The organism is Acidipropionibacterium jensenii, assembly GCF_005890135.1.
GTDB lineage: Bacteria > Actinomycetota > Actinomycetes > Propionibacteriales > Propionibacteriaceae > Acidipropionibacterium > Acidipropionibacterium jensenii.
In genome coordinates, this window is the sequence record NZ_CP040635.1 from 1,038,089 (window position 1) to 1,153,431 (window position 115,343).

At 67.9% G+C, this 115,343-nt stretch carries 101 protein-coding genes, 1 tRNA gene and 1 pseudogene (2 of these 103 running past the window's edge); 65 read left to right on the plus strand and 38 right to left on the minus strand.

Annotated features, from left to right (window positions below; all coding sequences use genetic code 11):
- Both FEZ32_RS04495 and FEZ32_RS04500 read left to right on the plus strand, forming a co-directional pair.
- Positions 1-70, plus strand: partial view of a penicillin-binding transpeptidase domain-containing protein gene (locus FEZ32_RS04495; RefSeq protein ID WP_175415716.1) — the 3' end only. Its footprint begins 1,877 nt before the window's first position; the window shows 70 of its 1,947 coding nt (coding positions 1,878-1,947); its start codon lies beyond the left edge, outside the window; its stop codon occupies positions 68-70.
- Between the two features lie 43 nt (positions 71-113).
- A complete protein-coding gene (locus tag FEZ32_RS04500; protein ID WP_028703226.1) occupies positions 114-986 on the plus strand; it encodes a mechanosensitive ion channel family protein in 873 nt (290 codons plus the stop codon).
- A 180-nt stretch (positions 987-1,166) separates the two neighbouring features.
- Here FEZ32_RS04500 and FEZ32_RS04505 read toward each other — a convergent pair whose 3' ends face one another.
- On the minus strand, positions 1,167-2,306 hold the full coding sequence (locus FEZ32_RS04505; RefSeq protein WP_028703225.1) for a glycerate kinase: 1,140 nt from the start codon (positions 2,304-2,306) through the stop codon (positions 1,167-1,169).
- Between the two features lie 556 nt (positions 2,307-2,862).
- On the opposite strand from FEZ32_RS04505, the gene FEZ32_RS04510 reads away from it, so the two are divergent.
- The 6 genes and pseudogenes from FEZ32_RS04510 (at position 2,863) to FEZ32_RS04535 (ending at position 11,850) form a co-directional block, all read left to right on the plus strand.
- Positions 2,863-4,410, plus strand: a complete 1,548-nt coding sequence (locus FEZ32_RS04510; RefSeq protein ID WP_028703224.1) for a CCA tRNA nucleotidyltransferase — start codon at positions 2,863-2,865, stop codon at positions 4,408-4,410.
- 83 nt (positions 4,411-4,493) lie between these two features.
- On the plus strand, positions 4,494-5,897 hold the full coding sequence (locus tag FEZ32_RS04515) for a C39 family peptidase (protein ID WP_175415717.1): 1,404 nt from the start codon (positions 4,494-4,496) through the stop codon (positions 5,895-5,897).
- Between the two features lie 249 nt (positions 5,898-6,146).
- Complete coding sequence (locus FEZ32_RS04520) at positions 6,147-8,324, plus strand: DUF6049 family protein (RefSeq protein ID WP_138680047.1); 2,178 nt, start codon at positions 6,147-6,149, stop codon at positions 8,322-8,324.
- Positions 8,325-8,627: 303 nt separating this feature from the next.
- Positions 8,628-9,560 (plus strand): annotated as a pseudogene (locus tag FEZ32_RS13870) (protein kinase family protein); the annotation flags it as partial.
- Between the two features lie 1,118 nt (positions 9,561-10,678).
- Complete coding sequence (sigM, locus tag FEZ32_RS04530; RefSeq protein WP_244937910.1) at positions 10,679-11,344, plus strand: RNA polymerase sigma factor SigM; 666 nt, start codon at positions 10,679-10,681, stop codon at positions 11,342-11,344.
- Between the two features lie 218 nt (positions 11,345-11,562).
- Complete coding sequence (locus tag FEZ32_RS04535) at positions 11,563-11,850, plus strand: hypothetical protein (RefSeq protein ID WP_028703222.1); 288 nt, start codon at positions 11,563-11,565, stop codon at positions 11,848-11,850.
- Between the two features lie 395 nt (positions 11,851-12,245).
- Here the strand turns inward: FEZ32_RS04535 and glpK are convergent, their stop codons facing one another.
- Together glpK and FEZ32_RS04545 are read right to left on the minus strand one after the other, a co-directional pair.
- Positions 12,246-13,775 carry a glycerol kinase GlpK gene (gene glpK, locus FEZ32_RS04540; protein WP_138680049.1) on the minus strand — a complete coding sequence of 510 codons (1,530 nt, stop codon included), beginning with the start codon at positions 13,773-13,775 and terminating at the stop codon, positions 12,246-12,248.
- 442 nt (positions 13,776-14,217) lie between these two features.
- The gene (locus tag FEZ32_RS04545) at positions 14,218-14,970 is read right to left on the minus strand and encodes an MIP/aquaporin family protein (protein ID WP_138680050.1); all 753 of its coding nucleotides are present in this window, start codon (positions 14,968-14,970) and stop codon (positions 14,218-14,220) included.
- A gap of 183 nt (positions 14,971-15,153) precedes the next feature.
- Here FEZ32_RS04545 and FEZ32_RS04550 point away from each other — a divergent pair, with 183 nt between their 5' ends.
- The gene (locus FEZ32_RS04550; RefSeq protein ID WP_097828616.1) at positions 15,154-16,104 is read left to right on the plus strand and encodes a sugar-binding transcriptional regulator; all 951 of its coding nucleotides are present in this window, start codon (positions 15,154-15,156) and stop codon (positions 16,102-16,104) included.
- A 15-nt stretch (positions 16,105-16,119) separates the two neighbouring features.
- On the opposite strand, the gene FEZ32_RS13875 is transcribed toward FEZ32_RS04550, so the two are convergent.
- Together FEZ32_RS13875 and FEZ32_RS04560 are read right to left on the minus strand one after the other, a co-directional pair.
- The gene (locus FEZ32_RS13875) at positions 16,120-17,865 is read right to left on the minus strand and encodes a trypsin-like peptidase domain-containing protein (RefSeq protein ID WP_244937911.1); all 1,746 of its coding nucleotides are present in this window, start codon (positions 17,863-17,865) and stop codon (positions 16,120-16,122) included.
- A 216-nt stretch (positions 17,866-18,081) separates the two neighbouring features.
- The gene (locus FEZ32_RS04560; protein ID WP_244937912.1) at positions 18,082-18,516 is read right to left on the minus strand and encodes a winged helix-turn-helix transcriptional regulator; all 435 of its coding nucleotides are present in this window, start codon (positions 18,514-18,516) and stop codon (positions 18,082-18,084) included.
- Positions 18,517-18,623: 107 nt separating this feature from the next.
- On the opposite strand from FEZ32_RS04560, the gene FEZ32_RS04565 reads away from it, so the two are divergent.
- Entirely contained in the window at positions 18,624-19,226 is a 603-nt protein-coding gene (locus tag FEZ32_RS04565) for an NAD(P)-dependent oxidoreductase (protein ID WP_138680051.1), read from the plus strand.
- On the opposite strand, the gene FEZ32_RS04570 is transcribed toward FEZ32_RS04565, so the two are convergent.
- Complete coding sequence (locus FEZ32_RS04570; RefSeq protein ID WP_138680849.1) at positions 19,210-20,052, minus strand: pseudouridine synthase; 843 nt, start codon at positions 20,050-20,052, stop codon at positions 19,210-19,212. The genes FEZ32_RS04565 and FEZ32_RS04570 overlap by 17 nt on opposite strands.
- 257 nt (positions 20,053-20,309) lie before the next feature.
- On the opposite strand from FEZ32_RS04570, the gene FEZ32_RS04575 reads away from it, so the two are divergent.
- From FEZ32_RS04575 to glsA, 6 genes are all read left to right on the plus strand, one after another.
- On the plus strand, positions 20,310-20,636 hold the full coding sequence (locus tag FEZ32_RS04575) for a thioredoxin family protein (protein ID WP_028703215.1): 327 nt from the start codon (positions 20,310-20,312) through the stop codon (positions 20,634-20,636).
- A gap of 7 nt (positions 20,637-20,643) precedes the next feature.
- Complete coding sequence (locus FEZ32_RS04580; RefSeq protein ID WP_138680052.1) at positions 20,644-21,345, plus strand: hypothetical protein; 702 nt, start codon at positions 20,644-20,646, stop codon at positions 21,343-21,345.
- A 159-nt stretch (positions 21,346-21,504) separates the two neighbouring features.
- Positions 21,505-21,942, plus strand: a complete 438-nt coding sequence (locus tag FEZ32_RS04585; RefSeq protein WP_138680053.1) for an OsmC family protein — start codon at positions 21,505-21,507, stop codon at positions 21,940-21,942.
- A 222-nt stretch (positions 21,943-22,164) separates the two neighbouring features.
- The gene (locus tag FEZ32_RS04590; protein WP_138680054.1) at positions 22,165-22,605 is read left to right on the plus strand and encodes a hypothetical protein; all 441 of its coding nucleotides are present in this window, start codon (positions 22,165-22,167) and stop codon (positions 22,603-22,605) included.
- Positions 22,602-22,904: an SHOCT domain-containing protein gene (locus FEZ32_RS13880; RefSeq protein WP_138680055.1), complete on the plus strand. Its 303-nt coding sequence runs from the start codon at positions 22,602-22,604 to the stop codon at positions 22,902-22,904. Before FEZ32_RS04590 ends, FEZ32_RS13880 begins: the two co-directional genes overlap by 4 nt.
- A 25-nt stretch (positions 22,905-22,929) precedes the next feature.
- Positions 22,930-23,946: a glutaminase A gene (glsA, locus tag FEZ32_RS04600; protein ID WP_138680056.1), complete on the plus strand. Its 1,017-nt coding sequence runs from the start codon at positions 22,930-22,932 to the stop codon at positions 23,944-23,946.
- A gap of 30 nt (positions 23,947-23,976) precedes the next feature.
- Here glsA and FEZ32_RS04605 read toward each other — a convergent pair whose 3' ends face one another.
- The 6 genes from FEZ32_RS04605 to FEZ32_RS04625 form a co-directional block, all read right to left on the minus strand.
- Positions 23,977-24,438, minus strand: a complete 462-nt coding sequence (locus tag FEZ32_RS04605; RefSeq protein ID WP_028703209.1) for a hypothetical protein — start codon at positions 24,436-24,438, stop codon at positions 23,977-23,979.
- Positions 24,439-24,567: 129 nt separating this feature from the next.
- On the minus strand, positions 24,568-26,874 hold the full coding sequence (locus tag FEZ32_RS04610; protein ID WP_138680057.1) for a sensor histidine kinase: 2,307 nt from the start codon (positions 26,872-26,874) through the stop codon (positions 24,568-24,570).
- A gap of 65 nt (positions 26,875-26,939) precedes the next feature.
- Positions 26,940-27,662, minus strand: a complete 723-nt coding sequence (locus FEZ32_RS13490) for a response regulator (RefSeq protein ID WP_161971578.1) — start codon at positions 27,660-27,662, stop codon at positions 26,940-26,942.
- Positions 27,663-27,828: 166 nt separating this feature from the next.
- A complete protein-coding gene (locus FEZ32_RS13495; RefSeq protein ID WP_217496623.1) occupies positions 27,829-28,332 on the minus strand; it encodes a hypothetical protein in 504 nt (167 codons plus the stop codon).
- A gap of 763 nt (positions 28,333-29,095) precedes the next feature.
- Positions 29,096-31,432 carry a sensor histidine kinase gene (locus FEZ32_RS04620; RefSeq protein ID WP_175415720.1) on the minus strand — a complete coding sequence of 779 codons (2,337 nt, stop codon included), beginning with the start codon at positions 31,430-31,432 and terminating at the stop codon, positions 29,096-29,098.
- 397 nt (positions 31,433-31,829) lie between these two features.
- A complete protein-coding gene (locus tag FEZ32_RS04625; RefSeq protein WP_175415721.1) occupies positions 31,830-32,963 on the minus strand; it encodes a zinc-binding dehydrogenase in 1,134 nt (377 codons plus the stop codon).
- 368 nt (positions 32,964-33,331) lie between these two features.
- Between FEZ32_RS04625 and iolE the strand changes: the two genes are divergently transcribed.
- On the plus strand, positions 33,332-34,219 hold the full coding sequence (iolE, locus tag FEZ32_RS04635) for a myo-inosose-2 dehydratase (protein ID WP_097828625.1): 888 nt from the start codon (positions 33,332-33,334) through the stop codon (positions 34,217-34,219).
- A 229-nt stretch (positions 34,220-34,448) separates the two neighbouring features.
- A complete protein-coding gene (locus FEZ32_RS04640) occupies positions 34,449-35,228 on the plus strand; it encodes a GntR family transcriptional regulator (protein WP_138680061.1) in 780 nt (259 codons plus the stop codon).
- A 151-nt stretch (positions 35,229-35,379) separates the two neighbouring features.
- Here the strand turns inward: FEZ32_RS04640 and FEZ32_RS04645 are convergent, their stop codons facing one another.
- Positions 35,380-36,186 (minus strand): hypothetical protein, encoded by an 807-nt coding sequence (locus tag FEZ32_RS04645; protein ID WP_138680062.1) that lies wholly within the window; start codon positions 36,184-36,186, stop codon positions 35,380-35,382.
- 452 nt (positions 36,187-36,638) lie between these two features.
- Here FEZ32_RS04645 and FEZ32_RS04650 point away from each other — a divergent pair, with 452 nt between their 5' ends.
- The 5 genes from FEZ32_RS04650 (at position 36,639) to FEZ32_RS13890 (ending at position 41,237) form a co-directional block, all read left to right on the plus strand.
- Positions 36,639-37,970: an aminotransferase-like domain-containing protein gene (locus FEZ32_RS04650; RefSeq protein WP_138680063.1), complete on the plus strand. Its 1,332-nt coding sequence runs from the start codon at positions 36,639-36,641 to the stop codon at positions 37,968-37,970.
- Between the two features lie 154 nt (positions 37,971-38,124).
- Positions 38,125-39,069, plus strand: a complete 945-nt coding sequence (locus FEZ32_RS04655; protein ID WP_138680064.1) for a D-alanine--D-alanine ligase family protein — start codon at positions 38,125-38,127, stop codon at positions 39,067-39,069.
- Positions 39,062-39,859 carry an SURF1 family protein gene (locus tag FEZ32_RS04660; protein ID WP_097799717.1) on the plus strand — a complete coding sequence of 266 codons (798 nt, stop codon included), beginning with the start codon at positions 39,062-39,064 and terminating at the stop codon, positions 39,857-39,859. The genes FEZ32_RS04655 and FEZ32_RS04660 overlap by 8 nt, the downstream gene beginning before the upstream one ends.
- A 149-nt stretch (positions 39,860-40,008) precedes the next feature.
- A complete protein-coding gene (locus FEZ32_RS13885) occupies positions 40,009-40,740 on the plus strand; it encodes a type 1 glutamine amidotransferase (protein ID WP_138680065.1) in 732 nt (243 codons plus the stop codon).
- A 5-nt stretch (positions 40,741-40,745) separates the two neighbouring features.
- Positions 40,746-41,237 carry a DUF3817 domain-containing protein gene (locus FEZ32_RS13890; protein WP_338028428.1) on the plus strand — a complete coding sequence of 164 codons (492 nt, stop codon included), beginning with the start codon at positions 40,746-40,748 and terminating at the stop codon, positions 41,235-41,237.
- A gap of 881 nt (positions 41,238-42,118) precedes the next feature.
- Here FEZ32_RS13890 and FEZ32_RS04675 read toward each other — a convergent pair.
- From FEZ32_RS04675 to rpmH, 8 genes are all read right to left on the minus strand, one after another.
- The gene (locus FEZ32_RS04675; protein WP_138680067.1) at positions 42,119-43,267 is read right to left on the minus strand and encodes a ParB/RepB/Spo0J family partition protein; all 1,149 of its coding nucleotides are present in this window, start codon (positions 43,265-43,267) and stop codon (positions 42,119-42,121) included.
- A 3-nt stretch (positions 43,268-43,270) separates the two neighbouring features.
- Positions 43,271-44,272 carry a ParA family protein gene (locus FEZ32_RS04680; protein WP_138680068.1) on the minus strand — a complete coding sequence of 334 codons (1,002 nt, stop codon included), beginning with the start codon at positions 44,270-44,272 and terminating at the stop codon, positions 43,271-43,273.
- A gap of 1,448 nt (positions 44,273-45,720) precedes the next feature.
- Positions 45,721-46,356: a 16S rRNA (guanine(527)-N(7))-methyltransferase RsmG gene (gene rsmG, locus FEZ32_RS04685; RefSeq protein ID WP_420809259.1), complete on the minus strand. Its 636-nt coding sequence runs from the start codon at positions 46,354-46,356 to the stop codon at positions 45,721-45,723.
- A gap of 1,137 nt (positions 46,357-47,493) precedes the next feature.
- A complete protein-coding gene (locus tag FEZ32_RS04690; RefSeq protein WP_244937952.1) occupies positions 47,494-48,096 on the minus strand; it encodes a Jag family protein in 603 nt (200 codons plus the stop codon).
- 303 nt (positions 48,097-48,399) lie between these two features.
- Positions 48,400-49,485: a membrane protein insertase YidC gene (yidC, locus tag FEZ32_RS04695; RefSeq protein WP_097799721.1), complete on the minus strand. Its 1,086-nt coding sequence runs from the start codon at positions 49,483-49,485 to the stop codon at positions 48,400-48,402.
- Between the two features lie 21 nt (positions 49,486-49,506).
- Positions 49,507-50,091 carry a membrane protein insertion efficiency factor YidD gene (yidD, locus tag FEZ32_RS14175; RefSeq protein ID WP_420809252.1) on the minus strand — a complete coding sequence of 195 codons (585 nt, stop codon included), beginning with the start codon at positions 50,089-50,091 and terminating at the stop codon, positions 49,507-49,509.
- A 5-nt stretch (positions 50,092-50,096) separates the two neighbouring features.
- The gene (gene rnpA, locus FEZ32_RS04705; RefSeq protein WP_138680070.1) at positions 50,097-50,588 is read right to left on the minus strand and encodes a ribonuclease P protein component; all 492 of its coding nucleotides are present in this window, start codon (positions 50,586-50,588) and stop codon (positions 50,097-50,099) included.
- An 8-nt stretch (positions 50,589-50,596) separates the two neighbouring features.
- Positions 50,597-50,731, minus strand: a complete 135-nt coding sequence (gene rpmH / locus FEZ32_RS04710; protein ID WP_084149452.1) for a 50S ribosomal protein L34 — start codon at positions 50,729-50,731, stop codon at positions 50,597-50,599.
- 606 nt (positions 50,732-51,337) lie between these two features.
- On the opposite strand from rpmH, the gene dnaA reads away from it, so the two are divergent.
- The 8 genes from dnaA to manA all read left to right on the plus strand — a co-directional run bounded on the left by dnaA (position 51,338) and on the right by manA (position 62,701).
- Entirely contained in the window at positions 51,338-52,783 is a 1,446-nt protein-coding gene (gene dnaA / locus FEZ32_RS04715; protein ID WP_138680851.1) for a chromosomal replication initiator protein DnaA, read from the plus strand.
- 559 nt (positions 52,784-53,342) lie between these two features.
- A complete protein-coding gene (locus FEZ32_RS04720; protein WP_138680071.1) occupies positions 53,343-54,182 on the plus strand; it encodes an ABC transporter ATP-binding protein in 840 nt (279 codons plus the stop codon).
- Between the two features lie 28 nt (positions 54,183-54,210).
- Entirely contained in the window at positions 54,211-56,808 is a 2,598-nt protein-coding gene (locus FEZ32_RS04725) for an ABC transporter permease (RefSeq protein ID WP_138680072.1), read from the plus strand.
- A gap of 176 nt (positions 56,809-56,984) precedes the next feature.
- A complete protein-coding gene (dnaN, locus tag FEZ32_RS04730; RefSeq protein ID WP_028703553.1) occupies positions 56,985-58,145 on the plus strand; it encodes a DNA polymerase III subunit beta in 1,161 nt (386 codons plus the stop codon).
- 389 nt (positions 58,146-58,534) lie between these two features.
- Positions 58,535-59,230, plus strand: a complete 696-nt coding sequence (locus FEZ32_RS04735; RefSeq protein ID WP_097798032.1) for a DUF6226 family protein — start codon at positions 58,535-58,537, stop codon at positions 59,228-59,230.
- A gap of 136 nt (positions 59,231-59,366) precedes the next feature.
- The gene (recF, locus tag FEZ32_RS04740) at positions 59,367-60,692 is read left to right on the plus strand and encodes a DNA replication/repair protein RecF (RefSeq protein WP_138680073.1); all 1,326 of its coding nucleotides are present in this window, start codon (positions 59,367-59,369) and stop codon (positions 60,690-60,692) included.
- On the plus strand, positions 60,685-61,383 hold the full coding sequence (locus FEZ32_RS04745; RefSeq protein ID WP_138680074.1) for a DciA family protein: 699 nt from the start codon (positions 60,685-60,687) through the stop codon (positions 61,381-61,383). The genes recF and FEZ32_RS04745 overlap by 8 nt, the downstream gene beginning before the upstream one ends.
- A gap of 106 nt (positions 61,384-61,489) precedes the next feature.
- Entirely contained in the window at positions 61,490-62,701 is a 1,212-nt protein-coding gene (gene manA, locus FEZ32_RS04750; RefSeq protein WP_138680075.1) for a mannose-6-phosphate isomerase, class I, read from the plus strand.
- A 93-nt stretch (positions 62,702-62,794) separates the two neighbouring features.
- On the opposite strand, the gene FEZ32_RS04755 is transcribed toward manA, so the two are convergent.
- Positions 62,795-65,215 carry a glycoside hydrolase family 2 protein gene (locus tag FEZ32_RS04755; RefSeq protein ID WP_138680076.1) on the minus strand — a complete coding sequence of 807 codons (2,421 nt, stop codon included), beginning with the start codon at positions 65,213-65,215 and terminating at the stop codon, positions 62,795-62,797.
- A 160-nt stretch (positions 65,216-65,375) separates the two neighbouring features.
- Here FEZ32_RS04755 and FEZ32_RS04760 point away from each other — a divergent pair, with 160 nt between their 5' ends.
- The 4 genes from FEZ32_RS04760 to FEZ32_RS04775 all read left to right on the plus strand — a co-directional run bounded on the left by FEZ32_RS04760 (position 65,376) and on the right by FEZ32_RS04775 (position 72,154).
- Positions 65,376-66,383, plus strand: a complete 1,008-nt coding sequence (locus FEZ32_RS04760) for an N-acetylglucosamine kinase (protein ID WP_138680077.1) — start codon at positions 65,376-65,378, stop codon at positions 66,381-66,383.
- 342 nt (positions 66,384-66,725) lie between these two features.
- Positions 66,726-68,759 (plus strand): DNA topoisomerase (ATP-hydrolyzing) subunit B, encoded by a 2,034-nt coding sequence (gene gyrB, locus FEZ32_RS04765; RefSeq protein ID WP_175415722.1) that lies wholly within the window; start codon positions 66,726-66,728, stop codon positions 68,757-68,759.
- 115 nt (positions 68,760-68,874) lie between these two features.
- Entirely contained in the window at positions 68,875-71,514 is a 2,640-nt protein-coding gene (gene gyrA, locus FEZ32_RS04770; RefSeq protein WP_138680079.1) for a DNA gyrase subunit A, read from the plus strand.
- Positions 71,507-72,154: a DUF3566 domain-containing protein gene (locus FEZ32_RS04775; RefSeq protein ID WP_420809253.1), complete on the plus strand. Its 648-nt coding sequence runs from the start codon at positions 71,507-71,509 to the stop codon at positions 72,152-72,154. The genes gyrA and FEZ32_RS04775 overlap by 8 nt, the downstream gene beginning before the upstream one ends.
- Positions 72,155-72,241: 87 nt before the next feature.
- Here the strand turns inward: FEZ32_RS04775 and FEZ32_RS04780 are convergent, their stop codons facing one another.
- The gene (locus FEZ32_RS04780; protein ID WP_138680081.1) at positions 72,242-74,134 is read right to left on the minus strand and encodes a BglG family transcription antiterminator; all 1,893 of its coding nucleotides are present in this window, start codon (positions 74,132-74,134) and stop codon (positions 72,242-72,244) included.
- Positions 74,135-74,310: 176 nt separating this feature from the next.
- Here FEZ32_RS04780 and FEZ32_RS04785 point away from each other — a divergent pair, with 176 nt between their 5' ends.
- From FEZ32_RS04785 to FEZ32_RS04805, 5 genes are all read left to right on the plus strand, one after another.
- Positions 74,311-74,676, plus strand: a complete 366-nt coding sequence (locus tag FEZ32_RS04785) for a hypothetical protein (RefSeq protein WP_138680082.1) — start codon at positions 74,311-74,313, stop codon at positions 74,674-74,676.
- Complete coding sequence (locus tag FEZ32_RS04790; protein WP_217496624.1) at positions 74,673-76,301, plus strand: PTS mannitol transporter subunit IIBC; 1,629 nt, start codon at positions 74,673-74,675, stop codon at positions 76,299-76,301. Before FEZ32_RS04785 ends, FEZ32_RS04790 begins: the two co-directional genes overlap by 4 nt.
- A complete protein-coding gene (locus FEZ32_RS04795) occupies positions 76,294-76,734 on the plus strand; it encodes a PTS mannitol transporter subunit IIA (protein ID WP_028703543.1) in 441 nt (146 codons plus the stop codon). The genes FEZ32_RS04790 and FEZ32_RS04795 overlap by 8 nt, the downstream gene beginning before the upstream one ends.
- Positions 76,731-77,882, plus strand: coding sequence for a mannitol-1-phosphate 5-dehydrogenase (locus FEZ32_RS04800; protein WP_138680083.1), 1,152 nt, complete (start codon positions 76,731-76,733; stop codon positions 77,880-77,882). Before FEZ32_RS04795 ends, FEZ32_RS04800 begins: the two co-directional genes overlap by 4 nt.
- 148 nt (positions 77,883-78,030) lie before the next feature.
- Positions 78,031-79,017, plus strand: coding sequence for a Gfo/Idh/MocA family protein (locus tag FEZ32_RS04805; RefSeq protein ID WP_138680084.1), 987 nt, complete (start codon positions 78,031-78,033; stop codon positions 79,015-79,017).
- Between the two features lie 21 nt (positions 79,018-79,038).
- On the opposite strand, the gene FEZ32_RS04810 is transcribed toward FEZ32_RS04805, so the two are convergent.
- A complete protein-coding gene (locus FEZ32_RS04810) occupies positions 79,039-80,010 on the minus strand; it encodes a lactate/malate family dehydrogenase (protein ID WP_138680085.1) in 972 nt (323 codons plus the stop codon).
- Positions 80,011-80,200: 190 nt separating this feature from the next.
- Between FEZ32_RS04810 and FEZ32_RS04815 the strand changes: the two genes are divergently transcribed.
- Positions 80,201-80,274, plus strand: a tRNA-Ile gene (locus FEZ32_RS04815).
- 112 nt (positions 80,275-80,386) lie between these two features.
- Positions 80,387-80,641, plus strand: a complete 255-nt coding sequence (locus FEZ32_RS04820; protein WP_138680086.1) for a hypothetical protein — start codon at positions 80,387-80,389, stop codon at positions 80,639-80,641.
- A gap of 57 nt (positions 80,642-80,698) precedes the next feature.
- Here the strand turns inward: FEZ32_RS04820 and FEZ32_RS04825 are convergent, their stop codons facing one another.
- A complete protein-coding gene (locus tag FEZ32_RS04825) occupies positions 80,699-81,916 on the minus strand; it encodes an MFS transporter (RefSeq protein ID WP_175415723.1) in 1,218 nt (405 codons plus the stop codon).
- Between the two features lie 396 nt (positions 81,917-82,312).
- Here FEZ32_RS04825 and FEZ32_RS04830 point away from each other — a divergent pair, with 396 nt between their 5' ends.
- The 3 genes from FEZ32_RS04830 to FEZ32_RS04840 all read left to right on the plus strand — a co-directional run bounded on the left by FEZ32_RS04830 (position 82,313) and on the right by FEZ32_RS04840 (position 85,610).
- Complete coding sequence (locus FEZ32_RS04830) at positions 82,313-83,275, plus strand: L-lactate dehydrogenase (protein ID WP_161971901.1); 963 nt, start codon at positions 82,313-82,315, stop codon at positions 83,273-83,275.
- A gap of 316 nt (positions 83,276-83,591) precedes the next feature.
- A complete protein-coding gene (locus FEZ32_RS04835; protein ID WP_028703901.1) occupies positions 83,592-83,810 on the plus strand; it encodes a CbtB domain-containing protein in 219 nt (72 codons plus the stop codon).
- A 186-nt stretch (positions 83,811-83,996) separates the two neighbouring features.
- Positions 83,997-85,610 carry a CbtA family protein gene (locus FEZ32_RS04840; protein WP_138680087.1) on the plus strand — a complete coding sequence of 538 codons (1,614 nt, stop codon included), beginning with the start codon at positions 83,997-83,999 and terminating at the stop codon, positions 85,608-85,610.
- 129 nt (positions 85,611-85,739) lie between these two features.
- Here the strand turns inward: FEZ32_RS04840 and FEZ32_RS04845 are convergent, their stop codons facing one another.
- Together FEZ32_RS04845 and FEZ32_RS14180 are read right to left on the minus strand one after the other, a co-directional pair.
- Positions 85,740-86,702 (minus strand): L-lactate dehydrogenase, encoded by a 963-nt coding sequence (locus tag FEZ32_RS04845; protein WP_028703899.1) that lies wholly within the window; start codon positions 86,700-86,702, stop codon positions 85,740-85,742.
- Between the two features lie 656 nt (positions 86,703-87,358).
- Positions 87,359-87,679: an ArsR/SmtB family transcription factor gene (locus FEZ32_RS14180; RefSeq protein WP_028703843.1), complete on the minus strand. Its 321-nt coding sequence runs from the start codon at positions 87,677-87,679 to the stop codon at positions 87,359-87,361.
- Between the two features lie 53 nt (positions 87,680-87,732).
- Between FEZ32_RS14180 and FEZ32_RS04860 the strand changes: the two genes are divergently transcribed.
- Both FEZ32_RS04860 and FEZ32_RS04865 read left to right on the plus strand, forming a co-directional pair.
- Positions 87,733-88,128, plus strand: coding sequence for a YybH family protein (locus FEZ32_RS04860; protein ID WP_051238622.1), 396 nt, complete (start codon positions 87,733-87,735; stop codon positions 88,126-88,128).
- A gap of 418 nt (positions 88,129-88,546) precedes the next feature.
- The gene (locus FEZ32_RS04865; protein WP_175415724.1) at positions 88,547-90,112 is read left to right on the plus strand and encodes a ClC family H(+)/Cl(-) exchange transporter; all 1,566 of its coding nucleotides are present in this window, start codon (positions 88,547-88,549) and stop codon (positions 90,110-90,112) included.
- 266 nt (positions 90,113-90,378) lie between these two features.
- Here FEZ32_RS04865 and FEZ32_RS04870 read toward each other — a convergent pair whose 3' ends face one another.
- Positions 90,379-91,626 carry a Bcr/CflA family efflux MFS transporter gene (locus tag FEZ32_RS04870; protein WP_138680090.1) on the minus strand — a complete coding sequence of 416 codons (1,248 nt, stop codon included), beginning with the start codon at positions 91,624-91,626 and terminating at the stop codon, positions 90,379-90,381.
- An 8-nt stretch (positions 91,627-91,634) separates the two neighbouring features.
- Here FEZ32_RS04870 and FEZ32_RS04875 point away from each other — a divergent pair, with 8 nt between their 5' ends.
- Complete coding sequence (locus tag FEZ32_RS04875) at positions 91,635-92,156, plus strand: MarR family winged helix-turn-helix transcriptional regulator (protein ID WP_244937955.1); 522 nt, start codon at positions 91,635-91,637, stop codon at positions 92,154-92,156.
- Between the two features lie 248 nt (positions 92,157-92,404).
- Here FEZ32_RS04875 and FEZ32_RS04880 read toward each other — a convergent pair whose 3' ends face one another.
- Genes FEZ32_RS04880 through FEZ32_RS04890 form a run of 3 tightly spaced genes read right to left on the minus strand, consistent with a single transcriptional unit; the run spans position 92,405 to position 93,574 of the window.
- Positions 92,405-92,884: an IS3 family transposase gene (locus FEZ32_RS04880; protein ID WP_138680092.1), complete on the minus strand. Its 480-nt coding sequence runs from the start codon at positions 92,882-92,884 to the stop codon at positions 92,405-92,407.
- A 1-nt stretch (position 92,885) separates the two neighbouring features.
- Complete coding sequence (locus FEZ32_RS04885; RefSeq protein WP_138680093.1) at positions 92,886-93,233, minus strand: IS3 family transposase; 348 nt, start codon at positions 93,231-93,233, stop codon at positions 92,886-92,888.
- A gap of 53 nt (positions 93,234-93,286) precedes the next feature.
- Positions 93,287-93,574: a transposase gene (locus tag FEZ32_RS04890; RefSeq protein WP_138680094.1), complete on the minus strand. Its 288-nt coding sequence runs from the start codon at positions 93,572-93,574 to the stop codon at positions 93,287-93,289.
- A 253-nt stretch (positions 93,575-93,827) separates the two neighbouring features.
- Here FEZ32_RS04890 and FEZ32_RS04895 point away from each other — a divergent pair, with 253 nt between their 5' ends.
- The 5 genes from FEZ32_RS04895 to FEZ32_RS04915 are packed head-to-tail and all read left to right on the plus strand — an operon-like array spanning position 93,828 to position 97,606.
- Positions 93,828-94,256: a hypothetical protein gene (locus FEZ32_RS04895; RefSeq protein WP_138680095.1), complete on the plus strand. Its 429-nt coding sequence runs from the start codon at positions 93,828-93,830 to the stop codon at positions 94,254-94,256.
- Positions 94,257-94,297: 41 nt separating this feature from the next.
- Complete coding sequence (locus FEZ32_RS04900; RefSeq protein WP_244937913.1) at positions 94,298-95,350, plus strand: ATP-binding cassette domain-containing protein; 1,053 nt, start codon at positions 94,298-94,300, stop codon at positions 95,348-95,350.
- Positions 95,347-96,075: an ABC transporter permease gene (locus FEZ32_RS04905; protein WP_138680096.1), complete on the plus strand. Its 729-nt coding sequence runs from the start codon at positions 95,347-95,349 to the stop codon at positions 96,073-96,075. The genes FEZ32_RS04900 and FEZ32_RS04905 overlap by 4 nt, the downstream gene beginning before the upstream one ends.
- Positions 96,072-96,890 (plus strand): ABC transporter permease, encoded by an 819-nt coding sequence (locus tag FEZ32_RS04910; RefSeq protein ID WP_138680097.1) that lies wholly within the window; start codon positions 96,072-96,074, stop codon positions 96,888-96,890. The genes FEZ32_RS04905 and FEZ32_RS04910 overlap by 4 nt, the downstream gene beginning before the upstream one ends.
- On the plus strand, positions 96,887-97,606 hold the full coding sequence (locus FEZ32_RS04915) for a class I SAM-dependent DNA methyltransferase (RefSeq protein WP_138680098.1): 720 nt from the start codon (positions 96,887-96,889) through the stop codon (positions 97,604-97,606). Before FEZ32_RS04910 ends, FEZ32_RS04915 begins: the two co-directional genes overlap by 4 nt.
- Here the strand turns inward: FEZ32_RS04915 and FEZ32_RS04920 are convergent.
- The 3 genes from FEZ32_RS04920 to FEZ32_RS04930 form a co-directional block, all read right to left on the minus strand.
- On the minus strand, positions 97,590-98,951 hold the full coding sequence (locus FEZ32_RS04920) for a carboxylesterase/lipase family protein (protein ID WP_244937957.1): 1,362 nt from the start codon (positions 98,949-98,951) through the stop codon (positions 97,590-97,592). The genes FEZ32_RS04915 and FEZ32_RS04920 overlap by 17 nt on opposite strands.
- A 76-nt stretch (positions 98,952-99,027) precedes the next feature.
- The gene (locus FEZ32_RS04925; protein WP_097798066.1) at positions 99,028-100,212 is read right to left on the minus strand and encodes a pyridoxal phosphate-dependent aminotransferase; all 1,185 of its coding nucleotides are present in this window, start codon (positions 100,210-100,212) and stop codon (positions 99,028-99,030) included.
- A 128-nt stretch (positions 100,213-100,340) separates the two neighbouring features.
- Positions 100,341-100,751 (minus strand): tautomerase family protein, encoded by a 411-nt coding sequence (locus tag FEZ32_RS04930; RefSeq protein WP_028701946.1) that lies wholly within the window; start codon positions 100,749-100,751, stop codon positions 100,341-100,343.
- A 474-nt stretch (positions 100,752-101,225) separates the two neighbouring features.
- Here FEZ32_RS04930 and FEZ32_RS04935 point away from each other — a divergent pair, with 474 nt between their 5' ends.
- The 10 genes from FEZ32_RS04935 (at position 101,226) to FEZ32_RS04975 (ending at position 109,536) form a co-directional block, all read left to right on the plus strand.
- Positions 101,226-102,800 (plus strand): xylulokinase, encoded by a 1,575-nt coding sequence (locus FEZ32_RS04935; RefSeq protein ID WP_028701947.1) that lies wholly within the window; start codon positions 101,226-101,228, stop codon positions 102,798-102,800.
- Between the two features lie 83 nt (positions 102,801-102,883).
- Positions 102,884-103,927: an NAD(P)H-dependent glycerol-3-phosphate dehydrogenase gene (locus FEZ32_RS04940; RefSeq protein ID WP_028701948.1), complete on the plus strand. Its 1,044-nt coding sequence runs from the start codon at positions 102,884-102,886 to the stop codon at positions 103,925-103,927.
- A 433-nt stretch (positions 103,928-104,360) separates the two neighbouring features.
- A complete protein-coding gene (locus FEZ32_RS04945; RefSeq protein WP_097798068.1) occupies positions 104,361-104,798 on the plus strand; it encodes a PTS sugar transporter subunit IIA in 438 nt (145 codons plus the stop codon).
- A complete protein-coding gene (locus FEZ32_RS14045) occupies positions 104,798-105,076 on the plus strand; it encodes a PTS sugar transporter subunit IIB (protein WP_217496625.1) in 279 nt (92 codons plus the stop codon). Before FEZ32_RS04945 ends, FEZ32_RS14045 begins: the two co-directional genes overlap by 1 nt.
- On the plus strand, positions 105,076-105,291 hold the full coding sequence (locus FEZ32_RS14050) for a PTS sugar transporter subunit IIB (RefSeq protein ID WP_217496626.1): 216 nt from the start codon (positions 105,076-105,078) through the stop codon (positions 105,289-105,291). The genes FEZ32_RS14045 and FEZ32_RS14050 overlap by 1 nt, the downstream gene beginning before the upstream one ends.
- Positions 105,292-105,306: 15 nt before the next feature.
- On the plus strand, positions 105,307-106,122 hold the full coding sequence (locus FEZ32_RS04955; RefSeq protein WP_138680100.1) for a PTS mannose/fructose/sorbose transporter subunit IIC: 816 nt from the start codon (positions 105,307-105,309) through the stop codon (positions 106,120-106,122).
- Between the two features lie 11 nt (positions 106,123-106,133).
- Positions 106,134-106,991, plus strand: a complete 858-nt coding sequence (locus FEZ32_RS04960) for a PTS system mannose/fructose/sorbose family transporter subunit IID (protein ID WP_028701951.1) — start codon at positions 106,134-106,136, stop codon at positions 106,989-106,991.
- A 296-nt stretch (positions 106,992-107,287) separates the two neighbouring features.
- A complete protein-coding gene (locus FEZ32_RS04965) occupies positions 107,288-108,061 on the plus strand; it encodes an HAD hydrolase family protein (protein WP_175415726.1) in 774 nt (257 codons plus the stop codon).
- Positions 108,058-108,504, plus strand: coding sequence for a hypothetical protein (locus FEZ32_RS04970; RefSeq protein ID WP_051237993.1), 447 nt, complete (start codon positions 108,058-108,060; stop codon positions 108,502-108,504). The genes FEZ32_RS04965 and FEZ32_RS04970 overlap by 4 nt, the downstream gene beginning before the upstream one ends.
- Positions 108,505-108,507: 3 nt before the next feature.
- Complete coding sequence (locus tag FEZ32_RS04975) at positions 108,508-109,536, plus strand: LacI family DNA-binding transcriptional regulator (RefSeq protein WP_138680102.1); 1,029 nt, start codon at positions 108,508-108,510, stop codon at positions 109,534-109,536.
- Positions 109,537-109,568: 32 nt separating this feature from the next.
- Here FEZ32_RS04975 and FEZ32_RS04980 read toward each other — a convergent pair whose 3' ends face one another.
- The 4 genes from FEZ32_RS04980 to FEZ32_RS04995 form a co-directional block, all read right to left on the minus strand.
- Positions 109,569-110,294, minus strand: coding sequence for a hypothetical protein (locus tag FEZ32_RS04980; protein WP_028701954.1), 726 nt, complete (start codon positions 110,292-110,294; stop codon positions 109,569-109,571).
- On the minus strand, positions 110,291-111,217 hold the full coding sequence (locus FEZ32_RS04985; protein ID WP_028701955.1) for an ABC transporter ATP-binding protein: 927 nt from the start codon (positions 111,215-111,217) through the stop codon (positions 110,291-110,293). Before FEZ32_RS04985 ends, FEZ32_RS04980 begins: the two co-directional genes overlap by 4 nt.
- 15 nt (positions 111,218-111,232) lie before the next feature.
- On the minus strand, positions 111,233-111,619 hold the full coding sequence (locus tag FEZ32_RS04990; protein ID WP_051237994.1) for a GntR family transcriptional regulator: 387 nt from the start codon (positions 111,617-111,619) through the stop codon (positions 111,233-111,235).
- A gap of 165 nt (positions 111,620-111,784) precedes the next feature.
- Complete coding sequence (locus FEZ32_RS04995; RefSeq protein ID WP_138680854.1) at positions 111,785-112,846, minus strand: lipoate-protein ligase LplAB; 1,062 nt, start codon at positions 112,844-112,846, stop codon at positions 111,785-111,787.
- 258 nt (positions 112,847-113,104) lie between these two features.
- On the opposite strand from FEZ32_RS04995, the gene FEZ32_RS05000 reads away from it, so the two are divergent.
- Both FEZ32_RS05000 and FEZ32_RS05005 read left to right on the plus strand, forming a co-directional pair.
- Positions 113,105-115,300 carry an amino acid ABC transporter substrate-binding protein/permease gene (locus FEZ32_RS05000; RefSeq protein ID WP_084149153.1) on the plus strand — a complete coding sequence of 732 codons (2,196 nt, stop codon included), beginning with the start codon at positions 113,105-113,107 and terminating at the stop codon, positions 115,298-115,300.
- Positions 115,297-115,343, plus strand: the beginning of a protein-coding gene (locus FEZ32_RS05005) for an amino acid ABC transporter ATP-binding protein (RefSeq protein ID WP_028701959.1). The gene runs 703 nt beyond the window's last position; only the first 47 of its 750 coding nucleotides appear in the window; the start codon lies at positions 115,297-115,299; the stop codon falls past the right edge of the window. Before FEZ32_RS05000 ends, FEZ32_RS05005 begins: the two co-directional genes overlap by 4 nt.

Consider the following 115,343-nt stretch of genomic DNA (forward strand, 5'->3'; position numbering starts at 1 on the left):
GTGCATGGTGGAGGTCGGGGAGTCCGGGTCCGGCACGGCCGGCCCGATCATCAAGGCGTTCCTGACATGACGGAGGTCCGGTGCTGCTGAACCCGCTCCACGTGCTCATTCCGATGAGGACTTCAATCGTCAAGTCCTTCACCTGGAACTGGCCCTACACGCCCATCAACCTGGCGATCATCACGGTGGCCGCCCTGGTCTGCCGATGGCTGCTGCGCAAGGGCATCAACTGGCTGATCGGCTGGATGCTGCGACGCACCGAGAAGCGCCGGTCCTCCGAGACCACCCACGGCGGAATCGCGATCGGCGAGCTCACCGGCCTCAACGCCGAACGCCAGGCTCAACGCACCACCACGGTCGGTCGGCTGCTGTCCAACATCGGCGTCGCACTGATCGTGGCGATCGCGGTGATGTGGGGATTCGACACGGTCGGCATCCAGCTCACCCCGATCCTCGCCTCGGCCGGTGTCGCCGGCATCGCCCTGGCCTTCGGCGCCCAGACCCTGGTGAAGGACCTGTTGTCCGGCCTCTTCCTGATCTTCGAGGACCAGTACGGGGTCGGGGACGTCGTGGAGATCAACGACATCAAGGGCACCATCGAGGACATCGGGCTGAGGGTGACCAGGATCCGCGACTTCGACGGGCTGATCTGGTACATCCGCAACGGCGAGATCACCACGGTCGGCAATCGCACCCAGGGAGTGGCGACCACCCTGACCGACATCACCGTGCACGCCTCCGAGGATCCCCTGGTCGTGATGCGGGTGCTCAAGATGGTGATCCGCGAGGTCGACCAGGACCCGCAGTTCAGCGACTCCCTGCTGGAGACCCCGACGGTGCTCGGCGTCACCGACATCACCGGCGACCAGATGACCTTCCAGATCTCCACCAAGTGCGTCGCCCAAACCCAGTACGACGTCATCCGCACCATCCGCCGCAAGGTGAAGGACGCCTTCGACGAGGCCCGGATCCGCGGCGCCTTCTGAGCGGCGGTTCCCGCCGGTCGAGCCCCCAGCCGAACCCCGGCCCCGGTCCGGCAGAGTTCCGACCCTGTCCCACCACCTCGGATGATCCCAAGTTCAGTGCGACCATCCGCACCGATGGCACTCCGGTCCAGCCACCTGCACCGACTGCGCCCGGCCCGGTCGGGATGTGGAACGAGCCGGCTACTCCTCCCCCATCGCCTCGGCGATCAGCCGGATCAGCAACGATCGGGCGGCCGCGATCGACCGCTTCGGATCGGGCTCGATGTCCGACAGCGCCAGAACCCCGTCGAAGGCGTCCCGGTCGGCGCCCTCCAGTTCGCAGACCCCGCACACCGCCCAGACCGGGACACCGGCCTCACGGGCGATCCGGCGCACCGCGTCGGGGGTCTTGCCGAGCAGGGTCTGGTGGTCGAGCCGACCCTCGCCGGTGATCACCAGGGAGGCGTCACGAATCCTCTCGGCGGCATTCGACCAGCCGAGTACGACCTCTGCCCCGGGCCGGTACTGCGCCCCAAGACACATCAGCGCCCAGCCGACCCCGCCGGCGGCCCCGGCACCGGGATCATCGCGGTGCATCACTCCCAGAGCCGGCTCGACCGCACCGGAGAAGACCTCGAGGGTCTCGTCGGCCAGCGCGACGCCGGCCTCATCCAGCCCCTTCTGCGGACCGAAGACTGCGGCTGTCCCCTCGGGTCCCAGCAGTGGACTGGTGACATCGCAGGCGACGGTCAGCCTCACATCGGCCAGCCGGGGATGGAGGTGGGTGAGGTCGACCAGGTCGAGCTTGGTCAGACCGGTCAGGCCCGGTGTGACATCGCGGCGTTCGGCATCGAGGAAGATCGCCCCGAGGGCCTCGAGCATTCCAGCGCCGCCATCGGTGCTGGCAGAGCCCCCGATCCCGATCGTGATCGACTTCACGCCCTCGCGCAGGGCGGCCACGATCACCTCACCAAGCCCTCTGCTGGAGGCGGCCAGGGCGCGCTCGGGAGTGGGCGGGCCGGAGACCCGGTCTGCCCGTTCCAAGCCGCAGCAGGCTGCCATCTCGATGACCGCATCGTCCCCGCGCCGGGCCCAGTCGACCTGGGCGAGATCACCGGTGGCGCCGTGGCAGCGGGTCGACACCGAGTGGTAGCCGGCCGCGATCGCCGCATCCAGAGTGCCCTCGCCGCCGTCGGCCACCGGGATCGAGACGACATCGATATCGGGTTCGGCCTGCCGCAGGCCCTGGGTGACCGCCATGCAGGCCTGTCCGCTGGTCAACGACCCCTTGAAGGAGTCCACCGCGACCACGACGCTGCCCGCGTCGGACTGTGATCCCATGCCCGCAATGGTAGGGGCCCGACAGCCAGGCGTCGCCCGGGGAAGAGGAGATGAGATCCTCTGCCGAGGCCATGGTTCCCACACACCGAGGCCCTGGTGGCCAACAGCCTTGGAGTAAGTGGGCACGCCACGGCCCACGAGGTGCCCGCTGCTGGGAGCGACATGAGGTCCGCCGCAGGATCCGGGCACCCGCACCTCGGAAGGAGTGAGCCGCCACGGCCCACAAGGTGCCCCCACCCCTGCAAGGGGCGAGATCTGCCAGTGAGCGCACAAGCGACCGGATTATCCACACGCCGGCCCACAGATGGCAGATCTCACCCGCACGCCAGGACGGGCCCCCACGAGATCTGCCACAGGGAAGCACACGACGCGGATAATCCACACGCCGGCCTGCATATGGCAGAACTCAATCGCACGCCACGACGGGCCCACACGAGATCTGCCACAGAGCACACAAGCAACTGGACTATCCCACACGCCGGCCCACACATGGCAGAACTCATCGCCACCGAGGGAACTCTGACCAGTTCCGCGGCATCTCGTAAAGTAGAGCCCCGTGTCCGCATCTCTTGACTGCCTGAACCCGTCCCCCGAGGAACGGGGTCTCACGCTGCCACAGCTGCTGGAGCACCGGATCGATCGGCTGTTCTCGACCATCCCGCTGATCGGCGAACTCGGCCAGCTGTTCGCCGACCACGGCCACGACCTCTACCTGGTCGGCGGGTCGGTCCGCGACGCCCTGCTGGGAACCCTCGGCCACGATCTGGACTTCACCTCAGATGCCCACCCCGATGAGATCGAGTCCCTGCTGCGCACGAGAACCCATGCGGTCTGGGACATAGGCCGCGCCTTCGGCACCATCGGGGCCCGGATCCCGGTGGCAGATGCCCCGGCCACCGAGCCCCTGACAGGGGGCGACCCGGGGCAGGCCTCTCCTGATGCCTGGGTGGTGGAGATCACCACCTATCGCACTGATGTCTACCGGCCCGACTCCCGCAAGCCCGCGATCGCCTTCGGGTCGAGCATTGACGAGGACCTCATCCGGCGGGACTTCACCGTCAACGCGATGGCCGTGCACGCCGCCACCCGGCAGTTCGTCGACCCGCACGCCGGTCTGGCCGATATCGCCGCCGGGGTGCTGCGCACCCCCTTCCCCCCGGAGCGGTCCTTCTCCGACGACCCGCTGCGGATGATGCGGGCGGCACGGTTCACCTCCCAGCTCGGCTTCGCCGTCACCGCCCCGGTGCGCACCGCGATGACCGAGATGGCCGACCGGATCGCGATCATCTCGGCCGAACGGGTCCGCGACGAGCTGTCGAAGCTGCTGCTCACCGACCACCCGAGGGAGGGCCTGGACCTGCTGGTCTCCACCGGGATCGCCGACCATGTCCTTCCAGAGCTGCCGGCCCTGCAGCTGGAGCGCGACGAGCACCACCGTCACAAGGACGTGTACCAGCACACCCTGACGGTCGTGGAGCAGTCCATCGCCCTGGAGCACTCCCGGGGCGACTCACCCGACCTCACCGGGCGGATGGCTGCGCTGATGCACGATGTCGGCAAGCCGGCGACCCGACGGTTCGAGCCCGGCGGCAAGGTCTCCTTCCACCACCACGACGTGGTCGGGGCCAAGTTGACCCGCAAGCGCCTCAAGGCGCTGGCCTTCCCCTCGCAGTTCGTCAAGGACGTCTCCACCCTCGTCGAACTCCATCTGCGCTTCCACGGCTACGGGGACCAGGGCTGGACGGACTCGGCGGTGCGCCGCTACGTGCGCGACGCCGGTGACCAGCTGGAACGACTGCACATCCTCACCCGGGCCGACTGCACGACGATGAATCGGCGCAAGGCGGAACGCCTCGAGTTCGCCTACGACGACCTGGAGCGCCGGATCGCCGAGCTCGAGGAGCGCGAGGAGCTCGAGGCGATCCGTCCCGATCTGGACGGCGAGCAGATCATGGCGATCCTCGGCATCAGGCCGGGACCGGTGGTCGGGCGGGCCTACAAGTTCCTGCTCAACCTGCGCCTGGACGAGGGCCCCCAGAGCGTCGAGGAGGCCGGCCAGGCGCTGCGGTCCTGGTGGGCGGATCAGCCGGAGTCGCAGGCCTGAGACCCGCACGCCCGCACGAGATGATGGGGACCGCAACCCTGAAGACCGATGGAACCTGCCGAGACCTCACGAAGGATCATGCGATGCACACCCCGATGCCTGCCGACCAGATCGAGTTCCACGCCTGGCAGGCCCATCCCGCCGAGACGGCAGCCGGTCGACAGGCCTTCGCCGACGGCGACCATGACGGCACCCGGGTCGGCGACCTGGGACTCACCGTCGATCATCTGTCGGGCCCCGTCGCCTTCGCCGATCCCTTCGTCGACACCCCCGACGGCGAGGTGACCAGGGTCGCCGACGCCGCGCCGGTGGACTACCGCTGTGCCACCTGGACCTCGCCCCTGCACAGTCTCGGGCTCATCCCCGACGAGATCATCGTGTCCTGGAATGCCCGGACCCCGGGACGTTCCTGGATCGAGGTTCAGATCCAGCCCTGGGCCACCACACCCGACACCGCCCCGACTCCCAGCAGCCGGACCGCGGACGGCGACGTCGTCGCGAGCCCGGCCGACACCGCCCCGGCCAGCTGGTTCACCATGGCCCGCTGGTGCGAGAAGCTTCCCGCCCAGGGCGGCGGGATCCACCGCGTCAGCGTCGACGGCCAGGCCGATGACGTCGCCGTCGTGGACACCGACACCCTCAGGGCCCGCGGGACCCGACCGATCACCGGGTACCGGCTGCGGGTGACCCTGTTCTGCCCGGCCGACGAGTCCGAGCTCCCGGTGGTCTCTCTGCTGGGAGCGGTCGCCTCCAGGACGCCGACTCTCACGACTCCCGAGCACCTCGGCGAGGGCGCGCCCACCGACCTGACCGGCACCAGCACCAGCACCAGCACCAGCACCAGCACAGTCACCCCAGCCACCACATCGGCCCGGAGCATCGAGATCCCGGTCCCCACGTTGTCCCAGATGACCCACTGCGGCCAGTACCCGCAGTGGGGCGGGGGCGGCGGCTCCTGGTGCTCTGCGACCTCGGTGGCCATGGTGATGACCAGGTACCAGGTCGGCCCCTCCCCGGAGGATCTCGCCTGGGTCAAGCCCGCCGACGACGCCATCGTCCCCTTCAGCGCCCGGGCCACCTGGGACCACCAGTACGGCGGGGCCGGCAACTGGGCCTTCTCGACCGCCTACCCCGCCGAGTACGGCCTGACGACCTTCGTCACCCGGCTGGCCTCGGTGGCCCAGATGGAGCCCTTCATCGCGGCCGGCGTCCCGCTGGCGGCCTCGGTCTCCTTCGACGCCGCGGAGCTGTACGGCGCCGGCTACTCGACCGAGGGCCATCTCCTGGTGGTGGTCGGATTCACCGATCGGGGAGACGTCGTCGTCAACGACCCGGCGAGCCACGAGCTGGCCGACAACGACCAGGTCCGGGTGGTCTACCGACGCGATCAGTTCGAGCGGGTCTGGTTGTCGGGTTCGGCCGGAACCGTCTACGTCATCGCAGCCCCGGGAACCGCCCTCCCGGCAGGTCCCTCGACCGGTCTGTGAGGCGACCTCGCCGGGCAGAAAGCGGTAGCCGCGGGCCGGTGCCCGACCCTCCGCACAGCCGGCGACCATAGGATGGGCGCCATGTCCACCTCTCCGACCGACCGACCAGGGAGCTGTTCGCGCACCCCTGTCGCCGGATCGGGGAGGCTCCCGGCGGCAGCCTCGCACAGGGCGTCCGCCGCGACGCCGCCCGCATCGCGGCGACCGCGGCGATGGCGTCGACCTGCAGCCGCTCTGCTGGCCCTGATCATGGCCGTCCTGGCCTCCCTGGCCACCGTCTCCGGATCGGCGACGGCGCTGGCCGCCCCGTCCATGCCCACGAGATCCACCCGGCAGCCGACGAACCCCGAGGTGCTGGCCACCGTGACCAGCGTCACCCCGGACACCGTGGACGCCAACGGGACCATCACCATCCGCGGCACGGTGCGCAACACCTCCACGGTGCCGATGACCTGGGTGCAGGTCTCCTTCTGGCGGTCCCGCGACCCGATCACCGACGTCGGATCCCTGGACTCCGTGCTGGCCTCCCCGATCACCATGCCGGTGGGCGAGCGCTGGTTCAACGAGAAGAACGAGGCCAGCCTGGACAACATCACCGACCCGGAGGCCACCCAGACCTTCGAGCCCGGCCAGACCGCCCCCTTCCAGGTCAGTGGCACGGCCAAGGACATGGGTCTGACGACTCCCGGCAGCTATCTCGTCGGCGTCCACGTCCAGGCCACCCCGAAGGGCCGCGACAGGATGACGGTGGGTCGAGCCCGGGTGCTCACCGTGGTCTCCGACACCGCCACCAAGGCCCAGCTCACCCCGGTGATCGAACTGTCCTCCCGGCCGTCGGTGGGGCTGGACGGCACCTTCATGGACGACCATCTGGCCGGCGAGCTCACCGGTCGTCTCAATGCCCTCGTCGACGCCGCCGTCTCCCGCCGCTCCACCGTGGTCATCGATCCGGCCCTGCTGGACGAGGTCACCTCGATGGCGGCCGGCTACACCATCGACGGCAAGCCGGGGACCGGGACGCAGGCGGCGAAGGACTGGTTGGGCAAGGTGCGGCCGCTGCTGTCCTCCGGGCGGGTCTTCCGGCTGCCCTACGGCAATGCCGACGTGGTCGGCGCCGCCCGGGCCGGCCGGTCCGTCGTCCTGAGCAGGACCCAGACGGCCCTGACCTCCGACAACCCGGCCTCCTCCCTCCCCCTGGCGATCGTCGACGAGGCCGGCGCGCTGGACCGCCGGTCGTTCTCGGCGATCTCCTCGGCCCTGCATCCCGAGGTGGTGCTCAGCGCCGCCAGCAGCCCGTCCGAGTCCTCCAGTGTGGTCTCGGGGACGACGCTGATCCCGCTGACGGCCGGCCTTCTCGACGGCGGTCCCGACCACGCCACCAGTACCGCCCAGAGTCGCGGACGGCTGCTCGCCCAGACCCTGCTGAACTCCCAGGCGGGACGCCACGTCGTCACCGTGGTCACCTCCGACTCCGATCTGGCGGCCACCGAACTGACCTCCTGGCTCACCTTGTCCCCGCTGTCGACGGCGGTCGGGACGCCGTCCATCACCAGCCCGCTGCCGGCGTCGAGCACGGTGCCCACCTCCCTGCGCGGATCGTGGTGGACCGACCAGGGCGATGCGGCCCGCGACGCCGCCGACTGGGGGGACATCCTCGGGGATGCCGAGCTCGCCAGGACCAAGACGGCGCGCACCCTGTCGCGGGCCACCTCGATGAATCTCGGCAGCGCCGGGCACAGCCAGTGGCTCAACCAGGCGATGGCCTCGGCCGACCAGCTGCTCGCCGGTCACTCCATCACCCTGCACTCCGCCGAGAGTTTCGTGATGTCGTCGTCCTCCAACGCTCTCCCGTTGACGGTGACCAACCGGCTCGCCGAGACCATCCGGCTCAAGGTGGTCTTCACCTCGGAGAACCCGCAGCGGATCACCATCCCGGCCACCCCGGTGGTGACCGTGAGGTCGGGGGAGACCCAGACCATCCGGTTCGCCCCCAGGGCCAGCTCCAATGGCGTGGTGGAGATGTCGGCCCAGCTCACCAGCCCCTCCGGCCGACCTCTGGGGTCCCCCCACCAGTTCGTGGTCCGGGCCACCCGGATGGACGACATCGGCTGGATCATCATCATCATCTCGGGGGCGGTCGTGCTGGGAGCGACCCTGCTGCGCATCCATCAGGTCCGCAGCCGTGACGGCACCGGGGCGGCGAGCCTGGCCGAGGAGCTGTCGGAGGGGTTGGAGGAGGCCACCGAGCACCCCGACGAGGGGGCTGCGCCGGACACCCCGGCGACAGCTCCGAAGACTTCGACCACCCCGGTGACGCCGGGCACCCCGCCCGAGGGGCAGGCGGAGACCGGGCACGCCTCGCGACCGGGCACGTCATCCGATTCCCGCACCGAGCCACACACCGAGCCACGCAGCCAGTCCGAGTAGCAGGGGACGACGCCCGACGGTTCGCAGCCGCAGAGCCGACATTCCCCGCCCCTTGCCCACTCCGCGGTGAGCCGAGTTCCGATCCGGCAGGCGAGGCGGCACACTGGATGAGGGCATTGGCCCGATGGTCCGATGTCGTCGGGATCGGCGCGGGGATCCCGAGGATCGAGGAGCATGGAGGTGACGGTGGACAGCGGATACAACAACGGGTACCGCTCCACCGTCGACTCGAGTCCCGATGACTCCGAGGACACCCGCTCGCGGGAGTGGTCGGAGGACCGGGAGGCTCCCGACGCCGTCCCGCTGCTGAGCGTCGGAGCCCAGCTCGGGGGTCGGTTCCGACTCGATCAGGAGCTCGGCCGGCCGCTGGGGACGATGACTTGGCGGGCCTTCGACCTCAAACTCCACCGCCCCGTGCTGATGCACATCCTGGCCTCCAACGGCGCCCACACCACCGAGGTGCTCGCGGCGGCCCGCCGCGCGGCGGTCGCCACCGACTCCCGCTTCCTCCGGGTGCTGGACGCCGTCGCCGCCGGTCCCGGGGATCCCGGGGCCTACATCGTCTGCGAGTTCGCCCCCGGTCGATCGATCTCCGAGCTTCTGCAGTCCGGCCCGCTGTCGGCCCTGGAGGCCGCCTGGATCGTCCGCGAGCTGGCCGACGCCCTCGCCCCGCTGCACAGTCAGGGAATCTTCCACGAGCGGCTCAACCCCGACAATGTCATCGTCACCTCGACCGGCAATGTCAAGATCGTCGGCCTGCTCATCCAGGCCGCCCTCCATCCCTGGCCCGGCGACCAGTCGCTGAGCTGGTCCGACCGCGAGGCCCGCGACGTCTCGGACATGGGACGGCTGCTCTACGCCTGCCTGGTGTCCCGCTGGCCGGCCGGCACCGCCCGCAGCCCCCGTCCGACCAGCACCCGTGACGGCCGGGTGCGCTGGGGTCTTGTCCCGGCCCCCGCCGATCAGCACGGCTGGCTGCCCCCTCGGCAGGTCCGCGCCGGCGTCTCCCCCGCCCTCGACGTGCTGTGCGACCAGATCCTCTCCGAGGTGCCGCGCCACAACGAGGTGCCGATCCGCACCGCCAACGAGGTCGCCCAAGCGCTCACCCGGGTGCTCGGCAGCGCGGATGCGGCGGCCGACCTCGAGCGGCGGCTGCGCTACCCCAGTGACAGCGCGACCACCGTCACCACCTCCCTTCCCACCGGTTCCGGCAGTTCCGCCGGATTCGGCAGTTCTTCCGGATTCGGCAGCCCCGGCGGCCCGAGCGGCTCCCGGAGCGCCACAGGCTCCGGTGGTGCCGACCGTTTGCCCGACCGGGACGGCACCACCGCCCGGCAGCCGGCGGTGGGCGCCGACGGCCTGCCCGTCGACTACTCCGCCGGCCGTGCGGGCGGCTTTGTCGACGACGACGGCACCGGCTCCCCCGAGGAGCCGGTCCTGGACGAGGACGGCTACTGGACCCCCGAGGCGGCCGCCGGCGAGTGGGCCCATGTGCCGGCTCCCCGACACCCCGGCGACGGCGCGGATCTGCCGCGCGGTGCCGGGTCGCCGGCTCGAGGCCGTTCCTCGCGCCGGGGAACCGGGGGTCGCTCCGACCGCGGAGGCGACGCAGGTTTCTCCGCCTCGGGCTCCTCGGCCTCGGGACGCCGGTCCCGGTCGGGTCGGTCCAGGTCCGCGGACCCGCTGAAGATGCCGGCGATGGGACGGATCCGTCCCGAGGACGTCGAGCAGGTCTCCCACGACCTGGCGCAGCCCCGCCCCTCCTCCCGACGCTGGCAGGTCCTGCTGGTCGCGGCGGTGGCCGTCGTCCTGGTCATCTGCCTCATCGTGGTGGGTGTCCGGCGCGGCACCGGTTCCGACTCGGCCGGCGAGGCCGCCGTCTCCCCCGGGTCCACGATCTCCATCTCGAAGGTCGATGACTTCGACCCCCAGCGCGACGGCGGCAATGACGAGGAGAACCCCGACCAGGTGGCCCTGGCCTGGGACGGGAAGCCCGCCACCGCCTGGAAGACCCTGGTCTACCGCGGCTCCCCCAAGCTCGGTCGGCTCAAGCCCGGAGTCGGACTGGTGGTCGACCTGGGCCAGGACACCCGGTTCTCCTCGGTGACGGTGACCCTGGTCAACGGGGCCACCGATGTGGGCCTCTACGTGCCGTCCGGCTCGAGCCGACGGGCGCCGATGTCGTCCATCAACGACTGGACCAGGGTGGCCGGCGATGCGACCGCCCAGGGCACCACGACCCTGAAGCCGAGCGACCCGACCTCCAGCCGATACCTGCTGGTGTACCTCACCTCCCTGCCGCGGATCGGCCAGGGCCGCTACCAGGGCGGGATCGCCGAGATCAAGGTCAACCCGTGACCGGTCGCAGCGACGGCGAGTCCCTCCCCGGGGATGGAGTGGCGGGACCCGGACGCGAGCCGCAGGACAGCGTCCCGACCCCGGGCGGTTCCCCAGACCACGACGAACTGAGTGACGCCGAGCTGCTGAGGATCCACGTGGCCGGCGATGCGACCGCCTTCCAGACGCTCTTCCTGCGACACCGCGACCGTCTGTGGGCGGTGGCGCTGCGCACCATGCACGACCGGGAGGAGGCCTCCGATGCGTTGCAGGACGCGATGGTCTCGGCCTTCCGGCGGGCCGGATCGTTCCGGGGGGACTCGGCGGTGACCAGCTGGTTGCACCGGATCGTGGTCAACGCCTGTCTGGACCGGATCCGTCGCAACCGGGTGCGCCGGGCCCAGCCCCTGGAGCCGGGGGATGATCGTGATCTCAACCTCGTGGCCTCCGACGACCCGACCATCGGGGTGGAGTCCGCCGAGCTGGCGGACGCCGTCCAGCAGGCGCTGGGCCGCATCAATGCCGACCAGCGGGCGGCCTTGGTGCTGGTGGACATGGAGGGGATGAGCGTCGAGGAGGCCTCGGTGGCGCTGGGGGTGCCGAAAGGGACGGTGAAGAGCCGCTGCGCGCGGGGTCGGGCGCGGCTGGCGGTGCTTCTGGAGCCGTTGCGGAACGTCTCATGACGGGCCGGTTCGACGCTCCGTCATCGCCGGACGGGGGTCACCGCCGACGTCGACCGGAGCAGGCGACCAGCAGGGTCGCGGTGACGACGTCCGACCCCTTGGCGGGTGGAGGAGACGCAGACAGGCGGGGGATGGGAACTGCCGGCGACCCTGGCGCGTCCCATCTGAGACGTGGCGAGCCCTCACAGGACGCGCACCCGGTTTCGAAGGAGGCCATCGTGGATGACAGCCGGCTCAACGATGACAGTCTGAACGACCCCGAGTGCAGTTGGGTGAGCGATCTTCTCGCCTCCCAGAACGCCCCCTCAGCCCCCGACGATGTGGTCGAGACGGTGCTGGCGGCGCTCGGCGATGAACAGTCCACCCGCCAGGCCGCAGAGCGGGCGAAGTCGGACTCCCTCGGCGAACTCCTGGGACGATCTGTCACCGGGACCTTCGGGACCAACGCCCCGACCCACTACACGAAGAAGGGCCTGGGACTGCGACAGTCCCAACCCCACCGCTGACCCGTCCTTGGGCTTTGCCAGACCCCCGCCGGCCATCCGGCGGGGGTCTCCCCTTCTCTGACGGCCGTCTTCGCCTTCTCCCCCCGGCCGTGTGGTCAAGTCCCGTGGTGTGCATCCACCCCCGCCCTTCTCCCACCCCACCCTTCTTCCACGATGCTCGCGAAGTTCGACGATGCTCGCGCTATAGCGCGAGCATCGTCGAACTTCGCGAGCATCGTGGATGTTTGGGGCCGTCTGCTTGCCCCAACCCGACCGGCCGCCCATCTTCCGCACTCTGGCCACCCCCGCACCCACAAGCACGCAGAAACAGGGCGGGGGAGGACTCCAGGTCCTCTCCCCGCCCTGTCGGCTCGGTCAGGCAGTCAGCTGCTCAGCCGCTCAGCACTGACTGATGCTCAGTCGATCACGTCGTCGTCGACCCAGTCGAAGGTCTTGGTGACGGCCTTCTTCCAGTTGCGGTAGAGACGCTCGCGCTCCTTCTCCTCGCCCTTGGGCTCCCAGCGCTTGTCCTCGGCCCAGTTGTCGATGACGTCCTGCTCGCCGTTCCAGAAGCCGACGGCGATGCCGGCCGCGTAGGCGGCACCCAGCGCGGTGGTCTCGGCGACCACCGGACGGATCACCGGAACGCCGACCTGGTCGGCCTGGAACTGCATCAGGGTCTCGTTGGCGGTCATGCCACCGTCGACCTTGAGGGCGGTCAGCGGGACGCCGGAGTCGGCGTTCATGGCGTCGACGACCTCGCGTGTCTGGAAGGCGGTCGCCTCGATGACGGCGCGGGCCAGGTGGCCGCGGTTGACGTAGCGGGTGAGGCCGACCAGGGCGCCGCGGGCCTCGGTGCGCCAGTACGGAGCGAACAGGCCCGAGAAGGCCGGCACGAAGTAGGCGCCGCCGTTGTCCTCGACGGTCTTGGCCAGCTCCTCGATCTCCGGGGCGGAGTCGATCATCTGCAGGTTGTCGCGCAGCCACTGGACCAGCGAACCGGCCACCGCGATCGAACCCTCGAGAGCGTAGACGGGCTTCTTGTCGCCGATCTTGTAGCAGACGGTGGTGAGCAGGCCGTTCTTGGAGAAGACGGCTTCCTCGCCGGTGTTCATCAGGGTGAAGCAGCCGGTTCCGTAGGTGTTCTTCACATTGCCGGGCTCGAAGCAGGCCTGGCCGAAGGTGGCGGCCTGCTGGTCGCCGAGGATGCCGGCGATCGGGGTGTCGATGAGCAGGCTGTTCTTGGAGCCGTAGCCGTAGACCTCGGAGGAGGACTTGATCTCGGGCAGCATCGACATCGGAATGCCGAAGTCCTTGCAGATGTCCTCGCGCCAGGTGAGCTCGCGGACGTCCATCAGCAGGGTCCGGGAAGCGTTGGTGACGTCGGTGACGTGAATGCCGCCGTTGACGCCTCCGGTGAGGTTCCACAGCACCCAGGTGTCCGGGGTGCCGAAGAGCAGGTTCCCGGCCTCAGCCTTCTCGCGGGCGCCGTCGACGTTGTCGAGGATCCACTTGATCTTCGGGGCGGAGGGGTAGTTGGAGACGTTCTCGCCGGTGATCTGGCGGTAGCGCTCGGAGCCGGCGGGGTCCCCGGCGTTGATCTCGTTGACGATGGAGGTGGTGCGGCCGTCCTGCCAGACGATGGCGTTGTAGACCGGCTGTCCGGTGTTCTTGTCCCAGACGATGGTGGTCTCGCGCTGGTTGGTGATGCCGATGGCGGCCAGCTGGTGGCGGTTGATGGAGGCCTTGCCGAGGGCCTGGCCGACGACCTCCCTGACCGCCTCCATGATCTCGATCGGGTCGTGCTCAACCCAGCCGGCACGCGGGAAGATCTGCTCGAACTCCTGCTGACCGACCGAGACCACCGTGCCGGCGTGGTCGAAGATGATCGCGCGAGCGGAGGTGGTCCCCTCGTCGATGGCGAGAACGTACTGCTGGTCACTCATGAGTGATCCCTTTCTGTGTCGAGACTCCGCAGCGGTGCTCCGGAGGTCGATGGGGCGAAGCGCCGCCCGATGTTGTCTGGTCCATCCCGGCCGGATCCTCAGGTGATCCGACCGGTCTTCCTCGGATCCGGTCTCCTGCCCGACGTCGTCCACGACGTCTGCTGTCGACCGGTCTCCACGTGCTGACTGAGCACTGGATATGGAGTTGTCTATTCGATTGTCCGGTGACGCCGTGACAAGCCGTTATGCCTCGGCACCACCACCATCGTTGGTATCACACCCAGTCGAACCACCGGCCACCGAGGCGGCCGACGGATCCCACCGGGGACTCGCAGGAGTCCACCCGGGTGCCTGTCGACGACTGCCCGTTAAGGGGCTCCCGCCAACGCTCACCCAGGAGCTTGTGCGGGGGACGGCTGACCGCCGTCCCCCGCACGACGTGTCAGAGCCAGAACACCCGGTAGGTGAGCGCGGCGAGGATGGCACCGAGCATCGGGCCGACGATCGGGACCCAGGCGTAGCCCCAGTCGGAGCTGCCCTTGCCCTTGATCGGCAGGACGGCGTGTGCAAGACGGGGAGCGAGGTCACGAGCAGGGTTGATGGCGTACCCGGTCGGGCCACCGAGGGAGGCGCCGATCGCGACGATCAGCAGAGCAACGCCGAGCGGGCCGATGGCGGTCGTGGTGTAGCCGGACAGCAGGACCCAGATCAGCAGCACCCAGGTGCCGATGAGCTCGGTCATGGTGTTCCAGAAGGGGTTGCGGATCTCGGGGCCGGTGGCGAAGGTGCCCAGCTTGAGCGCGGGGTCGCAGTCCTCGTCGTAGTGCTGCTTGTAGGCCAGCCAGGCGATGACGGCACCGACGAAGGCGCCGGCGAACTGACCGGCGATGCAGACCAGGATGTTGGTCGCGTTGGCCGGGAGGCCGGGAGCGAGGTCTTTACCGGCCAGCCACAGGCCGACGGTGACGGCGGGGTTCAGCTGTCCACCGGTCTTGTAGGCTGTGTAGACGCCGAACATGACGCCGAAACCCCAGCCCCAGTTGATCTGAAGGGAACCCGGAGCATTGGCCCGACCCTTCGACTTGGGGAGAAGATTGTTCGCCACGACGCCCACACCAAGGATGATGAGGATCATTGTTCCAAGGAACTCGGACCCGAATGCGGTCGCGGCGGGAACCGCCGTTTCCAGAACCATGAAGGACTCCTATGAAGGGGATGTCACCAGTGACATCCATCCGACGAGGGCCGCGTGGTCATCCGTCGTGGACGACCTCACCGCACCCGGTCCGGCTTTGCGCGCCGAACTGTCCGAATTAAACCATGGCCGTGAACATGGCGTCAGCGAGCGTGCACTAACGTGCATCCTGAAGGGAAGAGTATGAACGAGTGGGCGGACGACCTCTGGACGGCGGCGTCCATGTACTACATGCAGGGCGAGACCATGGAGGTCATCGCCAAGCATCTGGGCACCTCGCGATCCACCGTCTCCCGTCTCCTCAAGCAGGCCCGGGAGACCGGGCTGGTCCGGATCAGCCTGGCCCAGCCGACCGGCGCCCGCACCGGCCTGGGCACCTCCCTGTCGAGGATGTTCGGGGTGCGCACCACCATCGTCCCGGTCCGCTCGGGAACCACCGAGGTGCACCGCCTCGACCAGGTGGCCCGGATCGCCGGCCAGCACATCACCGACCTCGTCCATGACGGCGTCTCCATCGGACTGGCCTGGGGAACCACCCTGGACGCCATCACCCAGCACCTCATCCCCAAGGACGTCCGCAACGTGCGGGTGGTCCAGATGAACGGAGCCGCCAATCCCGGCAGCTTCGGCATCCCCTACACCGGGGCGATCATGACGCGGATGGCCCAGGCCTTCCAGGGGGAGGTCGTGCACTTCCCGGTACCCGCCTTCTTCGACGACCCCCAGACCAAGGTCGCGATGTGGCGCGAGAGGGCCGTGCAGTCGGTGCTGGCGGCCCAGCGGAACCTGGATCTGGCGGTCTTCGGACTGGGAGCACTCGACGCCCCGGTGCCCTCCCACGTCTACTCCGCGGGCTATCTCACCGAGGCCGAGATGAGCGAGCTGACCGCCTACGGGGTGGTCGGCGACGTCAACACCGTCTTCCTCAAGGCCGACGGGTCCTTCACCGACATCCCGTTCAACGAGCGGGCCACCGGGATGACCCCGCACCAGCTCCAGAAGGTGCCGCGCAGGGTCTGCGTGGTGGCCGGACGCGCCAAGGCCAAGGCCCTGCTGGCGGCCCTCAGGGCGCGGGTGGCCACCGATCTGGTGGTCGACGACGAGACGGCCCGGGCAGTCCTGGACCTGATGTGACGCCGGCTCCCGGGCTCACCGGGCGGACGCCGCCAGGGTCACCTGGATCTTCTGCTGGGAGCCGTCGCGGACCACCGTCAGGGTCACTCTCTCCCCGACCTTGCGGGACCGCACCAGCCCGACCAGGGACTCCCCGGAGGTGACCGTCGTCGAGTTCATCGAGATGACGACGTCCCCCTCCCTGATCCCGGCCCTGTCGGCCGGCGAGTCGGCCTGGACCGATCGCACCGAGGCTCCCGTGGTCGTCACGCCCGCGACGGTCGCGGTGCCGGTGGCGGTGGTGACGCCGAGGTAGGCGTGCCGGGCCTTGCCCGAGGCGATGAGCTGGTCGGTGATGATCTTCACCTGGTTGACCGGAATGGCGAATCCGATCCCGATGCTGCCGGACTGGGAGTTCGACGACGCCGAGGACAGGCTGGCGATCGAGGAGTTGATCCCGATGAGTTGACCGTCGGCGTTGACCAGGGCGCCGCCGGAGTTGCCCGGATTGATCGGGGCGCTGGTCTGGATGGCGCTGGTGACGACCACACCGGCGGAGTCGGAGCCGCTGGCCTGGCCCTGGTCCCCGGTCGACGTCGTCACCGGGCGGTTGAGGGCGCTGATGATGCCGGTGGTGACCGATCCCGACAGTCCCAACGGGTTTCCGATCGCCATCACCGGGGCGCCGACGGCGAGCTGGTCGGAGTTGCCGAGTGTGATCGGGGTGAGGTCCTTGGGCACCTGGCCCAGGCGGATCACGGCGAGGTCGGTGGACGGATCGGTGCCGACGATCGTGGCCTCGTAGGTCTTGTCGCCCATCGAGACCGCGATGGTGCCGCCGGACCCGCCGGCCGCGACGACGTGGTTGTTGGTGACGATGTCGCCCTTGGTGTTGAGAACGACGCCGGAACCGGCTCCGGTGCCCTGCCCGGTCTTCACCGAGATGGAGACCACCGAGTTGGAGACGGCCTTGGCGGTGGCGGTCCAGTCCGGGTTCGAGGCATTGCCCTGGATCACCCGGGTGCCAGAGGCGCTCGGGGCGACCGAGGAGCTCGTGGTGGCGGCGTCGTTCTGGGTCTGGCTGCTCACCGCCCAGCCGGACAGACCGCCCGCCCCGGCGGCCAGGACCGCGACCAGGGCGACCGCCCCGGCCTTCATCCCGGTGCCGCGGCCGCGCTGGGTGGTCGTGGCAGGGCCGGACGCCGGGGGGGCGTACTGTCCGGCGGGGCCCTGCCCCCAGGATCCCTGAGAGGAGCCGAAGCCCTGTGCCGAGCCCGCACCCTGTGACGGGTTGGGTGCCGCCGGGCCCGGGTACGGGGCCCGGTTGGCCGACTGCCCCTGCCCCGGGTAGGAGGCGTTCGGGTACTGCCCCTGCCCCGCATACGGGCCCTGCTGCCCCTGGCCCGGGTACTGGCCCTGGCCCGAGTAGGGAGAGGTCCCCGAGTCCTGCCAGGTCTGCGAATACGGCTGAGATGACGGCTGGGAGTAGGGCCCGGCGTTGGACTGGGAGGGGTAACCCTGCTGTCCGGCGTCACTGCCGGGACCGGTGGGCGACTGGCCCCCGGCACCCGCAGCGGTCTCCGAGGCCTGATCGGCGGGTTTGCCGGCCGAGGCGTCCAAGGTGTCCCACCCGCTCCACACAGTCGGTTCGGCGGGCTGCCCCGGACCGGCGGGCTGACCGGAGTCAATCGGCTGCCCGGAACCATCGAGCCGGACGCCGTCTTGAGACCACTCCGCTCCGTCGCGGGGGGCCTCGCCGGAGCTCCTGTTGCTGTCATCCATGGACATCATGCTGGCCCGGCTTCCTGTGTGAGAGATGAGTACTGCCTCTGAGCCTCCTGATCACACTGCTGCTTCACAGGGACTCCAAGGGTGACCGTCGCACCGTTGCCAATTCTTCCGCACCCGGGGCCGTCGAACCAGCAGCGACCGGCAGGCCGGTGGCTCCGGGGCCCCACAACGCCCGACCGCTCCGACCCCTCCAGCCCCACCGATCCCTCAGGCCTCGCCGCTGCCGGCGTCCCAGGCCTGTCGGGCGGCCAGCACCTCGCCGGCATGGCCCTCGGCCCAGTCCCGCAGCGCACCGATCGGGGGAATCAGACTCTGCCCGAGCGCGGTGAGGTCGTAGTCCACCCGCGGAGGCACCGACGCCGTCACCGTCCGGGTGAGCAGTCCGTCGCGCTCCATCGACCTCAGCGTCTGGGTGAGGACCTTCGCCGTCACCCCGGCGACCTGGCTGCGCAACTGTCCGAAGCGCAGCGACCCCGGCGCAAGGGCGGAGACGACGAGCGGGGTCCAGCGGTCGGTGAGGTGCCTCAGCACGGTGCGGGAGGGGCAGGCCGGGTTCATCACGTCGAAGGCCATCGGCCCCTGCGGCGAGCTGCTGCGCCGCGATCCCGCCCCGACGGTCCTCGGCTGCGCGGTGGTTGACACGCCCTCACACTCCTTCAGTTACCTTGAGGTACTTCGTTACCACCGTATACCGTGAATCGCGTGGGATCGAGATCACTCCCGATCTGCCGTACTTCTCAGGAGGACACATGAACATCACCGTCATCGGGGCCACCGGCATGGTCGGCTCCCGCGTCGTCGCCGAGGCGCTGTCCCGCGGACACCGGGTGACCGCCGTCACCCGTGGTGGCACGGCGGTCGAGGGAACCACCCCGGTCGCCGCTGACCTGTCGGACACCGCAACCGTCATCGACCTCATCAACGCCTCGGACGCCACCGTCATCGCGGTGCCGACCGACCGCACCGGTGGCTCGGCCGAGCCCGTCATCAAGGCCCACCGCGATCTCATCGCCGCCGCACCGACCGGACGCCTGCTGGTGGTCGGCGGCGCCGGATCCCTGCTGGCCGACGGGGTCGAGCTCAAGGACGGACTGGGGTTCCCGCCCCTCTACAAGCCGGAGGCCGAGGCCTTCTCGACCGTGCTGGGCCTGTACCGGGCATCCCACGGGCTCGACTGGACGCTGATCTCCCCGGCACCCGAGATCGCCCCCGGAGACACCGCGGACCACTACTCGGTGGCCCTCGACTCGCCCGCCGGCAGCTTCGTCAGCTCGGGAACCTTCGCCGTGGCCATCCTCGACGAGCTGGAGACGCCGGCCCACCGAGGGGCGCGATTCACCGTCGCCCAGTGACCCCGGGCCAGCAGGACAGGGTCCGTCGGGAGCGGAAGCAGCGCGGCTCGCCGGTGACGGGGTCGGTGAAGGAGGCCTCGAAGGCCTGGAGCTGGAGCGGGCGGCTGAAGTCGTCGACCGGGATGTCGAGCACCTCGGGGTAGAAGGGGTCGTTGAGGATCGGCGCCCCCAGCCGCATGAGATGGAGCCGGACCTGGTGGGTCTTGCCGGTCAGCGGGAGGGCCTCGTAGAGGCCCAGATCGCCCCGGCGCTCCAGGAGCCGGATCCGGGTGCGCGCATTCGGCGGTGACCCGGGCAGTTCGGTCGCCTGGAGGACGCCGCGCTGCTTGACGATGTGACTGGCGACCTCAACCCCCTCGGGGGGCAGGTCGAGGGCCGGGGCGACGGCCCGGTAGATCTTGTGCACCTGGTGGTGCTCGAAGAGTTCCTGGTAGGGCCGCCGCCACCGACGTTGACAGGTGAGGATCAGCACTCCGGCGGTGACCCGGTCCAGTCGGTGGGCGACCGTCAGCTCCGGCATTCCCAGTTGGGTCCGCAGTTTGACCACCACCGACTCCAGCACGTGGGCGCCGCGGGGGATCGAGGACAGGAAGTGCGGTTTGTCGACCACCAGGATCCGCTCGTCCCGGTGGAGGATCTCGATCGGGAAGGGCACCGGCTTCTCGACCGGCAGGTCCCGGTGGAAGTAGACGAAGGTCTGCGCGGTGAACGGGGTGGCGCGGTCCATCGCGTCCCCGTCGCACCCCACGAATCGTCCCCGGGCGAGCATCTCGTCGATCCGGGCCGGCCCGATCCTGGGGAGTTTCCACACCAGGAAATCGCGCATCGTGGCCCAGGGAGCCTGTCCCGATCCGGCTGGCGGGACGCCCTCGGCCGCCGCCAGACGCCGGCACTCTCCCTGGTCGGGGGTGCGCACCCAGGCGGACTCCAGGCCGTGACGCTGGGGCAGCGGGGAGCGCGGTGGCATGGGAGCACCCTATGCGTCGGGTCCGTCCCGGCACTTCTGCGGTACTCCTCGCCGTCCTTCGGTGTGTCCCGACCGTCCTCTAAGATCGTCGAGTCCCCCCATCCGAGAGGTGAGCCATGAGCCAGGTCATCGAAGTCACCGATGCGACCTTCGCATCGGTGGTGCTGGGCTCGGCCCGGCCGGTCCTGGTCGACTACTGGGCCGACTGGTGCGCACCGTGCAAGCAGCTGTCCCCGGTCGTCGCGGAGCTCTCGGAGACCTACGGCGACCGGATGACCTTCGCCACGGTGGACACCAATGCCAACCAGCGCACCGCCGCCGACCAGCAGATCCTGTCCCTGCCGACCATTCAGGTGTGGCGGGACGGACGCCTGGTGAGGTCCTGGCCAGGAGGACGCTCCAGGCGCGCCCTCATCAAGGCCCTCGACGAGGTCGTCGGGTGAGGCCGCGATGACCGATCACGAGAACGAACCGCTTCCCGACGAGGAGAGGCCCCGCCGGGGAGCCGACCCCGCCGAGGACTCCCCCGGGACCGACACTTCCGCTGGGAAGACCACTGCCCCGTCCGCCGGACAGGCCGCGCGCCGGGGACCCAGCAGGGCCGCCGACGATCCCCACCAGGACGACCGGGCCCCCTCCCACAAGGTGATGGCCGTCGGCACCATCGTCGTGCTCGTGATCGCCCTGGTGGTCGGTTTCGCGGCCTACGCCATCAACTCCATCCAGCCGAGCACCCGCTCCGCCAGCCCGGTGGCCAGCTCGACCTGGAAGCTCGAGCTCCCGGTCCAGATCGGCGACTACACCCGCGACCCGAATGCCGCCGCATCTCCCTCGACCCAGGCCGGCAGCACCGTCATCTCGGCCACCTACTCCAAGGGCGGGAAGGACTCCGCCGTGATTCTGATGAGTCGCCCCCAGGCCGATCTGAAGAAGTTCATGTCGGAGGCGGGGATGACCTCGGTGACCCAGCAGGAGCTGTCCGACCGGTCGGGTACCGCCCTGTGCGGAGTCGACGCCGACCACAACGACACCGGCTGCGTGGTGCTCCAGGGCGACACCGCGGTGCTGGCGATGGGGTTGCAGGACCAGTCCCGTCAGGATCTGGCGGATCTGGCCCAGCAGATCGGGATCCAGGCCGCCGGGAGCAAGTAGCGGTCGCGCAGAATCGAATCGGCGGGACCACCTCGGCCGGTGGGCGACCGCGGAATGACATTCACCGGGCGCGGGCGCACAATGGGCGAAGTTGCTCAGTCGGACCCTGCACGGTCCGACAGTGAGCCCACACACATGTCAGAGCACCAAGAGGTCGTCATGCCGTCAGCCACCAAGAAGGTCACCGTCACCCGCAAGTCCGAGGGACGCTATGTCGCCACGAATGCGCGCGGCGGTCAGGTTCGACTGGGTTCGGGGGCCGACGACGACTTCACGCCGGTGGAGCTGCTGCTGGCGGCGATCGGCGGCTGCTCGTCGGTCGACGTCGACCTGGTCACCAGCCGGCGCGACGAGCCGCAGCAGTTCGAGGTGGTGGTGAGCGGCCAGCGGATGGTCGACGAGACCGGTGGCAACCGTCTCGACCCGGTCACCCTGGACTTCGCGGTGCACTTCCGCGACACCGACGAGGGCCGGGAGGCCGCCGGGCTGGTCAAGCGTCTCGTCAAGCTGTCCCGCGACAAGGAGTGCACGGTTGCCCGGACGGTGGCGTCGTCGACCCAGGTGACCTTCAAGGTCGACGGGAAGACCCTCGACTGAGGCTGGTCGACTGAGGCTGGTCGACACCGTGTGAACCGACGCCGTGTGAACCGACGCCGTGTGAACCGACGCCGTGTGAATCGACACCGTGAGAACCCATCGCCGGTTCGGCCCCGGAGGGGGACGGGTGGGATAGGGTGTCGCTCTGACGGCACCTCGGACCGCTCCTGTGGTCTGAGCACCCTATGCCGTCCACAGGCCCACCAGAGAAAGAGGCTGTCAGTGGCTACCGAACTGTTCTCTGGACCCGTCGACTACGTCGTCTTCGCCTTCGATCGCGGAGCCGACCTCAATGACGGACTCCAGACTCTCCTCCAGCAGGTCGAGGACGGCACCATCGAGGTCCTCGACATGGAACTCATCACCCGCGACCCGGCCACGGGCACCGCGACCAGGGAGGCGCTCAGCGGACTGGCCGCGTTCTCGGCAGTCGATCTGGAGATCTTCAAGGGAATCGAGTCCGGCATCCTCGACGAGGAGGACATCGCCACGATCGCCGCGGAGATCCACGACGACCAGTTCGCCCTCGTGGTCGTCTACGAGGACCGGTCTCTCGCCGCGACCGCAGCGGCCTGGACGCGGGCCGGCGGAACCGAGATTCTCACAGGTGGGATCGCCGTCGCCGATCTCGAACTCGCCGTCACGGAAGGACAGCCCTCATGAGCCTGCTCCGCACTGCCGCCCGCGCCCACGTCGCGACCAGGGTCATCGGCAGCACCCATCGCCGTCAGAAGCAGCGCTGGGCCGCCCAGAACGCGGCCCCTGCGGCCCCGCCTGCACCGCCCGCCGCCCCGCCGTCCCCCACGGCACCGGCTGCCGCCCCGGCAACCGCGCCCGCCGGGAACTCCTCGACTGCGACGATGCTCGACCAGTTGACCCAACTCGGCCAGCTGCGCGAGGCAGGAGTGCTCACCGACGCCGAGTTCGAGGCCCAGAAGCAGCGGATCCTGGCCGCCGGATAGGCGTGTACCCCCGCATGGCCGCCTGATGATCCCCTCCGGGTCCGACAGCGTCGAAGACATCGACCACGTCGAGCAACAGGTGTCGACCGGTCACCTCCCCGCCTGGGAACAGGTCGAGAGGCTGACCGTCGAGGCCCACGATCGTTACCGCCACCTCGATGACGGCCAGGTGGCGGACTACATCCCCCTCCTCGCCGAGGCGGACCCGGCGTCATTCGGCATCTCCGTGGCGGAGGTCGACGGTGCGACCCACGACGTCGGCGACAGCGGCCACCCGTTCTCCATCCAGTCGATCTCCAAGGCCTTCGTGTACGCGCTGGTGTGCCACTCACGTGGGCATCGGATCGTCAAGGGGCGCGTCGGGGTCAACAACACCGGACTTCCGTTCAACTCGGTGATGGCGATCGAGCTCAATGACGGACATCCCATGAATCCCATGGTGAACGCCGGCGCCATCGCCACCACCGCTCTGATGCCGGGTACCGACAACGCCGAGAAGTGGGAGTCGATCCGCACGGGACTGTCGGCATTCGCGGGGCGCCGGCTCGAGGTGGACGACGAGGTGTACGCCTCCGAGATGGCGACCAATGTCCGCAACCGGGCGATCGCCCAGCTGCTCCAGAGCTACGGCCGCCTTGACGGCGACCCGGTGGAGACGGTCGACGTCTACACCCGGCAGTGCGCCCTGATGGTCACCACTCACGACCTGTCCGTGATGGGCGCCACTCTCGCCGACGGCGGGGTGAACCCGGTCACCGGCGAGCAGGTGATCCCGGCGGCCGTGTGTCGCGACACCCTCTCCATGCTCGCGGCGAGTGGCATGTACGAGCGGTCGGGAGAGTGGCTCTTCGAGATCGGGATCCCCGCGAAGTCGGGAGTGGCGGGCGGCATCGTCGCGATCGCCCCTGGAAAGTGCGCGATCGGGGCGTTCTCCCCGCGGCTGGACCCGGCGGGAAACAGTGTGCGCGGCCGATGCGCGATCGCACACCTGTCGCGGGCACTCGGGCTGAACGTCTTCGCCTCCCGGGCCGAGAGTCAGTGACCCGGACTGCTCGGCGTCAATTCTCCGACCCTATCGGATCACGTTCCGCACGAACCGATGAATTCTGTCGAAGAGCGGCTCCTGATTGTAGGCCTGTTGTACGCAGTGATCTCCATCACCGGTGACGTAGGGAATGTCCAGCCAAAGTGTGTTCTTGTCATTTCTCAGGGTGTAGTTTCCTGCAATGAAGTTGACCGATACGTCGATGAGTTCATCGGTCGCCTCCAAGAGATCGGAGAACTGTCCCGAGTCCTCAAGACGCATCACCTCTATGCCGCAGGACAGGAATGAGGATACTTGCTCCTCATAGATGAAACGAAGCAGGGCGCTACGCGTCGATACCGTGCCCGTGAGCCTGAACTCTGATTCATCTACAGACAACCAGTTCACTCTTGTATGGCAGTTTCTCAGCGCCTTCTCAGAGTGTTCATGCCACTCCAGTCGATGCCGCAGAAAACGGTCCTCCAGATTCTCCCCCGGGATCTCACCCATGGCGTCTCACTGACTTGTCTAACAATGTCGACATCATGCTACCTGGAGTGTCGCCGATCCTCTGATGCGCAATCGTCACCGAAGCTCTGAACAACACGGGCCATGAAGGAATCGGCCAGGTCGACACATTCAGCGCGGGCCGGCAGCAGTCTCGGTCTGTTCGGCACCCTGCTGGCAGTCTTCGGGTGCCGGCGCGTCCCCGCCGGGAGTCCTCGGGACTGTGAGAATCACCAGCAGATCGTCGCCGTCCGCGATGACCTCGGCACTCACCTGACCCGCGGACCCACCGCCGCCGAGGATCTCGGAGACTCCGGCGGCCGCCCCGGGCGTCGCCCCGGACAGCGCCACGGTGGCCTGCCCGGGGGATGATCGGGGAGCCCAGCGGCAGGTCAGTCTGGCTCCCTCGCCGGCCTCCCCGGCGAGCCGGACACACACCCTCCGGAAGAGAGCGGCCATCTCGGCGCGGTCGGCGTCGACCGGATCGACGCCGGTCATCACGACGGTGGCGCCGCGTTCGCGCGCCTTCCGGAAGCTTCGGTGCATGGTCGCGGAGACCACATGGGGGGCGACCAGCAGGTCCCTGGTGGAGGCCTCCAGGATGGCGCACTCCCGACGCACCTCAGCGTCGATCGGCATCCCCGCCGACAACCTCTCGAGCATCACCAGAGGATCCCCGCCGATGGCCGCCAGACGACGCTCGGTCTCCAGCCGCACCGCGTCGGCACGGGCCCTCCGCCGAATCGCCTCGGAGATCCTCCGACGCCGGTCACGGACCATCTCCAGGGCGGCGTCCATGCTGCTGGCAGCCCAGGCGGCCCCCATCGACATCACCACCGGGAAGCTGAACGAGCTCGCCCGGCTGGCCATCAGCCAGCCGATGCCGTGGCCGCCGAGGATCGCCGCTCCGGCCGTCACCACGGGAAGGCTCGCAACAGCGACCAGCCACCACAGTCGGCTCCGGGTACGCCATGCCAGTGGTGCGAAGACTCCGAGGCTGAATCCGATGAACCACTCCTGCCACTCGGGTTCAGGGGTCAGCCGCAGGTTGGCCAGCATGATGATCTGCGCCGCCATCGTCGCGACCGCCAGCAGGGTGCAGATCCGGAGATTGAGCCTGGGCCAGCACATCGCGGCGCCGACGCTCAGCACCAGGATGGCCAGACCGAGATCCTCGATCCGCCAGTCGATGACGTATGGGCTGCACGGCACTCCCATCGACAGGCTGATCAGCAGACAGAGGATGAAGAATCCCACCATGGCTCGGAAGGCGGGCAGTTGACCGACCCGGACCTGCTCACCGGTGGGGGCGTGCCAGCTCATGGTGACCGTTGTGCCGTTGCCGGGGGAACTGAGGATCTCGGCGAGACCGCCGCAGCCTGCCATCGTCTCCCGGACCGACCCCCGCAGGCCGTGCCGGTTGTCGGGAACCTGATCAGGGTCGAATCCGCAGCCCCGGTCGCGCACCGTCAACTCGCCCTGTCCGTCGTCGAACCGGCCCACCACACTCACCTGAAGGACGCCGGAGTGCCTGGCCACGTTGGTGAGGGCCTCCCCGGCAGCCCTGCGGAAGCTCTCGGCGACCCGCCCCAGAGGCGACCCCTCGATCTGGACCTCGGCGTCCAGGCCGATCGCGCGGGCCATCTGTCGGATCTGCTGGTCGAACTGGTCCAGATGGCTGCGTGGCCCGGTGCCCGCCAACGCCGCCAGGGCGTCGCAGGCGAGCTGGCGCACCGGCTCGGCGACACTCGGGTGGGCCGCCCTGGCGGCCGAGCCCAGGGCGTTGAGGACCTTGTCATGGATGAGGGCGTCCCACCGGCTCGACTCCGCGAGAGCCTCCTCGGACTCGATGAGTTCCTGTTCGGTGCGACGCGACTCCCGGTCGGCCCGCTGAGCCATCCGGACGCTCGTCACCACGGTCATCCAGGCCATCGTGGTGACGATGCCGATCGTCCCGTAGTAGGCGGAGTTCACCCAGCTGAGAGATCCCAGTTCATCGGTTCCGTCGAGCACGGTGCCGCCGATCGCGACGGTGGCCAGAATGTCGAGGACGGCGAACGGCCAGGACAGACAGGTCCACGCGGCGGCCGCCGCAAGGACCGCAGAGTGCGCGAGAGAGGGCGCCAACTGACCCGGGGTGACCTGCCAGAACAGGGCCGCGACGACCACGCCCGCCAGGCACAGTCCGGTGTGGACCACCAGAGCCGGACGGGCCGAACGGCGTCTGAGGACCGCCGTGAGGATCCACCCGGTGGTGAGGGTGAGGGCCGGCAGCAGCACCCCGATGATGACGGTGTCGCGCGAGGTCATCTGGTGCGCGCGCCACTGGTGGATCGTCGAGCTGGTGCTCAACGCCATGCCGAGCAGGACGGCGAACGCGCCGATCAGGTCGGAGGTCCGGTCCAGACGCCGGCCCGCACTGGGGGCCAGGACTCGCAACAGACGCCACGGTGGCCGTCGTGGACCACTCGCGGGCAGATCATCGGCGCCCACGAGGATGCGCCTCAGTGAGGCTGGGGGCCCTCGCAGTACCCGTCCTCCACTGCCCTGATGTACAGATCGGTCCGGGTCGGGGCGGGCCTGCCCGCCGCGATGTACTTGCCCCGGATGCGCTTGAGCCAGGTCCCGACGGTGTCACCCTGGACGCCCATCCTGCGGGCGATGGTGGCGGCCTTCAGTCCGGCCGCGAAGAGCCTGAGTGCCTCCTGCTCGCGTTCTGCCAGGTGCGGCATGATCCAGGTCGGGTCGGACACCACCTGGGCCCACTCCTGGGACAGCCAGGGCTCGCCACCGGCGACGGTGGCCACCGCCTCGGCGAGGGTGTCGGCGTCGGCGTTCTTCTCCAGCATCCCGGCCGCACCGGCAGCAAGACAGGCCTGCAGAACGCTGGGCTGCGCCTCCTGGGAGAACATCAGCACCGGCGCACCGAGATCCCTCACGATCCGGGTGACGTTCTGGTGCGGCAGGGAGCCGTCGTTGAGACGGATGTCGAGCAGCACGACGTCGGGTCGGATGCCGCTGGCCAGCAGCTCGTCGACGGTGGCCGCGCAGGTGTAGTCGGCGATCGGCATCCGTGTCGCCAGGACGACGCGCACCCCCTCGAGCAGGACCGGGACGTCGTCGACGGCAGCCAGGACAAGCGAATGCTCAAGGCCGGTCGGGGGCTTGCTCGACGGCGCGGCGGCCGAACGGCGAGCAGCAGACGGTCCGTTATCAGCGTGCATCATGCTTGTCACGCCAGCATGGTGACACGACACGGTAACGCTCGGTGGCAGTGAGCGAAAAGTGGTCACTCCGGTCGTGCCGGGCAAGGGGAGATGCCGGACCTGTCCCCTGAACAGGGGACAGGTCCGGACCCCGCCGGTACGGCGCGGCGTGAGTGACGCGGGTCTGTCAGGCCAGGTGGTCGATGCGACTGCTGACACTCTGCGCGAACTCGGCGCAGTCGATGTCGGACAGCGATGGCGAGCCGGCGCCGCCCTTGTCCTCGGCCTTCCTGGCCGCCAGAGTGATGGTATTTCCATAACGTACGAGGCACCCTCCTGTCGCCAGTCCAGAGGAGGAGCTCGAGTCATCCGTGGGCAGTGCATCACCATTGGTGGAGAATGTCGGCCGCTGAGATGATGCGAGCACTTGCAGCATGTCCACATGAGTCATCTTCTGCTTGACAGCACTGATGCAGGAATTGAGGGCGTCGCCGTGAAACTTTGTCCGACTCAGGTTCGCCCTGACCTCGTCACCGGAGTACTGGCCATTGCCGTCGATGCTGCCGTAGTACGAGTTGTTGGTGAGACTCATGATCGCTGGTGAGAAGACGTTGCCCGCCTCGTCGGGATCCATCGTGGGTTGCCTGTTCAGCCACCAGAACCCGCCGCCGAGCACCAGTGCCAGAACCACCACCCCGACGCCGGCTGCGACCAGCCACCTACGCCCGATCCTCACTCGCAGCGGGGTGCGTCCAGGAGCCGGCACCGATGCCCCTGCAGGCGGTGCGGCCGGGTGTCCGGCGCTGTCGACATAGAACACCCATCCCTCCGGGGGATCCGGCCATTGCGCGTCGGGAATCCAGCCCAATGGGGGAAGATATCCCGGATCGGGTGACGCCGGCCAACCCGGCGCAGGTACGAATCTGACTGCGGGGCCATATGACTACATGAGGCGAGGCTACTGACGTGTGCCCACCCCCGACCATCCCCTGTTGAGGGGACAGATCGGGAGAACCTGTGCGCCGGGTTCTTGTGTACCCGGGATCGGGGACGAATGGTCTCTGGACGACGGATCCCCTCAATTCATACCCTTTTCGCGGGGGCTGGCGATTGACGCCTGACATCATGACTCGACCGATTCTCCGGGAATCACCTCGGGTTCAGGATCCTCCCCCCAACAGGTGTGCACAGGAGATGGAGAAACACCAGTGTTCCAAGGAACTGTCCCAAGGAGATCAGCTCAGCGGAGCGAGGGGCTCCAGCACAGGCGCAACGCGGGCATCCTCGCGGTGACCGGATTCCTGCTGGCGGCCCGGTCCTCGGAGTTCTGGCGATCTGGCAGGCGGGCAAGGCCAGCAGCCTGAGCGTGAGATCAACCGGCTGGATGGTTCTGGGAGTCGTCGACATCATTGCCGGGATCCTCGTGACCAGCACGATCCTGTGAGACCCGGCCGTCATGCGGCGCCGATCAGGACCAGGAGATCCCCATCGGCGTCGATGATCTCGATGCCCGGCGTGCCCGCCATGCCCACCGTGCCCGCCGTGCCCGGCGTGCTCCTCCCGGTGGCGTCCCGAAGCCGTGCCAGAACGGTCTGCCGCCAGGACTGCCCACCCTGCTCGCCGGTGGAGTCGACGCCGTCACCAACCGTCGCACCATTCTCACTGACCAGCGCCACGGTGGCGGCGTCCCCCTCGGCGCCGGGATGCCAGCGGCAGGTGAGCCGCTGGCCGGCTCCGGCCACCTCCGCCAGGATCGCGCAGGCCCGCCGGAAGGCCTGGGCGGCGTCCAGGGACGCATCCTCGATCGCCTCGCCGCCGGTAATGGTGACCCGGGCTCCCCGGCGCCGGGCCCGCTGGAACTGGGCCTGCATGGTGTGGTCGAGGATGAAGGGGGCCACCAGGAGATCGCGGGTGGAGGCCTCCAACAGGCTGCACTGCTGCTTCACCGATCCGGTGATCGCTCCTCCGCAGGCCAGGTAGTCGAGCATCTCCATCGGCGCCCCCTTGATGGTGGCCAGCCGCCGCTCGGTCTCGTGTCGGGTGGCATCGGCGCGGGCCCGTCGTCGGAGGGTGTCGAGGGTCGCCTGGTGGCTGTGAGCGATCTCGCGCAGTGAGCTCCTCATGCTGCGGCCCGCCCAGGCCGCGGCGATGGTGAGGGTCAACGGCCAGGTGTAGGAGCTTCCCCTGCTCAGCATCACCCAGAAGGGATTCGCCCCGTTGATCAGGGTGCCGACCACTGTCACCACCGGCCAGCTCGCCACCACCACGACCGCCCAGGATCTCCTCATGGTCCGCCATGCGAGGGGGGCGAACACTCCCAGCCCGAATCCGATGAACCACTCCTGCCAGGACTGGACCGTGCCGGTGTGCAGATTCCCGAGCATCGCGACCTGGCAGCACACCGTCAGCACCGTGATGACGACCTTGGCGTTGCGGCTGAGTGGACGCCAGCAGAAGGCGGCGATCACGAGGCCGATGAGCATGACCGTCAACCCGATCTGCACTCTGGTCTCGATGACGTCCTCGCTCACGAACCAGCCGAGAAACAGGCTGATGGCCAGGGCCTGAGCCAGAAAGACGACCATCGCGCGGAAGGACCAGAACCGCGCCAGATGAACCGGTTCGGTTCGGGGATCGTCCCACAGCAGGGTGATGGTCGTGCCCCGGCCCCGGGCCGAGTCGATCCGGGCCCGGCCCCCTCTGACCTCCATCGCGCTGACGATCGATCCCCGCAGGCCGTGCCGGGTCTCGGGCACCCGGTCGGGGTCGAATCCGCATCCGTCGTCCCTGATGACGAGTTCGGCATGTTCCGGCGTGAACCGCCCTGTCACCCGCACAGACGCCGTCCCGGCATGTCGGGAGATGTTGGTGAGCGCCTCCTCGGCCGCTCGTCCCAGAACGCCGACGATCGACGACGGCGGTTCCCCGGTGATGTCGATGTCGGCGTCCAGCCCGCGCAGCCGGGCGGCGTCGACCAGTCTTGCGGACAGTCCCCTCGCCGGGGGATGGATCTGGTCCTGACTGAGGGCGTCGAGAGCCTGGCGCGACAGCGTCCGGGCGGCCTGCTCGCAGACCAGTCCCGGATGGGCCACCGTGGCCAGGGCATTGAGCACGTGATCGTGGATGACGCCGTCCCACCGACTCGACGCCGCGGCGGACTCCTGGGCGGTGACGAGCTGGGAGACCGCTGCCGCGGAGCTGTCGCTGGCGCGCTGGGCCATCTGGACGGCCGAGACGATGGCGGTCCACGCCATCGTCGCCACCAGCCCGATCGCACCGTAGTAGGCCGAGTTGCCGATATTGAGGACGACGGCCTCGGTCTGGCCCACCGCCCCGGTCCGGGCCATCACCACGCCGCCGAGACTCACCGTGAACAGCTGGTCGACGACGGCCACCGGCCAGGTGAGGCAGGTCCAGGCCGCGGCGGCACCGAGCTCGACGGCGAAGGTCATCGGGGAGAGGAACTGGCCCGGGGAGGCCTCCCAGAACCCCAGGAAGACCAGCACCGAGAGAAAGCACACCGCGGTGTGCACCACCAACGGAACGCGGGCGCTGCGCCGCCGGACGACCGCGGTCGCGATCCATCCCGTCGTGATCGCGGTGAGGGGCAGCAGGGTGGCGACGATGACGCCGTCGCGCGGCGTCAACTGGTGGTGGAACCACTGGAATCCGGTGGCGCCGATTCCCCAGAGCAGACCCAGGCCGTTCATGAAACAGCCGATGACGTCGGCCGTGCGGTCCAGGTGCGGGGTCGCTGGACGCGACACCCACCGCCGCGGGTTCCAGGACATGGACCTCACGTCACGGGCCCCACGAGCGTTGGATCGGGTGGCCGATCCGAGGTGCGCGGGTCCAGGTGCGGACATGCCACCACCGTATGGACACTCCTGGCGAGCCGCCATCCCCTCTTTGGGGACACCCCAGGGATCGGTGACACCCCAGGGATCGGTGCCCTGAGCGTGTTGAGGCCCCGACCGAACCCATGACCCGGCTGCGGTCATCGCCCTGAGCGTGTCCCGGGGTCCGGCGCCGATCCCGATCCCGTTCCCGACGCCGATCCCGTTCCCGACGCCGATCCCGCTCCCAGCGCCGATCCCGCTCCCAGTGTCCGTGCGACCGACCTCGCGTCGGCCGCACGGACCACCGGGTGCTCATACAGCTAGTCCGTGGCCCACCTCATCGAGGAGGTCACAGCGACATGTCGACCACTCCACGGCCCTGGATGTGGCCCTGCCGCAGCAGGTCGTACCCCTCGGCGACGTCGTCCAGGGAGAACCGGCGGGTGACGATCTCCTGGTAATTGATCGCTCCGGCGGCCGCCATCCGCACCACCTCGGGCAGGTCCTGGCGGGTCCGGGCGCCGTAGTTGCCCAGGATCGACTGGGAGCGGCGCACCGTCCGGTTGATCTCGACCTCGGCGGTCTGCACCCCGGCACCCAGCCCGATCGGGACCATCCGACCGCCGTCGCGCAGCGCGTCGAGGGCCGAGGCCCAGGTCTGCGGGCGGCCCAGGGCCTCGAAGGCGACGTCGACCCCGCGGCCGCCGGTGGCGGCGAACACAGCGTCGTGGACATTGGCGGTCATCGAGTTGACGACGTCGGTGGCGCCCAGAGCGCGGGCGGCCTGCAGCTTGTCGTCGGCGACGTCGATGGCGATGATCTGCTTGGCTCCGAAGGCCTTGGAGATCTGGATGATGTTGGAGCCCACCCCGCCGGTGGCGACCACCGCCACCGTCTCGCCGAAGCGCAGGTCGGCGCCGCGGCGCACCGCACCGTAGGCGGTCATCGCCGCGCAGCCGAGGATGGCCCCGGAGACCGGGTCGATGGCGTCGGGGACCGGTGTCACGGAGGTGGAGGGGATGACGCAGTACTGCGCCAGGCCGCCCATCGAGTACATCGCGATCGGGGTGCCGTCCAGATCGGCCAGCCGGGTGGTGCCGTCGTAGAGCTTGCCCTGGATGCGGTTGAGGTCGAAGAACGGGGCGCACAGGTCGTCGCGACCCTCGGAACAGGCCTCGCACTGGCCGCAGGGCATCAGGAAGGCGCCGGCCACCCGCTGACCCACCTCCAGCGCATTGTGCTCATTGCCGGGGCCGACCTCGACGATCTCGCCGGCCACTTCATGGCCGAGCACCGCGGGCAGCGGGAAGGCGATCGCCCCGCTGATCACATGCAGGTCGGAGTGGCACAGACCGCATCCGCTGACCTTGACGAGTACCTCGCCGGCCTTCGGGTGGGGGGTCCGGATGGTCTGCACCTCCAACCCCTTGTCGATGCTCCGCAGCACAGCGGCGCGCATGGTTTCAGGAATTTGTACCGACATTCTTGAGTCCTTCATTGGAACCAGAATTCACTCGAACCGTGGTCGTTCACGGTGTCGGGAATCATCCTAACCGATCCCGCAGCATTTTGTGCACACAAAGCGGGACTGTGCACCGAGAGCCCCCGTCCCTGGCCGCCAGATCGACCGCGGACACCGACCCCGACGCCGTTCCGGCAGGGTCCCGGCATCATCTCAGCACCGCCCCCACCCCCGGTGTACACCGACAGGGAGTAAATGTATTGACATAGATGGCGTGCCGAGGCAGACTTATCCCGACGTCAACGACTGACGGCTGCGCCCATCCGGGCGGTCGGAGTTGGCGGACGACGAGCGTCCGCGCGATCCGCCCCGGCAACTGCGAGGAGATCATGAGCACCATCAAGCTGGGTATCGCCCCGATCGGCTGGACCAACGATGACATGCCATCGCTTGGAGGAGACACCACTTACCAGCAGATTCTCTCCGAGGTGGCTCTGGCGGGGTTCCAGGGCACCGAGATCGGTAACAAGTACCCCAAGGACCCCGCCGTCCTCAAGCCTCAGCTCGAGATGCGCGGCATCCGGATCGCCGCCGCGTGGTGCGGCCTCCACCTCACCACCGAGCCCTACGAGAAGGTCGAGAAGGAGTTCATCGCCTTCCGCGACTACATGGCGGCCCTCGGCGCCGACTGCATCAATGTCGCCGAGCAGGGTCACACGATCCAGGGCAGCCGCGACATCCCGATCTTCGACGGCAAGCCCACCTACACCGACCAGGAGTGGGACAACCTCACCACCGGGCTGGACAAGCTGGGCGACCGCGCCGCCGAGGCCGGCCTCATCATCGCCTACCACCACCACATGGGCACCGGCGTCCAGACCACCGCCGAGATCGACCGGCTGATGGACAACACCGATCCCTCCAAGGTGAAGCTGCTGCTCGACGTCGGCCACCTGCTGTTCTCCGGTGAGGACCCCCAGGACATCGCGACCCGCTACGCGGACCGGATCGGCCACGTGCACATGAAGGACGTCCGCCCGGCGATGGTCGCCAAGGCCCACGACGAGCACCTGAGCTTCCTGGACTCCGTGCTGGCCGGCGTCTTCACCATCCCCGGCGACGGCGCCACCGACTACGGCCCGCTCCTCAAGCCGGTCATCGACGCCGGGTACCAGGGTTGGTTCATGATCGAGGCCGAACAGGACCCGGCCCTGGCCGATCCCTTCGTCCAGGCCCTCAACGCCCGCAAGTACCTGCACGAGACCTTCGGTCTCTGAGTTCACTCGGGGGACCGACGCCGGTCGGCGTCGGTCACAGGGGCGTCGGACGGCGGCCGGTTCGTCGGAACCGGCCGCCGTCCCCTTCCCTTTCCGGGCGCTGCATGTCATGTCACAAATTCGCTGCCGAACGAACCTTCCGTCGCTACACTGTGGGACGTTCGACTGATACTGGCTTTATGTTCTCTCATGGACCGCCAGCCCGCCCTCCCAACCCCATCCAAAGGCCATGACGACGACTTCAACCTCAGCTGCCGACGGTGAGGCAGACCAGCCCTTCATCCCGCAGATCGATCTGGACCGCGACTCCGCCGATCCGCTCTACCGGCAGATCTCCCAACCCCTCGAGGAGTTGATCCTGTCGGGGGCCCTCAAGGCCGGCCGGCTCATCGAGGACGAGGTGTCGATGGCCCAGCGCCTCAGCGTCTCACGGCCCACCGCCAGGCGCGCCCTGCAGGACCTGGTCGCGCGTGGACTGCTCACCCGCAGGCGCGGCGCCGGCACCCGCGTCACCCCCTCCCATGTCAGGCGTTCGCTGTCCCTGACCTCACTCAATGACGACCTGGTGAAGTCCGGGTTCAAACCGCACACCCAGGTGATGAGCTACCAGGTGCGGCTCGCCAATGACGAGGAGGCGGCCCTGCTGCACTGCGAGGAGGGCCACGAGATCGTCCGGATCGAACGACTCCGACTCATCGACGAGCGTCCGCTGGCCTTCATGTCCAACCTGCTGAGAGCCGACATCGCCCCCTCCCTCACCCAGCTCAGTCAGTTCGGCCTCTACGCCTGCCTCGATGAGCGCGGGCTGCGTCCGGTCGCCGCCGAGCAGGCGATCGGCGCACGGTCGGCCAACGACGCGGACGCCTCCCGGCTGGCGATCTCCGCCGGAGCGGCCCTGCTCACCATGCAGAGGACCGCCTATGACGCCAGGGAACAGGTCATCGAGTACGGCTCCCACGTGTACAACGCGGCGCTGTACTCCTTCCAGTTCAACCTCACCGCCAACTGAGTCACCGGACGGATCCTCGGCCGGTGGTCAGTCCGGGCCGAGAGGGACCTCGCGAGTCGGGACCACGGGTCTGAGGGCCACGACGCTGGCTGTTCGTGCTCCGTGCCCCAGGTCTCCGCGCAGCCCACTCTGAGCACCACCGCCGCGGGCGCTACTGCCTCTGGGCGCTGTTGGGCTCGGGCGCGACCTCGGGGGACCACCGTCTCACCCATCCCAGGATCCGGTGACCCCAGTCGTCGGCGACCACCGTGCCCCGCAGGTCCAGATGCAGTCTGCGCACCGGTGCGGCATCCAGCGGGTCGACCAGCCTGAACCCCAGACGCTCCCACCAGGTGGTCGGGGCGACCCGCGGGTCGCGCGACAGCGTCTCGACCCCGCCGGCCTCGATCGCCGTCACGCTGCCGTGGAGTCGGCCCACCAGGAAGCTGGTGAGCTGATGGCCACCGGCCACCGAGTGGAAGGGATCACGATCCTCCACGGCTGCGCCGGCCGCGCCCCAGCCGGAGTCTGACGAGTCGTCATGTCGGTTGGTCGATTTATCGACATTGTGCCAGCGGCCAGGTCCGTTCTCGCCATCTCGACCGTGCCGGCCCAAAGCCACCGTACCGTGCCCAGAGCCACCACCAGACTCATTGCCGCACCCAGTACCGTGCCCCGCCGCGCCATTGCGACCGTGTCCGGAGCCGGCGTCCCTGCTGTGCCCGGGCTGGGGAGCAAGGGCGGCCACCACGACCGCGGCTCCTCGCGCCCGAGGGATACGACCCATCGGATGGCCGGGGGGCAGGACGTCGCCCGGTGCGACCAGCAGGAATCCGAGTCCATCGGGGCCGTGGTAGCTGACGCCGATCATTCCCCAGGTCTCCAGTGCCGCCTCGGCCCAGTCGGGCAGCGGATCGCCATGGCCCAGCCCCCACATATGAGCGGCCGGATCGTCCGGGAGACCGCGAAGTCGATCCACCAGATCCCGCGTGACGGGGCGCAATCGCCTGAGGGGCATCCGGACCTCCTGCCCTGGAGCAGCATCCGAGTGGTTCCCGGACCGTGCTCCCATCCTGCCGCACACCCGCCATCCCCGACAGCCGGGCTCCAGAACCGCGTCGACCTCGTCCCCGCAGGGTGCCGGTGCGGCCACTCGAGCGGGCACCCCATTGCCGCAGAACGGGCTCGCGGAGTGAGAAACCGCACAATTTCAGCCGTGTCATTCTAGGTACCGGACCGGATTCTGAGGCACAGTAGCCGGGTGAGTATGACAGACCGACTCAGCCAGACCACACCCGACCTCGCACACCTCATCGCTCCCGCTGCGGGCGCCGCCGAGGCTGTCGGGCCGCCGCGGCTACTGAGCCGGCCCGCGCCGGTTCGCAGCACCCCACCCCCACCACCCTCAGCACGAGCAGCGAGCGCACCGACATGACACCTCACGAACAGCAGCCCACCCGCCACCAGACCCGCATCGACACCACCTTCGACCACTTCCACCGGCTGTACGCCAACCGCACCCTGGGCCTCAAGACCTCCCCGGTGCGCGCCCTGTTCGCGGTTGCCAACCGTCCCGAGGTGGTGTCCCTGGCCGGTGGCATGCCCAACATCAGCGACCTCCCGCTCGACGTCGTCGGCGACGTCCTCAAGGATCTCATCGGTGCCCGGGGCGCCCAGGTGATGCAGTACGGTTCCGGGCAGGGGGAGCCCGAGATCCGCGAGGGGATCTGTCAGGTGATGGCGGTCGAGGGAGTCCACGCCGACCCGGACGACGTCACCGTCACCTGTGGCTCCCAGCAGGCGCTGGACCTCGTCACCAGGATCTTCTGCGATCCCGGGGACGTCGTGATGGCCGAGTCGCCGAGCTATGTCGGGGCGCTCAACACCTTCGCCTCCTACGAGGCTCAGGTGGTCCACGTGGGGATGGACGAGGAGGGGATCGATCCAGAGGACCTCAGGGTCAAGGTGAGCACCGCCCGTCGGGCCGGCAAGCGGGTGAAGTTCCTCTACACGATCCCCAACCACTCGAACCCGTCGGGGATCTCGCAGAGCCTGGAGCGGCGCCATGCGCTGGCCGAGGAGGCCCGACGACTGGATCTGCTGGTCGTCGAGGACAACCCCTACGGCCTGCTCAACCTCGACGGTGACCCGCTGCCGACGCTGCGTTCGATGACTCCCGAGAACGTCGTCTACCTGGGATCCTTCTCCAAGACCTTCGCGCCCGGGTTCCGGGTGGGCTGGGCGCTGGCACCGACCTTCGTGCGCGAACGCCTGGTGCTGGCCCAGGAGTCGGCGACCCTGTGCCCGCCGGTGTTCAGCCAGTTCGCGGTGGCGACCTATCTGAGGAGCTGGGACTGGCGCAAACAGGTTCGGGTGTTCATCGACATGTACCGCCAGCGGCGCGACGCCATGCTGGAGTCGCTGGCCGAGCAGATGCCAGAGGGCACCACCTGGACCCACCCCTCGGGGGGCTTCTTCGTGTGGTTGACGATGCCCGACGGGCTGGACTCGGCCGCGATGCTGCCGCGTGCGGTCACCGAGCTGGTCGCCTACACCCCCGGCACGGCCTTCTACGCCGACGGGCGGGGACAGCAGAACATGAGGCTGTCGTACTGCTATCCGACTCCCGAGCGCATCCGGCTGGGTGTCGACCGGCTCGCCGGGGTGATGCGACGTGAGCTGGACATCCGCGAGACCTTCGGTGTCGGACCCTCTGTCGGCTCGCGTTCCCGCGATCTCGGCCCCGGGCCCAACTCACTGTGACAGTGGGCCGGGCTTCCCGCTGCAGTGCAGGACGTCGTGCGGGTCGCCGGGGGGAGCTGGTTGCGGTCTGTCATGTGGGCCGTGGTGCGGTCCGTCAGGTGCTCGCGAGGTGTCGGCCCGACGTCGGGCGGTACCTCCTGACAGAATGGGCCCCATGAAGCACCCCGTCGTCGTCGTTGCCGGTGGTCTGAGCCACCAACGAGATGTGTCCTTGAAGTCCGGCCGCACCGTGGCCCAGGCCCTCCGCCGAGCCGGTCACACGGTGGTGGAGACCGACGTCGACTCCGGTCTGGTCCCCACCCTGCTCGGCACCGAGGGGCTGGTGGCCTTCCCGATGCTGCACGGCGGGGTCGGGGAGGACGGCGCCCTGCCCGAGGTGCTGCGACTCCTGGGGATTCCCTATGTGGGCTCGGGACCGGCCACCTGCCGGGTGTCCTTCGACAAGTCGATCGCCACCAGGATCGTGGCCGGGGCCGGCGTGACGACGCCTCGCCAGGCGGCGCTGCCACATGACATCTTCCGCGAGCTGGGGGCGGTCGAACTCGTGAAGGCCCTCACCGAGCGCATCGGACTGCCGCTCATCGTCAAGCCCGCACGGGGCGGGTCGAGCCTCGGGGTGACCAAGGTGACCGACGCCGCCGACCTCCCGCAGGCGATGGCCACCGCCTACGCCTATGACGACATGGTCGTCATCGAGCAGTTCATCACCGGCACCGAGCTCGCGATCGGCATACTCACCACCCGGGAGGGCACCGAGGTGCTGCCCGCCGTGGAGATCAGGCCGGCCAGTGGCGTCTACGACTACGCGTCCATGTACACCGCCGGGGAGACCCGGCTCACCGCGCCGGCGGACATCACCGAGACCCAGGCCCGGGCCGCCGCAGAGATGGCCCGGACCGTCCAGCAGACCCTCGACCTCAACGGCATCTCGCGGGTGGACGCCATCATCGATGAGCACGGACGACCGGTCTTCCTGGAGGCCGGGGTCGCCCCCGGCATGACCGGCACCTCCCTGGTGCCGGTGGGCATGCGAGCCGCCGGTGTCGATCTGGCGGAGGTCTGCTCCCGTCTGGTCTCCGACGCCGCCCACGATGCCTGATCCCACCGAACCTGTGTCGCGGACCTCCCGGGAAGGTGCATCGCCGTCGGCCGCACGTCGTGGACGCTCGGGCAAGGTCTCGGTTCGCCTCACCCAGTTCCTCCTGGTCACCCTCGGACTGGTGCTGGCCGTGGTGATGACGGGGCTGGGACTGTGGCAGATGAACGTCTTCGAGTCGCAGCGGGCGAGTACCGCCCAGGCTCGCGCGAGCCAGCAACCGGTCATGTGGTCCGGAAACCAGCAGCGTCACAGTGAGGCCGGCGACGTCTACGGACGCCGCGTCCAGGTGACGGGCAGCTACCTCAAGGACACCCAGGTCCTGGTCGGCACCTCCTACCCGTTGCGTGTCGTGACGGGACTGAGGATGACCTCGGGTGAGGTGATTCCGGTGGTCCGCGGGCAGGTGAGCCAGGTCTCCAAGGTCACCGCGCCACCCAGCGGCACCGTGACCCTCGTCGGCGTCCTGCTCGCATCCGATGCCCAACCCACCGAGGCACAGAGCCCGTCGGTGCACATGCCGGCCTCCATCCTGCCGGCACTGCGTCTCGAGGTGCTGGCCCAGTCGTGGCCGGAGCCGATGGTGCCGGGCTACATCACCCTCGGGAAGGACGACGCCGCACGCGGAGGCATGCAGGCGGCCACCCTGCCGCTGCCGAAGACCGACGGTGGGGCACGCAACCGCAGCTATGCGCTGCAGTGGTGGGCCTTCGCGGCCTTCGCCCTGGGGATGTCGATCGTCTTCGCCCGGGCGGCAGGCAAGAACCGCAACGGTGGGAACGCACGGCACTGACCGTGGTTCCGGCGTCAACCGGCCAGTCACTGCAGGGCACCCAGCTGGAGTCATACCGTCCAGGTGACGATTCCAGGCGTCCAGGTGACGATTCCGGGCGTCCAGGGTGGTAACACGCTCGACACGGGCATCTGCCTAGGATCCTCGTCATGACTCTGATCCGCGTCATCGTGCACCAACCTGAGTGCCCGCTGGGTCACCTCCAGCGGGTGTGGACCGATCTCGGCTGCACCCTGGATGTCATCGAGGCGTGGCACCAGCCAGTACCCGAGTCGATCGACGACGCCGACGCTCTGGTCGTGATGGGTGGCACGCAGAACTGCCTGGACGACGATGTCTGGGGCTGGTTGCCAGCTGTCAGACAACTGATCCGCTCGAGTGTTTCACGTGAAACACCGTTCCTCGGAGTGTGCCTCGGACTTCAGCTCGCCACCGTCGCACTCGGTGGGGAGGTGGGCCGCAGCGATCACGTCACGCTGGGAATGACTCCAGTCGGACTGCTCGACGAGGGCCGGGAGGACCCTCTTGTCGGCGGCCTCGCGGGATCGGAGGCCATTCACTTCAATGACGACATCGCCGTCAGCCTGCCCACGGGTGCGACTCGGCTTGCCACCGACCCCACCGGCCAGCCCCAGGCGGTGCGGTTCGCCCCGCGTGCGTGGGGAGTCCAGTTCCACCCCGAGGCCGATCAGTCCATCTTCGACGGGTGGCTGCGGCTCTCTGAGACGTCGGGATGGCAGGTCCGTGCGTCACGGGAGACGGCGCTGACTGCTTCCCAGCAGATCGGGGCGGCCGACTCGGCCCTTGCAGATGTCGCTGCCGACCTCGGCAGGCGGTTCCTCGCAGTGGTCGAGGCCCCTACCGGTGTCCGAGTAGCCTGAGGGGCGTGCCCGAGCAGCATCCTGTCGACGACGTCACCAGTGACGCGTTCTATGAGACCCCCGACCAGCCACGAGCCTCCGACGGCGGATCCGAACCCACACAGTCCGGCCCCGACGATCAGGAGCCCTGGATCCTGCCAGACGACATCCCCGCGGTCCGTAGCGCCCTGCTGCGCTACCGGGTGATGGCTTACGTCGTGGGGACTCTCCTCATCGTGCTCGTCTGCGTCGCCATGCCCCTGAAGTACTTCGCCGACATGCCCCAGATGACCAGTGTGGTCGGCGTCGCCCATGGGTGGTTGTACGCACTGCTGCTCATCACCGCGTACATGCTGGGAAGGAGAGCGGGCTGGCCGCTGTGGAGACTGGCCATCATCGCCCTGGCCGGGACCGTGCCATTCCTGTCCTTCGTCGCAGAGCACTACGCGCGCACCGATGTGAATCGCCGCATCGCTGAGTCGACCGCCTATTACTCCGACTCGCCGGAACAGGCCTGAGGGCCAACCGAGCTCGGTCGGCACACCTCGTGACGAGGGGACCTGGCGGCCCGCTACCCACGACCTGCCAGTTCTACCCCTCGCCGAGTCGAGTGGGTGTCACCTGTCGCCAAGACAAGGCACGTGCCACTCTCCTCCTGACCGGCCAGTCCCACCTGTCGCCAAGACAATGCAGCGCCAGACTGTCTGCCTGACGAGCCAGTCCCAGCCAGCTCCCTCAGGCCGCAGGAGAGGCATGTGCGCCGGTCGGGGTAGTCTGCTGCTGTCAGCAGGAGCTGACGCATGCGGACTCCTGTGGCCCTGGCCCACTGGGAACCAGGGCTGTGCGGTCAGATGGCCACACTGGTGCCAATCATGATCCACATCTCCATGCCAGCATGATCATCTTCTATTGTTCCTAGCCAGAAGCATGATCTGATTGTTCTGCGGCTCTCTCGCAGCGGCACTGAGAGGCTCTTCTCCGGCACTCAACCAGCACTCGACACGCAGACGTGCCGTCTGGCCCCACCCCACATGGCTCACTGCCGCCCGAAGCTACTGGGCAGCAGAGTTCCACCGTGACGACCACAGCGTGGATGGGTTGCCGGCCCCTCACCCGCGCACGGCGACTGGACAAGCCTCACCTTCGTCGGGCTCGGCATGGGGGGACTTGCCGGGAGAGCTTGTGATCATGGACGTGGTGCCCATGCTGAACCCGCCCTGCCGTTTGCCGCTCTCACACTGCGGCACTCGTCACCCTTCAGCGCACAACCGGGCCCCGTGGCGCTCACCGGATCCTGTGACGCCCGCCTGCCAAGGCGGGTGCAGGCTTGCCAACCGCGTCCCCCGCTGAGCGGGACCACGACCGACACGTCTATATGTCGACAAATCGATATATAGATCTAGTGATCTGTCGCTGGCTCCTGGGTCCGCTCCAGAATCCCCATAAGGCGATCAAGGTCGTTGTCGTCCTCGAAGCCCAGGGTAATGGTTCCCCGACCCTTCCTGCGCTTGACCTTCACCTCGGTGTCGTAGACATCGGCAAGCCTAGTGGCCAGCTGAAGGGCGACCTCGTCGCTTCCGGGCTTGCGGCGGATATGCGGCTTCACCGTGGTCTTCGAGTCGTTGACGGACTTCACCAAGGTCTCAGTGGCTCTTACGCTGAGCCCTTCATCGACGATCTTCTCAGCGATGCTGACCTGATCCTCCGCATCCTTGGCACCGAGGAGTGCGCGAGCGTGGCCGGCTGTGAGGTATCCATCGATGAGGTGCCGTTGGACGGGTCTCGGCAGCCTCATGAGCCGCAGAGTGTTGGCGATCTGCGATCGGGACCTCTTGATCCTTCTGGACAGCTCGTCCTGGGTGCACTCGAAGTCATCCAGCAGCTGCCGATAGGCAGCAGCCTCCTCGAGGGGATTGAGCTGAGCACGGTGAAGGTTCTCCAGCAGGGCGTCACGCAGTAGATCCTTGGACTCAGTGGTCCTGACGATTGCGGGAATCCTCTCGAGTCCCGCCAGCCGGGTAGCCCGCCAGCGGCGCTCGCCCATGACCAACTCATAACTGTCGCCCTCTGGACGCACCACGATGGGCTGCAGCAAACCGACCTCGGCGATCGACTCAGACAGCTCGAGGAGCGCCTCCTCGTCGAAGGTACGACGGGGCTGCCGTGGATTGGGATGGATCTTGTTCACAGCGACCGACTGAAGACGAGAACCATCCACCAGTTCCGTGCCCTCGGTCTGGGACCAGCCGTCACGATGGGGTTCCTCGGGTGCGGCATCCCCCTGGCCGTGTACTGGTTCTGAAGCCTGCGAGCCAGTCACCTGGTCAGCGTGACTGTCGGTCGAGGAGCCGGTCGTCTCGGTCTCCTCTGGAGTCCGGCCCGCGGCATCCTCATGTCCGGATGGCCGCGTCAGTGTCGCTGCGTCAGTGTCAGCCTCTGTCACGGTGCCGTCGGGAGTGGGTTCCACGGGCTTGGTGCCGACCGGCGCCGATGGCTGGAAGAACTCGCCGAACCCTCGTCCCAGCCCACCCTGGTGCTTGCTCGCCATGATTTATGCCCTCCTCTTCCGCTGTCCCTTGGATGTTGACTTCCCTGTGGTCCCGGTCTGACCAGCACTGACCGTGGCCTTGCTGTGCCGCTTGGCGAACTCGGCGGCGGCCGCCCGGTAGGCCACTGCTCCCGTTGATCGTGGCTCATAGGTCAGGACCGATCGCTGGTAGCTGGGCGCCTCGGCAACACGAACGGATCGTGGCACCAGCGTCGTCATCACCTCACCTGGGAAGTGCTGGCGCACTTCTTCGACCACATCGGCCGAGAGACGGGTGCGCTTGTCGAACATCGTCATGAGAATGCTGGTCAGCGTCAGCTGCGGATTAAACGCCTTCTGAACAGCCGTGATGGTGCGCTGCAGCTGAGTGACCCCCTCAAGCGCGTAGTACTCACACTGGATGGGGAGCAGGACCTCGTCAGCTGCGACGAGGGCGTTGATGGTGAGCAGTCCGAGAGAGGGCGGACAGTCGAGGATCACGTAGTCGATGTCGTGGTCCTTCAGGTGCTCATCGATGGCGTCCTTCAGCCGCCTCTCCCGATTCTGAGCCATGGCGAGCTGGAGCTCCGCACCCGACAGGTCGATCGTGGCGGGAACCACTTCCAGCCCCGGAGTCTCGGGACTCATCTGCGCCAGTGGGGAGATCTTCTCCTGGTCGACCAGCACTTCGTAGGTGCCGGGTGTTCCGATCTCATGCGGAATCCCCAGGGCCGTTGAGGCATTCCCCTGTGGGTCGACATCAATAAGCAGGACCCTCAGTCCACTCATCGCCAGGCCGACTGCGAGATTGACCGCCGTCGTGGTCTTCCCGACTCCACCCTTCTGGTTCGCCACTCCCACCACACGCCGAGTCGTCGGCCGGGGGAGAGTCAATGGAAGAGCGCGCAGCTCGGCCTCATCTGCTTTGTCGGCCTCGGGGCTCTGCTGCTCCGGTACGTCTGACACCTCGAAGGCCGCGCGTTTGGGAGCGTCCTTGTAGACCGGGACCTCGTCCTTCATGGATATCCTCCGTGGCTATGCGTGGAGTGGATGTACATGCCCATCGCAGTCACATGCAGCATCGATGTTTCACGTGAAACATCGCGTGTTCCACACAATGCCGACTGACCGCGGGCCGCAACGACACTCTAGCCGTGGGTCACCCCAGGTTCATCACGACACAGTCCAGCTGTGGACAACTTCCCCTGACTCAGAACAGTTATCCACAGGAGGCTGCATCGTCGAGGCAGCGCCACGGATCGCGGACCTGGTTTGAAGGGATCATTGCTGCCTCTCGCCTTCCCGGCCGCACCGGGTGCACCGGGTGCACCAGCCAGGGCTCGCAACACCTGGCACCTGGCACCTGGCACCTGGCACCGACATGGTCCTCATTGCGCTCTCCCACTGAGAGTCTTCACCTGACGCTCTCTTCCCCAGCTGATCGACGGCGGGACTGCCGCCGGCCCCGATGTCGACTTATCCACATATCCACAGGCTGTCCACCGCTTGAGCCCCGCACACGTCGAGGGTTAGTCGGCGTAGCTCCGCGACTCGTCGTAAGACGGTGTGCCAACCTCCCGGTTCAACCAGCTGACCTCGGCCCACTTTGCCCGCCGCTGTGTCAGCCCAACCACTCTCACGACGCTGCTCGGCTGTGGCTTTCGTCCCGCCCTGGACTCCGGACCCAGACTTCAGAGTCGGCCTCCCGACTCCGTGCCACGACACCCTGACCTGCCCGCCCCAAGGCTCACCCCGAGTTCATCATCGGCAACACCCGAGTTCAGCCCACTCGCCTTGGGACCGCAGTGTTTTCCCCGCGGTGTGTTCGCGATGAAGTGGTCTTCACGATGGATGGCGTGTTGGTGGACCCCGGGACGTCGAGCCAGTCACTCGCCGTGCGGGCGCCCATTCCATCTTCCGGCGACGCCATCCAGGATCACGCGGCACATCCTGATCAGGTGCTCCTCACAACCGTTCGGTGACTCAGCGGACGCTGGCCCCCCTCTCAGGGCGCCGGCCCACGGCCGCTTTCACCGACGAGTCCCCTTCGATGTTTCACGTGAAACATCCACACACATTCGGAGACACCTGGGACCCATCTGATCCTCACGCCGCAGGTCGCCGCTCGGTTGACAGGCCTTCCGGCTGAGCCCCTCCCAACCCGACCCGAGCGCCGGGATGTACGGCGAACTCAACCCAGCCGCTTCTCGTTCAACCGCTTCTCGCGCCACTCAGTGGGGAGCTCGCGAAGGGCCGCGCTGCCCAACCGGAACACGTGTCCGCCGCACTCACAACGGCACGGACACAGCCCTGATCGTCGCCGCAGTCCCACGCGGGCCTCCTTGATCACCAGGACGCACCGCTGGCAGGCCACTCCCAGTGCGCCGCTACTGGACTCCGGGACGACATCGACGATGGCGCGACCTCCAGTCACGACGGCCCACTAGCCCGGGCGTCGTGACAACAACCCGGAGTCAGTTGCTCCTGCCAACTCGCACGACGTGTGTCACCTGGGCCTGTGGATGAGAACGCACAACCAGGACCTCGGCCTCCAGGCCCCCGGCCTTCAGCGCCTTGGCCGACCCCTTCACTTCGTCGGCAGCCGACACTCCCTTCAATGCCAGCAGGTACCCATCGGGAAGGAAGAGGCTCTTCGTCCAGCCAATGAGGGTCGGCAGCTTCGCGACCGCCCTGGCGGTGACGATGTCGAAACGCTCATCGCAGTCCTCAGCCCGGGCGCGAAGAACATCGACGCGATCCCCAAGACCCAGCTCCTCAACCACCTGGCTGAGGAAGTTGAACCGCCTGAGCAGGGGCTCCATGAGAGTCACCCGCAGGTCGGGGCGCTGGATGGCCAGAGGGACTCCAGGAAGTCCAGCGCCACTGCCCACATCAGCAACACGCGATCCCTCCGGGATGAGAGAGGTCAGTGCGGCACTGTTGAGAATGTGCCGCTCCCACACCCTCGGAGCCTCCTTGGGTCCCAGAAGACCCCATTCCACACCGCGCGATGTCAATATGTCGACATATTGCTTTATCTGCGCGAGTCCGGTGTCGAACACCTCAGCCGCAGTCTGAAGTTCGGAATCCTTTGTTGCCATGCCTGCCATCTTTCCCGACATCTTCGCTCTTCGCACGTGCGAGGTCTCCCATCTCATCGCTTCCGTGCCACGCACCGCGGCAACACTCTCAACCCGACACCCTTCGAACGACCGAGGAGCCGGACTATGCTCCTGCCAGAGCCACGGGTCACGTGCGGATCCGGCGCCGGTTCCCCGGCCCAACCATGATCACCAGACCGGTCGAGATCATCGGCTCGCTGCGCGTCAGCTTCCGGCAACACTCCTTCCCCGGACCATGATCAACACCCCATGTGCCGCTCTGCAGCCATGCTGCGCCGACCGGATCACAAGAATTGTTGGAGAGCTACCCGGGCCGCTTCTCCAGCCCTTTTAGGATCAGTTTCAACGACTTCTCTCTGCAAACTTCTAAGGATTCAGGCGTCTAGACACCCCCCCGAAGCCCCCCATCGAGGGCACGACCGGCAGCTATCCAGCTCAACCCGCACTCTCTCGGGCCCAGCTGCCACCGGATTCGTGTGTGAGCCCGGGTGGTCAGTCTTGAGTCCACCAGGCTCACCTCTTGGGACACTGCTCGTGGCCAGCACACCACCCCCAGGATCGAGCAGAACAGGCTCACAATGGAGACAGCGCTCGCGGCACCACCGACGCGAGCTGGGCACCAGCGCACGAGGCCGCCGGGGTTCACCATCGCTTCGCCGATATGTCTATTTGTCGACAAATGTCCTTTCCGCTCATCGACGGACTGTGCGCATGCTTTCATCCGATGCCCATACGTGCGGGGTGATGCAGTTGGCCCGAGTGATGCGGAAACCATGCCTCCCGGGCCCCGCTCTGCGAAAGCACCGACGGAACACATCGGAGCACACCGCAGCGGAAGACGCCACGGTGGAAGGCACCACCGACGCCGCGTTCCTTGGGAACCGACCACGGGTATAGCTCCCGGTACAGCTCCCCACAGAACGCTCGCCACGGGAAATGCACCACGGGGGACGTCGAGGTCCGCATCAACGGACTCCCGACGTCCCCCGTGAAGGGCACCACCCTCGACTGAATACCTCCGGCCCACTACCCTCGGCCTACAGGCAGCCACTCCCACACGCCCTCAACCGAGAACGCACAGCAGGTTCAGATGGGGAGCGCGCAACAGGCTCTGCCGAACCAGACTCAGGCCGAGATCACCACATGCCGGCGGGGCTCCACACCCTCCGACTCGCTGGAGAGTCCGGCTGCCGCCACGGCGTCATGAATGATCTTGCGCTCGAATGGATTCATCGGGGCCAGGTGCTCCGGCTCGCCGCTCTCCTTGACCGAGGCGATCGCCTCGGTGGCCAGGATGAGCAGCTCCTTGCGGCGCACCTCGCGGTACCCGGCAATGTCGAGCATCAGCCGTGAGCGGTGACCGGCTTCGGTCATCACGGCGAGTCGGGACAGCTCCTGGAGGGCCTCCAGCACCTTCCCGTCCTTGCCGACCAGGGTCTGGGAATCGGTCACGATGGAGACGTGGGCACGCCCGGCCTCCACATAAGTGTCGATGTCACCGTCCAGATCGGCGATGTCGAGGAGCTCCTCGAGGTAGTCGGCGGCGATATCGCCCTCCTCATCGAGAGGATCGACGTCGCCCTCCTCGCCCTCCTCGCCCTCCTCGGACTCCTCGGCATCCTTGGGGGCGGCCTGCGCACCCTCGGTGTCGTCGGTCCCGGACTCCTCAGCCTCGCCGGCGACATCCCCGGCAGGCTCGGCGGCCTCGGCAGTCTCAACCACGACCACCGGGGCATCCTCCTCGACGACCTCGACCACGTCCACCTCCTCCGGAGCCGGCGCCTGTGCATCGGCATCTGCCTCATCGGCAGGTTCGACGACCACCTCGGAGACGACCTCCACGGGCTCCTCGCCCACCTGGGTCGACTCGATCGTCACCTCTGCCACCGCGTCATCAACCTGGACGTCGGCCTGCGGCTGTGCACTCTCTTCACTCATGAAATTGGTTCCTTCATCCAGCGGACGGTAGGGCCCGCAACCTGGTGACAATGGTGACGATCCCATGACCGTCAGCGACTGGGGGACCCGACCTCAATGCTTGCGGTCGGCACGAGTCTTGCGGGTGGGCTGCTGTCGCCGCACCACCTGCTTCGTGCCGTCGCTGGCCTTGCGGACGGTCTGGCGGGTCACGCCCCCCTGGCGGGCCACGACGGCCGATCCGGACTCATCGGAACCGGCCGCGACAGTGGTCGCCTTGACGGACTTGCGACGTCCCTTCTCGCGACGACGCCGCTCGATCTCGTCGGGATCCTTGCCCTTGGCGCGCATCCGCTCCTGCCAGTCGACGAAGGCGGGAGTGTTCGGTGTCGGATTGCTCCGAATGAGGATCTCCTGCTGTCCCAGCGTCCACAGGTTGGTGGTCGACCAGTAGAGCATGACGCCGATCGGGAAGCTCACGCCGGTGAACAGATACATCAGCGGGAACAGGTAGATCATCATCTTCTGCTGCTGGGCCATGGGCCCGGTGAGAGCCTCGGGCGGCATGTTCTTCCGCATCAGCTGGAGCTGCGTGTAGAACAGCGTCACCACCATGATGATGATGAGGACAATGGCCACGATCTGAGTACCGCCGAAACCATCATTCAACGGCAGGAACCGGCCCGACAGATTTGCGCCGAAGATCTTGGAGTGTCGCAGCGAGTTCAGCAGATCGGGATTCTCCACCAGGAACTTGCCGCGCGCGATCCCCCTCGACGCACCGTCGAGGACCCGGAACAGGGCCAGGAAGATCGGCATCTGGAGCAGCAGGGGCAGGCAGGAGGCGGTCGGGTTGACCCCCTCCTCCTTGTAGAGGTTGGCCATCTCCTGACCGGAGCGCTCACGGTCGTCGCCGTACTTCTCCTGGATGGCCTTCATCTTCGGCTGGATGAGCTGCATCTGCCGAGACGTGTTGATCTGCTTGACGAACAGTGGAATGAGGATGATTCGGATGGAGATGGTCAGAAAGACAATCGCCAAGGTCCAGGACCATCCGGAGTCTGCGCCGAGCAGCGGCGACCACATTTTGTGGAAAAGTACCAGCAGTCCGGAGACTGCCCAGTACAGCGGGATCATGATGGCGTGGCCAAGCGATTGGAGTCCACTCCACAGGCCAAGAATGACCAGCGGGCTCATCATCAGTTCTTCACCTCAGAGGTATCAGCGGGTGTACCCCGCGAGAGACGGAAGACCGCCGTCCCGCAGGTACTTCCCGGACCGGCCGGCCCGAGAATGGTTCATGGTCGCGGTGTTGTCCGCGGAATCGTCCGGATCGTGCGACCCGGGGACTGTGTGGGGCCCGGAGGCCTCCGGGCGGTGCCGACCCTCAGCGGTCGTCATCTCGTCCAATTGTGCATCCTCATCGACGCGCAGGGACGCGGACACCGCGCAGGAGTCGGTGCTGGCACCACCCTCTGGTCCGCACGCCCCCGAACGGCTGGAGGCGACGTCGCGAACCCGCTCCGCCTGGCGCTCGGCCCACTCGTCAGCCTCGGGTGTTCCGGGAACCGGGTCGTAGCCGCCGTTGGACCAGGGGTTGCAGCGCAGGATCCGCCACACGATGAGAGGGGTGGCGCGCAGCACCCCGTGCACCTGGAGTGCCCGAAGGCCGTAGGCCGAACAACTCGGCTTGTACTTGCACACATTGCCGTACATCGGGGAGATCACCAGGCGCCAGACCTTGACGAACCCGATCGCCAACCAGGTCACCGGACGAAACCGTCGAACGGCCAGTCGACCAGCCATCGGGATCACCCTCGTGTCCCGGCGGTACCGGGGCCGCCGGAGGGGCGCGCCGAGGTGGACCGGTCGGCCGAGCGACGTCGATCCCGCTCGACCTTGCGCATCGCCGACCGCCATGCGTCGGCCAGATCCCCGGGCACGGACTCCGGACTGGTCGAGGCCGCCGGAAGCGCCCTCACCACCACCAGGGTGTGATCGGGGGTTGCGCCGAGAAGGTCGCGACTGAGATGACGCAGACGCCGCTTGACCCGGTTGCGGGTCACCGCGTTCCCGACCGCCTTGGAGACGATGAAGCCCACACGCGGCCGGCTGTCCACAGCGTCAACGGAGTTGTCCACAGATGCTGTGGACAACTCCGGGTGTGTGACGCCGTCGCGCGCGCCCGGACCACCGGTCCGGGAGGCGTGCACGACGAGCGTGGACCGACCGGCCCGGACGCCGCGGTGCGTCACGGCACGGAACTCACCGGGCCGATGCACCCGGCAGCGGGCAGGCAGCATGGAAGATCTCAGGCGGAGAGCTTCGCGCGACCCTTGCGGCGACGGGCGGCCAAAATGGAGCGACCCGAGCGGGTACGCATCCGGGAACGGAAACCGTGGTTGCGTGCACGGCGACGATTGCTGGGCTGGAAGGTGCGCTTCACGGGATATTCTCCCTTGTGTTTCGAGGATCACCCGGAAGTGACGGCGGAACCCGCAGCCCTGTGTCCGGGGCGCCCGGACGGGCGCGGAGGAAAGAGTCGCCAAGGACGGCGACTTGTCAACGATACGAGTCCAACCCCGTCCGGGGCAACTCGAACAGAACCCATATTGAATCACACCGGAGTAGTCCACTCGACACGCCGATCCCGGACAGCAATGATGGCAGGAGTGGTTCCGGGCGCCCGATCGCAGCCCGGGTCCTCGGAGACAGGCCGCGACCGTCCGCCGCTACCATGTCCTGTGGACAACGGTGTGAACAACTGGGAACGGGCCGCACGAGCTCGGGATGCCGGGGGCACAGCCGAAAACCGGTCGCCGACCACGGCAACGCCGACGGGGGACCGGATGGACACTGCACGAGCGAGCGACAGAACCAGGTGGCGAGTATGACGGAGGCCAGTTCCGAGGGCGACACGTCCTACCCGGGCTCCGGACAGGATCCGCAGGCCGGGCACCAGCACATCGAGCACGACTCGACCGGGCCCTCACAGCCCGGTCCGAACACCGTCGGGACCTCCCCCCATCCCGATGCCATCCTGCCGCCACCGATGAGCGCCCATGAACCCGGTGATCCGACCGCCGACCTCGTCGTCGCCTGGTCCTCGATCATCCGCAAGGTCTCACCGGCCAACCGCGCCTGGCTGACCAACAGCCGCCCGGTGACGATGCACACCTCGACCGCCATGATCGCCGTCCACAACGAGTTCACCCGGGACCGCATCGAGACCAAGATGCGCAGCGAGCTCGAGGAACTGCTGTCCGACCACTTCCGGCGGCCCATCCACCTGGCCATCACCATCGACCCGGACATCGAGCTGGCCCTTGGCGCCCCCGACTCCTCTCCGCAGGAGGCCGAGGAGGAGCTGCCCCCGGCCGAGTTCGTCCCCAAGGTCAATCCCGGGGATCCCGACGCCCTGCCCTACCGGCCGCAGAGCGCCGATGAGCGACTGGCCGGCGAGGCCAACGGGCTGATGCGCCTCAACCCGAAGTACACCTTCGACACCTTCGTCATCGGCGCCTCGAACCGGTTCGCCCACGCCGCCGCGGTCGCGGTCGCGGAGTCACCGGGCAAGTCCTACAACCCGCTGCTGATCTACGGCGGCTCCGGACTGGGCAAGACCCACCTGCTGCACGCCATCGGCCACTACGTCGTCAACTACTACGACAAGGTCAAGGTGAGGTACGTCTCCACCGAGGAGCTCACCAACGACTTCATCAATGCCATCGGCACCAACACCGCCAACGACTTCCGACGCGCCTACCGCGACGTCGACGTCCTGCTGGTCGACGACATCCAGTTCCTGGAGAACAAGATCCAGACCCAGGAGGAGTTCTTCCACACCTTCAACACCCTGCACAACGCGCAGAAGCAGATCGTGATGACCTCCGACCGCCCCCCGAAGCTCCTGGAGGCCCTCGAGCCGCGGCTGCGAAGCCGGTTCGAGTGGGGTCTGCTCACCGACATCCAGCCACCCGACCTGGAGACCCGGATCGCGATCCTGCGACGCAAGGTGGCCTCCGAGCGGCTGTCGGTGAGTCCCGACGTGCTCGAGTTCATCGCCAGCCGGATCCAGACCAATATCCGCGAGCTGGAGGGCGCCCTCATCCGCGTCACCGCCTTCGCCAGCCTCAACCGGCAGCCCGTCGACATGTCCCTGGCCGAGGTGGTCCTGAGGGATCTCATCCCCGACGGCCAGGAGGCCCCGGTCACCGTGGACCGGATCATCACCGTGACCGCCGGCTACTTCGGGATCACCCGAGACGACCTGATGGGCACCTCGCGCACCCAGACCGTGGTCACCGCCCGACAGATCGCCATGTACCTGTGCCGGGAGCTCACCGACCTGTCGCTGCCGAAGATCGGGGCCGAGTTCGGCGGCAAGGATCACACCACCGTGATGCACGCCGATCGCAAGATCCGCTCCCTGATGGGTGAGAAACGCCAGATCTTCAACCAGGTCTCCGAGCTCACCAACCGCATCAAGCAGAACTGACCCTGTTCCCGGAGGCACTCCGGGGAAGCAGACCCGTGCCGACCGTGCAGGACGCCCTGGTCCCTTCTCCCGTTCCCGTGCACGCGTCATCCCTTCGCGACACGCCGTGGTCGGCTGCCGCCCATCCTCTGCACAGTCGGGTCCAGACGTCCCCAGAACCGGGGACGACCGCCGTTCTCGTCGTCGCGATCCCGGTCCAGAACCGATGGGTGGGGATTGTCCCCAGGGGCCTGTGGATAACTGGTGGACAACCGGGGGACGCCTGTTCACAGCCGAAAAGGTCCACAGCGAGGCCCTCGGGATCCACCTCGATCCCCATCCCACTGCACACCCTCAATCCGATTCTGACTAGGGAATACTCGAGTTGTCCACAGGTTCCACAGTGGTGATGACTACGGCGAAAGGACATACATCCAAAGGTCTTCAAAGTAAGTGCGGTGCACCGTGTGGCCAACCCTTCGCGGGTCCTGGGTCGATGCGGGTTGTGGACAAGAGCACACTGGGACACCGGACCGGCGCACCGCGGTCCGCGCACCCGACACCAGTTCCAGGAGGACAGATGACGGCACCCGCTGCACGCGCGGCCGCGCTCACGAAGACCTACGGTCGCGGCGACACCTTGGTGGTTGCCCTCGACAGTGTCGACGTGAGCTTCGAGCAGGGACACTTCACCTCCGTGATGGGACCCTCCGGTTCGGGCAAGTCGACCCTGATGCACTGCATGGCCGCACTGGACCGGCCCACCTCCGGGCAGGCCTTCATCGGGGAGACCGACGTCGCCACCCTCTCGGACAACGGCCTCACCGAGCTGCGCCGCGATCGCATCGGATTCATCTTCCAGTCCTTCAACCTGGTGCCGACACTGACCGCCAAGGAGAACATCCTGCTCCCGCTGGCCATCGCCGGTCGCAGACCCGACCCCCACTGGTGGGACGAGGTCATCGAGACGGTCGGACTGGCCAACCGCCTCAGTCACAAGCCCTCCGAGCTGTCGGGGGGCCAGCAGCAGCGCGTCGCCTGCGCTCGCGCCCTGGTCTCCCAGCCCGAGATCATCTTCGCCGACGAACCCACCGGCAACCTGGACTCCACCTCATCGGGGGAGGTCCTGGACTTCCTGCGGTCCAGCGTCGAGACGATGGGCCAGACGATCGTGATGGTCAGCCACGACCCGGTCGCCGCCTCCTTCGCCGACCGGGCCCTGTTCCTGGCCGACGGCCGGATCGTCGACGACCTCGCCGACCCCACCCGGGAGCACGTCCTGGACACCATGGCCCGTCTCGACGAGCGGACACCGGCCGCACCGCGTCCCGCCCGTCGCCCGCGCCGGCCGGTGGCCGCCCGCCCCGTCGCGCCGACGTCCGGTTCGGGAGTCTCCGGCGTCGCCGAACTGACCAACTGATCAACCGGACGCAGGAAGGAGCAGAACCGTGTGGAAGACCACCTGGAAGTCGCTGTGGGCGCGGAAGGTGCGGCTGCTCATGTCCACCCTCGCGGTGGTCCTGGGAGTCGCCTTCGTGGCCGGCTCCTTCATCTTCACCGCGATGCTCCAGGGATCCTTCGACGCCATCGTCAAGGGCACCACGAGCGACGTCGAGGTGTCCCCCAGGACCGATGTCGCCGTCGTCTCCGCGGGCGCCGAGGCCCCGCTCATCAGCTCCGACCTGGTCGCCAAGATCGGCGAGGTCCCCGGCGTCGCGAAGGCGGTCGGGGTGGTGAGCACCCCCGGGGTCTATGCCATCGGGTCCGACGGCAAGGCCCTCACCGCCTTCGGCCCGCCCCAGCTCGGGATGAGCTGGACCACCCTGCCGGTCTACGGCGGGCAGCCCGGCGTCGTCCTGAAGTCCGGGCACGCCCCGAGGGCCGACGACCAGATCGTCGTCGATCCCGCCACCCTGGAGAAGTCCGGCTACCGGATCGGCGACACGATGCGCGTCATCACCCCGGAGAAGGGGACCGTGCGCGTCACCGTCGTCGGCACCGCCGGCTGGGAGTCGGGAGGCACCGCCGGAGCCTCCTACATCTTCTTCACTCCGGCGCGCGCCCAGGCCCTGCTCACCACCGGCCGCGACGCCTGGACCGGGGTGCGGGTCCAGACCGAGCCGGGCGCCGACAGGGACGCCGTCGCCGCCGCCATCAACGCCTTCCTGCCCTCCAATATTCGGGCCACCAACGGTGCCACACTGGCCGCCGAGGTCACCTCCCAGATCAACGAGGCGCTGAAGTACGTCAACACCTTCCTGCTGATCTTCGCCGGGATCTCCCTGGTGGTGGCCGCCTTCCTGATCCTCAACACCTTCTCGATCCTCATCGCCCAGCGGTCCAGCGAGCTGGCCCTGTACCGGGCGATCGGCGCCAGCCGCAAGCAGCTGCGCAACTCGGTCCTGGTGGAGGCCGCGGTGGTGGGACTGGTGGGCTCCGCGCTGGGAGTGGTCGCCGGGATCGGCGTCGCCTACGCCATCAAGACCTTCATGGCGATGGCCGGCTACGACCTGGGGGTCTCCCACCTGTCGGTGCCGGCCAGAGCGGTGGCCATCTCGGTCGTGGTGGGGATGACCGTCACCCTGGTCGCCGCCCTGCTGCCCGCCCAGCGCGCCACCCGGGTCCCCCCGGTGGAGGCGATGACCGGGTCGCGCACCGAGAACCCCCAGGGGCTGGGCGCCCGCACCGCCGTCGGACTGTCGATGGCCGGCGTCGGGACGATCGGAATCCTGATGGGCCTGTTCGGCCATCCCGGACACGACGCCGCCTGGGCCGGGATCGGGATGGGACTGGTCACCATCGGGGTGACGATCGCGACCCCGCTGCTCGGCCGGCCCGTCGTCTGGCTGGTCGGGCGCGCCTACCGCGCGGTCTTCGGCGAGGTGGGGCGGATCGCCGAACTCAACTCCATCCGCCAGCCGCGCCGCACCGCCGCGACCGCCTCGGCCTTGATGATCGGCCTCACCCTGGTCACCCTGATGACCGTCTTCGGTGCCTCGGCGAAGGCCTCGATCTCCGACCAGGTGCATCAGGGGCTGCGCGGGGACTACCTCATCGGCAGCCAGGGATTCGATGACTTCCCGACCCAGGTGGCCACCAGCGCGGCGAAGGTTCCCGGCGTCGAGTCCGTGCACACCATGACCACCGCGGGCTTCCAGCTGCTCGGCCCGGACGGGAAGCTGCAGCGCCTGCCCGGTGGCAGCGGCGACCGGCTGCTCTACTTCTCGGTGGCCGGGATGAAGCCCTCCGACCTGGACACGATGTTCCCGCAGAAGATCGTCCAGGGCAGAATGTTCCGCGCCCCCGGGGAGGTCATCGTCTCCGAGGACGCCGCCTCCATGCGCAGCATGCGCGTCGGGTCGACCTTCGCCGGCTACAACGCCTCCAAGCAGAAGAAGGTCACCTTCACCGTGGTCGGCGTCTTCAGCTCGGGGGAGGGTCAGGCCGGCGCCGGCATCTGGACCGACAAGCAGACCCTCACCCGGGTCGGACTGGGACGCCAGGACACCTTCGTCTCGGTGAACATCGCCCCGGGCGCCAACCGGGACGCCGTCCGTGCCGGACTGGAGCGGGCCACCGCCGACATGCCGCTGGTCTCGGTGATGGACATCAACGAGTACGCCGGCCAGCAGATGGCCCAGATCAATCAGATCCTGGTGTTCATCTACGCCCTGCTCGGACTGAGCGTGGTGATCGCCATCCTGGGCATCGTCAACACCCTGGGCCTGTCCATCATCGAGCGCACCCGGGAGATCGGACTGCTGCGCGCGATCGCCATGAAGCGCCGCGACGTGCGGCGGATGATCACCCTGGAGTCCGTGCTCATCGCCCTGTTCGGAGCGGTGGTGGGCCTGATCCTGGGAGTGATCTTCGGCGCCGTCCTGCAGCGTCTGCTGGTCGACGACGGGATCACCGTGCTGTCGATCCCCTGGCTCCAGCTGCTGGTCTTCCTGGTGGCGGCCGCGGCGGTCGGGGTGCTGGCGGCGGTGTGGCCGGCGAGGAGGGCGACCCGGATCAACGTGCTCACCGCCATCGCCACCGAGTAGTGGGGCAGAGTGGCGGGACCGAGTGGGACCGAGTGGCGGGACCTCAACCTTCAACCGGGCCTTCCAGGTCGCGGCTGCTGTCGGCGCGTGAGGGGTGGTGGGCTGGATATGATCGATGCGCGCGCAGTCGTGTGCTGCGAGATGAACTTGTTCCACAACCAGAAGAGGCGATCCACGTGAAGATCCGGCTGGAACGCGACGTCATGGCCGATGCAGTCTCCTGGGTTGCCCGTACCCTGCCGAACCGGCCGGCCGTGCCGATCCTGGCCGGACTGATGGTGCGCGCCGAGGGCGACACCGTGACGATGTCGGGTTCCGACAACGAGACCACCGGTCATATCACCCTCACCGCCCAGGTCGACGAGCCGGGTCAGGCGCTGGTCTCCGGCAAGCTGCTCGCCGACATCGCCAAGTCCCTCCCCGACAAGCCGGTCGAGATCACCGCCGACGCCTCCCGGATGGAGCTGGTCTGCGGGTCCGCCCGGTTCACCCTCCAGGGGCTGCCCGTCGAGGAGTACCCGGCCCTGCCCGAGATGCCGGGAACAACCGGAACGGTGGCCGCCGACGTCTTCGCCAAGGCCGTCGCCCAGGTCGTGGTGGCCGCCGGACGCGACGAACTGCTGCCCGTCTTCACCGGGGTGCGCGTCGAGATCGACGGCGACACCCTGTCCCTGCTGGCCACCGACCGGTACCGGATGGCCCTCAAGGAGATCACCTGGCAGCCCGCCGCCACCGATCTGGAGGCCACCGCCCTGGTCCCGGCCAAGGTGCTCAACGAGACCGCCCGGTCGATGACAGCCGGAGACAGCGTGACGGTGAACCTGTCCTCGGGAGCCACCGGCGACGGGCTGGTCGGCTTCGAGGGTCATGGCACCGCGGGCAGCCGCCGGATGACCACCCGACTGCTGGACGGCGAGTTCCCGAAGGTCCGGCACCTGATGGACATCAAGGCCACCCGGTCGGTGCGGGTGCGCACCGACGAGCTGATGGCCGCCGTGCGTCGCGTCTCCCTGGTCGCCGAGCGCAACACCTCGCTGCGGATGGAGATCAACGAGGACGACATCGCCCTGTCGGCGGCCACCGGCGACCAGGCCCAGGCCTCCGAGGCCATCCAGGCCCTGGTCACCGACCATGTCGACGGGGATCCGTCGATCCTGGCCGCCGGGTTCAACCCGCACTACCTCACCGATGCGCTGGGGGCTCTGGACACCCCCTTCGTCGACTTCTCCTTCACCGCCCCGGGCAAGCCCTGTCTGGTGATGGGCCTGGACTCCCTGGAGGGGGAGCCGGAGGTCGACTACCGCCACGTGATCATGCTCATGAGGCTGCCCAACTGACCTGAGGGACTCCGTCCCCCCGTCGTGTGCGGACTCCCGGCCACAGCCGGGGGTCCGTCGCCATGTCCGGGGCTTTCCGGAGTGCCCAGGTCTGAAATGCCGGGGTTCGACATGCCCCGGCCCGGCAGTGTCCCGGCCCGGAAATGTCCACGATGCTCGCGAAGTTCGACGATGCTCGCGCTATAGCGCGAGCATCGTCGAACTTCGCGAGCATCGTGGGGTGGGGGTGGACGCGTGGGGTGGGGGTGGACGCGTGAGGTGGGTTAGAAGGCGGGCTGGGTAGTGGGTGGTTCAGGTGGTGGGGCGCCGGGTCTTTTACCACTGGGGGACCGGAGCTGTTGAGACGGGGTGACGACAGTGGCCCCCGGACCCCATGCCAGACTTCGGACATGAGCATCATCGACGAGGCCATGGCCTCCGTCGATGCCGAATTCATCCGGCTCGACGCTCCTTCCTGGCCCGATCCGCACGAGGGTCGCCGAGTCATGGAGGAGGAGTACGGACGGGTCACAGATCCCGGCCGTTTCCGAGCTCTGAGGCTGCGCCTGGAGGCGTGGCGGAGGTGTCTCGCTGAGGCCTGGGGAGTCGACGTCGCGGAGCCCGGGGACGCACCATCGGCGGGAGACCTCGCGCCGGAGGAGAAGTTGTCCACAGCCACCACCAGCCTGTGGACAAGTGCGCGGGAGGGCACTCTCCCGCTGCGCACCACGGTCCTGGAGGACGGCGGCATCACCTGCGTCGCACTGGGCATCGCCGACGACCCGGTCGACTTCGGACTCCTTCCCGGGTGCGCCTGCGACGCCTGCGACACGGGCTCGGACGCCCTGCTGGCAGAGCTCGACGCGCTGCTCGTCGCCACGGTCACCGGAAGCCTGGTGGTCGTCATCGGACCGGTGAGTCGCGACGACTCGGACCGCCCGGTGCCGCGCTTCCTCATCGTGGCCACCGAGGAGGACTGGAGCCTCCAGGGGGACGGTCCCGCCGAGCCTGCCGAGATCGTCGACGCGGTGCGCTCCGGGGACGACCCTCATCTGCCGGTCGGATCGATCGTCCACTGCGGCAGGTCCTGGCTGTCCCGGGCCTGACCAGTCAGATCACCCGGTCCCGACCTCTCACGGACCCGGGCCTGCCGGTCCGGCACCCGGTGATCATGGGCCACGACCACCCGGGCCGTCGGTCTCCCGTGGCTCACCGGGATCGTCGTCTTCTAGGATCGTCCCGATGTTTGTCGAGCATCTGTCCCTCACCGACTTCCGGTCCTATGTCCGCGCCGACGTGCCCATGGCACCCGGCGTCACGACCTTCGTCGGCTCCAACGGCCAGGGCAAGACCAACCTCGTCGAGGCCGTGGAGTATCTCTCCCGGCTCTCCTCCCACCGGGTCCGCCAGGATCTGCCGCTGGTCCGGATGGGCTGCGACCAGGCGGTGGTGCGCGGCCGGGTGAGGGCCGGTCACGGCGACGACCGGTCCCTGCTGCTGGAGATCGAGATCAACGCCCACCGGGCCAACCGGGCCCGCATCAACCGGGCGAACCTGCCCCGCACCCGTGACCTGCTCGGGGTACTGAGGACGGTGGTCTTCTCCCCCAGCGACCTGGCCATCGTGCGCGGGGACCCCTCGGACCGCCGCGAGTTCCTGGACGGCCTGGTGATCACCCGCTGGCCCCGGATGGCCGGGGTGAAGGCCGACTACGAGCGGGTGCTGCGCCAGCGCAACGCGCTGCTGAAGTCGGTGTCGGGCCGGGGGTCCTCCGCCGGTTCCGAGATCGGCGCCACCCTCGACATCTGGGACGACCAGCTGGCCACCATCGGCGCCGAACTGCTGTCGGCCAGGCTGGACACCCTCACCGCGGTGATGCCGCTGGCCTCGGCCGCCTACCGCGAGATCGCGCCGGTCAACGACCTGGCCAGCGCCGACTACCGGGCCAGCCTCGACCTCTCCCGGCTGTGGCAGCCCCCGGTCGCCGGGCAGGACCCCGGTGCTCCGGTCGACCGCACCCTGCTGGTCGAGGAGTTCCTCGACGCCCTGGCAAGACGCCGTCCGGACGAGTTGGTGCGCGGGGTCACCCTGGTCGGACCCCACCGCGACGACGTCATCCTGTCCATCGGCGACCTGCCCGCCAAGGGGTACGCCTCCCACGGCGAGTCCTGGTCTCTCGCCCTGGCGCTGCGCCTGGCCTCCTTCCAGCTGCTGCGCGCCGACGGCATCGAGCCGGTGCTGGTGCTCGACGACGTCTTCTCCGAGCTCGACGCCACCCGTCGCGACCGGCTGGCCGCCGCCGTCATTGACGCCGACCAGGTTCTGGTGACCGCGGCGGTCGCCCAGGACGTGCCGGCCCAGCTGGCCGGGGCGCGGTTCCACGTCGGGGGAGGAGAGGTGCACCCCGCCGACCAGCAGATGTCCCAGACTGTCAGTGGGTCCGACGACAATGGGACCCACAGCGACCAGTCCAGCAGCAACGAGCCCAGCAGCACGACCACCAGTGGTGCCGAGCTCGACCCGGATGGACAGCACAGCGACGATGACGGGAGGAGGCAGGATGACTGACCCGACCACGCCCGAGGATCCACAGTCCACCAGCGCACCTCGTCACAGCGGAGGCCGCGTCGAGAGTCACAGCGAGCACCGGTCCGGGGGCCCCGATAGCACCGGAGACCCCGACCAGGCTCCCGACGAGTTCGACCTGGAGGCCCTGGCCGACCACGACGACGAGGGTGTCGACCTGGCTCGGATCATCGCCCTGTCGGCCAGGGGCGATCCGGCCGGAACCCCCCGGTCAGGGGCCGACCACGACGTCATCCTGCCCCCGCCGATGGGCATCCGACGCACCCGCAAGCGGCGTCGTCGTCGCTCCTCCCCCTGGTCGGGATCGGGACCCGACGGTCGCGACCCGGTCTCCCTCGGGACGGCGATGGATCGTCTCATCGCCGACCGCGGATGGTCCCGGCAGATCAGCCTGAGGGTCGTTCTGGAACGCTGGAGCGACCTCGTGGGGCCGGTCAACGCCCATCACTCCCATCCGATCGGCTACCGGGACAGCGTGCTCACGGTCCAGGCGGAGTCGACGGTGTGGGCCACCTCGCTGCGCTCGATCGCCGCGAATCTGGTCGCAGAGCTCAACCATCAGCTGGGGGAGGGAACGGTGACCAGGGTGGTCGTGGAGGGACCCACCGCACCCAGCTGGAAGCACGGGATCCGCAGCGTTCCCGGTCGGGGTCCCCGCGACACCTACGGCTGACGGCCCCCGACCCGACCGGTGAGATCGCCGTTTCTGTGTAGCCGGTGCGCACTCGTGGTTGACTCTGTCTGGGACCGGGACGGACCGGTCGACAAGGAGGGGTGGGATGCGGTCGCTGACCGGACGGGTTCAGCACTATGCGTGGGGTTCGACCGACGCCATTCCACGGATCCTCGGCACTCCCCCCGACGGCACCCCGTGGGCGGAGTACTGGCTCGGCGCACACGCCTCGGCCCCCTCGGCCCTGGACGATCCGCAGTCCGGTGAGGTCGGCTCGGGGGACGTCCTGGACGAGTACCTGGCCCGGCACGGCGAGGAGATCGGTGACGTCTCGCGCGCCACCTTCGGCGAGCGACTCCCCTATCTGGTCAAGATTCTGTCGGCAGCCCACTCGTTGAGCCTTCAGGCCCATCCCTCCCGGGCCCAGGCCCAGGCCGGTTTCGCCGCCGAGAATGCCGCCGGGATCCCCTTGGACGTCCCCGAGAGACTGTTCCGCGACGACTGGCCCAAGCCGGAGATGATCGTCGCCCTCACCGATTTCGACGCCCTCTCGGGATTCCGCGACCCCGCCGAGTCGCTGGCCCTGGTGGCGGCCCTCGGTCCGATGCCGCTGGTCGACCAGGTTCTGGAGCCGCTGAGGCAGTCCGACCCGGCCACCGGTCTGGCCGCCGTCATCCGCGACTGCCTCACCGGATCGAACCGGGTCCGGGCCGCTCTCACACAGCTCCTCGATGCCGCCCGCAGCTACCGGGCAGACGGCGTCGGGCCCGCCGGGGAGTTCGCCAGGACCGCCGTCGACCTGGCCACAGACCACCCGGGGGATCCGTCCATCCTGGCCGCCCTGCTGATGAACCGTGTCCGGCTCAGCCCGGGCGAGCAGATCCACCAGCCGGCCGGCACCATTCACGCCTACCTCCAGGGCACCGGCATCGAGATCATGGCGAACTCCGACAATGTGATGCGCGGCGGCCTGACGGCCAAGCACGTCGACATCGACGCCCTGCTCACGATCGTCGATCTGGAACCGCATCCGGTGGTGCCCTCCCTGGCGCAGCCGTGCGCCCCGGGCATCGCCCTGTACCAGACCCCCTACCCCGAGTTCCGGCTGTGGCGGCTCACCCCGTCCGAACCGGTGGAGCTGCCCGACACCGAACGGGGCCGGATCCTGCTGGTCATCGAGGGATCCCTGGACTGCAGCGCCGGGAACCAGAGCCTCACCGTGACCGCGGGCGGATCGGCGTGGCTGGCCGCCGGGGAGAAGGTCGCCATCTGCGCGGCCCCCGACACGCTGGCCTTCCTCGCCGGCCCCGGCATCTGAGTCGCCGCCGAGTCAACCGACTCAGCCGACTCGACCGACTCAACACTGTGGTGACGCACCCGGCAGGCACCGGGGAGGCACGGGGAGGCTGCCTCAGCGCTTGCGGCGGGCGGCCTCCAGCAGGTCGTTGACGCTGCGCAGTCGCGGCCCTGCCGGCCGTGTCGAATCACTCGGTCGCGCCGAATCGAGGTGCAGGACCGCGGTCTGCCCGGGCAGCAGGGTGAGACGTCGTCGCCCCGACGTGAGCACCGGGTCGCCCGGACCGCACAGCAGGCACAGATCCTTGACGAGGTTGTGCGCCGTCACGGTGATCATGGCCTCACCAGGGATGATGTCCAGATCTGCGGGTTCCAGGGCCAGATCGATGTCCTCGACGAACCACCACAGGGCTCGCCGGTCGCCCAGCTGCGCGACGATCAGCTCGCGGCTCGGGTCGGCGGGGGTGATGAGGCTCTGAGGCAGGGCGATCGTCAGATTGTCGCGCGGTCCGACCACCACCGGGGTGGTCAGTGAGTCCAGCACCCGCCCGCCCAGATCGCACCGTTGGACGCTGAGCGTCTGCTCCCAGGACGATCCGGCCAGATTGCTGGCGACCACCGTGGGCACACCGCCCAGGCCGTCAGTCGGGCGCGGCTGGATGGTGAGGAAGTGGTCGTCGTAGAGGTCGCGCAGCGCGTACCAGAGCAGTTTGCGGCGTCCTCGGGAGTCGACCGCCGCCCACGAGCTCACCGGCCAGCAGTCGTTGAGCTGCCAGATGATCGATCCGGCGCAGCGCGGCCACCATGATCGGAACCAGGAGATCCCGCACTCGATCGCCCGGGCCTGGTTGAGCGAGGTGGTGAAGTGCCAGTCCTCGAAGTCGACCGGTCGGGGCAGATGAGGGGCGGAGCCGTCCTCGAGTTTCCGCAGCCCGTCGGCGGCCTTCTCGTGGAGGACCATCCCCGGACTGCTGGCAGTGAGCGGGTCGTCGTCCAGGTACTCGGCGAGGGTGGCCCGCTCGGCCGGCCCCTGGAAGCCGAACTCGGCGCAGAACCGCGGCACGGAGTCGCGGTAGTGGGTCTGATCCAGCTGGTTCCACACCTGCCAGGAGTGCACCGAACCATGATCGGGATTCCGCGGGTCCATCAGGTCGACCGGGTTGAAGGGAGAGGTCGGGGTGTAGGGACGGGTGCCGTCCCAGCGGGCCACGATCTCGGGCAGCAGCCGCGTGTAGTAGCCCAGCCCCCAGCTCTGATCGGGGGCCGGGTGGTCCTGCCAGCCCCAGTGGACGTACCCCTCGACGGTCTCGTTGGACCCGTTCCACAGGATGAGGCTGGGGTGGACGGACATCCGGATGACGTTCTCGACCGCCTCGGCCTCGACCTGGCGGGACAGCTCGGGCTCCTCGGCGTAGGCGGCGCAGGCGAACGGGAAGTCCTGCCAGATCATCAGGCCGACCTCGTCGCAGCGCTCGAGCATCCACTCGTCGGCGAACAGCCCGCCTCCCCAGATGCGCAGCACATTCATGTGGGCGTCCAGGGCGTCGGCGATGCCGCGCCGGTAGTTCTGGTGGCCGATCCGGGAGACGAAGACGTCGTCGGGTATCCAGTTGGCCCCGCGCAGGAACAGGTCGCGGCCGTTGACGCGGACGGTGGCGAGGGTCCGGCCCTGGGGGTCGGTGAGGCAGACGTCGACAGTCAGGTCGGCCGTTGCCAGGGTGGCTGCCGGGTCGAGGTCGACGAACGGCTGGACGCGGACGGTCCCGACCTGACCGCCGGCCCCGGGTGCCACAGCCGCCACCACGCTGAGCGGGTCCCGCAGCCGTGCGGTGCGCCAGCGGATCAACTGCACCGGCCGGAACAGCCCGGAGGTGGCCAGGTCGGGACCCCAGTCCCAGCCGAAGTTGCAGGCCATCTTGCGGATCGCGTTGAAGGGATGGGCGTTACCGGTCTGGGGCCGGTCGCCGATCCGCCGGGCCGCCTCCCGGGCCGCGGTCACCGGGGCATGGATGACGACGTCCAGCACATTGCAGTCAGGGGCCCCGGTCTCGGCAGGGCTGCCACCGGCGTCCTGCGGGAGGCCGGGACGCAGCAGGTCGGTGACGTCGAAGTCGTAGCTGCGGTGCATGTCGGCGACCCGGCCCAGCAGGGTGCCGTTGAGGACGATGTCGGCCACCGTGTCGACCCCCTCGAACCGCAGCGTGACACGTTCGGAGGGCCCGGCCGTCTCGTACGCCTCGGATGACTCGGAGGTCGGCTCGAATGGTTCGGACGGCGTCCGAGGAGGGGTTCCCGCAGGGGTCGCGAAGCGGCACCGGTAGCGGACATCGGACAGCCCGATCCAGTCGGTGAGGTGCTCATTGGTGCCGTGGAAGGGATCGGCGATGAGCCCGGCCTCGAGCAGGTCGGTGTGCACGCACCCGGGAACCCGGGCGTCGATCTCCTCGATGGGGAACGGGGCCGGAGCCCCGCCCAGATGGCTGAGGGTCCAGCCGCTGTCCAGAACGGTGACATGAGGGAGATCGCCGGATGACATGGGACCGAGTATGGCCGCACCGCACCGCCAGTCGTGCAGATCCCGCTCCCAGATCCCAGGAATGCTCATCTCGGGCGTGCGATGGCGGAAGAATGGATGCGGCCGTCGACACGAGACGTCGACACGAGGGCCGGGATCGGACACGGAGAGGTGAACGACGATGAGTGAGCTACTGGCCATCGACTGCGGGCAGAGCGGTTCGCGGGCGCGCCTGATGAGTGCCGGGAGAACGGTCTCGGAGACCGAGTACGGCCCGGTGTTCACCCAGAGCGCGCTGGAACCCCAGCTGGCCGAACTCATCGGCCGGGCCGCAGGCGACCTGCCGGAGGGCACCGAGAACCTCACCGTGGCGGTGGGCTCCTCGGGATGGTCCGACGACGCCGAGCCGGCCGAGGTGGGCCGCCTGGTCGACAGCGACCGGGTGAGCGAGGTGATCCTCGCCCACGACTCGGTGACGAGCTACCTCGGAGCCCTGGCCCAGAACGCCGAGGGCGGGGCCAGCGACGTCAGCCTGGGCGCGGTGGTGGCCTCGGGCACCGGGGTGGTCACCCTGGGCGTCGGCGAGCACCGGGTCGCCCGGGTGGACGGATGGGGATACCTCTTCGGAGACGCCGGGTCCGGGTTCTGGATCGGCCGGGCCGCCATCGATGCGGTCCTGAGGGCCTACGACGGACGCGGCCCCCGGACCGCCCTCACCGAGCGGGTGACCAGCGAGTTCCCCGACCTGTCGACCCTCTACCTCCAGGTCCAGGCCGACCCCGGGAAGGTGAGCCGGGTGGCCCGCTACGCCAGGATCACCGCCGAGCTGGCCGCCGAGGACCCGGTGGCCGCTGGCATCTGCCGGGACGCCGGGCACACCCTGGCGGACTCGGTGCTGGCCGCCCTGCGGGTGGTCGGGCTCACCGAGCAGAGCGCAACCCGGACCCCGGCCCCAGCTGTCACCCGCGCGGTCGGGACCCCGTCGGTGGCCCGGGTGGGCAAGGTCTTCGGCTCCGAGGTGGTGCGCCAGGCCTTCGACGAGCACCTGACCCGCACCGTTCCCGGGGTGCGGATCGTCGAGCACCCCGGGACCGCCCTGGACGGTGCCGGCCGGTTGGCCGGTCTGCCGGTCACCTCGGCCCTGTACCCGGCGGTGCGACGGGTCGGGGTCCGACCCATCACCGGGTGAGCACCGGACCGGTGACCCCTCACCAGGGGCCGGCTCTCCCGCGATCCTCGGTGTCGCGGTCTGGACCCCCGGAGTCGGCCCGGGAGTCCAGACCGGGGGTCGCGCGACTCTCAGCGGCACTCACGGCGTCCTGAAGTGGGACCCACCCGCGAAGGGCCGCGCTGAGCGGCGGGGCCGAGGGGATTTCGGGGGTGAGGAGGAGTAGAGTGGGGCCGATGTCAGGGAAACCGCTCGCGCGGATCTCCCGACGCCGAGAGATCCTCTCTCCGATCATCCCGATCACACAGGAGCGCGTTGCCCGTGAGCCAGTCGCCGAAGCCCGAACCGTCGTCCGACCCAGAGATGAGTGAACTCCTCGTGGACGACACCCCCACCGCTGACGGCGCACAGGCCGACACCACACCCGACGACATCACCCCCACGATGGTCGACGGCGCCTACGACGCCGAGCAGATCCAGGTCCTCGAGGGTCTGGAGGCGGTCCGCAAGCGCCCCGGCATGTACATCGGGTCGACCGGCGAGCGCGGCCTGCACCACCTGGTCTACGAGATCGCCGACAACTCCGTCGACGAGGCACTGGCCGGCTACTGCGACAAGATCTCCATCGAACTGCTCGACGACGGCTGGTGCCGGGTCGTCGACGACGGCCGCGGCATCCCGGTGAAGGAGCACCCCGTCGAGCACATCCCCACCGTCACCCTGGTGCTCACCGTGCTGCACGCCGGCGGCAAGTTCGGCAACGGCGGCTACAAGGTCTCCGGCGGCCTGCACGGCGTCGGCTCCTCGGTGGTCAACGCGCTGTCGAGCCACTACATCGTCGAGGTCCGCCGCGACGGCCACCGCTGGCGCCAGGCCTTCACCCTCGGCGAGCCCGACGCTCCCCTGGAGATGCTCGAGGAGACCGACGAGACCGGCACCACGACGACCTTCCAGCCCAGTGCCGAGATCTTCGACACCACGGTCTTCGACTACGAGACGCTGGCCACCCGGTTCCGCGAGTACGCCTTCCTCAACAAGGGCCTGTCGATCTCGCTGACCGACCGCCGCGAGGGCCGGGTCGGCGAGGACGGCGAGCCGCTGCACGACGAGTTCTGCTACAAGCAGGGTCTGCAGGACTACGTCCGCTTCCTCACCGGCACCAAGGACGTCATCAACCCCACCGTGATCTCCCTGGAGGAGCACCGCCCCGACGAGGGGATGGGCCTGGAGATCGCGATGCAGTGGAACACCTCCTACGCGACCAGCGTCCACACCTTCGCCAACACCATCAACACCATCGAGGGAGGCACCCACGAGGAGGGCTTCCGGGCGGCGCTGACCGGCACCGTCAACAAGTGGGGCGAGACCTGGGGCCTGATCAAGAAGCGCGAGGACCGGGTCTCCGGAGACGACATCCGCGAGGGCCTGACCGCCGTCCTGTCGATCAAGCTCACCGAGCCCCAGTTCGAGGGCCAGACCAAGACCAAGCTGGGCAACACCGAGGCCCGCTCCTTCGTCCAGAAGGTGCTCAACGAGAGGCTGTCGGACTGGTTCGAGGAGAACCCGAACGAGGGCAAGAACATCGTCCGCAAGTCCCAGGCGGCCGCTCAGGCGCGGGTGGCGGCCCGCAAGGCCCGCGACATGGCCCGCAACCGCAAGGGCCTGCTCGGCTCGACCTCGCTGCCCGGCAAGCTGAAGGACTGCTCCTCCACCGATCCCGAGGAGTGCGAGATCTTCATCGTGGAGGGCGACTCCGCCGGCGGCTCGGCCTCCCAGGGCCGCGACCCGATGATCCAGGCGATCCTGCCGCTGCGCGGCAAGATCCTCAACGTCGAGAAGGCCCGACTGGACCGGGCGCTGAGCTCGGAGACCATCGAGAGCATCATCAACGCGCTTGGCACCGGCGTCCACGAGGAGTTCGACCTCGACAAGCTGCGCTACCACAAGATCATCCTGATGGCCGATGCCGACGTCGACGGGGCCCACATCCGGACCCTGCTGCTGACCCTGCTGTTCCGGTTCATGCGCCCGATCATCGACGCCGGCCACGTCTACCTGGCCCAGCCGCCGCTGTTCAGGCTGCGCTGGACCAACTCCCCCCATGAGCTGGCCTACTCCGACGAGGAGCGCGACGCGCTGCGCGACGACGGCATCGCGCACGGCAAGAAGCTGCCCCAGGTCAACCCGATCCAGCGGTACAAGGGCCTGGGCGAGATGGATGCCGAGGACCTGTGGGACACCACGATGGACCCCGAGAAGAGGCTGCTGCTCCAGGTGACTCTGGAGGACGCCTCGATGGCCGACCAGATGTTCTCCATCCTGATGGGAGAGGACGTCGAGCAGCGCCGCCACTTCATCCAGCGCAACGCCAAGGACGTCCGGTTCCTCGACATCTGAGGAGGACGCCCCTCGCGAGGCCGCCCGCCCCCTCCGGAGGGGGCCCGCGGCAGGGGGCAGGGGTCGCCGGCCTCCCCATCAACAACTTCATGCATGATCACTGACAAGGAATTCCATGGCTGACGACGAGACCGGTCCCGATGAGCAGAACCAGGCCGACACCCAGGGCCTGGTGACCGGACGCCACACCGGCGTCCAGCCCGTCGAGATCCGCGACGAGATCCAGAACGCCTACCTCGACTATGCGATGAGCGTCATCGTCGGGCGCGCCCTGCCCGACGTCCGCGACGGCCTCAAGCCCGTCCACCGCCGCGTCATCTACGCCATGTACGACTCGGGCTACCGTCCCGACCGCGGCTGGAACAAGTGCTCCCGCGTCGTCGGGGACGTGATGGGCAAGTACCACCCGCACGGCGACTCGGCGATCTACGACACCCTGGTGCGGCTGGCCCAGCCCTGGGCGATGCGCTACAAGCTGGTCCAGGGGCAGGGCAACTTCGGCTCCCAGGGCAACGACGGGGCCGCGGCGATGCGGTACACCGAGTGCAAGATGGCGCCGCTGGCGATGGAGATGGTCCGCGACATCGACCAGGACACCGTCGACTTCCAGCCGAACTACGACAACAAGGAGACCGAGCCGATCGTCCTGCCGGCCCGGTTCCCGAACCTGCTGGTCAACGGCTCGAGCGGCATCGCGGTCGGAATGGCCACCAACATCCCGACCCACAACCTGCGCGAGGTCAATGAGGCCGTCCAGTGGTCCCTGGCCCATCCCGAGGCGAGCCAGCAGGAGCTGCTGGAGGCCGCGATGGCCCGCATCAAGGGGCCCGACTTCCCCGGCGGGGCGCTCATCGTCGGCCGCCAGGGGATCGAGGACGCCTACCGCACCGGGCGCGGCTCGGTGACCATGCGCGCGGTCATCGACATGGAGGAGGACAAGGCCGGCCACCAGTGCCTGGTGGTCACCCAGTTGCCCTACATGTGCAACCCGGACAACCTGGCCCAGAAGATCGCCGACCTGGTGAACTCCGGGCGGATCACCGGGATCGCCAACATCCGCGACGACTCCTCGGCGCGTACCGGTCAGCGGCTGGTCATCATCCTCAAGCGCGACGCGCAGCCGCGGGTGGTGATGAACAACCTGTACAAGCACACCGCTCTGCAGGACACCTTCGGCTGCAACATGCTGGCCCTGGTCGACAACGTCCCCCGGACCCTGCGGCTCGACCAGTTCATCAGCTACTGGATCACCCACCAGCTCGAGGTGATCCGGCGCCGGACCGCCTACCGGCTCTCCCAGGCCGAGAAGGACGCCCACATCCAGCGCGCCCTGGTCAAGGCTCTCGACATGCTGGACGAGGTGATCGCCCTCATCCGGCGCTCCCCCAACACCGAGACGGCCTCGGCCGGACTGCAGCAGCTGCTCGACATCGACGAGGTGCAGGCGCGCGCCATTCTCGACATGCAGCTGCGTCGACTGGCCGCCCTGGAGCGCCAGAAGATCATCGACCGGCTGGCCGATCTGGAGCGTCAGATCGCCGACTTCAAGGACATCCTCGCCCACGAGGCCCGCCAGCGCGAGATCGTCTCCACCGAGCTCGCCGAGATCGTCGACAAGTACGGCGACGACCGGCGCACCCGGATCATCGCCGCCGACGGGGACTTCTCCGAGGAGGACTTCATCCCCGACGAGGACGTCGTCGTCACCATCACCCGTGGCGGCTACGCCAAGCGCACCCGCACCGACCTGTACCGGGTCCAGAAGCGCGGCGGCAAGGGGGTCAAGGGGGCTGCCCTCAAGGCCGACGACGAGGTGGCCCAGCTGTTCGCCACCACCAACCACCAGTGGCTGCTGTTCTTCACCAACATGGGCCGGGTCTACCGGACCAAGGTGTGGCAGCTGCCCGAGGCCGGCCGGGACGCCCGCGGCGGCCACGTCGCAGGTCTGCTGAGCTTCCTGCCGGAGGAGCACATCACCCAGGTGATGACGCTGCGCGGCTACGACGACCGGCCCTACCTGCTGCTGGCCACCCGGCGCGGACTGGTGAAGAAGACCGTCCTGTCCGCCTACGACTCCCCGCGGTCGGCCGGCGTCATCGCGATCAACTTCCGCACCGAGGACGACGAGCTGATCGGCGCCGAGCTGTGCGGACCCGATGACGACGTCCTGCTCATCTCCCGCAAGGGCCAGGCGATCCGCTTCGCCGCCTCCGACGACCAGTTGAGGCCGATGGGACGGGCCACCTCGGGAGTCACCGGGATGAAGTTCCGCGGCGACGACGAGCTGCTGTCGATGTCGATCATCTCCGCCGACATGCCCGAGGACGACCGCTTCGTGGTGACCGTCACCGACGGCGGGTTCGCCAAGAGGACGGCCGTCTCGGAGTACCGGCGCCAGGGCCGCGGCGGCCTGGGCATCAAGGCGATGGCGCTGTCGGAGGACCGCGGTTCGCTGGTCGGCGGGCTGGTGGTCAGCGAGGCCGACGAGGTCATGGCGATCAAGAACTCCGGACAGGTCACCCGTTCCCAGGTGGCCGAGATCCCCGTCAAGGGCCGCTCGACGATGGGTGTGAAGTTCGTCTCCGTCAAGGGCAAGGACGCCGTCTCCCTCATCGCGCTCAACCCGGAGCGCGATGACGATGAGGAGACCGACACCACGCCCGCCGATGGCACGGTGCCCGACTCCGAGCAGGATCACGGTAGCGTGGGCACCGACCAGGACGGCGTCGCAACTGGAGAGGACGACGGTGAGTGACTTCAGGACGCGGGTGAACCCCCGAAAAGACCCGGGTGGGAACGACCCCGACGCGACGCACTGGACCGCCAAGGACGCCCGGGAGAGCTTCGGACCGGGCCCCTCGAACCAGTCCGGAACGGTTCCGCCGGCCCAGAACCAGGGCGCGCAGAGCCCGGCCGCACAGAATCAGGCCGCGGTCTCCGGGGCCTCGGTCGCCGGCGTCCAGTCGGCCCCCAGCGGTCCGGTTCAGGCCCCTGCCGGCCGGACCGCCGCCGCGGGACTGCGCAGGACCCGCAAGGCACGGCTGAGGATCTCCCGGATCGACCCGTGGTCGGTGATGAAGACCTCGCTGCTGTTCGGTGTCGCCGGAGCGATCATCTTCTTCATCGCGGTGTGGGTGGTGTGGGGCGTGATCGGCGCCTCCGGTGCCTTCGACTCGATGAACAAGGCCGTCAACGACCTCATCGCCTCGCCCACCTCCCAGGAGCAGTTCCAGCTGTCCGACTACCTCAACACCGGTCGGGTGCTGGGGCTGACGGCGATCATCGGGGCGATCGACGCGGTGCTGTTCACCGCTCTGGCCACCCTGTTCAGCTTCCTGTACAACCTGGCCGCCCAGGTCATGGGAGGCCTGGAGGTCACCCTCGCGGAGGACTGATCGGCCCGCTTCGACGTCGGCCGGCCCCGGGACTGCCCGGGGCCGGCCGACGTCGCTGTGTGCGGCCCCGGCGCAGCGCCCTCGGACTCAGGAGTCGAGGATCGCGGTGAGCTCGGCGATGAAGGCCTGGAACGAGGTGGCCTGCTCCACGATCCGCCGCAGGTTCGAACCGTCTGAGAACACCGCGATGAACTGGTCGAAGAAGGTCTGGAAGTCGGACCGGGAGTCCGAGCTGAAGGCCACGAAGGCGGCCACATTCACCCTCTTGCCGCCCCACGGGATGCTGGACCCGTTGATGGCGACCGCGATCACGGTCCGCCGGGCCGACATCTCGAGGGCGTGCGGGACGGCCAGCCCGTCGGCGAACACCGTCGAGGACAGCCGTTCGCGCTCCAGGGCTCCCTCGACGTACTGCGAGGTGATGGCACCGGCCGCCACCATGCGGTCCCCGAGCATCCGGATCGTGTCGTCGGCGCCCGTCAGCGGCGCGTCCCGGACGAACAGCGACTCGTCGAAGTAGGCCAGCAGGTTCTCCTTGATGGCCCGGCGGCGTCGCGTCGTCCGGATCCGGGGGAGGGCGCCGCGCACCCGGTCCGCGTCGGCCGGCGAGAAGAAGGGCTTGATCACCAGGGCCGAGGGCGAGGGCACCGGCGGCTCGATGGTCGTCAGGACGAGGTCGGTGCCCAGATGGTCCCAGTCCACATCGGTTCTGGCGATGAGCATCTTCACGTCGAGGACGTCCCCGAGCATCACCTGCACCCGGTTGCGCAGTGTGGTCTGCAGGTCGTAGTAGGTCGGGCAGACGATCGTGCAGGTGACCCGCTCCTCGGCCTGGGCGCGCTCCGACAGATAGGCGCCGATGTGCAGCGCGATGTAGGCGATCTCGTCGTCGTTGAAGGTCACGCCGAGCCGCTTCTGCAGGCCCCGGGCCACGTACACGCTCAGCTCGTAGGTCATCGGGTAGGAGGTCTTGATGGAGCCGGCCAGCGGGTTGCGGGAGTAGGCGCGCTGGCTGGCCCGACGCAGCAGACTGCGCACGTGCAGCGCGAACCGGTTGATGAACTCGTCATCCGACAGGTCGATGAGGTACTCCCGCCCGACGTCCTCGATGACCGAGCGGACGACCGCCACGATCTTCGGGTCAAGGTAGGAGCGCCCGGCGTCATTGAGCAGGGGGGTGATGGCGTGCACGGCGAGCAGGGAGGGCAGGTACTCGAGGTCGTCGCCGCTGAGGGCGACGTCGAAGTGCTGCGCCGTGAGCCCGGCGATGATCCTGGCCACCGGGTCATCCGGGACGGCCTCGGCCTCCTCGGCGACGGGAGCCTTCCTGGTGCGGTCGACCGCGATCGCGATGTGCAGCAGGGCGCTGTCGATGCCGAAGTCGTTCACGTAGTAGCCGGCCTCGCGCAACGCGGAGACCAGATCCGTCTTGAACTCGGAGAGGTGATCGGGCACGAACTCCCGCTGAATGGCCTCCAGCCCGACGACGCCGTGCTCGGTCTCGTCGTGGAACATCCGGCTCAGCAGTCGGCGCTTGGCCCGTTCCCCGCCCGCCAGGGCGACGATGCTGCCGGACCGCGACAGCCCCAGGCCCTCGGGCAGGATGCGGCGGACGCGGCCCAGATCGGACTCGACGGTGGAGTCACTCACGGCGAGCTCGTCCGCGAGCTCGTAGAGATCGACCCCGTCGTCGCTGTCGACGAGCGTGCGCACCAGGTCGTAGAGCCGCTGACGGGGGGTCGCCGCCTCACCGGCGGACAAGGACTCGCGGTAGACCGCGTAGGCGGCGGCGTTGAGCCGGTAGCCGCGCGGGCTCGACTCGATGATCTCGTGGTTGCGGGAGTGCCGATTGATCGACGCCACATAGTTCCTGATGGAACGCCTGGTGACTCCCAGGGCATCGGCCAGAGAGCTGCTGGTCGTCCATGCCTCGGCACGACCGAGACGCTCGACCAGTTGCTGTTCCCGTTCCTGGTTCACGACCGCGCCCCCGTCGTTGCCGACCTTCGGCGGATGCCCATCTCGTGGGACCTTCCTTGGCCCGTCGCCATTCCAATAGTGCCATGGGCCACGCAGCGGATCTTCCTCGGGTGCGGAAAGAGACGTGTTGGTCGTGACCTCTTGTCGCAGGCCAATATGTCATCAGGAGGGAATCGATGGCAAAGGTTTCGACGAATGGTGCGCGCCGGATCGTGATCGTGTGCGGTCTGGGCGCCTCCAGTGCGTTCGTCGCACACCGGGTGCGCCACGCCGCAGGCGAGGCGGGCCTGGCGGTGGTCGTGACCCCGTGCGCCCTGACCGACCTCGAGGATCGCGTCGTCGATGCCGACGTCGTCCTGGTCGCCACTCACCTGTCGGCCCATCTGGATGAGATCCGGGACGCCGCGGCCCGCCATGGCGCGACGGTCGCGATACTGCCCGAGTCCACCATGCACGGCGGTGACGGCCACGAGGTTCTGCCGTTGATAGCTGCCGCCGACTCCCATCAGGAACACCGTCACTCACAGGAATCGAGTCAATGATGACAACAGAAGTCAGTCCGCCGGCCCAGTCCGGCCTGAAGAGAGCCCAGGTCGGCGCCCAGAAGTTCGGCACCTTCCTGTCCGGCATGGTCATGCCGAACCTGCCGGCCTTCGTCGCCTGGGGCCTCATCACCGCCCTGTTCATCGCCACCGGATGGGCCCCGAACGGGATCCTCGGTGGATTCGGCAATGCCGACCTGATCGGCTGGCAGGGCGCGGCGACGACGCTGGCCAAGGCCGCCAACGGCGCGACCTTCACGCAGTACGTCGGTCTCGTCCAGCCCATGATCACCTATCTGCTCCCGCTGCTCATCGCGAACTCCGCCGGCCGTATCGTCTACGGCGAGCGTGGCGGTGTGGTCGGCAGCATCGCGACCGTCGGCGTCATCGTCGGCAGCACCATCCCGATGTTCATGGGCGCCATGGTCGTCGGTCCGCTGGCCGCCTGGATCATGAAGAAGATCGACAGCATCTGGGACGGCAAGATCAAGCCCGGCTTCGAAATGCTGGTCAACATGTTCTCGGCCGGAATCGTGTCCGCCGGGCTGTCGGTGGCGGCATTCTTCGGTGTCGCGCCGCTGGTGACCCAGGTGAGCTCGTGGTTGGGATCCGGTGCGGCATGGCTCGCCAGCCACCAGCTGCTTCCCGTCCTGGCGGTCATCGTCGAGCCCGCCAAGGTGCTGTTCCTCAACAACGCCATCGGTAACGGCGTCCTCGTCCCGCTGGCCACCCAGCAGACCATCGAGGCGGGCAAGTCCCTGCTCTTCCTCGTCGAGTCGAACCCCGGCCCCGGCCTCGGCATCCTGATGGCCTACACCTTCTTCGGAATCGGCGCCGCGAAGGCGTCGGCCCCCGGTGCAGCGGTGATTCAGTTCATCGGTGGCATTCACGAGGTGTACTTCCCCTACGTCCTCATGAAGCCGACCCTCATCCTGGCGGCCATCCTCGGTGGCGCCACCGGCATCGCGACCAACGCGGTCTTCGGCAGTGGCCTGAGGGCGCCTGCCGCCCCCGGCAGCATCATCGCCGTGATCGCCCAGACGCCGCGCGGCAGCTTCATCGGCGTCATCCTCTCGGTCGTGCTGGCCGCAGCCGTGTCCTTCATCGTGGCGTCGGTCATCCTGCGGGCCTCCCGCCGTCGTGACCTCGCCGCGGGCAAGACGGGCGACCTCAGCGCCGCCATCGCCCAGACCGAGGCCAACAAGGGCGGCAGCATCGCCGTCCTGGGCAACCTGGGAGACCAGAAGTCCGAGGACGCGCAGACCGGTTCCCCGGCCGCCGCGGCCGCCGGTCCCGTCGCAACCGCAGAGCCCTCGATGGCCTCGGTGCACAAGATCATCTTCGCCTGCGACGCCGGCATGGGGTCGAGTGCGATGGGTGCCAGCGTGCTGCGCAGTAGGCTCAAGAAGGCTGGTGTCGAGGGTGTCACGGTCACGAACCTTGCGGTGGCGAGCCTCTCCGATGACGTCGACCTGGTCATCACCCAGCGCGAGCTCACAGACCGGGCCAGGCAGAAGGCGCCCAGTGCAAAGCATCTGTCGGTGGACAATTTCATGAACAGCCCCGTCTACGAGACCGTCGTGACGGAGATCAAGGAAGCCCAGGAGGCTGAGTCCCATGAGTGAGATCCTTTCGCGCGACCTCATCATTGCGTCCGGAACCGCGTCGACGAAGGAGGACGCCATCCGTGAGGCCGGCGGCCTGCTCGTCCGGGCGGGCGCCGTGTCCGAGGAGTACGTCGATGCCATGGTGGAGCGTGAGCACACGGTGTCCACCTTCATGGGCAACCACCTCGCGATTCCGCACGGCACCAATGAGGCCAAGGAGAAGATCGCGCACTCGGCGATCTCCCTGGTGCGCTACGCCAACCCGATCGACTGGGGAGACGGCAATCCGGTCCGGATCGTCGCGGGCATCGCGGGGGTCAACAACGAGCACCTCACCATCCTGTCGAAGATCGCGATCATCTTCTCCGACGAGGACGAGGCGCAGAAGCTGCTGGACGCCCCTGATGCCGACGGGATCTACCACATCCTCGAGGGAGTGAATGCAGAATGAGCAAGAAGGCAGTTCACTTCGGAGCCGGAAACATCGGGCGCGGATTCATCGGTCTGCTGGAGCACGAGGCGGGCTACGAGGTCGTCTTCGCAGACGTCAGCGCGGCCCTCATCGACGCCCTCAACGCGCAGCCGAGCTACCGCGTGCACGAGGTGGGAGAGTCCGGCCACGACCACACGGTCACCGGCTACCGGGGGATCAACAGCGCCGAGCACGAGGACGACCTGGTTCACGAGATCGCCACGGCCGACGTCGTGACGACCGCCGTCGGCCCGACGATCCTGCGGTTCGTGGCGCCGGTCATCAACCGCGGCATCGAGTCCCGCGATCCGTCGGCGGCACCGTTGGCGGTGATGGCCTGCGAGAACGCCATCAATGCCACTGATGTGCTGGTCGGCGAGATGAAGAAGGCGGCCGGGGACTGGGAGACCATCGCGAGTCGCGCGGTGTTCGCCAACACCGCCGTGGACCGCATCGTCCCGGCCCAGGATCCCAATGCGGGTCTGGATGTGGCCGTCGAGCCGTTCTTCGAGTGGGCCGTGGAGCAGCCTCCGTTCGGTGACGAGGTCCCGGATCTGCCCGGTGCCACCTTCGTCCCCTCGCTGGCCCCCTACATCGAGCGCAAGCTCTTCACCGTCAACACCGGCCACGCGACGGCTGCCTACGCAGGTTTCGCGGCGGGTCACCACAGCATCGCCGAGTCCCTCGCGGATCCGGCCGTGGCCGACCTCGTCAAGCGGGTCCAGGCCGAGACGTCGACCCTTCTCAGCCGGCGCCACGGGCTCGATCCCGATGACCTGGCGCGCTACCGGGAGAAGATCCTGAACCGGTTCGCCGAGCCCGCCCTGCCCGACACCGTCGAGCGGGTGGGACGTCAGCCGCTGCGCAAGCTGTCGGGCCCCGAGCGGTTCATCGGACCCGCGGCGGCACTGGCGGAGGCCGGCCTGCCGGTCGACGCCCTCGTCGAGGCGGTCGGGAAGGCTCTCCAGTTCGATGTGCCCGAGGATCCGCAGAGCGTCGAGCTGCAGAAGCTGCTGGCAGATCTCGAGCCCGGTGAGTTCGTCACCCAGGTCACCGGCCTTGGCTCCGACCACCCGCTGTTCGGGGCGCTGACCGCGGTCGTCGCCGATCGTCAGGCCAATCTGTAACGGCTCTGCGAGCGGCATGTGAGGGAGGACCGGGCTTTCCAGCCCGGTCCTCCCTGTCTTCCCGGCCCGGTGCGGCTCGGTGCTGCTCTGTGGGGCCCGGTAGGGCTCTGTGGGGCCCAGGGAGCTCGTGCTGGCCTAGGGTCGGGGCATGACTGGACTTCGTTGGGGAATCCTCGCCACCGGTGGCATCGCCCACATGTTCACCCGTGATCTGCGCACCGCAGGGCTGGACGTCGCCGCGGTCGGTTCCCGATCTCTGGACTCCGCCCGCGCCTTCGCCGACACCTTCGACATCGCGCGGGTCCACGGTTCCTACCAGGAGCTGGTGGACGATCCAGAGGCCGACATCATCTACGTCGCCTCGCCGCACGGCCTGCACGCCGAGCACACCCGGCAGGTGCTGGAGGCCGGCAAGCACGCCCTGGTGGAGAAGTCTTTCACCCTCGACGCCGCCCAGGCCGCCGACCTGAGGGAGCTGGCCGCCTCCCGCGAGGTGTTCCTGATGGAGGCGATGTGGACCCGGTACCTGCCCCACATGATCCGCATCCGGGAGCTGGTCTCCTCGGGGGCCATCGGTGAGATCCGGGCGGTGTGGGCCGACCACACCCAGGCGCTGTCCACCGATCCCGCCCACCGTCTCAACGCGCCCGAGCTGGGCGGTGGGGCACTGCTGGACCTGGGGGTCTACCCGGTCTCCTTCATCTGGGACATCCTCGGCGAGCCCATCTCGATATCGGCGGTCGGGCGCCTCCAAGAGGTCGGCACCGACACCGAGGTGGCCACCGTGATGACCCATGCCTCCGGTGCCGTCTCGACGACCTTGTCCTCGTCGCGGGGAGCCGGGTCCAACACCGCGACGATCCTGGGCAGCAGGGGCCGCATCGAGATCGACCCGGTCTGGTACACCGCCACCAGCTTCCGGGTGGTCGCCACCGACGGCACGGTGGTCGAGGACTACCGGACGCCGGTGGAGGGCCGCGGGATGCAGTATGAGGCGCTGGCGGCCGAACGCTACATCGCCGAGGGCAGGCTGGACTCCGAGCTGGAACCGATCGACGAGACGGTGGCGATCATGGGCACCCTCGATGAGATCAGGCGCCAGATCGGCGTCCACTTCCCGGGGACCGACGCCTGAGAGACGCCGTCCCCGTCGGTCTCAGTGCTCGGCGACCGAGTCGTAGGCCCGGCGGACCGACTCGGCGGAGATCGTGAGGTGCTCGGTCTCCCAGTCGTCCAGCGGGATCTCCAGGTGACGCTCCACGCCGTTGGCCCCGACGATGGCCGGCAGGGACAGCGAGACCTCGCCGTGGAAGCCCAGGACGCCGTCGGCGACGGTGCAGACCGGGGCGACGGCCTTCTGGTCCAGCACCACGTTGCGGGCCAGGGCGATGGCCGACCGGGCGATACCCGAGGAGGTCCACTTCTTGGCGTAGAAGACGTCGAAGGCGGCGTCGACGACGGCCTTGCCGATCTCCTCATGGTCGAAGGCGGGGATGTCGAGGATCTTCGAGATTTCCGGGAGGGTCAGCCCGCCCACCGTGGCGTGGGACAGGTAGGGGAAGGCCGTGGCGCCGTGCTCGCCCAGCATGAAGGCCTGCACGGAGTCGGGGGAGACGCCGGTCCGGTCGGCGATGATTCGGCGCAGCCGGGCGGAGTCCAGGGCGGTGCCGGTGCCGAAGATCAGCGAGCGCGGGTAGTCGAACTCGGTCGACGCAATGTGGACGTTGACGTCGAGGGGGTTGGTGATGAGGATGACCGCCGCCGAATGGGTGTGGGCGCTGATGCCGGCCATCACCTGACGGATGACCGGGGCGTTGATCTCGGCGAGGCTGTTGCGCGAGGCGGTGCCGACCGACTCGGCGGCCGCCGGGGAGACCGACGGGCCGGCGGCCACGATGATGACGTCCGCGTCGGCGCAGGCGGTGTAGTCGGCCTGCTCGACGACGGTGCTCAGCATCGGCAGCACGCCGGTGGCCTGGTGGTGGTCCAGGGCCTGTCCCTTGCTGACGTCCTGGTCGATGTCGATGAGGGAGATCCTCGCGAACAGGCCCAGGGTTGTGGCGTAGGTGAGGACGTCGGATCCGACGTGCCCCACGCCGATGATGACCAGATGCGGACCGTGCGCCATGTTCAAGTACCTCTCTCGTGGAGGCGGCGCTGCGTTCGTCGCCGCCACCCCCCAGAATGCTCCGGTGCACCGGCGAGGTGTTGGCCGGGGCAGGTGTTGAGACTGTCGGGCGGCCGGGATGTCCGATTTGTGCCGTTGCGCGGCGGTGCGGTAACGTCTTCTCTCGCAGCCGGGAGACCGGCGGTGGTTCGGGCCTATAGCTCAGTTGGTTAGAGCGCCGCCCTGATAAGGCGGAGGTCACTGGTTCAAGTCCAGTTAGGCCCACCGAACCCGTGCAAAGCCCCTTCGTAGGTAGCGTATCTCCTTGATGCGTGGTGGACGCGGGGGCTTCTGTTGTTTCTGTATCCGTGTGGCTCAGTCTCGGAGGAGAAGGAACATGATGCAGGAGTGGGAACGTCAGCCCTTCGGAGACCATCGGGATCCCCGCGAGGAACTCTCGACGATCTTCGGCGTCGACATCCCGGCGAGCGGGAATGTGCAGCCAGAGGCGCTGGAGTGGGCTTGCGGCGTCGTCGATGTCTCTGTGATGTCGCAGGTCGAGGCGATCAAGGTGCTCCGTGAGGCTGAACCGCGCCTGGGGCTCAGGTCGGCAAGGTATCTCGTCCAGCGAGTCTTCGCCGCAACCCCCTGACAGCTCGGGGCCGACCGGTGGTCCGTGTTCGGGTGCCGTCTGCGGCGCGGTTGCAGATCAGCGGTGCTCCAGGGTCTGGCCCCGGTCGTCCAGCCCCATCCGGGCGTAGGCCCTCGGCACGGCGACCACGGCGTATCCCACCCCGAGCAGGGACAACACGCCGGTCACCCACACCGAGGCGCCGACCCCCAGGCCGGCGACCATCCCGGCGACGATGAACGGCCCCGCGGTCATTCCGGCCTGCTGCACCGACTGCCACATGCCCAGGAAGGTCGAGCGGTCCACGTCCGGGGACAGGTCCGCCCCCATCGTCATGACGATTCCGGCACCGAAGCCGTTGCCCAGCCCGATGATGCAGGCGCACACCACGAACCCGACCAGGGACTGCCACATCGCCATCCCGATGAACCCGGCGCCCATGATCACCAGGGTCGGAATGAGGGAGGCGCGTCGTCCGAACCGGTCCGACAGACGCCCGCTCGGGTAGAAGACCAGGGAGTCCATCACGGCGCTGGCGGCGAAGGTCGCGGTGATGGTGTGCGGGGCGATCCCCAGGGCGTGGCCCCACAACGGGATGATGACGTTGCGGTTGGTCCGCACGATGGTGAGCACTACCACCGAGACCGCCAGCAGGGTGGTGGCGCGGCGGTCGGCATGGTCGCGCACCGGGGCCTCGACGTCGTCGCTCCCCTGCACCCCCTCGACATCCTGACCCAGATGCTCGGGGGTCGGCAGGGTGAAGGCCAGCACGAAGGCCAGGGCGGCCAGCGCCATCACGATCTGCACCCAGAAGGACCCGGGATAGGACCACCGGGCGATCGCGACGCTGCCCACCGCCGGACCGATCACCTGGCCCATCCGCTGCATCCCGCCCAGCATCGACAGGGCGCGGGCGCGCATCGCGACAGGGATCGACTCGGCCACATAGGACTGCCGGGCCAGCGACCAGATGTTGTTGGAGATCGACAGGATCACCATGGCGATCAGGAAGACCGTCCGCGACCAGGACGCCGCCGGCCAGTAGAGCGATGCGAGAGCGCCGAGCAGGGAGACGACGGCGGCCAGGGTGCCGACGATGAATGCCGGACGATCCCCGAACCGGGTGATCTCGCGGCCCACCCACGGCCCGGTGAGGACGCCGACGAGCCCGGTGATGCCGGCCACCCCGGAGGCCAGAGTCGGACTGAACCCGATCTGCAGGGCGGCCAGCACCATCACCGCCGTCAGTGCACCGTAGGAGGTCGCCCAGACGATGGAGGGGACGTAGATCGGCATCGCCAGCTCGGTCAGCGGTGACCGGGCCCGGCGTGGGGTGCCGACAGACTTGACCCCCGAGGGGGGTCGGCCGCTGCCGGTCCCGCGGGGGTCAGGAGGTGGATCTTCGTGGTGGGCGTCTGTCATCGCCCTCCATTGTGCGCGCCTCCTCGGCTGGTTCGAGGAGGCGCTGTTGGTGAAACGGTCAGTGGCGATGCTTCCGCCAGTACCAGACCCCGCCGACAACTACTGCAATGAAAATGACTGTTCCCATGCCCCTACGGTATGTGCGGTTGCGGGAGCCGCAACAGCGGCGGGAAGGATTGGGGGAGCCCTCGGGGTGAGGCGCTGTCACCTCCGCGTTTCATGGGAGGGGCAGACTCCAGATCAGAGATGTCGTCCCAGTCGAGGAGTCCCATGCGCACCCGCACCAAGATCGCCATTGTCGGTACCGGACAGGTCGGCACCGCCACCGCCTTCGAACTCATCATCACCGGTCTGGTGGACGACCTCGTCCTGATCGACCTCAATGCCCAGGCCGCCGCCTCCCAGGCGATGGATCTCAACCAGGCGGCCTCGGCGCAGAGTTTCGGCACCGTCGTGACCTCCGGTGACTACACCGACTGCGGGGACGCCGACATCGTCGTCATCACGGCCTCGGCGAAGCTGGCACCGGGGGCGGACCGCGGATCCCTGCTGCAGAGCTCGTCGGCGATCGTGGACTCCATCGTCCCGGCGGTGGTGGAGGCCGGATTCCACGGCATCTTCGTGGTCATCACCAATCCGGTCGACGTCATCACCGAACGGGTCGCCAAGCTCTCCGGATTCCCGCGGGACCGGGTCATCGGGACCGGCACGGCCCTGGACTCGCTGCGGGTCCGACTCGAACTGGCGCGGATCTTCTCGGTCGACGAGCAGTCCATCCAGGCCTATGCGATGGGCGAGCACGGCGACACCCAGATGGTGCCCTGGTCGGCGGTGTCCTTCTGGGGCAAGCCGCTGGACCAGGCGATCGCCGACAACCCGGAGCGGGCCAGCGGCGTCGATCCCGACACGGTGCTGGACGAGGCCAAGCGCAGCGCCTTCCAGATCGTCAAGGGCAAGGGGACGACGTCCTTCGGGATCGCCGCGACGACCTGCTCGATCATCGCCTCCATCGTGCGCGACGAGCACTCCATCATCCCGGTCTCGGTGCGGCTGGAGGGGGAGTACGGCCATCGCGACGTCTGCGCCGGGGTGCCGGTGATCCTCGGGGTCAACGGCATCCAGGAGGTCGTCAACATCCATCTCAGCGACGCCGAGAAGAAGGCCTTCGACGCGTCCCTGGAGCACATCCGCACCATGCAGGAGGCGATGCCGCCGCTGCCCGAGCGGGGGTGATCCTGCGGGCTCCTGCAGGGGTGATCGGGGCCCGGCGGGGGGTGATTCCGCTGCCCCGGCGGGGCTGTGCCGCGGCCGGTCCGAATGCCCGTGTGCAGCACCGTGCAAAGGGGCGCGTTCACAGATGATGCCGGTGAGGGAATCCGGCGGGCCGGAGTCATGCTTGTTCAGCCTCATGTGAGGGGAAGCCGGTCGAACCCGGCGCGGTCGCGCCACTGTGAAGCCCACCGACAAGGTGGGACGAGCCAGACCTCCCGCAGGAGACGTTCCTACCACGAGGGGACGCAAGTATCCCCCAGGAAAGGTGTGAACGATCATGAGTTCATCCGTTGTTGCTGCTCCGTCCAAGGAGAGCGCTGTTGACTGGGCCAAGGATTCGGCCCTCGGCTGGGTGATCGGCGCTGTCGTCGTCGCTCTGCTGCTGTACTACTTCATCGGTGTCGACCAGGGCGCCTACTCGGTCTTCGGGAATGACATGCACATCCACGAGTGGGTGCACGACTCCCGTCACTTCCTCGGGTTCCCCTGCCACTGATCTGAGACGGTCCTCGGACCGTCCGCCCTGTCCTGCCGGCCGTCGGCCCGCAGGTCTCTGATCCTTCTTCTGACGCCCTCTCCCGCGACTGCTGTGCAGTCACGAGGGGTCGCGCCAGCGCTCCGGTGCGCCCTTTCCCGGCTCCCGGTTGTCATCATTTGCCCTTCACGTACCGGGAAACAGCACATGCTCTCCAGACTCACCAATCGCCGGATCTTCGGCACCGGCGCACTCGCCGGTGCGATCGCCGGCTTCTTCGCCTTCATCTTCGCCCGCATCCTCGTCGAGCCGCTCATTCAGAACGCCATCGACTACGAGAGCGCCCGCGACGCCGTCCAGGAGACCGTCGACAAGGCCCTCGAGGCCGCCGGAAAGACCGGCCTCATCCCGCCGGCCGGGGCCGACGTCGACATCTTCACCCGCGGCATCCAGCGCAATATCGGCATCGCCACCGGCATGATTCTCATCGGTGTGGCATTCGGCCTTCTGATGGCCGCCGCCTACCGGATCGTCCTCTACATCTGCAAGGGAGAGCCCGGCCTGTCCATCCAGATGACCGTGCTGCTGATCGGCCTTCTCGGATGGCTGTCGGTCTATGTCGTCCCGGCCCTCAAGTACCCCGCCAACCCGCCGGCCATCGGCCACCCGTGGACCATTCACGCCCGCGGGAATCTGTACCTGGGCACCGTGCTCATCTCGATCGTGCTGATGATCGTCGCCTGCTACGTGTGCCGCGCGCTGGCCAAGAGGATGAGCATCTGGAGCGCCGTGATGATCTCCGGACTGTGCTTCGCAGCCGCGATGTGCATCGTCTTCGCCGTGCTCCCCAGCCTCGGCTCGCTGGCCGAGAACACCCGCTACTTCGGCAGCTCGGTGACCTACGGGACCGGTGAGGACGCGGTCACGCTCCCGGTGAACACCGAGACCCCGCTCGCCCTGCGCGACACAAACGGCACCATCTCCAGCTCCAGGGCCGACGTTGCGCGGTCCCGGGATGATGCCGCGCGGTCCGGTGCCCGCCTGCCGTCTGGTGGCCATGTACCGGCCGCCGGCAACCTGCCGAGGGTGGACCACTGCCGGATCGTCGACGACCTGCCCGCCACCCTTCGGGACTTCCTTGATCCGGAGAATCTTCAGCGACGTCGTGGCGCTGTGGCCGCCCATCTCGCCCGGATGCCCGGAGACCCGCGCCTCCTCGACCACACGGCGTGGGCGCTCAATGTGGTCGGCTGGACGCTGGCCCCCACCGTGGCTCTGGCGGCCGACGGGATCCGTCCGGTTGACGGCTGGCCGGCCGCTCTGGGGTGCGAGGCCCACGATGACCTCGGCCGCTTCGATCTGCTGGTGTGGTCGCGGGCGGTGAGGATGGACGGCGCAGGGTGGTCGGAGAGCGTCGAGAAGTTGGAGGGTGTCGGGAAGCTGGGGGGTCTCGAGAAGTCGGAGGGCGCAGAGCGCCCGGAGGATGTCGACCGTCGGCAGGATGCAGATCCGGCGGTGTCCCTTGTCGATCCGGTCCCGGCACTGGTGGATCTGGCCGTCCTGCTGGGTGACTGTCTGGAGCGCGCCGGGTGCCCGCGGGTTCAGGGGCGCAGCGCGATCGCCAGCTCACTGGGCACCCTGGCCCGCCAGGAGGATGCCGATGGCGCCCGGATCGAGCTGGCGCAGCGGCTCTGGCGGGCGCTGGAGCCGCGGGCGACGTCTGGTCCGGGGGAGGCCGGGTTCCGGCGTCCGGCATGTTGCGGGCTGATGCCGCTGGCCAGGACCGACGCGCTGTGCTGTCCCGACTGCCCTCATCGTTGAGACAGTCGGGACCATTCGAACCGCTGGCCGGGGCACCTGGGGGAGATCCCGTGAGGGAGCCCCGGGGGTGACCCCGTGGAGGGCACTCAGGGGTATCCCTGTGGGGGATGCCCCGGCGGCAACCCCGAGTCAGCTCTTGATGGCCAGCAGGGTCTCGTGGAGGCGTTCGGCCGAAGCCTTGAGCTCGGTCACCTCGGAGTCGATGAGGGGGATCGGCACGGTGTCGCCGATGCCGTCGCGGGAGACCAGACGGGGCAGGGACAGAGCCACGCCGTCGATCCCGTAGAGGTCATGGACGATCGCCGAGACCGGCAACACACACCGTCCGGCACCCAGCAGCGCCTCGGTGAGCCGGGCTCCGGTCAGTCCGATGCCGTAGTTCGTGGCTCCCTTGCCCTCGATGATCTTGTAGGCGGCCAGCGCTGCCTCCTGGCCCAGGTCGTCGAGCACCTCCTGGGTGAAGGTCTGCTCGCCGTCGACGGTCCAGTCGCGGATCGGGACGCCGGAGATGTTGGCTGTCGACCACACCGGGAACTCCGAGTCGCCGTGCTCCCCGGCGATCACCGCGTGGACGTTCGGGGTGGTGACGTCGGCCCACTGGGAGATGAGGAAGCGCAACCGCGAGCTGTCCAGCAGAGTGCCCGAGGAGAACACCCGGTTCTCCGGCAGCCCGGAGACCTGCTGGGCGACCACGGCCAGCACGTCGCAGGGGTTGGTGACGATGACGAAGATCGCATTGGGGGACTGCGGGACGAGCTGGCTCATCAGGCTGGAGACGATCCCGGCGTTGACCCCGACCAGGTCGAGGCGGCTCTGGCCCGGCTTCTGGCGGGCGCCGGCGGTGATGATGACGACATCGGAGTTCGCCGTCTCGTTGACGTCCCCGCCGCCCATCACCCGGGAGGGCACGAACTCGCTGCCGTGGGCCAGATCGGCCACCTCGGCGTCGACCCTCTCCTTGGCGATGTCGTAGAGGGCGACGACATCGGCCGACCCCCTGATGAGGCAGGCGTAGGCCATCGAGCTTCCCACGCTCCCGGCCCCGACGATCGAGACCTTCGACGGCCTCCTGGACTCGATTGACGAACTCATGATGACGCCTTCCTGGTCAGCACGCTCTTGGGGTGCAGTGCAGTGAATTTCAGTGAAGTGAATCGGGGTGAATCGGGCAAGTTGGTATCAGCTGGGGTTCCGACAGGTTGACGCGGTGACCGGCGCGATGGGCTGCGGGTCGACCCTGCTGACACTCTAGAGCAACCAGACCGAAGGGGAACCTAAGTCGGCAAGGTGAACCGGGAGGCCCCGGGCCGGTGGGTCGGGTCTCCTGGTGTGGTGGTCGCTCGGCCTGGCGTGGGACTCCACGGATGAAGGGAAATGGTTGGGCGGGGAGTCCTGGACAACGCTCTTCTGGCGTCCCGGACTGTTCCCTGTGTGGCGCCCCTGGCTGTGTCCTGTGAACCTCCGACAACGGCCCGTACGGCGCGTTGTTCTGTGCAGCGTCCCCGGGGGTGATCCCGAGCTGCTCACCGATACGCTGCAGCGCACCAGCCTTCCGATCCGGATCCTGTCGCGCCTCGACCGCCAACCGCGCCGCACGCTCACGCAACTCATCCGGGTACTTCCTCGGTGCAGCCATAACTCTCATCCTCCGTGAATTGAGAGCCTCCACCGAGCCCGGGACGCTTCAGTAGCGACCGTCTGACATTCAGCGTCTGGTGGGTATTCCGTCGGCCCACCTCACGATGAACTTACGATGAGCTTGCGGGGGGAGCTGGAAGAGCGCCCACCGATGCCAGGAGGCCCGGGAAACGGGCCTCGAGGTCGCCGCGACGCAAAGTGAGCAGACGATGCTTGCCGGCCGGCGTGGTCGTGATGACGCCGGCCTCACGAAGGATGCGGAAATGGCGCGACATACTCGCCGGGCTGAGGGGCGTGGGAACTTCCCCACATGAATGTGGCTGGTCGTCGGCGATGTAGCGAACGACCTGCAACCGAACCGGGTCCGCCAGTGCTGACAGCACGGTGACCAGGTCCAAGGACTCGACCGACGGGTGAAAGAGCACGGGCATGTCTCCATGCTACTATCTATTCGATAGTTGCCTAACTGACGAATGGAGTTCCGATGGCTGAGACGGTTCTGGACAGGTACTTCGAGCTCTCCGACACTGCCGGCGCCGACCCGGAGGACTTCGAGCGGTTGATCGCTCTGTTCGCCGATGACGCTGTCCTGACACCCAATGGTGGCGATCCCGTGCGTGGCAGGGCGGCGATCCGGCAGTTCTTCACAGCCTTTTTCGCCCGGAACGTCGCATCACGGCACATGTGGACGACTCGGATCGAGGGGTCCCGGATCACGGTGGCGTGGGGTGTGGTCTTCAAGCGCGCGAGCGGACAGGTCTTCACACTCAACGGCACCGATGTCGCCGAGATCTCCTCGGCACACCTCATCCAGTCTCTGCTGGTGCGAGCCGTCCAGCCGGCTCCGGTGTCAGCGGATACTCCAGGACCAAAGGCATGACGTCAAGGTCAAACCTTCTCGGCAGTGTAAGTAGTCCCGTTACCGGCCAGTCCCTCTCGTAGAGCGGCGACCTGTTCTCTCAGATGGGACATCGATTCCAGCCCGCACCTCCCGGAACCCGCGACAGTGTCTGGTGGGGTTACACTACGGTTGACACCATAGGCAACGACTTGCTGACTCAGGCCACGAGTAGATCAACTCAGGCCCTGAGGGTGACGGGAGCCTCCGATACTCCATGGATGCGGGATCGGTCTGGCGGGACCCTGTCGACTGAATGCTTGAGAGCTTCGGGACCGATCGTGGTCGGGTTTGCTGGTGGTCAGGCCCATTGATTTATCGGACGATTCTCCTCGTGGCCTTGTTGACCCGGCTGAGGCCTCCCGACGCGAGTGGCAGGTGCGATCTGCCGTTCCTCCCAATGCTCATCGCACTCGGACTCACGGTCTCTCCGCTGATCGCTGGGTTGTCCTTTCCCGACAGCACTTTCACGGACGGTGCCCGGATCGCTGTCCTCATCGCCATTGTGATCGTCGCGAGGCCCGCCGCCGTGACGCTGCGGCGGGACGCGCGTCAGGGCTGCACCTCGGACACGACCGGCGACGATGCTCCCGATGGCCGTATCAGCCTCCGTGGTCACCTGTCGGGTATCGCGGCGCGGGAGGAGGAAGCAGGTTGCGCGACAATTGATCCCGTGCGAACTTTCTCCATCACACGTCTTCATCGGCTGGCGTCGTCGCGCAGATGGCGCGTGACACGCAACGGTATCCTCGCGGGAATCGCCGGCGGCGCTGCCGCGAGCCTCTACCGCTTCTTCATCGAGGAGGCCACCAGGGCGGCGTTGAGTGGGTACTCCTTCCTGGGACGCCACTGGTGGGCGCTGTTCCCCTGGCTGGTAGCGGCGGTCATCGTGTCAGCGACGGTGTGGCTGTTGCTGCTACGGGAGCCGCAGGCGGCCGGATCGGGAATCCCCCAGGTCAAGGCCTACTTGATCGCCCGAATGGGAATGCGTCCCACACCGGTCGTGGCGACACGCTTCCTGGGCGGGGTGGGTGGAGCGCTCTTCGGCCTGTCGCTGGGCCGGGAGGGTCCCTCGATCCACATTGGGGCCGCCATTGCCAAACTGCTGGCGCGCCCACTACGAGCCACCAGCGAGGAGCAGGACCACCTTGTGACCAGCGGCGCCTCAGCGGGTCTGGCAGCAGCCTTCAACGCACCGGTGTCCGGCATCCTGTTCGGCATCGAAGGTCTTCACCGCAGCTTCTCCCCGCTGGTGATCGCATCGGCCTCGACCGGCGCGCTGGCGGCGGGTGCGGTATCGACTCTGGTCTTCGGTCCGCACCCGATCCTCCAGTTCGGCGTGGTGGGCACACTTGATCTGTCGCGACTGTGGATGGTGATGCCTCTGGGAGTTCTCGCGGGGCTCATGGGTGCTCTGGTCAATCGGATCCTGTTGGCCTCCCAGAGCCTGGCGAGTCTGCCGGGGCCTGCTGGGATCCTGACCGCGATGGTGGGCGCCCTGCTTGCGGGCTGCATGCTTCCTCAGGTCCTCGGGGGCGGAGAACCACTGATCGGGTGGGCGGAACAGACCGCTACCGGTATCGGCCTGGTCGTCCTGATGTTGTGCGCGAAAACAGCGTTCACCGCCATCAGCTTCGGATCAGGTATCCCTGGCGGCATCTTCATGCCGATCCTCGCGATCGGAACCCTGACCGGCACGGTATACGCCTTGGTCCTCCAGGCCTGGGGTGCGCCCCGGGGTGACCAGGCGATCCTGGCGGTGTGCGGGATGGCCGGTCTGCTCGCTGCGAGCGTACGGACTCCATTGACCTCGATCCTGTTGACCGCCGAGATGAGCGGGAGCCTCTCTCATCTACTGCCGGTCGCCGTGGTCGTCATCCTGGCGGTCTTCACCGCCGATGCCCTGAGAGTGCCACCGATCTACGACGCTCTGCTCGATCGGATGCTCGCATCGGAGGAGCTCTGAACGGTTGTCCTGGCGCGTCTGGATGGCCCCGGCGTTCTGGGGCCATCCAGCGGGCTCCATACTCGTCGGCCGGACAACCTGGTCGATTGAGGACCGACGCCAACTCGACACACCCTCATCTGGGAGGGGATCCCTCGGCACTGGCAGCCCTTCATCCCTGGAACCGCGGCGGAGTTTCGAGTCCTCGTCAGTCGGCCTCTCTCCCCAGGAGGTGCGCACCCACGATCGGGTGAGCATCCAGCGGTGCGCAACCGGCTACTGACGGTTCAATGGCGAGGCTCAGAAGCACCTGAACCAACAAGGGCCGCACCACCAGCCACGATGGCACATGATGTCATGACGATCGCGGTGGGCAGCGAGGAGGTCCCCAAGCCCACCAAAGGGGCCACTGCTGCTGCGCTGACGGCTTGCCCGGTGCCGATGACAGCCGATCCGGCTCCCTGACTCTCAGCAGGCAGAGCCGAAAGGGCCTGCGTGGTGAGGTTCGGCAACAGCGCGGACAGACCCGCCGAGGCCAACGACACTGCGGCCACGAAGACCACCAGCCGAGGGGCGGCGAGGGCATCGATCAGAGCCGCCGCGCAACCAGCCATCATCACCACCAGGGCTGCTCGAACGACTCTCATGGGCAGATGAGTGATCACCAACCGCGAGTTGAGCGCACTGCCGATGATCATGACCGCCGCGTTGATGGCGAAGACCAGCCCGTACTCGATCTCCGTCAGCCCGAAGACATCCTGCAGGATGAACGACGAGCTGGAGATGTAGGCGAAGAGGACACCGAAACCGGCCATGATCGCCAGCGAGAATGCGCCGAACTGCCCCACCGAAAGAACTCGAAGCGGAGCAGCGATCACTCGCGCGATGGGAGTGCGGACACGCCTCTCCGCAGGCAAGGACTCCGGTACCACGATGACAAGGGCCACCAGGAGCACCATCGAGATTCCAGCCAACAGCCACATGATGCCGCGCCAGCCCAACGGCTCTGCCAGGAAGGCTCCGAGCAGCGGCGCGGCGACTGGAAGGACGCCCTGGACCATCATCATCAGCGACAGCAGCTGTGCCAGACGTCGCCCCGACGAGGTGTCACCCACCACAGCCCTCGCCAGCACGGCCCCGGCAGCAGCCCCGACTCCTTGAAGAAACCGTGTCAGCCACAGTAGCTGGATGGTCGGAGAAAGAGCCGCACCGGCGCTCGCGGCGGCAGCAAGAGACGTGCCTCCGATGAGCAGGTACCGTCGTCCCAGCCGATCCGATACCGCGCCGATGACGTACTGCCCAACCCCGAACCCGAGCATGTAGGTCGTCAGGGTGATCTGTACCGCCGAGCTGGAGACACCGAGTTCACGGCCCAGGGCGGGGAAGGTGGCCAGATAGGTGTCGGTGGCCAGCGGCGAGAGTCCCGACACGAGAGCGACTGTCGTGAGTACCCCCCGCCCCGATGTCGGCTCTTCCGGTGGTTGCGACAGTCTGAGATGAGTGCACATCCACACTGTATATAGATTGATATACATTGATCGAGGTGCTGAGCGTACCGGTCCTGACCGCAACTCGGATTAAGGGTGAGCGCATGACAGTCCCAGCGTCGTCTCGTCACAACGATGCGTCCGAGTGGGCCGATCTGGCATTGCTCACTCGACGGATCGCGCGGCAGGGTCACATCGCCGCGCTTCGTCGTTCTGAGGTTGAACTTCTCCCTCCCACTCTCGAGGAAGTCCTCCGCTTCATCGTCGACCATCCGCGGTGCCGGGTGCAGGACGTCGCCAGGTCGTTGATGTACGCCCCTTCCAATGCCAGCTCTGCAGTGGGACGCCTTGAAGCTGCCGATCTGGTGGAGAAGTCCCCGGACGCGCAGGACCGCAGGGTCGTCCGGCTGGTGGCCACGGACAGGGCCCTGTCGGGACGCCGGATCCTCGATGGCATGTGGATCGTGATCTACAAAGGGGCTGCATCGGCCTTGGACGCTGAGGAGCGCGCCACCTTACGGGCCACCCTGCCGCTGCTGAAGAAGATGGCCGACGCCATGACCGAGGACGAAATCTGACGATCTGACGTTGAGTGAGGATTCTCCGGACCATGGGCAATGCGCAGTGACTCGATACGCCGTCAGGGAACGAGGATTGGCGCGAGGACCAGAACCCGCGTGTCATCCTCCCCACCGATCTGGTCACAACCTGAACCGCGAACGGATCTGCCATGGTGTGCCGCGACGCCGGAGATTCCCAGTCGATGGGCCAGGTCGGGTCGGATTGGACTGCTTGCCGTTTCTCGGACACGCCCAAACACTTGGTTTCAGGACATCTGAGGTGATTCCCGGTACTCCGCCTCAATCTCATTAGGGGTCCGATACCCCAACGACGAGTGAAGACGTTTCTGATTATACCTGAGCTCGATCCACCGCACAATATCCCGGACCGCCTCATCCTTGGTCCGATAGATCACCCGGTGCACCCTCTCGTTCTTCAATGTCGCATTGAACGACTCCGCCCACGCATTATCCCAGCACAGTCCCGTCCTCCCCACTGACAGTCTGATATCATAGGACTCGAGCAGCTCGGTGAATTCCTTCGACATGTACTGCGAGCCATGATCCGAATGGAAAATGGTCGCCCCTCTCACATACTCACAATTCCTGACGGCCATGTCGATGGCCTTGCAGATCAATCCGGTCCTCATGTGATCATCGACCGCGTAACCCACGGCCCTCTTCGTGCAGCAGTCCAGTACCGTCGCCAGATAGCAGAATCCTTCCAGGGTGCGAATATAGGTGATGTCACCGGACCCATTTGTATCCCGGCTGCGCCGCGGTGAAGTCTCGTTCCACCACGTCTGGGCGCCCGTCGGCGTCGTCGGCCGGGATCGTGGTGCGGACCCTCAGGCGGGGCTGGGCGGCCACCAGCCCCTCGGCCCGCATGATGGAGCGGACCGTGTCCGGGTGCACCGCCTCACCGGCCCGGGCGAGCTCGGCGGCGATCCGCCGGTAGCCGTAGGTACCGTCCGAGTCAGCAAAATAGAAACGAATCGTGGAAGCGAGGCCACGGCGTCGACGTGCGGTCGCAGAAATGGGCCTGGTTCGCCAGTCACAATATCTGGAGGGGGACACGGTGAGGCATCGGCACATGAGCCGAATGGGGTAGTTGCCTTCTTGCGAGAAGATGTACGTGTAGCGGACAGCTACTGTGATTCCTTCGCGAAGAAGGCTGCCGCTTTTTTTAGGAACTCGTTCTCCATCCGGGCCTCACGGAGATCCTTCCTCAACCGTTCGAGTTCGGCCGACTCGGCACTGGTGAGGTTCTCGGTTTCCGGGTCCGGATGCTTCTTGCGATACTCCTTGACCCATACGCCGACAGTCTGAGCGACAAGATTGTATGATTCTGCTACGGCTTTGATGGTGCGATGCTTGTCCACGACTTCAAGAACGACCTGGTCCTTGAACTCGGGACTGTACTTCGATCCTGACATGATGTGATCCTACCTGATTCTCGAAACTACGATTTTCCTCAGAAGTCCGGGAAGCTTCACTCAGTCCACTCCGCGGCTCCGCCCTCGGCTTCCGCAACCTCACCAACTACGTCGCACGCTCCCTACTCGAAGCCGGCGGATTCAGACCCCACCTACACCCTCGTTCGTGAAGAGCCTGTTTCGAGCAACTCCCGGGATTTGCGGTGGATCTGGTTCACCGCCTCTCGGAGTACGGCAGGGGTGGGGGATCGGGGTGTCCGAGCGGGGCAGGGCGCGCCGCGCCCGGACCGTCGCCGCCCTGGCCGGATGCGCGGCCGGGATCGCGACGGCCCTCAACCGCCGCCGGGGGCGCCAGGCCGATCCCGCCGTCCTGTCGATCGCACTGCACGGACGAGACGGGCAGACCCTCCGGGGCACCGTGACGGGGCCGTCCTCCTACCGGATGACGGCGGCATGCGCCCTCTCGGTGCTTCGGGTCGTCACCGAGGAGGTCGACCGAGTGCCGGCCGGGGTCAGTGAGCTGGACCGGCTGGGACAGGACCGCCGGGCGATCTGGGCGGAGCTCTCCCGGTTCGGGATCGACGCCCCGGACATCACCGGGAGTACTCGGGAATCAGCGCCGATGAGGACCGGGAAGAATGATCGACAAGGGGATCAGAGTGTGACTGGGGTGACGAAGTGATGACCATCATGACAATGCACGGACATCGGTCCGGAAATGACGTGAATAACACAGTTTCGGCGGCCATCGAGGTGGTCGGACTGCAGAAGTCCTACGGCACCGGAAGGCACCGCAGAACGGTCCTGGACGGCGTCACCTTCGAGGTGGCCGGCGGCACGATCGTCACCCTGCTCGGCCACAACGGAGCGGGCAAGACGACGACCGTGCGGATCCTCACCACCCTGCTGGGGTTCGACTCCGGGCAGGCGCGGATCTTCGGTGCCGACGTCCGGCACGATCCCGACCGGGTGAGGTCGATGATCGCGGTGACCGGCCAGTTCGCCGCCGTCGACGAGAACCTCACCGGGCTGGAGAACCTGGTCTTCTTCGGGGAGCTGAAGGGGTTGAGCGGCCGGCAGGCGCGCCACCGGGCCGGCGAACTGCTCGACCAGTTCGGGCTCGCCGACGCCGCCCGGCAGAAGGTCTCGGGGTACTCCGGGGGAATGAGACGACGTCTCGACATCGCCGTGTCGCTGTGCGTCGTGCCGCGACTGCTCTTCCTCGATGAGCCGACCACCGGACTGGATCCGATCAGCCGCGCCGACCTGTGGCGCTACATCCGACAGTTGCGCGACGGCGGTCTGACGGTCCTGCTCACCACCCAGTACCTCGACGAGGCCGAGGCTCTCTCGGACCGCATCGTCATCCTCAAGGACCACGAGGTGGCCGCCGAGGGGACCCCCGAGGACCTGCGGCACCGACTCGGCGGGTCGGTCTGCACCGTCGTGCTCGAGGACAAGACCCTCGCCGAGGCATTCCGGGATGCGGTGCGCAGCGGCACGGCGGGGATGTCCGCACGGCCGGTCCTGACCGGGGAACCCGGGCCGACCACTCCGTCCGACTCGACGACGCGGCAGGGTCCGGCGGCCGTCGAGGTGTCCCGGCTCGCCGAGGGCTACCAGGTGAGCTTCCGGACCGAGGAGCCCGGCGCGGCGGTGCGCAGGATAGCCGAGGCACTCGGCAGAACCGGTGCCCATCCGCGGTCCGTCTCGGTCGCCCCGCCCACTCTCGACGACGTCTTCGTCCACCTCATGACGGACGGTGCGGACTCATGAGCGAGATCTCAGTGAGGTCCCCCGGGGCCAGTGCCGCCGGTGCCGCCGGTGTGGTGGGTGGTTCACGCCCGGCAGGGGTGAGATCGGCAGGGGCCTTCCTGGTCCGCGACCTCACCCTGCTGAGGCGGAACATGGCCTCCCTCATCAGCACCTTCATCGTGCCCGGACTGTTCATGGTGTGTCTGTACGCCGTCTTCGGCCACGCGGCCGACACCATCGGCCTGGACTACGCCACCTTCCTGTTCGCCGGATACCTGTTGGGTCGGATGGCCACCGACATGGTGCGGATGGGGTTGTCGAGCCTGGCGGTCATCGCGGTGGCCCGGGCCTGCGGGATGGACGTCGCCGCCTCGCGGGTGCTGACGGCCTGCCTGTGGGGTCTGCTGGTGGCCCTGGTGTGGGGGGTGCTCACCACCGGACTGGTTCTGGTCGCCGGGCACCCGGTCGAGAGGGCCGATCTCATCCAGACCCTCGAGATGCTGCTGGTGCTGTTCTCCACGACCTTCATCCCGGCGGCCAGCCTCTCCGGGGCCCTGAAGAACGTGGTGATCCACATGCCGCTGTCACCGGTCATCGAGGTCACCCGCTCGGTCCTGGCCGCTCACGGATCGGCCGGTTCGGCCTCCCGGGCCACCTGGGCCGAGGCGCTGTGCTGGCTGGCCGGGATGCTGCTGGTGGGGCTGGTCCTGTCGGTTCACGCACTGCGGCGCAGGAGGACCCGATGAGCACGGATCATGATCTCTCCGGCCTGATCGGAGGCCCGGGAGTGCCCCGGGCGCTGGGCCTTCACGCCGGCCGGTACCTGCGTGTCTGGAGCCGGCAGCCCGCCAGCTACCTGACCGCTCTCGTGGTGCCGCTGATCTACCTCTACATCACCCATGAGCTGTTCAGAGGATTCATCCGCACCCTCACGGGGACCCTGGATGCCAACCACATCACCATGGTGGTCGCGGTGTCCTGGGCCTTCGTGCTGGCGGTGAGCGGGTCGGGGGCGATGCTGGCCGAGCGTCGGGCCGGACTCCATGATCGTTTCGACACCCTGCCGGTGGGCCGGGCCCGGACCGGCCGCTCCCCTCAGGGAGTCGCGCTGTACGCCCGGGTGCTGGCCGAGCTGCTGCTGTGCGCGCTGATGATGGTGCTGGTCGAGACGGTCTCCGCCTGGACCACCGGTTTCACCCTGTGGAGCCAGGCTCCGACGACACTGGTGGCGGTCACGGTCCTGGCGGCCGCGGCGGCCTCGTGCACCGGGGTGCTGGTCTCGGTGGCCATCAACAGCCCCCAGGGACAGGTCGGCGTCATCCCGGTGATCATCGTCTTCATGATCGTCAACACCGGCATCCTGCCGGCCGATCTGTTCGCCCCCTCGTTGCGCGGCTTCGCCGCCCACACCCCGGTCAGCGCGGTCGTCTCTCTGATGGACGCGACCCTGGGATCGGGCGCCACCCCCGGCCGGTGGGCGCTGGTGCTGGCCTGGTTCGGCGGCATCGTGGTCCTGGGGCTGCTGGGAATCCAGGCGATCACCCGTCGGAGGAGAGCATGAGCACCCTCGCGCAACGGACCTTCCAGCACCCGTGGTTCCTGGCGGCCTACGAACGGTTCGTCTACGGGCCCTTCCTCAGCGCCTTCGCCCTGCGGCCGGTGAGTTACCGGACGGTCTACCGGAGCCTTCGGGAGATGGCTGCCGGAGCCGGGGGAACCGGTGACGTCGGTCCGGGAGGCTCTGATGGCAGGCCTCGTACCGGTGGCCGGATCGTCGATCTGGGTTGCGGCACGGGGTGGTACTCGCGGCGAATGTCGGCAGACCCGCACTACCGGGGCCTCCCTGTGGTGGGCCTGGATCTGTCCGAGCAGGCGATCGACGTCGCACGCCGCAAGGCCGCCTCCCGGGCCGGGGCAGGGGACCCCGACGGGTCCCCGCAGTTCTCGGTGGGGGACGCCGGCCGGGCCGCACAACTGCTCGGACCGGGGGCCGAGGAGGTGTGGATCTGCGGTGCACTCCACCAGATGGGTCATGCCGATCGGGTGCTGCAGCAGGCCGGTGCCATCCTCGACCCCGGAGGCGTGCTGCTCTGTCAGACCTTCGGCCGTCGATCTGCTCGGCGCTCGGTAGTGGTCCGGGTCCTGGAGCACTTCGGCCACCGCGTCTTCCCGATCGGGGAGGTCCGGCAGATGGCCGAGAGCGCGGGTCTCCGGGTCGAGGCGATCCGGGTGTGGGGGATCGTCATGCTGGTGACGATGATCAAGCCCCGCAGATGACCGCCGGGTCGTCGTCGAGGACCATGATCCGACGGCGGTCGGCACGGTATGTCGGCCAGTCCCGCGACTCGGCGGGGCGTCCATCGGCGGCGAACCGGGACCACAGCCGCTGCATCATCGAGGAGAACCGTGAGTCGCGGTCGGGGGAGTCGGCGGGCAGGGTGCCGAAGAGGTAGCGCAGCTCCTGACTGTGGGCGGCTCCCCGCGGGCCGATCCGCGGGTCGGCGGAGACGTGGTCGAACCGGTACATCCAGGTCGGGGCGCGTCGGCCGTGCGCCACCGCGGTCCGCACCACGGTCAGGTGCCAGGCCCTCAGCTCGGCGGCCGCCGACTCGTCGTAGGGGCCCGGGGCCAGGCCGTCCTCGTCCCTGTTGGTGCCGATGAGCAGCCCGACGGCGGCCTGCCTGCCGGTCTCGAAGGCTTCCAGGATCGGGGCGGGAAGGGACCGGTCGATGCAGGGACACAGGATCGAGACGTCGGGGCACCGGGCCGCCGAGATCGCGTGCAACTCGTCCATGGCGTCCAGGAGCTGATCGGGGGACGCCGTCGCCAGGGCAGTTGCGGTGTCGGCACCGACCCTCGCCCGGAGCAGATCGGCGAACCGGTGCGCCCAGCCGGCGTGGACGGCCCCGCTCAGCCCCATCGCCGGCGCCGGGGACTGGGCGACGGCTCGGGCGAACAGGCCCCTGGCCGCGGGCATGCACAGCAGCGCCAGCACCGAGGTTCCGCCGGCCGACTGGCCCGCCAGGGTGACATTGCCGGGATCGCCGCCGAAGGCCGCGATATTGGCCTGTACCCACTTCAGCGCTGTGATCTGGTCGAACAGGCCGACATTGGAGTCGCACCGGACCCCGGGGGTCGACAGGCTGGACAGGTCCAGGAAGCCGAACGGGCCGACGCGGTAGTTGAGGGTGACCACGATCATCCGGCCGGCCTCGGCGAGACGCCGTGCGTCGTAGGTCGAGCCGGTTCCCGTCATGAAGGCCCCGCCGTGGATCCACACGAGCACCGGAAGGCCCGCACCGTCAGCGACGTCACCCTCTACGTCACTGTCGACGTCATCGTTGGCATCACTCTCGGCACGGTCGGTGCTGGGCCGGACCACGTCGAGGGTCAGACAGTCCTCGGCGACGGCGGTACCGCCGAATCCGGACACGCTGCCGTCGATGAGGCGCTGGACCGGAGCCGGACCCCACCTCCCGGCGTCCAGCGGTTCGCGATGCGGCAGTGGCGGTGAGGGGCGACGGAACCGGAGCGGGCCGAGGGGAGGGGCGGCATAGGGCAGGGCGTACCAGGCCCGGGTGGCGCCCTGGTCGACGCCGACCACCGGCCCCTGGGCGGTCATCACCGTCGGGTTGATCGTGCTGCCTCCTGGTTCCGGTCGACAGCCTATGACGCGCCGCATGCGGACCGCAGAACCGTCACCCCGCGAGCCTGGGGGACTGGATCAGCGGGGCGACGAAGGTCGCGATCCGGCTGGTGCCCTCCTCGATGGCGTCCTCCGAGGTGGCGTAGGAGAGTCTGACGTGTCCCTCTCCGAGGGATCCGAAGTCGATCCCGGGGGCGACCGCCACGCGCTGCTCGGCCAGCAGTCGGGTGGCGAACTCCTGCGAGGACAGGCCGGTGCGCTCGATGTTGACGAAGACGTAGAACGCGCCGTTGGGGGTGCGACACTCCAGACCGTCGATCCGGTTGATCGCCGCCACGATGAGATCGCGTCGGCGCAGATAGCTGGCCCGCATCGTCTCGACCACCGACTGGTCGCCGTCCAGGGCGGCGGCCGCGGCCACCTGTGCGGTGGCATTGACGCAGCTCAGCAGGCACTCCTGCATGGCGGGCATCCGGCCGATGATCTCCCGGGGGCCGAGGATGAACCCGACCCGCCATCCGGTCATCGCGTAGGCCTTGGAGACCGAGTCGACGCAGAAGGTGCGCTCCCGCATGCCGGGGAGTCGGGCGATGTTGAAGAACTCGGTCTGCCCGTAGACCAGGTGCTTGTAGACCTCGTCGAAGATCACGTAGAGGTCGTTCTCGAGGGCGACCCGGGCGATCATCTCGAGGTTCTCCCGGGAGGCGGTGGTGCCGGTCGGATTGGCCGGGGAGTTCACCAGGATCACCTTCGTCCGGTCGGTGATGGCCCTCCTCAGGGACTCCTCCTCGAAGCAGAATCCGGTCTCCTCGCGGGTCGGGACGAATACCGGGATGCACCGGTTCAGGACGATCGTGCCCTGGTAGTTCGCGTAGCAGGGATCGGTCACCAGCACCTCGTCGCCGGGGTTGGTCAGCGTCGCGAGGGTGAGGTAGAGCCCCTCCATGGCGCCATTGGTGACCATGATCTCGGAGGCCGGGTCGTAGTCGATCCGGTCGAAGCGACGGAACTCCCGGGCCACCGCCTCGCGCAGCGGGCGGATCCCCGAGTTGTCGGTGTAGCCGATCCGGTCGTGCTCGAGGGACCGGGTCGCGGCCTCGATGACGGCCGGCGGGGTGGGGAAGTCGGGCTCGCCGACGGCGAAGGAGATGACGTCGTCCATCCCGATAATCTGGTTGAAGATGACCCGCAGCAGGGACAGGGGCGTCGCGCTGGCCGCGGAACTGATCGGTTTCATCGGCGGGATCCTCGGGATCGTGTGGGCTGTGGCGGGCCCACAGCGGTCAGGACAGATTGTGGTCGATCGCCGTTACGCGCCGATGACACCGGGCCGGGGAGGCCGGCGCAGGTGAGCGCTCGCCGCCGTCACTGACCCGACTTCGGCACCGCCAGCTCGCCATCGACGTACTGGGAACGTCCGAATCCGAAGCTCCAGTCGTGATGGGTGTTCTCGAAGTAGCCGATGAACACGTCCTCTGCCGGCACTCCGGCCTTCTCCAGGTTGCCGGCGATCCCGGCGAACAGCGCCTCCTTCTCCTTGTCGGAGCGGCCCTGCTGGGTGAAGATGTGGACCATCACGACGCCCGAGTCGCGCTCGAACCCGAGTCCGGCGTCCTGGGCGATGATCTCGCCCTCGTCGTGCTGGGTGATGATCTGGAACCGGTCGCGCTCCGGGATCCCGTAGACGCCGACCAGGGCGGAGTGGATCGCGTCTGCGATCGCGCGGATGGATTCCGGGGTGCGACCCTTGTTCAAGTCGATGCGGACCAGTGGCATGCCAGCCTCCAATTTGTCGTTACATATGTGTCTACATGACCCAATTGCATGTGTCAAATGGGGGCATGCCCGCTTTTGTCGGGAGTTTGTCAGCCGCTCCAGGCGGGCTCCTCCTCGCTGGAGGGGTCAGCCGGCCCGCCCCCTCTTCCACGATGCTCGCGAAGTTCGACGATGCTCGCGCTATAGCGCGAGCATCGTCGAACTTCGCGAGCATCGTGGATGTGCTGGGATCCGTGGGTGTTGTGGGCGTCCTCGGGTTGCCTGGGCTTCATCGACTGGCGCCATCCGGGTGAGGGGTGCGCGCGGGCTGGGGTCCACGGTCTCGAACCTCTAGGGTTGAGTACCCGCGAGACCGTCCCCCAATCATCGTTGACTAGGACACTCTCCCGTCGGAAAGCCCGGTGAGGGAGGAGAAGGGACGGACTCCGGACACCATCGCTGGCACAGCAGCCAGCCAGACAGGAACGGACTCACATGTCAGTAGAAGCCCGGAGCTCTGAGGGCCCGCTCGTCGTGGCCATCGACTCATCGACCACCTCCACCAAGGCCATCGTCGTCGACGTCGAGGGCAACGTCTGGGAGACGGCGAAGCGGGAGATCCAGCTCCACACCCCGGCGATGGACGAGTACGAGCACAATCCCATTCGATGGTGGGAGACCTCCCGCGACACCATCGCCGAGGTGCTGGCACGCCTCAGCGCGGCCGATCGGGCGCGGGTGAGTGCGATCGGCATCACTCAGCAACGCGAGTCCTTCGCCCCCTTCACGGCCGACGGCACCCCTCTTCGCAATGGAATCCTGTGGCTGGACGGTCGGGCCACCGACCAGATCCGCCGGTTCGGCACGGAGCATGTCCATGAGCTGTCGGGCAAGCCGGCCGGCGTCACCCCCGCCATCTACAAGATGACCTGGGTCAGCGAGCACGAGCCCGAGGTGATGGACAAGGCCGACAAGATTGTCGACGTCGGTGGCTACATCTCCTTCCAGCTCACCGGTCGGTGGGCCACCTCGGAGGCTTCTGCCGACTCCCTGGGGCTGTTCGACATCGAGGCCCGCACCTGGGCCGACGAGCTGCTCGAGATCGCCGGGGTCCGCCGCGACCAGATGGCCGACCTGGTGCCGCCCGCCCAGCCGGTCGCCGACCTGCGAGCCGATCTGGCGGAGGCCTGGGGGCTGTCGGGCTCGATCCCGGTCGTCGCCGGCCTCGGTGACGGTCAGGCCGCCGGCATCGGCGCCGCAGCGATCAGCCCGGAGATCGCCTACCTCAACCTCGGCACCGCGGTGAACGCCGGCGTCGAGTCACCGACCTACGCCTATGACTCCGGGGTGCGCACCCTGGTCTCCGGTATCCCCGGTGAGTATGTCTTCGAGGTGCTCCAGTCCTCGGGCTCCTACCTGGCCGGCTGGTTCCGCGAGGCCCTCGGCGACCCGAAACTGCTGGGCGCCCCCGACCCCGCACTGGACTCGGCCGCATCCCAGATTCCGCCGGGATGCGAGGGCCTCATCACCCTGCCCTACTGGAACGCCGTCCAGTCCCCCTACTGGAATCCGGTGGCTCGCGGCGCCGTCGTCGGCTGGCGGGGCACCCACTCCCGCGCCCACATGTACCGGTCGATCCTGGAATCGATCGGCTTCGAGATGCGCGCCAATCTCGACTCCATCGAGAGGCGCACCGGGGTGAGGATCACCACCCTGCGCGCCATGGGCGGAGGCACCCGATCGGCGCTGTGGCGTCAGATCATGGCCGACACCGCCGGTCTGCCCATCACCACCTGCGTCCAGGACGAGATCTCCGCCCTCGGCGCCGCGGTGCTGGCGATGGCCGCGATCGGGGCCCACGGCAGTCATGACGTCGCGGCCTCCGCCATCGCGATGGCCCACTTCGGGCAGACCACCGAGCCTGACGCTGCCCTCCATGAGCAGTACCGGGACGTCGCCGCCGTCCAGCGCCGCCTCTACCCTCAGCTCCAGGACGTCTTCGAGGACCTCCACACCCTCTCCCAGCGCTACCCCAGCACCAAGCCGCAGTCCCCCACCGTGGAGAGCTGAGCAGTACCGAACAGACCAGTAGGCAGTACAGACCTGGGCAGTCAGACCCGGGACTACTGAGCACTCGCGAAAGGACATCACAGATGCCAACCTTCACCGTTCTCGGCGCAGGTGCCATGGGCACCGCGCTGTGCAAGCCGTTCATCGACGCCGGGTGGGAGGTCCGGCTGTGGGGAACCTGGCTCGACGACCACCTGATCGACGCGATCGAGGCCGGTCAGCCCCATCCCCGGATCAAGGTGGCGGCCGCCCCCGGGATCAGGACCTTCCGCTCCGGCCAACTGGCTGAGGCCCTGGAGGGGGCCGACGTCGTCGACATCGCTGTCACCTCCGAGGGACTTCCCAGGGTCACCGAGATGGCTCTCGATCACATCGCAGGGCTGAGGGCGCTGTGCCTGACGGCGAAGGGATTCTGGACCGACCCCGAGGGCAGGATCCGTCTGCTGCCCGACGCCATCCGCGCCATCGCCGACCAGAAAGGAGTCTCGCTGCCCCCGCTGGTCGCCGTGGGCGGCCCGGTGAAGGCCAACGAGTGCGCCGCCGGGGAGGTGACCGCCACCACCTACGCCTCCAGGGATCTGGCTCTCGCCGAGACACTGGCCCGCGAGGCTGCCACCGACACCTACGGCATCCGGCCCAGCGACGACGAGACCGGGGTGGAGCTGTGCGCAGCCCTCAAGAACGTCTACGCCATCTCCCTGGGCATCGCCGACGGGTTGGGGGAGGCCACCGGGGTGCCGCGTCACAATCTCAAGGCGGCGGCCTTCGCCCAGGCGATCCGCGAGATGTCCCTGCTGGTGGCCGCGGTCGGCGGGCATTCCGAGACCCCTTACGGGCTCGCCGGGGTGGGCGACCTGGAGGTCACCGGACTGTCCGGGCGCAACAAGCTCTACGGGGTCCGACTCGGCAAGGGGGAGACGCCCGACGGCGCCCTCGCCGAGATGAACCGGCTGGAGCAGACCGTCGAGGGGTACCCAGCCGCACCGCTGGCGGTGGCCTTCGCCCACCAGGCCGGTGCCGATGAGGGGACACTCCCGCTGCTCCACGCGGTGGCCCGGATCCTCCAGGGTGGCGTCGACGACGTCTATGCCGCCGTGGCGGCAGCCGTGAAGCCGGCCAGGCCCTGATCTGGCGCGCCCGGACGGGTGCGCGCTCAGAGAGGCGTCTTGAATCGCGGACAGACTGTGATAACTCGCACAAGATGCCTTGCCGCACGGCACAAGGCGGTCCCGGTCCGGAGGGTGTTTCGGACCGGGCCGCCTTTCCATGTTCATACAAAACAGCAAACGCTCATAACTACTGAGCGCGACATCGTCGGGTTCTGATTATTACCGAAATGTTACGAGTCCCGGTCGGGCGCGTGATATCGGGGTGGCGAGCCTAGTCAGCACCGAATCTGTGAGTCCCGTGGCGGATCCTCGCGCCGTCGTGTCCCGAGCCCCGGGGAGTCACTCTTGTCAACGTTGTCAACGTTGTCAATCGTGTGGTCGGATAACGGCGAGTCACAACTCGGTGACCCCAGGGGCCGTGGTGCCCCGATACATGCAAGGAGAACCAAGGATGGTTGCTCTGGTCATCGCCGCACACGGCGAAATGGCCCCGGCACTGCTTGCCTCCGCCGAGATGATCGCCGGCCCCTCAGAAGACGTGAGAGCCGTCACCTTCTCGAAGTCGGAGGGGCCGGATGACCTTCTCAAGAAATATGAGGACGCCAGCAAGGAGCTCGGCTCCGACGTCCTGTTCCTCGTCGATCTGTTCGGCGGGAGCCCGTTCAACGCAGCGGCCCGGTTCGCTGCCGCCCACCCCGGCACCGACGTCGTCACCGGCGTCAACCTGCCGATGCTCATCGAGGTGCTGATGAGCCGGGCGGTGCTCACCGACGTTCCGGCGCTCGTCCAGCAGGCCCGCACCTCCGGCACTGCCGGGGTGCGCACGTTCAGCGACATGAACACCACCTCGGCCAGCGACGCCGGGGACGATGAAGGAGATGAACTCTGATGAACATCAAGTTGCTGCGCATCGACTCCCGACTGATCCACGGTCAGATCGCGAACAACTGGGTCAACACGGTCGGCGTCCAGACCATGATCGCGGTCTCGGACCAGGCCGCCCACGACGACATCCGCAAGACCCTGCTGCTGCAGGTCGGCAAGGAGAACACGAAGACCTTCGTGCTCGACCTCGCCAAGATGATGCGGGTCTACAACAACCCGAAGTACAAGGACCTCGACGCCCTCGTCGTGGTGGAGTCCCCCCCCAGGACGTCATCCGACTGATGGACGCCGGGCTGCCCGTCGACAAGGTCAACGTCGGCGGCATCACCTACCGCGAGGGGATGACCCGGGTCACCGAGTCGGTCTCCGTCGGTCCCGCCGAGATCGAGGCCTTCCAGGAGCTCGACAAGCGCGGCATCAAGCTCGAGGTCCAGCAGGTCCCCTCCAGCTCGCGCGCCAACATGATGGACAAGCTCCGCTCCGCGAAGCTCATCTAGGACGGGGATCACCACATGTCTGCAGTTCAGATGATTCTCGTCATCCTGGTGGCCCTGGTCGCCGGCATGGCGAGTGTGCTCGATGAGCGCCAGTTCCACCGTCCCCTGGTGGCCTGCACCCTGATGGGTCTGGTCCTCGGTGATCTTCACACCGGTGTCATCCTGGGCGGCTCCCTGGAGCTCATCGCCCTCGGCTGGATGAACGTCGGTGCCGCGATGGCCCCGGACGCCGCCCTGGCCTCCACGATCTCCGCGGTCGTCGTCATCGCCAGTGGACAGGGGGTCGCGGAGGGCATCGCGATCGCCGTGCCGCTGGCCGCCGCCGGCCAGGTGCTGACGATCTTCGTCCGTACCATCAACGTGTTCTTCCAACATCAGGCTGACAACTTCGCGGCGAAGGCGAGCTTCAGAGGCGTCGAACTGATGCACGTCACAGCCCTGCTCCTGCAGGGTCTGCGCGTCGCCATCCCGACCGCCGTGGTGGCCGCCGTCTCCGGCACCAATGCGGTCAAGAACGCCCTCGACGCCATCCCCCATGTCGTCACCGGTGGCCTTCAGGTGGCCGGCGGCTTCATCGTCGTCGTCGGCTACGCCATGGTCATCAACATGATGCAGGCCAAGGCCCTCATGCCCTTCTTCTTCCTGGGCTTCGTGGTGGCCTCGTTCACGAACTTCAACCTGGTCGGTCTCGGCATCATGGGCGCCTGCCTCGCCGTGATCTACGTGCAGCTCAACCCGCTGTACCACGACCAGATCAAGATGCCCGCTGCCGCCACCGGCGGAGGCGGATCAGCCGCTCTCGATGACGATCTCGACGACGAGCTGGACTGAGGAGGACACCCATGACTACAGACACTGTTCCCGAGACCAGCAAGGCTCCTGCCGGGGCTCTCACCAAGAAGGACTACCGGTCGATCTACATCCGGTCCACCTTCATGCTGGGATCCTTCAACTTCGAGCGCTTCCAGGCCATCGGCGTGGCGGTCTCGCTGATCCCCTCGATCAAGCGGTTCTACTCTGACAAGCACGATCAGGCCGAGGCCCTCAAGCGCCACCTGGAGTTCTTCAACACCCACCCGTGGATCGCATCGCCGATCTTCGGCGTCGTCTCGGCGATGGAGGAGCAGAAGTCCAAGGGCGAGCCCATTCAGGACTCGGACATCACCAACGTCAAGATCGGCCTGATGGGGCCGCTCGCCGGCGTCGGCGACCCGATCTTCTGGGGCACCGCCCGACCCGTCCTGGCGGCTCTCGGCGCCTCGATGGCGCTCACCGGATCGGTCATCGGACCCCTGCTGTTCTTCGTCGTCATCAACATCATCCGGATGCTGATGCGCTGGTACGGCTTCAAGGTCGGCTACGAGCGCGGCACGGCCATCGTCTCCGATCTCGGCGGCGGCCAGCTCAAGAAGCTCACCGCCACCGCCTCGGTGCTCGGCCTGTTCGTGATGGGCGCCTTGGTGTCCAAGTGGACAACGATCAACTTCCCACTGGTCATCTCCAGGTACAAGGGAAGTGACGGCAAGGAGGTTGTGACAACCCTCCAGAGCATCCTGGACTCCCTGCTGCCAGGCCTGGTCGCCCTGCTGCTGACCTTCCTGTGCATGTGGATCCTCAAGAAGAAGGTCAACCCGATCTGGATCATCTTCGGCATGTTCGCCGTCGGTATCCTCGGCTACTGGTCCGGGTTCCTCGGCTGAGGCCGTCGATCCTGAAGATTCCGCCGGGGTCGGGTCCCGGGTCGTTCGACCCGGGACCCGACCTGCGGTCGGGATCGTCGTCATCACCTCGTGATGGCACCCGTCCCGCACACCGCGCTCCCGCACCCGCACTCCGCAACCCACCCTCCACTACCCGCCCTCCGCAACCCACCGTCACCAGTCGTCGCCCCACGCGCAGCTCCACCCGTCACTGACGTCGCGTGGACGAGATCCTGGCTCCGTCGCCAGGGGATCGAGGTCCCATGAACATCGAGTCTCATGAGCATGGAGTCCGCATGAGTACCGTGCTTGCCACCGATCTTGACGGAACGGTGGTCTTCGAGGACGGCATCCACCCCGCCGACCGGGAGGCCATCGGATCCTGGCTGGCGGCCGGGAACACCCTCGTGCTGGCCACCGGAAAGTCCGTGGACGCCGTAAGACTCGTCTGGCACGAGGTCGGGATGCCCGACCCCGACTACGTCATCGCCTTCACGGGATCGGTCATCACCGACGGCTCCCTCCACCCGCTGGCCGTCACCGCCCACCAACCCGGCCTGCTGGACGACATCGTCTCCCTGGTGGACGGCGAACCCCTGGTGCTCTACGCCTCGGACATCGAGCACGACTACGTGGTCGCCGCCCGGGTCTCGCAGCACTCCTCGATCGTGCCGCGGTCCTACCCGGCCGACCTCGACCGACTCCGTCACACCGACCTGTTCGGCATCCCCCTCTACATCCCCGACCCGACCGTGATGGACCGCGTCGAACCCGCGCTCAGGAAGCTGTGCGCCGGCCGTGCCGAGGTGCACCGCAACCAGAACTTCCTCGACGTCGTCCCGCCCGGGGTGTCCAAGGGGGCCGGCCTGCGCCGGCTCCTCACCGATCTCATCGGCGACCACGGCGACGTCTACACTCTGGGCGACTCGTGGAACGATCTGTCCATGCACGAGGTGGCAGACCACCCCGTCGCGCTGGCCCACTCGCCCGCGCAGGTGCGGGCGCACTGCGAGGCCACCGTGGACTCCGCCGCCCAACTCATCGCCCAGATCCTCAAGGAGCAGAAATGATGGCCATCATCCCTCGCAAGGAGGACCGCCCCAGCAAGGAGGAGCGGCGCACGGCCGCAGCCGAGTGGGTGCGCGGCGAGTACGGCCACGGGGGGTACACCTACGGGGTGAGCAAGCTGGTCACCGGTCTCATGGTGCTCGGCGGCGTGCTCTACCTGGTCACCCCCTGGGCGATGGTGGTCTGCCTGGCGGTCGCGATCATGTCGATGCTCGGCCGGCGGATGCTGGAGCGTCAGGCGACCGGGGACTTCTCCGACCTCGCCGAGGCGAAGAAGCAGTACAACCGCACGCACAACGGCGAGTACCTCGACTTCGTCGAGGCCCGTTCCAAGCAGATGCTGCGCGACAACAAGGCGCTGCGCCCCGAGAGCAAGAAGGTCGTCTCGGAGTACCTCGACTGGGCTGAGCGGCGTCAGGCCGGCAACGCACGGAAGGGTCGGTGACAGGTGGCCTCACCGGCGACCCGCCGCCCGACCATTCGCGACGTCGCGAGGCTGGCCGGGGTGTCGACCAAAACCGTCTCCAGGGTGATCAACGAGTCCCCCGAGGTGGCCCGTAAGTCCCGCGAACGGGTCGAGTGGGCGATCCATGAACTCGACTTCACCCCCAACGTCGCCGCCGCCGGGCTGCGCCGGAACGACCGCTCGACCCGCAGCATCGCGGTGGTCACCCAGGACCTCGGCAACAACTTCTCCTCCCAGCTGCTGAGGTCGCTGGAGCGCTCGGAGTTCCTCAAGGACGTCGCCCTGCTGGCGGCCAGCCTCGACGAGGAGCCCGAGAGGGAGCGCCGGGTGGTCAAGGATCTGGTGGCCCACCAGGTCGACGGCCTGGTGCTGGTGCCCACCCTGTCCGACCAGTCCTATCTGCGCACGGTGGTGAACTCCGGGCTGGCCGTGGTCTGCGTGGACCGTCGGCCGCGCGGCCTGCCGGTCGACTCCGTGACCACCGACAACTGGCTGGGCGCGCAGATGGGAACCGCTCACCTGATCGCCGCCGGCCACCGACAGATCGCCTGTCTGGGTGACCGCACCACGATCGAGCCGGCCCAGGACCGGCTGACCGGGTATCTCGACGCGATGCGCGACGCCGGTGTCCCGGTCGACTCCAGGCTGGTGCTCTCCGGGGAGCGCTCCGCGGAGGACGGACGCCGGGCGGTGCAGTCCCTCATCGACGAGGGTGTGGACTTCACCGCCATCCTGGTCTGCCGCAATGATCTGTCGATCGGCGCCCTGGAGGCCCTCCAGCACAACGGTCTCCAGCACACGGTGGCCATCGTCGGCTTCGACGACATGCCGATGGCCTCCCTGGTCGACCCGCCGCTGACCGTCGTGCGTCAGGACATCGACCAGCTCGCCCGGGCCACCGTGGACTGCCTGGCCGAGCGGATCCGCGGCAGTTCCGCAGCACCTCGCGACATCGTGATCCGGCCCACCCTGGTGGAGCGCGGGTCGGGGGAGATCCCGGCTCCCCGCTGATCGTGGCCGGCGTCGGGGGCCGTGGCGCCTGCTCAGACGGTGCTGCGGCGGACGGCGATGAAGCTGCCGGCCGCGGCGACCAGACCCAGAACCGTCGTGGCGATCGTGATCAGCCAGGCTCCCAGCCGCATCAGGGCCGGACCCCAGGCCTCCCACTGCCACACGGTCAGCGCCAGCCCGCCGCACAGCACGACTCCCAGGGCGACCGAGGCGACGATGACCGCCCGCGGTCCCCAGGCCCGGAACAGGGTGCCGAACCCGGCGCCCAGGAACAGCGAGCACAGCGAGGTGGCGGTGATGGTGAGGAAGGTCTGCCACGGGTCGCCGCTGCCCAGGACGAAGACGTCCATCGCCCGGGCCCCGATGAACCAGTGGTCGGTGGCCTTCTCGAGCCACAGCAGCAGCACGCTGCCCACCCCGGTGACCAGGGAGATCACCAGGAAGCCCAGTGAACTTCCCAGCCAGAAGGACTTTCGGGTGGAGCCGAAGGCCATCGCGGTGGCGAACTGCCGGTTGACCGTCATCGCTCCCAGGGTGACCAGGAATCCGGGGATCGAGAGCACCGATCCCATGTTGTTGGCCATCCCCATCGATGCCTGCGGGTCGAGGGGGAGTCCGGTCCTGATGCCGATGATGAGCACGATGGCGACCGAGATGATCACCATCATCGCCAGGATCGACAGCGGTGCCAGGAGCACCGAGCTCAGCGAGTAGACGGTGAGTCGGAACGACCGGAGGGGTCGTGGAGTGCGGTTCATGACTGTGCTCCTTCCGGGGCGGTGGACGCCGGCTCGGACATCACGCCGAGGGCGGCGACGAGGTCCTGGAGTCCGGCCGGTTCGATCGAGACGTGCAACTCCTCGGCCCGCCGGTGGGCCTGGCCGTTGAGGTTGCCGCGCACCATGGTCGACTCGATGCGTCCCATCGACTTCCGGGAGAGCACCTCCAGGCCGGCCACCACCTGGGCGACGTCGGCGCTCAGTCCGCGCACGGTGAAGGACTGGGAGGTGATCGAGTCGACGTCGGCGTGCATCTCCACGTGGCCCTGTCGCATCAGGATGACGTCCTCCATGAGGGAGGCGGCCTCGTCGATGAGATGGGTGGACATGATGACGGTCCGCGGCACCTCGGAGATCTCCTGGAGCAGCTCGGAGTAGAAGATCGAGCGGGCGCTCGGGTCAAGGCCGAGGTAGGGCTCGTCGAGGAAGGTGTAGGGGGCGCGGGAGGCCAGCGAGATGGTGATCGCCAGGGCCGAGCGCTGCCCCCGCGACATCTTCTTGAGCCTGGTCCGGCGGGGCAGCCGGAACCTCTCGGCCAGGGTCTCGGCGGTCTGGGCGGACCATCTCGCGAAGAACCTGGGGGCCACCCTCATGAGGATGTCGAGGGTGAAGTCGTCGTGCCACCGCTGGTCCTCGTGGATGAAGCAGGTGCGCTCCAGGATCTCGGCATTCTCGGCGGGGTGCCGGCCATCGATGAGCACCTCGCCGGAGGTGGGGAAGATGTGATTGCAGATGATGGACATCAGGGTCGTCTTGCCGACCCCGTTGGACCCCAGCAGGCCGTAGACCTGGTTGGGCGGCAGCTGGAGGTCGATGCTGTGGAGGACCTCGGTGCGACCGAAGGACTTGGACACTGAGGAGATGGTGATGCCGCTCTCGGCGGCCGTGCCGGTGGTGGGCATGGGATGCTCCTTCCGTCAGGGGCGGGAGTGGGTGGGCCCGGAACGTTGGCGGTGGATGAGTGTGATGAGGTCGTCGGTGGACAGGCCGACGCGTTCGGCCTCGTCCAGCAGGGGAGCGAGGTAGCTCTCGGTGAACCGGGCTCTTCGCTGTTCCCGGAGCAGTTCGACGCCGTCCTCGGTGACGAACATGCCCAGCCCCCGTCTCTTCTCGAGGACCTGCTGGTCCACCAGTCTGTTGAGGGCCTTGCCCGCCGTCGCGGGGTTGATCTTGTAGAACGCGGAGAGCTCATTGGTCGAGGGCACGTGGCTTCCGGAGGGGTAGACGCCGGAGAGGATGTCGTCGGCGATCTGGTCGGCGAGGGAGAGGAAGATCGGGCGACCGTCGTCGAGCACAGGACTCATGTGCACCTCCTTGGTTCGTTACTCAACTAGTGAACCACTAAACCAAGGAGGGATCAAGGCCTCCGGCAGATGTGTTGTCGATGCCGTGTGTGGTGGTGATGCCGTGTGTGGTGTTGATGTCTTGCCGGGAGGGATCCACCCGCCCCTCCCGGACCCGGCCCGGGCTCAGGACAGTCGGTGGGTCCACTCCTCGGTGGAGAACTTCGTCCGGCAGCGCTCCTCGGCGACCGCCAGGTCCTCATCGGTGATGGACCCGTCGGTGGCCCCGTACTTCTCCTTGAAGTGCCGGTAGAAGACGTCGAGAATCGCCGATCGCGACATCCCGGTCTGCGACCGCATCGGGTCCACCCGCTTCACCGCCGAGCGATGCCCCTTGTCGCGGACCTTCTCCTTGCCGATCCGAAGCACCTCCAGCATCTTCTCGGCGTCGATGTCGTAGGACATCGTCACGTGATGGACCATGTAGCCGTTGCCGAACCGCTTCTGCGCGGCGCCGCCGATCTTGCCGGCCGTCGAGGCGATGTCGTTGAGCGGGACGTAGTGCGCACTCACCCCGACCTCCGCCAGAGCCTCCATCACCCACTGGTCCAGCATCGGGTAGGACTGGGCGAAGCTCAGCCCGTCAACCAGTGCCTGGGGGATCACCAGGGAGTAGGTCACGCAGTTGCCCGGCTCCATGAACATCGCCCCACCGCCGGTCACCCGCCGCGAGACCGTGATCCCGTACCGGTCCACCCCCGCCTGGTTGACCTCGTTGTCATAGGACTGGAAGGAGCCGATCACCACCTGCGGGGCGTTCCACTCCCACAGCCTCATGAAGGGGCGACGTCGTCCGGCCGCCACCTCGGCGACCAGGGTCTCGTCCATCGCGACATTGACCATCGGGTCGACGACCGGGCCGTGGATGACATCGAAGTCGATGTCGTCCCAGTCCACCGCGCGACCCAGAGCCCGGCGGACAGCGATCCCGACCCCCTCCGGGGTGATTCCGAAGGGGACGTCGGTGGGCAGCAGGGCCGCCCTCACCCGGGCCGCCATCTCGGTGGCCGAGGACTCCACCGGGACCCCCTCCAGGCAGGAGGTGATGCGCCCCAGGGCCTCATCGGGCTCCAGGAAGAAGTCGCCGGAGATCTGCAGGCCGCTGAGCCGGGAGTCCTCGACCCCGGTGTCGACGACGATCAGTTTTCCGCCGGGAACCTTGTACTCGCCGTGGTGCTCACCGTGCATTCCGCATCGCCTTTCGCTGGTCTCCATCGAGCTCTCCGGAGCCACGCCATGCTATGTGCTCGGCTCCTCCCACGGCGGGCATTCATCCGAGGGTGAGATGGGCTCAAGGTGTCTCGATGACGTCGTCGACACCGTCCCGTAGTCCTTTCGTGTGTCCTCTGCGAAACGTCTCGACACAGCGAATGCCCACGCCAACTGGCGAAACGACCCTGTAGCGTCACGGCGTATCTATCCGCCACTTGACCGCTTGGAGGCCCCATGCATTCCAGAACTCGCAGGTCGCGGTGGGCGACCCGCTTCGCCGCCCTCATCGGCGTGCTGGTCACGCTTCTCGCCGTAGCGCCCGGATCTCAAGGGGTCAGGGCCTGGGCCGACGACTCTCCGGGCGATTCGGTGAAAGGTAAGTCCTTCGTCATCGCCACCGACACCACGTTCGCTCCGTTCGAGTACCGCGATGCCCAGGGCAATATGACCGGCATCGACATGGACCTCATCCAGGCGATCGCCAAGCAGCAGGGGTTCACCGTCAAGATCAAGTCGGTCGGATTCGACGCGGCCCTGCAGGCCGTCCAGTCGAAGCAGGCCGACGGGGTGATCGCCGGGATGTCGATCACCGACGAGCGCAAGAAGGCCTTCGACTTCTCCAACCCGTACTTCGCCTCCGGCATCCAGATGGCGGTCAAGAAGTCCGACACCTCGATCAAGTCCTACGAGGACCTCAAGGGCAAGACGGTGGTGGCCAAGACCGGCACCGAGTCGCTGTCCTTCGCCCAGGCCAACGCCTCCAAGTACGGGTACACGGTGAAGGCCCTCGACAAGGCCGACACCATGTACTCGGAGGTCAACTCCGGCAATGCCTCGGCCGTCTTCGACGACTACCCGGTGCTGGCTTACGGCATCAAGCAGGGCAACGGCCTCAAGGTGGTCACCGCCAAGGAGGCCGGCGCGTCCTACGGCTTCGCCGTCCTCAAGGGCACCAATGCCGCCCTCCTCAAGGCCTTCAACACCGGCCTGGCGGCGATGAAGGCCGACGGCTCGTACCACAAGCTTCTCGTCAAGTACCTCGGCGACAATGCCCCGGCCGATGACGCCGCGGTCGCGGCGGTGAAGGGCAAGTCCTTCATCATCGCCACCGACACCACCTTCGCCCCCTTCGAGTACCGCGATGCCAAGGGCAACATGACCGGCATCGACATGGACCTCATCCGGGCCATCGCCAAGCAGCAGGGGTTCACCGTCCAGATCAAGTCCGTCGGGTTCGACGCCGCCCTCCAGGCGGTCAAGGCCAAGCAGGCCGACGGCGTGATCGCCGGGATGTCGATCACCGATGAGCGCAAGAAGGTCTTCGACTTCTCCGACCCGTACTTCGACTCGGGCATCCAGATGGCCGTCGCCAAGGACTCCGACATCAAGGGGTACGACGACCTCAAGGGCAAGACGGTGGTCGCCAAGACCGGCACCGAGTCGCTGTCCTTCGCCCAGAAGAACGCCTCCAAGTACGGGTACACGGTGAAGGCCCTCGACAAGGCTGACACCCTCTACTCCGAGGTCAACTCCGGGAATGCAGCCGCCGTCTTCGACGACTACCCGGTACTGGCATACGGCATCAAGCAGGGCAACGGTCTCAAGGTGGTCACCGCCAAGGAGTCCGGTGCCTCCTACGGTTTCGCCGTCCTCAAGGGCACCAACGCTCCGCTGCTGGCCGCCTTCAACGCCGGTCTGAGCGGCATGAAGACCGACGGTTCCTACCAGCAGCTCATCGACAAGTACCTCAAGGCTCCTGACTCCGAGTCGGACAAGAACGAGGGGTTCTTCGCCCTGCTGGCCGAGAGCTTCCCAGCCCTCATGAAGGGCCTGGCGATGACCGTGGCGGCCACCGCGCTGTCCCTGCTGATCGCCCTGGCGCTCGGCGTCATCTTCGGCTTCTGCAAGGTGTCCGGGGTCAAGATCCTGTCGGGCATCGCATCGGTCTATGTCGCGATCTTCCGCGGCACCCCGCTGCTGGTGCAGGCCTTCTTCTTCTACTTCGGCCTGCCGACCGTCACTGGACAGAAGATCGATGTCTTCACCGCCGGAGTGCTCACCCTGAGCCTCAATGCCGGCGCCTACATGACCGAGATCGTCCGCGGCGGCATCCAGTCGGTCGATCCCGGACAGATGGAGGCCTCCCGGTCGCTGGGCCTGAACTGGCTCCAGTCGATGCGCAAGGTGGTCGTGCCCCAGGCGTTCAAGATCATGACCCCCTCCTTCATCAATCAGTTCGTCATCAGCCTCAAGGACACCTCGATCCTGGCTGTCCTGGGATTCGCCGAACTGACCTACCAGGGCCAGCAGATCATCGCCCGTAACTTCAGGTCCTTCGAGATCTGGATCATGGTGGGCGCGATCTACTTCATCGTCATCTACGCCCTGACAACACTGTCGAACTTCGTCGATCGGAAGGTCAACAAGTGAGCGAGAACACCACCGAGGCGCCGGTCGTCCAGGCCGTCGACCT

Bases quoted from the DNA above. Each gene is read 5' to 3' on its own strand.
- FEZ32_RS04830 (WP_161971901.1), top strand. From the start codon at position 82,313: ATGCGCACCCGCACCAAGATCGCCATTGTCGGTACCGGACAGGTCGGC.
- FEZ32_RS04605 (WP_028703209.1), bottom strand. From the start codon at position 24,438: ATGGGTGAGATCCCGGGGGAGAATCTGGAGGACCGTTTTCTGCGGCAT.
- FEZ32_RS04805 (WP_138680084.1), top strand. From the start codon at position 78,031: ATGACTGGACTTCGTTGGGGAATCCTCGCCACCGGTGGCATCGCCCAC.
- rnpA (WP_138680070.1), bottom strand. From the start codon at position 50,588: ATGCTGCCTGCCCGCTGCCGGGTGCATCGGCCCGGTGAGTTCCGTGCC.
- FEZ32_RS04795 (WP_028703543.1), top strand. From the start codon at position 76,294: ATGAGTGAGATCCTTTCGCGCGACCTCATCATTGCGTCCGGAACCGCG.
- FEZ32_RS04980 (WP_028701954.1), bottom strand. From the start codon at position 110,294: ATGAACCGCACTCCACGACCCCTCCGGTCGTTCCGACTCACCGTCTAC.
- FEZ32_RS04810 (WP_138680085.1), bottom strand. From the start codon at position 80,010: ATGGCGCACGGTCCGCATCTGGTCATCATCGGCGTGGGGCACGTCGGA.
- manA (WP_138680075.1), top strand. From the start codon at position 61,490: ATGCGGTCGCTGACCGGACGGGTTCAGCACTATGCGTGGGGTTCGACC.
- FEZ32_RS04735 (WP_097798032.1), top strand. From the start codon at position 58,535: ATGAGCATCATCGACGAGGCCATGGCCTCCGTCGATGCCGAATTCATC.
- FEZ32_RS04990 (WP_051237994.1), bottom strand. From the start codon at position 111,619: ATGAGTCCTGTGCTCGACGACGGTCGCCCGATCTTCCTCTCCCTCGCC.
- FEZ32_RS04745 (WP_138680074.1), top strand. From the start codon at position 60,685: ATGACTGACCCGACCACGCCCGAGGATCCACAGTCCACCAGCGCACCT.
- dnaA (WP_138680851.1), top strand. From the start codon at position 51,338: ATGAGCGCCCATGAACCCGGTGATCCGACCGCCGACCTCGTCGTCGCC.
- FEZ32_RS04920 (WP_244937957.1), bottom strand. From the start codon at position 98,951: ATGACCGCCCAGGGGCCGGTGGTCGGCGTCGACCAGGGCGCCACCCGG.
- FEZ32_RS04825 (WP_175415723.1), bottom strand. From the start codon at position 81,916: ATGCCGATCTACGTCCCCTCCATCGTCTGGGCGACCTCCTACGGTGCA.
- FEZ32_RS04550 (WP_097828616.1), top strand. From the start codon at position 15,154: ATGAACGAGTGGGCGGACGACCTCTGGACGGCGGCGTCCATGTACTAC.
- FEZ32_RS14045 (WP_217496625.1), top strand. From the start codon at position 104,798: ATGAACATCAAGTTGCTGCGCATCGACTCCCGACTGATCCACGGTCAG.
- FEZ32_RS04755 (WP_138680076.1), bottom strand. From the start codon at position 65,215: ATGTCATCCGGCGATCTCCCTCATGTCACCGTTCTGGACAGCGGCTGG.
- FEZ32_RS04620 (WP_175415720.1), bottom strand. From the start codon at position 31,432: ATGTCCTGGAACCCGCGGCGGTGGGTGTCGCGTCCAGCGACCCCGCAC.
- FEZ32_RS04500 (WP_028703226.1), top strand. From the start codon at position 114: ATGAGGACTTCAATCGTCAAGTCCTTCACCTGGAACTGGCCCTACACG.
- FEZ32_RS04995 (WP_138680854.1), bottom strand. From the start codon at position 112,846: ATGCACGGTGAGCACCACGGCGAGTACAAGGTTCCCGGCGGAAAACTG.
- FEZ32_RS13875 (WP_244937911.1), bottom strand. From the start codon at position 17,865: ATGGATGACAGCAACAGGAGCTCCGGCGAGGCCCCCCGCGACGGAGCG.
- FEZ32_RS04675 (WP_138680067.1), bottom strand. From the start codon at position 43,267: ATGGCGAGCAAGCACCAGGGTGGGCTGGGACGAGGGTTCGGCGAGTTC.
- FEZ32_RS04570 (WP_138680849.1), bottom strand. From the start codon at position 20,052: ATGCGCGATTTCCTGGTGTGGAAACTCCCCAGGATCGGGCCGGCCCGG.
- FEZ32_RS04905 (WP_138680096.1), top strand. From the start codon at position 95,347: ATGAGCGAGATCTCAGTGAGGTCCCCCGGGGCCAGTGCCGCCGGTGCC.
- FEZ32_RS04720 (WP_138680071.1), top strand. From the start codon at position 53,343: ATGACGGCACCCGCTGCACGCGCGGCCGCGCTCACGAAGACCTACGGT.
- FEZ32_RS04970 (WP_051237993.1), top strand. From the start codon at position 108,058: ATGATGGCCATCATCCCTCGCAAGGAGGACCGCCCCAGCAAGGAGGAG.
- FEZ32_RS04785 (WP_138680082.1), top strand. From the start codon at position 74,311: ATGGCAAAGGTTTCGACGAATGGTGCGCGCCGGATCGTGATCGTGTGC.
- FEZ32_RS04890 (WP_138680094.1), bottom strand. From the start codon at position 93,574: ATGTCAGGATCGAAGTACAGTCCCGAGTTCAAGGACCAGGTCGTTCTT.
- glsA (WP_138680056.1), top strand. From the start codon at position 22,930: ATGATCCCCTCCGGGTCCGACAGCGTCGAAGACATCGACCACGTCGAG.
- gyrA (WP_138680079.1), top strand. From the start codon at position 68,875: ATGGCTGACGACGAGACCGGTCCCGATGAGCAGAACCAGGCCGACACC.
- FEZ32_RS13880 (WP_138680055.1), top strand. From the start codon at position 22,602: ATGAGCCTGCTCCGCACTGCCGCCCGCGCCCACGTCGCGACCAGGGTC.
- FEZ32_RS04965 (WP_175415726.1), top strand. From the start codon at position 107,288: ATGAGTACCGTGCTTGCCACCGATCTTGACGGAACGGTGGTCTTCGAG.
- FEZ32_RS04820 (WP_138680086.1), top strand. From the start codon at position 80,387: ATGATGCAGGAGTGGGAACGTCAGCCCTTCGGAGACCATCGGGATCCC.
- FEZ32_RS04790 (WP_217496624.1), top strand. From the start codon at position 74,673: ATGATGACAACAGAAGTCAGTCCGCCGGCCCAGTCCGGCCTGAAGAGA.
- recF (WP_138680073.1), top strand. From the start codon at position 59,367: ATGTTTGTCGAGCATCTGTCCCTCACCGACTTCCGGTCCTATGTCCGC.
- glpK (WP_138680049.1), bottom strand. From the start codon at position 13,775: ATGAGTGACCAGCAGTACGTTCTCGCCATCGACGAGGGGACCACCTCC.
- rsmG (WP_420809259.1), bottom strand. From the start codon at position 46,356: ATGGCAGGCATGGCAACAAAGGATTCCGAACTTCAGACTGCGGCTGAG.
- FEZ32_RS04505 (WP_028703225.1), bottom strand. From the start codon at position 2,306: ATGGGATCACAGTCCGACGCGGGCAGCGTCGTGGTCGCGGTGGACTCC.
- FEZ32_RS04870 (WP_138680090.1), bottom strand. From the start codon at position 91,626: ATGTATATCAATCTATATACAGTGTGGATGTGCACTCATCTCAGACTG.
- FEZ32_RS04845 (WP_028703899.1), bottom strand. From the start codon at position 86,702: ATGAGTTCGTCAATCGAGTCCAGGAGGCCGTCGAAGGTCTCGATCGTC.
- FEZ32_RS04955 (WP_138680100.1), top strand. From the start codon at position 105,307: ATGTCTGCAGTTCAGATGATTCTCGTCATCCTGGTGGCCCTGGTCGCC.
- FEZ32_RS04650 (WP_138680063.1), top strand. From the start codon at position 36,639: ATGACACCTCACGAACAGCAGCCCACCCGCCACCAGACCCGCATCGAC.
- FEZ32_RS04860 (WP_051238622.1), top strand. From the start codon at position 87,733: ATGGCTGAGACGGTTCTGGACAGGTACTTCGAGCTCTCCGACACTGCC.
- FEZ32_RS04515 (WP_175415717.1), top strand. From the start codon at position 4,494: ATGCACACCCCGATGCCTGCCGACCAGATCGAGTTCCACGCCTGGCAG.
- FEZ32_RS04915 (WP_138680098.1), top strand. From the start codon at position 96,887: ATGAGCACCCTCGCGCAACGGACCTTCCAGCACCCGTGGTTCCTGGCG.
- FEZ32_RS04640 (WP_138680061.1), top strand. From the start codon at position 34,449: ATGACGACGACTTCAACCTCAGCTGCCGACGGTGAGGCAGACCAGCCC.
- iolE (WP_097828625.1), top strand. From the start codon at position 33,332: ATGAGCACCATCAAGCTGGGTATCGCCCCGATCGGCTGGACCAACGAT.
- FEZ32_RS04520 (WP_138680047.1), top strand. From the start codon at position 6,147: ATGGCCGTCCTGGCCTCCCTGGCCACCGTCTCCGGATCGGCGACGGCG.
- FEZ32_RS04545 (WP_138680050.1), bottom strand. From the start codon at position 14,970: ATGGTTCTGGAAACGGCGGTTCCCGCCGCGACCGCATTCGGGTCCGAG.
- FEZ32_RS13490 (WP_161971578.1), bottom strand. From the start codon at position 27,662: ATGATGCACGCTGATAACGGACCGTCTGCTGCTCGCCGTTCGGCCGCC.
- FEZ32_RS04800 (WP_138680083.1), top strand. From the start codon at position 76,731: ATGAGCAAGAAGGCAGTTCACTTCGGAGCCGGAAACATCGGGCGCGGA.
- FEZ32_RS04760 (WP_138680077.1), top strand. From the start codon at position 65,376: ATGAGTGAGCTACTGGCCATCGACTGCGGGCAGAGCGGTTCGCGGGCG.
- FEZ32_RS04885 (WP_138680093.1), bottom strand. From the start codon at position 93,233: ATGTGCCGATGCCTCACCGTGTCCCCCTCCAGATATTGTGACTGGCGA.
- FEZ32_RS04660 (WP_097799717.1), top strand. From the start codon at position 39,062: ATGCCTGATCCCACCGAACCTGTGTCGCGGACCTCCCGGGAAGGTGCA.
- FEZ32_RS04940 (WP_028701948.1), top strand. From the start codon at position 102,884: ATGCCAACCTTCACCGTTCTCGGCGCAGGTGCCATGGGCACCGCGCTG.
- FEZ32_RS04835 (WP_028703901.1), top strand. From the start codon at position 83,592: ATGAGTTCATCCGTTGTTGCTGCTCCGTCCAAGGAGAGCGCTGTTGAC.
- FEZ32_RS05000 (WP_084149153.1), top strand. From the start codon at position 113,105: ATGCATTCCAGAACTCGCAGGTCGCGGTGGGCGACCCGCTTCGCCGCC.
- FEZ32_RS04925 (WP_097798066.1), bottom strand. From the start codon at position 100,212: ATGAAACCGATCAGTTCCGCGGCCAGCGCGACGCCCCTGTCCCTGCTG.
- yidC (WP_097799721.1), bottom strand. From the start codon at position 49,485: ATGATGAGCCCGCTGGTCATTCTTGGCCTGTGGAGTGGACTCCAATCG.
- FEZ32_RS04960 (WP_028701951.1), top strand. From the start codon at position 106,134: ATGACTACAGACACTGTTCCCGAGACCAGCAAGGCTCCTGCCGGGGCT.
- FEZ32_RS04625 (WP_175415721.1), bottom strand. From the start codon at position 32,963: ATGTCGGTACAAATTCCTGAAACCATGCGCGCCGCTGTGCTGCGGAGC.
- FEZ32_RS04910 (WP_138680097.1), top strand. From the start codon at position 96,072: ATGAGCACGGATCATGATCTCTCCGGCCTGATCGGAGGCCCGGGAGTG.
- FEZ32_RS13885 (WP_138680065.1), top strand. From the start codon at position 40,009: ATGACTCTGATCCGCGTCATCGTGCACCAACCTGAGTGCCCGCTGGGT.
- FEZ32_RS04585 (WP_138680053.1), top strand. From the start codon at position 21,505: ATGCCGTCAGCCACCAAGAAGGTCACCGTCACCCGCAAGTCCGAGGGA.
- FEZ32_RS04655 (WP_138680064.1), top strand. From the start codon at position 38,125: ATGAAGCACCCCGTCGTCGTCGTTGCCGGTGGTCTGAGCCACCAACGA.
- FEZ32_RS04930 (WP_028701946.1), bottom strand. From the start codon at position 100,751: ATGCCACTGGTCCGCATCGACTTGAACAAGGGTCGCACCCCGGAATCC.
- FEZ32_RS04840 (WP_138680087.1), top strand. From the start codon at position 83,997: ATGCTCTCCAGACTCACCAATCGCCGGATCTTCGGCACCGGCGCACTC.
- gyrB (WP_175415722.1), top strand. From the start codon at position 66,726: ATGAGTGAACTCCTCGTGGACGACACCCCCACCGCTGACGGCGCACAG.
- FEZ32_RS04985 (WP_028701955.1), bottom strand. From the start codon at position 111,217: ATGCCCACCACCGGCACGGCCGCCGAGAGCGGCATCACCATCTCCTCA.
- FEZ32_RS14050 (WP_217496626.1), top strand. From the start codon at position 105,076: ATGGACGCCGGGCTGCCCGTCGACAAGGTCAACGTCGGCGGCATCACC.
- FEZ32_RS04865 (WP_175415724.1), top strand. From the start codon at position 88,547: ATGCTCATCGCACTCGGACTCACGGTCTCTCCGCTGATCGCTGGGTTG.
- FEZ32_RS04580 (WP_138680052.1), top strand. From the start codon at position 20,644: ATGACCGATCACGAGAACGAACCGCTTCCCGACGAGGAGAGGCCCCGC.
- FEZ32_RS04945 (WP_097798068.1), top strand. From the start codon at position 104,361: ATGGTTGCTCTGGTCATCGCCGCACACGGCGAAATGGCCCCGGCACTG.
- yidD (WP_420809252.1), bottom strand. From the start codon at position 50,091: ATGGCTGGTCGACTGGCCGTTCGACGGTTTCGTCCGGTGACCTGGTTG.
- FEZ32_RS14180 (WP_028703843.1), bottom strand. From the start codon at position 87,679: ATGCCCGTGCTCTTTCACCCGTCGGTCGAGTCCTTGGACCTGGTCACC.
- FEZ32_RS04565 (WP_138680051.1), top strand. From the start codon at position 18,624: ATGAACATCACCGTCATCGGGGCCACCGGCATGGTCGGCTCCCGCGTC.
- FEZ32_RS04575 (WP_028703215.1), top strand. From the start codon at position 20,310: ATGAGCCAGGTCATCGAAGTCACCGATGCGACCTTCGCATCGGTGGTG.
- FEZ32_RS04935 (WP_028701947.1), top strand. From the start codon at position 101,226: ATGTCAGTAGAAGCCCGGAGCTCTGAGGGCCCGCTCGTCGTGGCCATC.